The 113,799-nt window shown below is 67.9% G+C and carries 101 protein-coding genes, 1 tRNA gene and 1 pseudogene (2 of these 103 running past the window's edge); 62 read left to right on the top strand and 41 right to left on the bottom strand.

The window, feature by feature from the left end; translation table 11 throughout:
• The 3 genes in view from EV138_RS24235 to EV138_RS24245 are tightly spaced (at most 20 nt apart) and all read left to right on the top strand, a layout consistent with a single transcriptional unit that may run on beyond the window.
• A protein-coding gene (locus EV138_RS24235; RefSeq protein ID WP_133981077.1) for a Rossmann-like domain-containing protein crosses the window boundary here: on the top strand, window positions 1–475 show its 3' portion. Its footprint begins 344 nt before the window's first position; 475 of the gene's 819 nt are visible here — the last part of the coding sequence; its start codon lies off the left edge, out of view; its stop codon occupies window positions 473–475.
• Complete coding sequence (locus EV138_RS24240) at window positions 472–1,701, top strand: MFS transporter (protein ID WP_238158320.1); 1,230 nt, start codon at window positions 472–474, stop codon at window positions 1,699–1,701. Before EV138_RS24235 ends, EV138_RS24240 begins: the two co-directional genes overlap by 4 nt.
• 20 nt (window positions 1,702–1,721) lie before the next feature.
• Window positions 1,722–2,393 (top strand): DUF1707 SHOCT-like domain-containing protein, encoded by a 672-nt coding sequence (locus EV138_RS24245; protein WP_133981078.1) that lies wholly within the window; start codon window positions 1,722–1,724, stop codon window positions 2,391–2,393.
• Here the strand turns inward: EV138_RS24245 and EV138_RS24250 are convergent.
• Entirely contained in the window at window positions 2,390–3,925 is a 1,536-nt protein-coding gene (locus tag EV138_RS24250; protein ID WP_166678754.1) for a dolichyl-phosphate-mannose--protein mannosyltransferase, read from the bottom strand. The two genes, EV138_RS24245 and EV138_RS24250, sit on opposite strands and share 4 nt — an antisense overlap.
• Window positions 3,926–4,110: 185 nt before the next feature.
• Between EV138_RS24250 and rsmI the strand changes: the two genes are divergently transcribed.
• The 10 genes from rsmI (at window position 4,111) to EV138_RS24300 (ending at window position 15,324) form a co-directional block, all read left to right on the top strand.
• Window positions 4,111–4,953 carry a 16S rRNA (cytidine(1402)-2'-O)-methyltransferase gene (rsmI, locus tag EV138_RS24255; RefSeq protein ID WP_133981080.1) on the top strand — a complete coding sequence of 281 codons (843 nt, stop codon included), beginning with the start codon at window positions 4,111–4,113 and terminating at the stop codon, window positions 4,951–4,953.
• Between the two features lie 28 nt (window positions 4,954–4,981).
• On the top strand, window positions 4,982–6,553 hold the full coding sequence (gene metG / locus EV138_RS24260) for a methionine--tRNA ligase (protein ID WP_133981081.1): 1,572 nt from the start codon (window positions 4,982–4,984) through the stop codon (window positions 6,551–6,553).
• Window positions 6,554–6,659: 106 nt separating this feature from the next.
• Window positions 6,660–7,568 (top strand): NADP-dependent oxidoreductase, encoded by a 909-nt coding sequence (locus EV138_RS24265; RefSeq protein WP_133981082.1) that lies wholly within the window; start codon window positions 6,660–6,662, stop codon window positions 7,566–7,568.
• A gap of 142 nt (window positions 7,569–7,710) precedes the next feature.
• Entirely contained in the window at window positions 7,711–8,139 is a 429-nt protein-coding gene (locus EV138_RS24270) for an SRPBCC domain-containing protein (protein ID WP_133981083.1), read from the top strand.
• 80 nt (window positions 8,140–8,219) lie between these two features.
• Window positions 8,220–10,541 carry a hypothetical protein gene (locus EV138_RS24275; protein WP_238158321.1) on the top strand — a complete coding sequence of 774 codons (2,322 nt, stop codon included), beginning with the start codon at window positions 8,220–8,222 and terminating at the stop codon, window positions 10,539–10,541.
• A 10-nt stretch (window positions 10,542–10,551) separates the two neighbouring features.
• Window positions 10,552–11,466 carry a TatD family hydrolase gene (locus tag EV138_RS24280; protein ID WP_133981084.1) on the top strand — a complete coding sequence of 305 codons (915 nt, stop codon included), beginning with the start codon at window positions 10,552–10,554 and terminating at the stop codon, window positions 11,464–11,466.
• Between the two features lie 9 nt (window positions 11,467–11,475).
• On the top strand, window positions 11,476–12,090 hold the full coding sequence (locus EV138_RS24285) for a nitroreductase family protein (protein WP_133981085.1): 615 nt from the start codon (window positions 11,476–11,478) through the stop codon (window positions 12,088–12,090).
• A 217-nt stretch (window positions 12,091–12,307) separates the two neighbouring features.
• On the top strand, window positions 12,308–13,426 hold the full coding sequence (locus EV138_RS38205; protein ID WP_133981086.1) for a resuscitation-promoting factor: 1,119 nt from the start codon (window positions 12,308–12,310) through the stop codon (window positions 13,424–13,426).
• Between the two features lie 78 nt (window positions 13,427–13,504).
• Entirely contained in the window at window positions 13,505–14,356 is an 852-nt protein-coding gene (rsmA, locus tag EV138_RS24295; protein WP_238158322.1) for a 16S rRNA (adenine(1518)-N(6)/adenine(1519)-N(6))-dimethyltransferase RsmA, read from the top strand.
• 32 nt (window positions 14,357–14,388) lie between these two features.
• Complete coding sequence (locus EV138_RS24300) at window positions 14,389–15,324, top strand: 4-(cytidine 5'-diphospho)-2-C-methyl-D-erythritol kinase (RefSeq protein ID WP_133981088.1); 936 nt, start codon at window positions 14,389–14,391, stop codon at window positions 15,322–15,324.
• A gap of 668 nt (window positions 15,325–15,992) precedes the next feature.
• On the opposite strand, the gene EV138_RS24305 is transcribed toward EV138_RS24300, so the two are convergent.
• Window positions 15,993–16,358, bottom strand: a complete 366-nt coding sequence (locus EV138_RS24305; RefSeq protein ID WP_133981089.1) for an avidin-fold protein — start codon at window positions 16,356–16,358, stop codon at window positions 15,993–15,995.
• Window positions 16,359–16,362: 4 nt separating this feature from the next.
• Window positions 16,363–17,742, bottom strand: coding sequence for a class I tRNA ligase family protein (locus EV138_RS24310; RefSeq protein ID WP_133981090.1), 1,380 nt, complete (start codon window positions 17,740–17,742; stop codon window positions 16,363–16,365).
• Between the two features lie 311 nt (window positions 17,743–18,053).
• Between EV138_RS24310 and EV138_RS24315 the strand changes: the two genes are divergently transcribed.
• Window positions 18,054–19,373 carry a hypothetical protein gene (locus tag EV138_RS24315; RefSeq protein WP_133981091.1) on the top strand — a complete coding sequence of 440 codons (1,320 nt, stop codon included), beginning with the start codon at window positions 18,054–18,056 and terminating at the stop codon, window positions 19,371–19,373.
• Here EV138_RS24315 and EV138_RS24320 read toward each other — a convergent pair.
• The gene (locus EV138_RS24320; protein ID WP_166678663.1) at window positions 19,284–21,650 is read right to left on the bottom strand and encodes an XRE family transcriptional regulator; all 2,367 of its coding nucleotides are present in this window, start codon (window positions 21,648–21,650) and stop codon (window positions 19,284–19,286) included. The genes EV138_RS24315 and EV138_RS24320 overlap by 90 nt on opposite strands.
• A gap of 239 nt (window positions 21,651–21,889) precedes the next feature.
• On the opposite strand from EV138_RS24320, the gene EV138_RS24325 reads away from it, so the two are divergent.
• Both EV138_RS24325 and EV138_RS24330 read left to right on the top strand, forming a co-directional pair.
• On the top strand, window positions 21,890–23,800 hold the full coding sequence (locus tag EV138_RS24325; protein ID WP_133981093.1) for an elongation factor G: 1,911 nt from the start codon (window positions 21,890–21,892) through the stop codon (window positions 23,798–23,800).
• A gap of 390 nt (window positions 23,801–24,190) precedes the next feature.
• Window positions 24,191–26,011 carry an ABC-F family ATP-binding cassette domain-containing protein gene (locus tag EV138_RS24330; protein ID WP_133981094.1) on the top strand — a complete coding sequence of 607 codons (1,821 nt, stop codon included), beginning with the start codon at window positions 24,191–24,193 and terminating at the stop codon, window positions 26,009–26,011.
• Between the two features lie 433 nt (window positions 26,012–26,444).
• Here the strand turns inward: EV138_RS24330 and EV138_RS24335 are convergent, their stop codons facing one another.
• The gene (locus EV138_RS24335; RefSeq protein WP_133981095.1) at window positions 26,445–26,942 is read right to left on the bottom strand and encodes a MarR family winged helix-turn-helix transcriptional regulator; all 498 of its coding nucleotides are present in this window, start codon (window positions 26,940–26,942) and stop codon (window positions 26,445–26,447) included.
• Window positions 26,943–27,036: 94 nt separating this feature from the next.
• Here EV138_RS24335 and EV138_RS24340 point away from each other — a divergent pair, with 94 nt between their 5' ends.
• Together EV138_RS24340 and EV138_RS24345 are read left to right on the top strand one after the other, a co-directional pair.
• Window positions 27,037–27,828: a methyltransferase domain-containing protein gene (locus EV138_RS24340; RefSeq protein WP_133981096.1), complete on the top strand. Its 792-nt coding sequence runs from the start codon at window positions 27,037–27,039 to the stop codon at window positions 27,826–27,828.
• A gap of 3 nt (window positions 27,829–27,831) precedes the next feature.
• Window positions 27,832–28,179 (top strand): VOC family protein, encoded by a 348-nt coding sequence (locus EV138_RS24345; RefSeq protein ID WP_133981097.1) that lies wholly within the window; start codon window positions 27,832–27,834, stop codon window positions 28,177–28,179.
• An 86-nt stretch (window positions 28,180–28,265) separates the two neighbouring features.
• On the opposite strand, the gene EV138_RS24350 is transcribed toward EV138_RS24345, so the two are convergent.
• The 7 genes from EV138_RS24350 to EV138_RS24380 form a co-directional block, all read right to left on the bottom strand.
• A complete protein-coding gene (locus EV138_RS24350; RefSeq protein WP_133981098.1) occupies window positions 28,266–30,731 on the bottom strand; it encodes an ABC transporter permease in 2,466 nt (821 codons plus the stop codon).
• A 2-nt stretch (window positions 30,732–30,733) separates the two neighbouring features.
• The gene (locus tag EV138_RS24355; RefSeq protein WP_133981099.1) at window positions 30,734–31,513 is read right to left on the bottom strand and encodes an ABC transporter ATP-binding protein; all 780 of its coding nucleotides are present in this window, start codon (window positions 31,511–31,513) and stop codon (window positions 30,734–30,736) included.
• A 117-nt stretch (window positions 31,514–31,630) separates the two neighbouring features.
• Window positions 31,631–31,933, bottom strand: coding sequence for a PH domain-containing protein (locus EV138_RS24360; RefSeq protein WP_133981100.1), 303 nt, complete (start codon window positions 31,931–31,933; stop codon window positions 31,631–31,633).
• Window positions 31,933–32,619 carry a response regulator transcription factor gene (locus EV138_RS24365; RefSeq protein ID WP_133981101.1) on the bottom strand — a complete coding sequence of 229 codons (687 nt, stop codon included), beginning with the start codon at window positions 32,617–32,619 and terminating at the stop codon, window positions 31,933–31,935. The genes EV138_RS24360 and EV138_RS24365 overlap by 1 nt, the downstream gene beginning before the upstream one ends.
• Window positions 32,616–33,803 (bottom strand): sensor histidine kinase, encoded by a 1,188-nt coding sequence (locus EV138_RS24370; protein WP_133981102.1) that lies wholly within the window; start codon window positions 33,801–33,803, stop codon window positions 32,616–32,618. The genes EV138_RS24365 and EV138_RS24370 overlap by 4 nt, the downstream gene beginning before the upstream one ends.
• A gap of 102 nt (window positions 33,804–33,905) precedes the next feature.
• On the bottom strand, window positions 33,906–34,508 hold the full coding sequence (locus EV138_RS24375; protein WP_255513732.1) for a TetR/AcrR family transcriptional regulator: 603 nt from the start codon (window positions 34,506–34,508) through the stop codon (window positions 33,906–33,908).
• A 122-nt stretch (window positions 34,509–34,630) separates the two neighbouring features.
• Complete coding sequence (locus EV138_RS24380) at window positions 34,631–35,755, bottom strand: acyl-CoA desaturase (RefSeq protein WP_238158323.1); 1,125 nt, start codon at window positions 35,753–35,755, stop codon at window positions 34,631–34,633.
• 472 nt (window positions 35,756–36,227) lie between these two features.
• Between EV138_RS24380 and EV138_RS24385 the strand changes: the two genes are divergently transcribed.
• Window positions 36,228–36,677: a hypothetical protein gene (locus EV138_RS24385; RefSeq protein ID WP_133981104.1), complete on the top strand. Its 450-nt coding sequence runs from the start codon at window positions 36,228–36,230 to the stop codon at window positions 36,675–36,677.
• A 281-nt stretch (window positions 36,678–36,958) separates the two neighbouring features.
• Window positions 36,959–37,696, top strand: a complete 738-nt coding sequence (locus tag EV138_RS24390; RefSeq protein ID WP_238158324.1) for a prenyltransferase/squalene oxidase repeat-containing protein — start codon at window positions 36,959–36,961, stop codon at window positions 37,694–37,696.
• A gap of 11 nt (window positions 37,697–37,707) precedes the next feature.
• On the opposite strand, the gene EV138_RS24395 is transcribed toward EV138_RS24390, so the two are convergent.
• On the bottom strand, window positions 37,708–37,995 hold the full coding sequence (locus tag EV138_RS24395; RefSeq protein WP_133981106.1) for a DUF1905 domain-containing protein: 288 nt from the start codon (window positions 37,993–37,995) through the stop codon (window positions 37,708–37,710).
• A 203-nt stretch (window positions 37,996–38,198) separates the two neighbouring features.
• On the opposite strand from EV138_RS24395, the gene EV138_RS24400 reads away from it, so the two are divergent.
• From EV138_RS24400 to EV138_RS24415, 4 genes are all read left to right on the top strand, one after another.
• The gene (locus EV138_RS24400) at window positions 38,199–39,398 is read left to right on the top strand and encodes a DUF1570 domain-containing protein (protein WP_238158325.1); all 1,200 of its coding nucleotides are present in this window, start codon (window positions 38,199–38,201) and stop codon (window positions 39,396–39,398) included.
• 85 nt (window positions 39,399–39,483) lie between these two features.
• Window positions 39,484–40,971: a bifunctional UDP-N-acetylglucosamine diphosphorylase/glucosamine-1-phosphate N-acetyltransferase GlmU gene (glmU, locus tag EV138_RS24405; protein ID WP_133981107.1), complete on the top strand. Its 1,488-nt coding sequence runs from the start codon at window positions 39,484–39,486 to the stop codon at window positions 40,969–40,971.
• Entirely contained in the window at window positions 40,968–41,948 is a 981-nt protein-coding gene (locus EV138_RS24410) for a ribose-phosphate diphosphokinase (RefSeq protein ID WP_133981108.1), read from the top strand. Before glmU ends, EV138_RS24410 begins: the two co-directional genes overlap by 4 nt.
• 44 nt (window positions 41,949–41,992) lie before the next feature.
• Window positions 41,993–42,757, top strand: a complete 765-nt coding sequence (locus EV138_RS24415; protein ID WP_133981109.1) for a DUF1932 domain-containing protein — start codon at window positions 41,993–41,995, stop codon at window positions 42,755–42,757.
• Here the strand turns inward: EV138_RS24415 and EV138_RS24420 are convergent.
• The gene (locus tag EV138_RS24420) at window positions 42,751–43,428 is read right to left on the bottom strand and encodes a hypothetical protein (RefSeq protein WP_133981110.1); all 678 of its coding nucleotides are present in this window, start codon (window positions 43,426–43,428) and stop codon (window positions 42,751–42,753) included. The two genes, EV138_RS24415 and EV138_RS24420, sit on opposite strands and share 7 nt — an antisense overlap.
• 776 nt (window positions 43,429–44,204) lie before the next feature.
• Here EV138_RS24420 and EV138_RS24425 point away from each other — a divergent pair.
• The 9 genes and pseudogenes from EV138_RS24425 to EV138_RS24465 all read left to right on the top strand — a co-directional run bounded on the left by EV138_RS24425 (window position 44,205) and on the right by EV138_RS24465 (window position 54,483).
• On the top strand, window positions 44,205–44,849 hold the full coding sequence (locus EV138_RS24425) for a 50S ribosomal protein L25/general stress protein Ctc (protein WP_133981111.1): 645 nt from the start codon (window positions 44,205–44,207) through the stop codon (window positions 44,847–44,849).
• A gap of 49 nt (window positions 44,850–44,898) precedes the next feature.
• On the top strand, window positions 44,899–45,474 hold the full coding sequence (pth, locus tag EV138_RS24430; RefSeq protein WP_133981112.1) for an aminoacyl-tRNA hydrolase: 576 nt from the start codon (window positions 44,899–44,901) through the stop codon (window positions 45,472–45,474).
• Between the two features lie 13 nt (window positions 45,475–45,487).
• A complete protein-coding gene (gene mfd / locus EV138_RS24435) occupies window positions 45,488–49,123 on the top strand; it encodes a transcription-repair coupling factor (protein ID WP_133981113.1) in 3,636 nt (1,211 codons plus the stop codon).
• A 25-nt stretch (window positions 49,124–49,148) separates the two neighbouring features.
• Window positions 49,149–49,823 (top strand): SurA N-terminal domain-containing protein, encoded by a 675-nt coding sequence (locus EV138_RS24440; RefSeq protein ID WP_133981114.1) that lies wholly within the window; start codon window positions 49,149–49,151, stop codon window positions 49,821–49,823.
• Window positions 49,824–49,833: 10 nt separating this feature from the next.
• Complete coding sequence (locus EV138_RS38630) at window positions 49,834–50,892, top strand: nucleoside triphosphate pyrophosphohydrolase (RefSeq protein ID WP_133981115.1); 1,059 nt, start codon at window positions 49,834–49,836, stop codon at window positions 50,890–50,892.
• Between the two features lie 141 nt (window positions 50,893–51,033).
• The gene (gene eno, locus EV138_RS24450; protein ID WP_133981116.1) at window positions 51,034–52,314 is read left to right on the top strand and encodes a phosphopyruvate hydratase; all 1,281 of its coding nucleotides are present in this window, start codon (window positions 51,034–51,036) and stop codon (window positions 52,312–52,314) included.
• An 18-nt stretch (window positions 52,315–52,332) separates the two neighbouring features.
• Window positions 52,333–52,935 (top strand): FtsB family cell division protein, encoded by a 603-nt coding sequence (locus tag EV138_RS24455; RefSeq protein WP_133981117.1) that lies wholly within the window; start codon window positions 52,333–52,335, stop codon window positions 52,933–52,935.
• Window positions 52,932–53,447 (top strand): annotated as a pseudogene (locus EV138_RS24460) (DUF501 domain-containing protein); the annotation flags it as partial. The gene EV138_RS24455 and the pseudogene EV138_RS24460, both read left to right, overlap by 4 nt.
• Window positions 53,448–53,514: 67 nt before the next feature.
• Window positions 53,515–54,483 (top strand): Ppx/GppA phosphatase family protein, encoded by a 969-nt coding sequence (locus tag EV138_RS24465; protein ID WP_439649004.1) that lies wholly within the window; start codon window positions 53,515–53,517, stop codon window positions 54,481–54,483.
• Here EV138_RS24465 and EV138_RS24470 read toward each other — a convergent pair.
• Entirely contained in the window at window positions 54,463–55,215 is a 753-nt protein-coding gene (locus tag EV138_RS24470) for a class I SAM-dependent methyltransferase (RefSeq protein ID WP_133981118.1), read from the bottom strand. The genes EV138_RS24465 and EV138_RS24470 overlap by 21 nt on opposite strands.
• A 43-nt stretch (window positions 55,216–55,258) precedes the next feature.
• Window positions 55,259–55,834, bottom strand: a complete 576-nt coding sequence (locus tag EV138_RS24475; RefSeq protein ID WP_238158328.1) for a TetR/AcrR family transcriptional regulator — start codon at window positions 55,832–55,834, stop codon at window positions 55,259–55,261.
• Window positions 55,835–55,964: 130 nt separating this feature from the next.
• Between EV138_RS24475 and EV138_RS24480 the strand changes: the two genes are divergently transcribed.
• The 3 genes from EV138_RS24480 (at window position 55,965) to EV138_RS24490 (ending at window position 60,274) form a co-directional block, all read left to right on the top strand.
• Window positions 55,965–57,398 carry an MFS transporter gene (locus EV138_RS24480; protein ID WP_133981120.1) on the top strand — a complete coding sequence of 478 codons (1,434 nt, stop codon included), beginning with the start codon at window positions 55,965–55,967 and terminating at the stop codon, window positions 57,396–57,398.
• Between the two features lie 73 nt (window positions 57,399–57,471).
• On the top strand, window positions 57,472–58,314 hold the full coding sequence (locus EV138_RS24485) for a uracil-DNA glycosylase (RefSeq protein ID WP_133981121.1): 843 nt from the start codon (window positions 57,472–57,474) through the stop codon (window positions 58,312–58,314).
• A 649-nt stretch (window positions 58,315–58,963) separates the two neighbouring features.
• Complete coding sequence (locus tag EV138_RS24490) at window positions 58,964–60,274, top strand: NAD(P)/FAD-dependent oxidoreductase (RefSeq protein WP_133981122.1); 1,311 nt, start codon at window positions 58,964–58,966, stop codon at window positions 60,272–60,274.
• A 120-nt stretch (window positions 60,275–60,394) separates the two neighbouring features.
• On the opposite strand, the gene EV138_RS24495 is transcribed toward EV138_RS24490, so the two are convergent.
• Together EV138_RS24495 and EV138_RS24500 are read right to left on the bottom strand one after the other, a co-directional pair.
• Window positions 60,395–61,060 (bottom strand): response regulator, encoded by a 666-nt coding sequence (locus EV138_RS24495; protein ID WP_133981123.1) that lies wholly within the window; start codon window positions 61,058–61,060, stop codon window positions 60,395–60,397.
• Window positions 61,057–62,175 carry a sensor histidine kinase gene (locus EV138_RS24500; protein WP_133981124.1) on the bottom strand — a complete coding sequence of 373 codons (1,119 nt, stop codon included), beginning with the start codon at window positions 62,173–62,175 and terminating at the stop codon, window positions 61,057–61,059. The genes EV138_RS24495 and EV138_RS24500 overlap by 4 nt, the downstream gene beginning before the upstream one ends.
• Before the next feature lie 104 nt (window positions 62,176–62,279).
• On the opposite strand from EV138_RS24500, the gene EV138_RS24505 reads away from it, so the two are divergent.
• The 4 genes from EV138_RS24505 to EV138_RS24520 all read left to right on the top strand — a co-directional run bounded on the left by EV138_RS24505 (window position 62,280) and on the right by EV138_RS24520 (window position 64,491).
• On the top strand, window positions 62,280–62,786 hold the full coding sequence (locus EV138_RS24505; RefSeq protein WP_133981125.1) for a glycine cleavage system transcriptional repressor: 507 nt from the start codon (window positions 62,280–62,282) through the stop codon (window positions 62,784–62,786).
• Entirely contained in the window at window positions 62,783–63,343 is a 561-nt protein-coding gene (locus tag EV138_RS24510; RefSeq protein ID WP_166678664.1) for a peptide deformylase, read from the top strand. The genes EV138_RS24505 and EV138_RS24510 overlap by 4 nt, the downstream gene beginning before the upstream one ends.
• Before the next feature lie 37 nt (window positions 63,344–63,380).
• Window positions 63,381–63,461: transfer RNA gene (locus EV138_RS24515), tRNA-Leu, on the top strand.
• Between the two features lie 598 nt (window positions 63,462–64,059).
• Complete coding sequence (locus tag EV138_RS24520) at window positions 64,060–64,491, top strand: YybH family protein (protein ID WP_133981126.1); 432 nt, start codon at window positions 64,060–64,062, stop codon at window positions 64,489–64,491.
• Between the two features lie 453 nt (window positions 64,492–64,944).
• Here EV138_RS24520 and EV138_RS24525 read toward each other — a convergent pair whose 3' ends face one another.
• Window positions 64,945–65,979: a GNAT family N-acetyltransferase gene (locus EV138_RS24525; RefSeq protein ID WP_133981127.1), complete on the bottom strand. Its 1,035-nt coding sequence runs from the start codon at window positions 65,977–65,979 to the stop codon at window positions 64,945–64,947.
• 292 nt (window positions 65,980–66,271) lie between these two features.
• On the opposite strand from EV138_RS24525, the gene EV138_RS24530 reads away from it, so the two are divergent.
• Window positions 66,272–66,910 carry a ribonuclease FAU-1 family protein gene (locus tag EV138_RS24530; protein ID WP_133981128.1) on the top strand — a complete coding sequence of 213 codons (639 nt, stop codon included), beginning with the start codon at window positions 66,272–66,274 and terminating at the stop codon, window positions 66,908–66,910.
• Between the two features lie 355 nt (window positions 66,911–67,265).
• Here EV138_RS24530 and EV138_RS24535 read toward each other — a convergent pair whose 3' ends face one another.
• Together EV138_RS24535 and EV138_RS24540 are read right to left on the bottom strand one after the other, a co-directional pair.
• A complete protein-coding gene (locus tag EV138_RS24535) occupies window positions 67,266–67,748 on the bottom strand; it encodes a peptidase inhibitor family I36 protein (RefSeq protein ID WP_133981129.1) in 483 nt (160 codons plus the stop codon).
• Between the two features lie 139 nt (window positions 67,749–67,887).
• Window positions 67,888–68,382: a DinB family protein gene (locus EV138_RS24540; RefSeq protein ID WP_133981130.1), complete on the bottom strand. Its 495-nt coding sequence runs from the start codon at window positions 68,380–68,382 to the stop codon at window positions 67,888–67,890.
• Between the two features lie 77 nt (window positions 68,383–68,459).
• Between EV138_RS24540 and EV138_RS24545 the strand changes: the two genes are divergently transcribed.
• Window positions 68,460–69,218 carry a DUF4118 domain-containing protein gene (locus EV138_RS24545; RefSeq protein WP_238158330.1) on the top strand — a complete coding sequence of 253 codons (759 nt, stop codon included), beginning with the start codon at window positions 68,460–68,462 and terminating at the stop codon, window positions 69,216–69,218.
• Between the two features lie 105 nt (window positions 69,219–69,323).
• Here the strand turns inward: EV138_RS24545 and EV138_RS24550 are convergent, their stop codons facing one another.
• From EV138_RS24550 to EV138_RS24560, 3 genes are all read right to left on the bottom strand, one after another.
• Window positions 69,324–69,629 carry a hypothetical protein gene (locus EV138_RS24550; protein ID WP_133981131.1) on the bottom strand — a complete coding sequence of 102 codons (306 nt, stop codon included), beginning with the start codon at window positions 69,627–69,629 and terminating at the stop codon, window positions 69,324–69,326.
• Window positions 69,630–69,691: 62 nt separating this feature from the next.
• Entirely contained in the window at window positions 69,692–70,234 is a 543-nt protein-coding gene (locus EV138_RS24555) for a hypothetical protein (protein WP_133981132.1), read from the bottom strand.
• A 31-nt stretch (window positions 70,235–70,265) separates the two neighbouring features.
• Window positions 70,266–70,961: a DUF6308 family protein gene (locus EV138_RS24560; protein ID WP_133981133.1), complete on the bottom strand. Its 696-nt coding sequence runs from the start codon at window positions 70,959–70,961 to the stop codon at window positions 70,266–70,268.
• Window positions 70,962–71,091: 130 nt separating this feature from the next.
• Here EV138_RS24560 and EV138_RS24565 point away from each other — a divergent pair, with 130 nt between their 5' ends.
• The 3 genes from EV138_RS24565 to EV138_RS24575 all read left to right on the top strand — a co-directional run bounded on the left by EV138_RS24565 (window position 71,092) and on the right by EV138_RS24575 (window position 73,277).
• On the top strand, window positions 71,092–71,619 hold the full coding sequence (locus EV138_RS24565; protein ID WP_166678666.1) for a hypothetical protein: 528 nt from the start codon (window positions 71,092–71,094) through the stop codon (window positions 71,617–71,619).
• 152 nt (window positions 71,620–71,771) lie between these two features.
• Window positions 71,772–72,611: a Bax inhibitor-1/YccA family protein gene (locus EV138_RS24570; protein ID WP_112242292.1), complete on the top strand. Its 840-nt coding sequence runs from the start codon at window positions 71,772–71,774 to the stop codon at window positions 72,609–72,611.
• Between the two features lie 228 nt (window positions 72,612–72,839).
• Window positions 72,840–73,277, top strand: coding sequence for a VOC family protein (locus EV138_RS24575; RefSeq protein WP_133981135.1), 438 nt, complete (start codon window positions 72,840–72,842; stop codon window positions 73,275–73,277).
• Window positions 73,278–73,385: 108 nt separating this feature from the next.
• Here EV138_RS24575 and EV138_RS24580 read toward each other — a convergent pair whose 3' ends face one another.
• Together EV138_RS24580 and EV138_RS24585 are read right to left on the bottom strand one after the other, a co-directional pair.
• On the bottom strand, window positions 73,386–73,616 hold the full coding sequence (locus tag EV138_RS24580; RefSeq protein WP_112242290.1) for a DUF4287 domain-containing protein: 231 nt from the start codon (window positions 73,614–73,616) through the stop codon (window positions 73,386–73,388).
• 365 nt (window positions 73,617–73,981) lie between these two features.
• Window positions 73,982–75,031: an SGNH/GDSL hydrolase family protein gene (locus EV138_RS24585; protein ID WP_238158331.1), complete on the bottom strand. Its 1,050-nt coding sequence runs from the start codon at window positions 75,029–75,031 to the stop codon at window positions 73,982–73,984.
• Window positions 75,032–75,108: 77 nt separating this feature from the next.
• Between EV138_RS24585 and EV138_RS24590 the strand changes: the two genes are divergently transcribed.
• Window positions 75,109–76,482 (top strand): cystathionine beta-synthase, encoded by a 1,374-nt coding sequence (locus tag EV138_RS24590; RefSeq protein WP_133981136.1) that lies wholly within the window; start codon window positions 75,109–75,111, stop codon window positions 76,480–76,482.
• 608 nt (window positions 76,483–77,090) lie between these two features.
• Here the strand turns inward: EV138_RS24590 and EV138_RS24595 are convergent.
• Window positions 77,091–78,548: a flavin-containing monooxygenase gene (locus EV138_RS24595; protein ID WP_133981137.1), complete on the bottom strand. Its 1,458-nt coding sequence runs from the start codon at window positions 78,546–78,548 to the stop codon at window positions 77,091–77,093.
• A gap of 83 nt (window positions 78,549–78,631) precedes the next feature.
• Between EV138_RS24595 and EV138_RS24600 the strand changes: the two genes are divergently transcribed.
• A complete protein-coding gene (locus EV138_RS24600; RefSeq protein WP_133981138.1) occupies window positions 78,632–79,108 on the top strand; it encodes a hypothetical protein in 477 nt (158 codons plus the stop codon).
• Here EV138_RS24600 and EV138_RS24605 read toward each other — a convergent pair whose 3' ends face one another.
• A complete protein-coding gene (locus EV138_RS24605) occupies window positions 79,109–80,350 on the bottom strand; it encodes a lactate racemase domain-containing protein (RefSeq protein WP_133981139.1) in 1,242 nt (413 codons plus the stop codon). It lies immediately after the preceding gene.
• A gap of 136 nt (window positions 80,351–80,486) precedes the next feature.
• Here EV138_RS24605 and EV138_RS24610 point away from each other — a divergent pair, with 136 nt between their 5' ends.
• Window positions 80,487–81,845: an FAD-binding oxidoreductase gene (locus EV138_RS24610; RefSeq protein WP_133981140.1), complete on the top strand. Its 1,359-nt coding sequence runs from the start codon at window positions 80,487–80,489 to the stop codon at window positions 81,843–81,845.
• Here EV138_RS24610 and EV138_RS24615 read toward each other — a convergent pair.
• Window positions 81,832–82,611: a hypothetical protein gene (locus EV138_RS24615; protein ID WP_133981141.1), complete on the bottom strand. Its 780-nt coding sequence runs from the start codon at window positions 82,609–82,611 to the stop codon at window positions 81,832–81,834. The genes EV138_RS24610 and EV138_RS24615 overlap by 14 nt on opposite strands.
• 52 nt (window positions 82,612–82,663) lie before the next feature.
• On the opposite strand from EV138_RS24615, the gene EV138_RS24620 reads away from it, so the two are divergent.
• Both EV138_RS24620 and EV138_RS38220 read left to right on the top strand, forming a co-directional pair.
• A complete protein-coding gene (locus tag EV138_RS24620; RefSeq protein ID WP_133981142.1) occupies window positions 82,664–84,181 on the top strand; it encodes a phospholipase D family protein in 1,518 nt (505 codons plus the stop codon).
• A gap of 49 nt (window positions 84,182–84,230) precedes the next feature.
• Window positions 84,231–85,547 carry a GNAT family N-acetyltransferase gene (locus tag EV138_RS38220; protein ID WP_238158450.1) on the top strand — a complete coding sequence of 439 codons (1,317 nt, stop codon included), beginning with the start codon at window positions 84,231–84,233 and terminating at the stop codon, window positions 85,545–85,547.
• On the opposite strand, the gene EV138_RS24630 is transcribed toward EV138_RS38220, so the two are convergent.
• The 5 genes from EV138_RS24630 to EV138_RS24650 form a co-directional block, all read right to left on the bottom strand.
• Entirely contained in the window at window positions 85,535–86,443 is a 909-nt protein-coding gene (locus tag EV138_RS24630) for an SDR family oxidoreductase (RefSeq protein WP_133981143.1), read from the bottom strand. The two genes, EV138_RS38220 and EV138_RS24630, sit on opposite strands and share 13 nt — an antisense overlap.
• Window positions 86,444–86,525: 82 nt before the next feature.
• Window positions 86,526–87,302, bottom strand: a complete 777-nt coding sequence (locus tag EV138_RS24635; protein ID WP_133981144.1) for a GNAT family N-acetyltransferase — start codon at window positions 87,300–87,302, stop codon at window positions 86,526–86,528.
• Window positions 87,303–87,947, bottom strand: coding sequence for a hypothetical protein (locus EV138_RS37710; RefSeq protein ID WP_202866811.1), 645 nt, complete (start codon window positions 87,945–87,947; stop codon window positions 87,303–87,305).
• Window positions 87,948–88,184: 237 nt separating this feature from the next.
• Window positions 88,185–88,445: a hypothetical protein gene (locus EV138_RS24645; protein ID WP_133981145.1), complete on the bottom strand. Its 261-nt coding sequence runs from the start codon at window positions 88,443–88,445 to the stop codon at window positions 88,185–88,187.
• Complete coding sequence (locus EV138_RS24650; protein WP_238158332.1) at window positions 88,446–95,027, bottom strand: RHS repeat-associated core domain-containing protein; 6,582 nt, start codon at window positions 95,025–95,027, stop codon at window positions 88,446–88,448.
• 334 nt (window positions 95,028–95,361) lie between these two features.
• On the opposite strand from EV138_RS24650, the gene EV138_RS24655 reads away from it, so the two are divergent.
• From EV138_RS24655 to EV138_RS24670, 4 genes are all read left to right on the top strand, one after another.
• A complete protein-coding gene (locus EV138_RS24655) occupies window positions 95,362–95,841 on the top strand; it encodes a DUF2975 domain-containing protein (RefSeq protein WP_133981146.1) in 480 nt (159 codons plus the stop codon).
• A complete protein-coding gene (locus EV138_RS24660; RefSeq protein WP_133981147.1) occupies window positions 95,841–96,047 on the top strand; it encodes a helix-turn-helix domain-containing protein in 207 nt (68 codons plus the stop codon). Before EV138_RS24655 ends, EV138_RS24660 begins: the two co-directional genes overlap by 1 nt.
• A gap of 63 nt (window positions 96,048–96,110) precedes the next feature.
• Window positions 96,111–96,638 carry a DinB family protein gene (locus EV138_RS24665; protein WP_133981148.1) on the top strand — a complete coding sequence of 176 codons (528 nt, stop codon included), beginning with the start codon at window positions 96,111–96,113 and terminating at the stop codon, window positions 96,636–96,638.
• 129 nt (window positions 96,639–96,767) lie between these two features.
• Entirely contained in the window at window positions 96,768–97,277 is a 510-nt protein-coding gene (locus tag EV138_RS24670; RefSeq protein WP_202866812.1) for a GNAT family N-acetyltransferase, read from the top strand.
• Window positions 97,278–97,332: 55 nt separating this feature from the next.
• Here EV138_RS24670 and EV138_RS24675 read toward each other — a convergent pair whose 3' ends face one another.
• A complete protein-coding gene (locus EV138_RS24675; RefSeq protein WP_133981149.1) occupies window positions 97,333–99,069 on the bottom strand; it encodes a sialidase family protein in 1,737 nt (578 codons plus the stop codon).
• Between the two features lie 266 nt (window positions 99,070–99,335).
• On the opposite strand from EV138_RS24675, the gene EV138_RS24680 reads away from it, so the two are divergent.
• The 3 genes from EV138_RS24680 (at window position 99,336) to EV138_RS24690 (ending at window position 102,009) form a co-directional block, all read left to right on the top strand.
• The gene (locus EV138_RS24680; protein ID WP_133981150.1) at window positions 99,336–99,749 is read left to right on the top strand and encodes a hypothetical protein; all 414 of its coding nucleotides are present in this window, start codon (window positions 99,336–99,338) and stop codon (window positions 99,747–99,749) included.
• Between the two features lies 1 nt (window position 99,750).
• Complete coding sequence (locus EV138_RS24685) at window positions 99,751–101,160, top strand: hypothetical protein (RefSeq protein ID WP_133981151.1); 1,410 nt, start codon at window positions 99,751–99,753, stop codon at window positions 101,158–101,160.
• A gap of 87 nt (window positions 101,161–101,247) precedes the next feature.
• Window positions 101,248–102,009: a class I SAM-dependent methyltransferase gene (locus EV138_RS24690; RefSeq protein ID WP_133981152.1), complete on the top strand. Its 762-nt coding sequence runs from the start codon at window positions 101,248–101,250 to the stop codon at window positions 102,007–102,009.
• A gap of 247 nt (window positions 102,010–102,256) precedes the next feature.
• Here EV138_RS24690 and msrA read toward each other — a convergent pair whose 3' ends face one another.
• Together msrA and yczR are read right to left on the bottom strand one after the other, a co-directional pair.
• Window positions 102,257–102,901, bottom strand: a complete 645-nt coding sequence (msrA, locus tag EV138_RS24695; RefSeq protein WP_133981153.1) for a peptide-methionine (S)-S-oxide reductase MsrA — start codon at window positions 102,899–102,901, stop codon at window positions 102,257–102,259.
• Between the two features lie 82 nt (window positions 102,902–102,983).
• On the bottom strand, window positions 102,984–104,420 hold the full coding sequence (gene yczR / locus EV138_RS24700) for a MocR-like transcription factor YczR (protein WP_133981154.1): 1,437 nt from the start codon (window positions 104,418–104,420) through the stop codon (window positions 102,984–102,986).
• A gap of 62 nt (window positions 104,421–104,482) precedes the next feature.
• Here yczR and yczE point away from each other — a divergent pair, with 62 nt between their 5' ends.
• On the top strand, window positions 104,483–105,145 hold the full coding sequence (gene yczE, locus EV138_RS24705; RefSeq protein ID WP_133981155.1) for a membrane protein YczE: 663 nt from the start codon (window positions 104,483–104,485) through the stop codon (window positions 105,143–105,145).
• Window positions 105,146–105,241: 96 nt separating this feature from the next.
• Here yczE and EV138_RS24710 read toward each other — a convergent pair whose 3' ends face one another.
• Both EV138_RS24710 and EV138_RS24715 read right to left on the bottom strand, forming a co-directional pair.
• Window positions 105,242–106,171, bottom strand: coding sequence for a hypothetical protein (locus EV138_RS24710; RefSeq protein ID WP_133981156.1), 930 nt, complete (start codon window positions 106,169–106,171; stop codon window positions 105,242–105,244).
• 8 nt (window positions 106,172–106,179) lie between these two features.
• The gene (locus EV138_RS24715) at window positions 106,180–106,764 is read right to left on the bottom strand and encodes a hypothetical protein (protein WP_133981157.1); all 585 of its coding nucleotides are present in this window, start codon (window positions 106,762–106,764) and stop codon (window positions 106,180–106,182) included.
• Window positions 106,765–106,893: 129 nt separating this feature from the next.
• On the opposite strand from EV138_RS24715, the gene EV138_RS24720 reads away from it, so the two are divergent.
• From EV138_RS24720 to EV138_RS24730, 3 genes are read left to right on the top strand one after another with little or no spacing between them, the layout of a single operon-like run.
• Window positions 106,894–108,048, top strand: coding sequence for a cystathionine gamma-synthase (locus tag EV138_RS24720; RefSeq protein ID WP_133981158.1), 1,155 nt, complete (start codon window positions 106,894–106,896; stop codon window positions 108,046–108,048).
• Window positions 108,048–109,430: a glutamate mutase L gene (locus tag EV138_RS24725; protein WP_133981159.1), complete on the top strand. Its 1,383-nt coding sequence runs from the start codon at window positions 108,048–108,050 to the stop codon at window positions 109,428–109,430. The genes EV138_RS24720 and EV138_RS24725 overlap by 1 nt, the downstream gene beginning before the upstream one ends.
• 30 nt (window positions 109,431–109,460) lie before the next feature.
• Window positions 109,461–110,750 (top strand): AI-2E family transporter, encoded by a 1,290-nt coding sequence (locus EV138_RS24730; RefSeq protein WP_133981160.1) that lies wholly within the window; start codon window positions 109,461–109,463, stop codon window positions 110,748–110,750.
• 251 nt (window positions 110,751–111,001) lie between these two features.
• Here EV138_RS24730 and EV138_RS24735 read toward each other — a convergent pair whose 3' ends face one another.
• Together EV138_RS24735 and EV138_RS24740 are read right to left on the bottom strand one after the other, a co-directional pair.
• A complete protein-coding gene (locus EV138_RS24735; protein ID WP_133981161.1) occupies window positions 111,002–112,618 on the bottom strand; it encodes an MDR family MFS transporter in 1,617 nt (538 codons plus the stop codon).
• Window positions 112,615–113,181 (bottom strand): MarR family winged helix-turn-helix transcriptional regulator, encoded by a 567-nt coding sequence (locus tag EV138_RS24740; protein WP_133981162.1) that lies wholly within the window; start codon window positions 113,179–113,181, stop codon window positions 112,615–112,617. The genes EV138_RS24735 and EV138_RS24740 overlap by 4 nt, the downstream gene beginning before the upstream one ends.
• A 164-nt stretch (window positions 113,182–113,345) precedes the next feature.
• Here EV138_RS24740 and EV138_RS24745 point away from each other — a divergent pair, with 164 nt between their 5' ends.
• Window positions 113,346–113,799 carry the 5' portion of an SDR family oxidoreductase gene (locus tag EV138_RS24745; protein WP_133981163.1) on the top strand. The gene runs 305 nt beyond the window's last position, so the window shows 454 of its 759 coding nt (coding positions 1–454); the start codon lies at window positions 113,346–113,348; its stop codon lies off the right edge, out of view.

Below are 113,799 nucleotides of genomic sequence, written 5' to 3' on the forward strand. Positions count from 1 at the left end.
CGTCCTGCCGGCCGGTACGCCGGACGTTCGCGCGCGGGCCCGGGATGCCGCGGTGGCCGGTCTCCTGGAAGTTCGGCCGGGCGCCAAGGTCGCGTTGATCGGCGTCGTCAACCCGTTGGTGGATGCGATCACCGAGCGCGGCGGGAGCTGTCTGCCCTGTGATTTCAACCTCGCGCGGACGGCTTCCGGGCTGCCGGTCTCTCGCGACATGACGGCGGTTGTCGACGCCGCGGATGCTGTCGTCGCGACCGGGATGACCTTGAGCAACGGAAGTTTCGACGTACTGCTCGATCGTTGCCGTGAGCAATCGAAGCCGTTGGCTGTCTATGCTCAGACCGGCTCCGCGGTGGTTCGCGCCTTCCTCGGGTCCGGGGTCACCGCGCTGTCCGCGGAGCCTTTTCCCTTTTCCCAGTTCAGCTCCCGCCCGACGAGCTTGTACCGCTATCAGTCGCAGGATGGAGACGTACGGACGTGAGCACGGACAACTCGACGCTCCGATCGAAAGCGGTCGCGGCGTCGACCGAGGTGCCGGGCGACTGGCGGATGGCGAAGCGGTTGTGGCCGTTCTTGCTGGCCTCGACGGTCAGCCTGATTCCGTTCACGGTGTTCGGGATGTATCTGGTACCGATCGCGGCCGCTGCGGACGGGAAAGTGGCGGAGATCGGCGGGCTGCGGGGGCTCGGCGGACTGGCCGCGCTGGTCGTCGGTGTCGCCGTGGCGCCGCTGATCGACCGGCTGGCCCGTGAGCTCGTGGCCGCGGGTGGCCTTGCGCTGCTGGGGATCTCGGCGGCATTGGGTGCTATCGGCAACGTCTTCGCGCTGGCCGCGTTCTGTCTGCTGATCGGGGCATCGACCTCGATCCTCGGACCGTCGATCGGCGCCGCCGCCGCGGACCGGTTCACCTCTCCGGCCGCGGCCGGCCGTGCGGCCACGCTGGTCTCCGCGACCACGTCGATGATGGCGATGCTGGCCGCACCCGTGCTCGCCGTACCGGGGATGGTCTGGGGTTGGCGCGGGAATCTGCTGGCCGCCTCGGCGATCTCACTGGTGTTGTCGGCGGCGTTCTTCTGGCGTGGCCGCGGGCGGACGGCGCCGGTCCGCGCGGATGGCGGCCGGCCTGGGTACGTCGCGACGTACCGGGCGTTGGCGCGGATCCCGGGCGCGCTTCCGTTGCTCGCGGTGGCGCTGCTGCGGACGGCCGCTTTCATGGGGTATCTGGCTTACCTGGCGGCGTTCTACGACGACAGGTTCGCTTTGGCCCCTGGGTGGTTCGCGCTGGTCTGGTCGCTCAGCGGGGCTTCGTTCTTCGTCGGCAATCTCTTCGCCGGCCGGTACCTCGCGCTCGAGCGGCCGTGGATCGGGCCGGAGAAACTGCTGGTGCTCGGGGTGGGCGTCGCGCTGGTCAGCGTCACCGCCTTCTACTTCTCGCCGACCTTGCCGTCGACGCTGGTGCTGACCGCCTTGATGGGTGCGAGCCATGCGACGGTCGCCGCCTGCGTCACGACATTGCTCGTACGGCGCAGTGGCGACCTGCGCGGATCGGCGTTGGGAATCAACGCCGCCGGGATGAGTCTCGGGGTGTTTCTGGGCGCGGCGGTCGGTGGACTCGGCCTCGGGCTCGGGGGTTACCCGGGTACGGCCCTGGCTTTCGCTTCGATCACCCTCGTAGCTCTCGTCTTCGCGTTCCGGGTGCGCGGGTAGGAGGTCTATCGTTCGGTCTCATGGACAACCTGCCCGAGCCTCAGAATCCGCACGCGCACCTGCGCGCCTCCGACACCGACCGCGATCAGGTCGTCGAGGTGTTGCGGGATGCGTTGATGACCGGGCGGCTGACGCAGGACGAGCACGCGGAGCGGCTGGAGCAGACGCTGAAGGCGCGCACGCTCGGTGAGCTCGAGCCGATCACGCAGGATCTGGCCGTGCCCGGGCAGGCCTTCCGGCCGGCCGCCGCGGCCGCGCCGTCGAACAGCCCGGTGCCGATCGAGGAGCCGGCCAACCCGGCCGACAGCTTCGAGACCGTGGTCGGCATCTTCGGCGGCGGCGAGCGCAGAGGCCGCTGGCGGGTCAAGCGCCGGACCAACGCGTTGTGCGTCTTCGGCGGCTACGACCTGGACATGACCGATGCGGTCTTCGAGGGCCGCGAGGTGACGATCTGGGCGATCGCGATCTTCGGCGGCGTCGACATCACGGTGCCGGACAGCGTCAACGTCCGCAACGAGGGCATCGGCATCTTCGGCGGATTCGCGGCCCGCGGTGGCGACGACCCCGACCCGAACGCCCCGACCGTCGTGGTCAAAGGCCTCGCCCTCTTCGGCGGCGTCGGCGGCCAGACCAGTTCCCGCCGCCACCGCAACCGCAACCGCGACCGAGGACACGGCCGGCTAGGGCACTAGATCCAGGACTTGAACCACATGCGGTTGAGCCAGGCCGAGTGGGGGAGGACCTTGTCGGTCAGGATCGGCCAGATGTAGGCGAAGTTGAGCACGACCAGGACGACGAAGGCGCCGACCACCGCGCTGCCGATCAGCCGCCGCGGGGTGGCGGCCTGCATGGCCGTCCGGGCCGGGCCGAGGATCTTGCCGAGCACGAGGGACAGCGCGATCACCGTGAACGGGATCATCGTCACCGCGTAGAAAAAGAAGATCGGCCGGTCGTCGAAGGCGAACCAGGGCACCCAGCAGGTGACGAAGCCGACGACGGCCACGCCGAACCGCCAGTCCCGCTGGCCGACCCACAGCACCAGGGCCGCGAGCAGCGCCAGGGCACCGCCCCACCACAGCAGCGGCGTACCGACCGCGGAGATGACCGACAGGCAGTTCTGGTTCCTGGCGTCGCAGCCCGGCTGGCCGGGCTTGATGTCGTTGACCGCGTCGAAGCCGATCGGCCGGGCGATGATCGGCCAGCCGGCCGGGTGCGACTGGTACGGGTGGGTGGCGTGCCTGATGTAGTCGCCGGTGTGGAAGGCCAGCACTTCCTGGTGGTAATGGATCAGTGACCGGAAGTCGTCCGGAACCACCTTCATCACGCCGTGCGCCGGGTTCTTGGACGCGTAGTCGTGGTCGTAGGCGTTGTCGTGCAGCAGCCAGCCGGTCCAGGTCGCCGTGTAGGTGACGACCGCGACCAGCACGATGCTGAGGAACGCGGGCAGGCCGTCGACCAGCGCCGACTTCCAGAACGCGTGCCGTACGCCGATCATCCGGCGCGCGCCGAGATCCCAGGCGAAGACGAGCAGCCCGAACCCGGCCATCACCCAGATGGCGCTCCACTTGGTGCCGAGCGCGAGACCGAAGCAGACACCGGCCGCGAGCCGCCACGGGCGGACCAGCATCAGGCGGCCGACCGCGCCCTCGGCCTTCTGGTCCAGCGAGTCGGCCAGCCGGCGCCGGCTCCAGTCGCGATCGGCGACCAGGCAGGAGACCGCGGCGACCAGCCAGAAGGCGAGGAAGATGTCGAGCAGCGCGACCCGCGACATCACGAAGTGCAGGCCGTCGACCGCGAGCAGGAGGCCGGCGATACAGCCGATCAGCGTCGACCGGGTCATCCGGCGCACGACCCGGATCAGCAGCAGGACGGTCAGGGTGCCGAACAGGGCCGGCATGAACCGCCAGCCGAACGTGTTCATCCCGAACAACTGCTCACCGGCGGCGATCATCCACTTGCCGACCTCGGGGTGCACGGTCAGGCTCGGGGTGGTCTTGAAGACGTCCAGGTTGCCGGCCAGGATCGCCTTGTCGGCGGCCCCTTCGGGCTTGTCGATGAACTGCAACGCGTACCCGTGCTTGAGCAGCGAGTACGCGTCCTTGGCGTAGTAGGTCTCGTCGAAGACGAACTTGACCGGGTTGCCGAGGTTCCAGAACCGCAGGATCGCGGCCATCGCCGTGATCGCGAGGGTGGCGATCCAGCCGCCCTCGAAATCCCGCGGCATCGGCGGGTACAACCGCTGTTTCAGCGGCGGCAGCCGGCGCCCCTGGACGTCGCGCCCGAGCGTCTCCCGCACCTCGGCGGCCGTCGCGGTGTCGTCATCGATCACAGCAGTCACGCGGCCATCGTACGGAGCCCCGGATACCACCGCGTCCCGACACCGCCTCGACCGGCTGCGAGGATGGCTCCATGACCGGGCGATTGGTGTTGGCGGGGACTCCTATTGGGGATCTGGGGGATGCGTCGGCGCGGTTGGCGCGGGTGTTGGGGGAGGCCGATGTGGTGGCCGCGGAGGACACGCGGCGGCTGCGGCGGTTGACGACGGAGCTCGGGATCGTGGTGCACGGGCGGGTGCTGAGCTTCTTCGAGGGGAACGAGCGGGAGCGGACGCCGGAGCTGGTGGCGGCGCTGCTCGAGGGGCAGACCGTGGTGGTGGTGACGGACGCGGGGATGCCGAGCGTCTCCGACCCGGGGTACCGGTTGGTGGCGGCCGCGATCGAGGCGGAGATCCACGTGACCGCCGTACCGGGGCCGTCCGCGGTGCTCACCGCGCTGGCGCTGTCGGGGCTGCCGGTGGACCGGTTCACCTTCGAGGGGTTCCTGCCGCGCAAGCCGGGTGAGCGGACGAAGCGGTTGCAGGAGCTGGCCAAGGAGCCGCGGACGATGGTGTTCTTCGAGGCGCCGCACCGGCTGGCGGCCTCGCTGGAGAACATGGCCGAGGCGTTCGGCGCGGACCGGCGTACGGCGGTGTGCCGTGAGCTGACCAAGACCTATGAAGAGGTCAAGCGCGGTACGGCGGCCGAACTGGCCGAGTGGGCCATCGATGGCGTCCGCGGCGAGATCACCGTCGTCGTCGCCGGGGCAGACCAGACGAAGATCCTCGGCCCGGACGAGCTGGCCGCGGAGGTGGCTGCCGACGAGGAGGCGGGGACGCCGCGCAAGGAGGCGATCTCGGACGTCGCCAAGCGCTTCGGGGTGCCCAAGCGAACGGTGTACGACGCCGTACTGGCCGCTCGGCACCCTGGTAAATAACAGTGGCACGCCCGACTACGCTTGAGGCATGCCGGAGAAGTCCTTTTACGTCACCACCCCGATCTACTACGTCACGGCTCCGCCGCACATCGGCAGCGCCTACACGACGGTGGCCGGGGACGTCCTGACCCGTTGGCACGCCCAGCGGGGCGAGCGCAAGTGGTACCTGACCGGTACCGACGAGCACGGCGAGAAGGTGATGCGCAGCGCTGAGGCGCAGGGCATGTCTCCGCAGGCGTGGACGGACAAGCTGGTCGAGGAGTCCTGGAAGCCGGCCTGGGTCGACGTCGACATCGACTACGACGACTTCATCCGGACCACCGAGAAGCGGCACACCGACCGGGTCCGCGACTTCTGGCAGACGCTCTACGACAAGGGCGACGTCTACAAGGGTGAGTACGAAGGCCTGTACTGCGTCGGCTGCGAGGAGTTCAAGCTCCCCACGGACATCCGCACCGACGAAGACGGCACCCAGCGCTGCATGATCCACGGCACCGAGCTGGAGACGGTCTCGGAGACGAACTACTTCTTCCGCCTGTCCGCGTACGCCGACCGGCTGATCGAGTTGTACGAGTCGCAGCCGGACTTCGTCGCGCCGTCGAGCGCGCGCAACGAGGTCATCTCGTTCGTGAAGCAGGGGCTCCAGGACCTGTCGATCACCCGATCCACCTTCGACTGGGGCATTCCGGTGCCCTGGGACGAGGAGCACGTGCTCTATGTCTGGATCGACGCGCTGCTCAACTACGTGACGGCCGCCGGCTACGGCACCGATCCGGAGCGCTTCGAGCAGCTCTGGCCGGTCGACGTGCACCTGGTCGGCAAGGACATCCTGCGGTTCCACGCGGTGATCTGGCCGGCGATGCTGATGGCCGCGGGCGTCGCCGTACCGAAGCAGGTCTTCGCGCACGGCTGGCTGCTGGTTGGTGGCGAGAAGATGAGCAAGTCGAAGCTGACCGCGATCGCGCCGAACGAGATCACCGACCACTTCGGCTCCGACGCGTTCCGGTACTACTTCCTCCGCACGATCCAGTTCGGGTCGGACGGCTCGTTCTCCTGGGAGCACCTGAACGCGGTCTACACCTCGGAGCTGGCGAACGGCCTGGGCAACCTGGCCAGCCGGATCGCGGCGATGGTCGGCAAGTACTTCGACGGCGAGCTGCCCGAGGCTGTCGACCACGGGCCGGCCGAGCAGGCGCTCGCGGACAAGCTCGCCTCGACGGTCGCGGCCGCGGACAAGGCGATCGACACGCTCGCCTTCCAGGAAGCACTGACGGCGATCAACGACCTGGTCGGGGCGGTCAACGGGTACGTCTCCGAGCAGGAGCCGTGGAAGGTCGCGAAGGACGAAGCCCAGCGCGACCGGCTGGCGACCATCCTGTACACCTCGGCCGAGGTACTCCGCGCTGTCGCGGTGCTGCACAACCCGACGATGCCGAAGACGGCCGCCAAGCTGTGGACCCTGCTCGGCGCCGACGCCAAGCTCGGCCCACTGGCGGACCAGCGCGTCCAGGACGCCGGCACCTGGGGCCAGCTCCCGGCGGGCTCCGTCCTGGTCAAGGGCGACGCCCTCTTCCCGCGCCTCGCCGAGGTCGAGGCGTAGGTTTTCGGCAGTTTTCGCCGACGGGGAATACCTCCGCTGCCGGTATCGGTTGATGCTTCAAGTAACTCCAAACTTGAAGCATCAACCATCTCAGCGGAGGTTTCTCATGCAGGCGGTCGTGTACGAAGAGTTCGGTGGTCCTGAAGTACTGCAGACGCTCGAGATCGACGAGCCGCATGCGGGGCCTGGCGAGGTGCGGATCGCGGTCCGCGCCGCTGGGGTGAACCCGATGGACTACAAGCTGCGCCGGGGTTGGTTCAACGCGGAGGCGGCCGTGTTCCCCGTCGTACCGGGCTTCGAGGTCGCGGGCGTGGTGGATGAGGTCGGCGACGGCGTGACCGAGTTCGTGGTCGGGGACGAGGTCGTCGGATGGGGCAAGACCGGCACCTTCGCGGAGTACGCCCTCGCCGGGGTCGTTGCGAAGAAGCCGGCCGAGGTGTCGTTCGAGGAGGCCGTGGCGCTTCCCGTCGCCGGTGAGACGTCCGCACGGGCGCTTGGCCTGCTCGGCGTGACGGCCGGCGAAACCGTACTGATCCACGGCGCGGCCGGTGGTGTAGGCGCAGTGGGCGTCCAGCTCGCACTGGCGCTCGGCGCGACCGTGATCGGCACAGCAGCCGAGGCGAACCACGACTACCTGCGCTCGCTCGGTGCCATTCCGGTCACGTACGGCGAAGGCCTCGTCGACCGGGTCCGCGCGGTCGCACCCCAGGGCATCGACGCGGTCTACGACGTGGCCGGCAAGGGCGCCCTTCCGGACTCCATCGAACTCCGCGGCGGCACCGACCGCATCGTCACCATCGCCGATCCCACCGCCGCCGACCACGGCATCGCCTTCTCCGCCGGCGGCACCCCACCCGAGGTCCAGGCCGCCGGCCTGCGCGAGCAACTCGAACTCGCCGCCACCGGCAAGCTCAAACTGAAGATCGCCGAAACCTTCCCCTTCACCGACGCCGCCAAGGCCGCCGAAATCTCCGAATCCGGCCACGCCAAGGGCAAACTCGTCGTCAAGCCCTGACCGTATTCACAGTCGGCAGAAGTGTTCGAGCGGCGGCGGACGGGAAGCTCCCGTCCGCCGCCGCTGTTTGACGCTTTCTTACAAGAGGTACCTGTGGGGTCGGGGCTAACGTCTGGTGGGTGGACGAAAGGAGTCCGGAATCGTGACTGGATATGTGGCTACGGCCGAGGCCGAGATCAGTGCTTCGCCGGATCAGGTGTGGGATGTGCTGACGGATCCCGAGCAGATCAAGAAGTTCATGTTCGGGACCGAGGTGAAGACCGACTGGCAGCCGGGGAGTCCGATCAGCTGGCAGGGGGTGTACGAAGGGAAGGACTACGAGGACAAGGGTGAGATTCTCGCGGTGGAGCCCGGGCGGTTGCTGAAGGTGACGCACTACAGCCCGTTGAGTGGGCAGCCGGATGTGCCGGAGAACTATCACACACTCACCTACGAACTGGCCGATCGCGGTACGAAGACGCACCTGTCGCTCAGCCAGGACAACAACGCCAGCGAGGAGGAGGCCGAGCACTCGCGCGGGATGTGGGAGATGCTCGTGAACGGCGTGAAGGAGGCCGCGGAACGCGGCTGACCCGGCCGACCGTCGTACCGGGCACATTCCGGGCACATTCTGGGCATCACCGGGCCCCCGGTTACGGGACACTAGCCGTGATGACCGGTACGACGGTGGTCGGCGGCGCGGCGCCCGCTCGGCCGGGACCCGCCACGACGACCACCCGGCCAGGACCGGAGCTCGGGCTCGGACTGGTCGGCTGGTGGCTGCTGGTCCCGATCACGGCCGTCCTGCTGCTCGCCTGGATCGGCGACTCCGGCGGCGAGAGCATCCGGTTCTTCGTCACCTGGCTCCTGGCGGTCCTGTTCCCCGGCACCCTGCTCTGGCGAGCCCTGGCCGGCGGTCGGTCGGTGACCCAGGACCTCGGGTTCGGTGCCGTTCTCGGCCTCGCCTGGCAGTTGGCGACCTGGGCGATCTGTACTGCGATCGGCATGCCGCTCCTGCAGTGGGCGGCCGCCGCACTCCTCGTGCTCACCTTCGTTGTAGTCCCCGCGCTCAGACCGAACCTCGGCCTGCGGGCAACGGCGACTGCGCCTCCTCGCTGGTGGCACGCGCTGCTGGTGACGAGCCTGATTCTGGCCGTACTGCGAACTGTCGCCGCCCTGCTCCGGCAACTTCCGCTGCCGCCGGAAGCCGCCGTCCGCAGCCAGGACATCTGGTACCAGCTCGGGATCGCCCAGGTTCTCACCGAGCACGTCCCACCGCCCGATCCATCGGTTCTCGGTGAGCCGCTGATCTACCACTGGTTCGCGACCGCCTCGATGGCCAGCGGGTCGGTGATGTCGGACGTGGATCCGCCGCAGGTGCTCCTGCATCAGTGGCCGATCACGATGGTGCTCACCCTCGTGCTGGTCAGCTGGGCGGCCGGTGAGGCGCTCAGCGAACGGCAGTGGGTAGCCCCGATCGCCGGAGCGCTGGCCGCGGTACTGCCTGGTGGGCTGCAGTTGGCGTCGTCGCCGTCGGTCAACATGACGGGCGCGCAGTCGGTTCAGTCGCCGACCGGAACGATGGCGGCGGTCGTGCTGCTCGGGCTGGTGGGACCGACGGTGCTCATCCTGCGTCGGCAGGCGGGCCCGGGTGCCTGGGCCGCCATGGTCCTGCTGCTCGCGCTCGCCGGCGGAACGAAGCCGACGCTGCTCCCGATCATGCTGGTCGGGTTCTTCTGCGCGGGAACGTTCAGCTGGCTGAAGGACCGGCGGCCGCCCTGGCGGATCGTCGTCCTGGTGAGCCTGGCGGGATTGTTGCTCTTGGCATCTTCCTTCACGCTGATCGGCAGTTCCGGGGGAAGCAGGGTCCAGTTCTTCGCGGCCATGAGGGTCCAGCCGTACTACCAGGCCGTGACCGGTGACCTGTCACTGCCGGCCACCGGCGGCTGGTTCATCCAGGCCGTGGCGTCCGGCGATCCCCGGATGATCCTGTTCATCGCGACCCTCGTCACCTGGTACCTGGCCACCGAGACGCCGAGGCTGCTCGCCTTGCTGGGCTGGTCGATCGACCCGGTACGCCGCGATCCGGCGTACTGGTGGAGCGGGGGATGTGTGCTGGCGGGGGTCGGCATCACCTTGATGCTGTCGCACACCGGCTATTCGGAGTACTACTTCCTCACTGCCGTCCTCGCTCTCGGGATGGTCGCGGTCGTTGCTATCGGCGCCAATCTCGCGCGTCGGCAGGACTTGCTCAGTCTGGTCGTCACTGCCTGGGTGGGGGCGCTCACGGCGAGCGCCCTGTTCCTGTATTGGCCTGTGAAGCCAGGCGTTCACACTGTCGCGAGAGCTCTCACTGGTCTGGTGGTTCCGTTCGCGATCCTCGCAGTCGTAGGGGCGCTGGTGATCCTGGTGGTGAACCGGGCCCGCGACGCCGCCGCCATCGGCCTACAGGTGATCGTGCTGACGGTCGCGGCCAGTCTGCCGGCGCAACTGGTCAGCCTGGGGACCGCGCTCGAGAATCTGGTCAGCCCGCGGCCGGCGCCGAACGAGACGAGCCGGCTCTATCTGACCCGCGACGAGCAGGACGCGATGCTGTGGCTGCACAAGCACAAGAAGGACGACGACGTTGCTGTCAGCAACGTGTTCTGCCTGCCGGCGCGGTTCCGGCCGGGCTGTCCCGAGGACGCGTACTGGGTGTCGGCGTTGAGCGGGGTACGGCTCTATCTCGGTGGGTGGGCGTATGCGCCGGCGAACCTCGGCGCCCACTACGACACCAGCTTCCTGACCCGGCCGCCGCCGTGGCCGGATCGCTTGAAGGACAGCCTGAACGCCGTCGAGAAGCCGACACCGGCGTTGCTCACCCGGCTGAGGAACCAGGTGGGGGTGGACTGGATCGTGGCCGACCTGCGGGCCGGCCCGGTGTCGCCGCTGCTCGACAAGCTCGCCGTACCGGCCTTCAGTAATCGCGACATCCGGATCTACCGGCTTAAGTAGGCTGGGCCTCATGTCTACCGACAACGTGGAGGTCGAACGCCCGACGCGGGAACGCGCTGCCGTCGGAGAGGACGGGCGGTCCCGGGACCGGACCCGGCCGGCGGTGCCGGATCCGCTGCCGATGAGCGTGGTCGACGCGCACTGCCACCTGGACATCGCGGACGGGGAGGACGGTGCCTGGCTGGGAGCCGCCGAGGCGATCAAGCTGGCCGCATCCGTCGGGGTGACCCGGATCGTCCAGGTCGGCTGCGATCTTCCGGGCGCGCTCTGGGCGGTCGAGGCCGCCGAGCAGTATCCGAACCTGATCGCGGGCGTCGCCCTGCACCCGAATGAGGCGCCGAGGCTCAAGGCCGCCGGTGAACTCGACGGCGCGCTGGCCGAGATCGAGCGGCTGGCGACGAGTTCGGACAAGGTCAGGGTGATCGGTGAGACCGGGCTGGACTACTTCCGGACCGGTGAGGACGGACGGGCCGCGCAGCACGAGTCGTTCGCCGCGCACATCGAGCTGGCGAAGCGGCTCGGCAAGACGCTGATGATCCACGACCGGGACGCGCACGACGACATCCTCGCCGTACTGGATCGCGAAGGCGTCCCGGACCGGCTGGTGATGCACTGCTTCTCCGGCGACACCGAGTTCGCCCGCAAGTGTGTCGAGCGCGGGGCGTTCCTCAGTTTCGCCGGCGTCGTCACCTTCAAGAACGCGCAGTCGCTGCGGGACGCGCTCGCGGTGACGCCGCTCGACCGGGTGCTGGTGGAGACGGACGCGCCGTACTTGACGCCGTCGCCGCATCGCGGTCAGCCCAACGCGTCGTACCTGATCCCGCACACGGTTCGCAAGATGGCCGGCGTCCTCAACATCTCCGTCGCCGAACTCTGCGAAGCCCTGTCGGCCAACGCCGACCGCGCCTTCGGCGGCAAGTGGTAGACACGCCGTATGGAGTTCAGTGAGGTCGTCCGGCGGCGGCGCATGGTCCGGAACTACGATCCGTCCCGGCCGGTGCCGGCGGAGATCCGCGAGCGGATCCTGGAGAACGGCCTGCGGGCCCCTTCCGGCGGGTTCAGCCAGGGCTGGGCGTTCCTGACCCTCGAAGGCGACGACCGGGAGCGTTACTGGCGGATCGCGGCCGAAGATCCGGATCCGAAATATGTGGAGTGGGTCACAGGGCTGCGCCGGGCGCCGCTGCTGATCTTCGCCTTCGCGCACAAGGACGCGTACCTCGACCGGTACACCGAGCCGGACAAGGGCTGGACCGACCGCGACGAGTCGCACTGGACGGCGCCGTACTGGTACGTCGACACCGGCATGGCGGCCCTGCTGATGCTGCAGACGGTGGTCGACGAAGGCTTGGGTGCTTGCCTTTTCGGGCCTCCGGCCGAGAAAGTCGGCCGGCTGAAAGAGGAGTTCGGGGTACCGGACGGCTTCGATCCGATCGGGGTCATCTCGATCGGGTACCGGGCCCCCGACAAGCGGTCGCCGTCGCTCAAGCGAGGGCGTCGCAGTACTGCTGAAGTGGTGCATCGCGGGCACTGGGGCCGTCACGAGCAGTAAGCGGACCATTACACCTTTTTGCGACTCGCCGACCAGCGGATTGGCGCTTCCGGGACTTCTTCGTTACTGTCTCGTGATGTTGGCCGGGATCGGGGAAGGTCCCGGACAGCACGCCCCTCGGCGGAGACCATGATTTCCAGGCCCTGCAACCTGGCATACGTGGCGTCCGCCAGTGCTGTCCCACCCCGTGCCCGGGTAGCTCTACCTGGGAGCATTAGTGCGCAAGTCCATCATCGCGGCCGTCGGTGCGACGGCTGTGTTCGCCGTCGTGGGCGGCAGTGTGGCTTATGCCGACAAGAGCAAGACCGTGAGTCTGTCCATCGACGGGCAGGTGCAGAAGGTGCACACCTTCGGCTCCACCGTCGCCGATGCTCTGAAGGCGAAGAAGATCCAGGTCGGCGAGCGCGACCTGGTGGCTCCGGCCCTGGATGCCAAGCTCCAGGACGGCCAGGAGATCGCGGTGCAGTACGGCCGCCAGCTCATCGTGAACGCCGACGGCACCAAGAAGACTTTCTGGACCACGGCGGACAGCGTGAACGAGGCGCTGGCCGACCTGGGTCTGCGCTACGACACCGCCGCGGTCTTCTCCACCAGCCGGAGCGCCCCCATCGGCCGCCAGGGCCTGGAACTCGACGTCCGTACGCCGAAGGTCGTCCAGTTCGTCCAGCGCGGCAAGGTCGTCCAGGTGAAGTCGATGGCGATGAACGTGGCCGAGGCGCTCAAGGGCGCCGGGGTCTCGTACGACGCCAACGACCGGATCACCCCCGGGACCGCCGCGGTGCTGAAGCCCGGCACGGTCAACCGGATCACCATCGTCCGGGTCGACGTCAAGACGGTGAACGCCGTCGAGTCGATCGCCTTCGGTAAGAAGGAGACGAAGTCGGCCACGATGCTCGAGGGCGACACCAAGACGACCGCCAAGGGCACGGCCGGCAAGAAGTCGGTCAGCAAGGTCCTGACGTACGTCGACGGCAAGCTGATCAGCACCAAGATCGTCGCCAGCAAGGTGATCACGGCGCCGGTCGACGAGCTCGTCACGGTCGGCACCAAGAAGGCCCCGACCGGCGAGACCAGCACCCCGCCGACCGGTGGTAACACCAGCGCCTGGGACCGGATCGCCGAGTGCGAGTCCGGCGGCAACTGGTCGATCGACAGCGGCAACGGGTACTACGGCGGCCTGCAGTTCGACCACGGCACCTGGGTCGCGTACGGCGGCGACGCCTACGCGAACAACGCCAACGGTGCGAGCAAGGCGCAGCAGATCGCGATCGCGGAGAAGGTCAAGGCCGACCGCGGTGGCTACGGCGCCTGGCCCGTCTGCGGCAAGCGGGCGTGACGTAGTGCCAGACTGGCCCGTGTGACCAGCGCTGATTCATCCACTTCCGCCGGACCGAGACTCCTCGGTCCGGCGGAAGTGCGTTCACTGGCCGCCTCGCTCGGGCTCCGGCCCACCAAGCAGCGCGGCCAGAACTTCGTCATCGACCCGAACACGGTGCGCCGGATCGTCCGCGCCGCCGACCTGGCCCCGGCCGGCGAGACCGTGCTGGAGGTCGGACCCGGACTCGGCTCGCTCACGCTGGCCTTGCTTGCCGAGGGCCACCGGGTCACCGCCGTCGAGATCGACCCACTGCTGGCCGGCGCCCTGCCTGGGACGGTCGCTGAATATGCGCCTGGGCAGGCCGCTGCGCTGACCGTCGTCCTCGCGGATGCGATGGCTGTCTCAGCCGATCAGCTCGGCACTCCGGACGCCTGCGTGGCAAACCTGCCGTACAACGTCGCCGTACCGGTCCTGCTGCATCTGCTCGAGATCGCCCCGACGATGCGGCACGGGCTCGTGATGGTCCAGTCGGAGGTCGCGGACCGGCTCGCCGCCCCACCCGGCTCCCGGACGTACGGCGTACCGTCCGCCAAGGCCGCCTGGTACGCCGATGTGCGGCGGGCCGGGCCGATCGGGCGGAACGTGTTCTGGCCGGCCCCGAACGTGGACTCCGGATTGGTTGCCTTCTCCCGCCGTCCCGCCCCGGAGACCCCGGCGACTCGCGCCGAGGTCTTCGCTGTGATCGAGGCCGCGTTCTCGCAACGCCGCAAGACCGTCCGCTCGGCTCTGGCCCGCTGGATGCCCGACCGGGCCCGCCTCGACGCGGTGCTGGTGGCCGCCGGCATCGACCCGACGCTTCGTGGCGAGATGCTCGGCATCGAGGAATTCGCCCGCATCGCCGGGGCGAGTCACCAGGCTCTGTCGCCACCTCCGGCCGACGCCACGTAGTACAGGCAACTGGTGCTGACATGGCCTAGGGTTTGCGCGTGCCACCAAATGCCCAGGTCACGGTGCGGTCGCCGGCCAAGATCAATCTCGGTCTGTCCGTCGGTCCGCCGCGCCCGGACGGGTTCCATCCGCTCGCGACCGTCTACCAGGCCGTTGCCCTGTACGACGACGTCACCGCGACCCTGCGCGACGACGCCGCCATCACCGTCGAGGTGGTCGGCGACTTCGCCGTCGACGTACCGACCGACGACTCCAACCTCGCGGTCCGCGCGGCCCGGATGCTCCAGGTCGAGTTCGACGTCGAGGAAGGCGTCGACCTGAGCATCCGCAAGACCATCCCGGTCGCCGGCGGGATGGCCGGCGGCTCCACCGACGCGGCGGCGACGCTGGTCGCGTGCAATCGGCTCTGGGGACTCGGCTTGTCGCAGCCGGAGCTGGAGCGGATCGCGGCGGAGTTGGGCAGCGACGTACCGTTTTGCCTGGTCGGCCACACCGCGCTTGGGCGGGGGCGTGGTGAACAGGTGACCGAGGTGATGTCGCGCGGGACGTTCCACTGGGTGTTTGCCATTGCTGAGGGCGGGTTGTCTACGCCTGCTGTCTTCAAGGAACTCGATCGCCTTCGCCCGTTGCGGCGGGTCGAGGCGCCCGAAGTACGGCCTGAGTTGTTGTCGGCTCTGTTGTCAGGTAAGCCGGCCGCGCTTGCAGTTGCCCTCAGCAACGACATGCAAGCGGCCGCTCTTTCGCTGCGGCCGGAACTGGCGGCGACTCTCCAGTTCGGCCTCGACCAAGGAGCCCTCGCCGCGATGATCTCCGGCTCGGGGCCCACCTGTCTGTTTCTGGCCGCCGACAGCCGCCGAGCCGTCGACCTCGCGGTGGATCTGGCCGAATCGGGTCTGTGCCGAATGGTCCGCCAAGCCGAAGGCCCGGTCCCCGGCGCGCGCATCCTCCCAGCCCCCGCCAACCGGTAGACCCCACGCAGCTCACTGCGTTCGCCGCTCCCACCCGCCCAGGTTCGCGGCTCCTACGTCGCCGCTCGGCAACTGCGCGGGGGTACTCGTGTCTGGCGGGTGGGTGATTTCCCACGCAGCTCACTGCGTTCGCCGCTCCCGCCCGCCCGGGTTCGCGGCTCCTGCGTCGCCGCTCAAAACTTCGGAGGTACCGGTGTGTCGCGGCATCAGGCGATCGCACGCGTCTCACTGCGTTCGCCGCTTCCGGCCCCCGGGTCGCGGCTCCTGCGTCGCTGCTCGACAACTGCCCGAGGCACTCGTGTCTCGCGAGGTCGGTGATTCCGCGCAGCTCAATGGTGTTTGCTGCTTCACCCATGCGTTCGCTGGTCCACCTCACGCCCGGTTGCGGCTCCGACGTCGCCTCTCGACAACTGGTCGTCTACTGGTGAGCAGCCATCGATCTCGCTTCTCATGAACTCATTGGGTGGGCCGCCCCCGCGAGACCACTGTGTTTCGCGTCCCCCCGAGCTTGCGCCTTCCGCTCGACGACGACTCAGGTGCACCCGAGAGCCACGTCAAGCGCCGAAGGATTCGGGCACCCGGTGCGAAGTTGAGCGGCGACGTAGGAGCCGCGACCAACGGGTGGGCGGGAGCGGCGAAACGCAGTGAGCCGCGTGGGAAACGCAGTACTAGCCAGTAAGGGACTCAGGCGCCGGTGGTGCTAAAGAAGCGTCTACCTCTTCAATGACCGAGATCCCGGTGGAGCCGTCCAGGCGGCGCCAGTGTTCGGTGAGGGTGAGGGTGCCGGCTTCGTCGTAGTCGGGGACGCTGGTGACCTGGCCGGCCGTCACTGAGCCGTCGGTGGCGAGTTGGCAGTAGGTGGCGGTGATGGTGCCGGAGGCGTCGCAGGTGCCGACGAGGCGGCCGAAGTACAGTTTGCCGCCGCCGAAGTCGGCCCAGATGAGTTTGCCGTTCTGGTGGTAGCGGCCGGTCGGGGCGCCGGGTGGGTTGCCGACGGGGCGGAAGATGCGGCCGTCGTAGTCGGGGGCGTCCATCAGTTCACCGACCGGTCAGGATCTGCAGGAGGGCTTCGACACCGGGCGCGCTGGCTGCCATCCCGGTCAACACGGCCCGGACTGCGAGTGCCGGGTCGAAGCCGCGTGGCTTCAAGGCCGCGAGACCGCGCGTCACCTCCGCCTCGGCAAGCACCGGCGGCAGCGGGTGTTCGGCGACCTCGTCGGATGAGGCGCGCTCGCGGGCGGCATCGAGCAGCGGGCGGACGTAGGCCTCGAACTCGCGGTACGCCGACAGGGTGAAGTTGCTCGCGAAGCGGTCCGGCCGGTCCCAGGCGAGGTAGAGGCGGACGACGTCGACGTCTTCGGAGGTGAGGAAGTCGTTGGCCCAGATCGCGTGGTTGCGGCTGGTGGAGAACTTCTCGCCGTCGAGGGTGTAGAACTCGTTCACCTGCGCGCCGCCGATGGAGTCCGGCGACAGGCCGGCCGCCAGGTAGAGGGCCGGCCAGAACAGCGCGAAGTAGAACCCGTTGTCGATCCCGTTGAAGTGCCAGAGCGCATCGACCTCGGACAGCGCCTCGGCGGTCGCCTCCAGCCCGAGCGCACCCGGTTTGATGCCTTGGGCAACACCGTGCAAGGTGCTCAGCCCGACCTCGGCGTACACCTCGAGCCGCAGTCCCTCGTGCGGCCCGGTGCCGGCCAGGCCCCAGTTGGTCGGGTAGGCGATCGGTACGTCGGGGAGCCGGCGCTCCAGGTAGTGCGCGACGATCTTGCGGGCCCGATCGGGAAGTTCGGCGCGGAGCCAGACCTCCATGATCTCTTCGCGGTAGTCCTCCATCGGCAGCACCGGCACGGTGGCGAGGAACGGCCGGGGCGCTCCGCCGCAGCGGTTGCACTTGGGGTCGACGAGGTTCTCGGCGGACGTGTAGCCGCCACATCCTTCGCAGCCGCCACCGGCCGCTTCCGAACCGCACCAGGCGCAGGTGCCGACGACGTACGACTGGTGCAGGGTGCGGTTGCAGTCGGCGCACGCGAGCAGGGTGAGCTTGCGCATCGGGAAGCGCCCGGCCTCGGTGAGATCGGCGGCGAGGGTGGTGACGCCGCGCTGGTAGTCCTCGCTCTGCGGGTTCAGGAAGACGTCGTAGTGGATCCTGGCGGCGTCCAGCGCGGCGATGATCTCCTCGCGGAAGCCGGCGGCGAGTTTCTCGACGTCGACGCCTTCCCGCTCGGCCCGGGTCAGCACCCAGTTCTGGTGGACGTCGAACCCGGCCGTGGTGACGACTCGTTCACCCCGGGCCCGGGCGGCGCGGGCGGCGATGTCCGCGGCCAGGTAGGGACCGGAGAGATGACCCACGTGCATCGGGCCGTTGGCGGTGGCCGGCGGGACGATGACAACGGTGACACCGGTTTTCGTGGAGGTACTCATCTGGTGATTCGACTCCTGTCCGATGGGCGGTCGGCGCGGCGACGAGCCCGGTCACGGTGGTCACCGACGCGGTCGCAGTCCGCGAGATTACTCCTGTGTCGAGGCCTCGGCCAGGCGGGAAAACCCTTGAAAACAAGGGTGAAAACTCAAATCCGGCAAATGAGCGTTTGATTCGCCGGCCAATTGCGGCAACCCTCTGGCCGAGCGGTTTGAGGCTCTGTACTGTCCCCGGCATCGCCAGGGCCCCGACGCACGGCCGCAACCGGACGTGCCGACCGCTTCGATGGGCCAGTGACTCCACGGAGGGCCAGATGACGCTGACCGATGACTACCTCGCCGCGGCCGCCGATCGTGGCCCGAAGCCTGCCGAGCTGCACGCCGCAGTGAGCGACGCCGTCGCCGCCACCTCGTACTGGGGCAACTCGCTGTCCCGCCCGGTGTTCCTGGAACGCGAGCCGCTCGCCGAGCTGAGCACCGACCTCGAAGTACTGTTCGCCGCCATCACCAGCCTTCCGGAACGCTTGTACGGCGGGGACCTGGCCGCGTTCGCGCGAGCGGTCGGGCTGTCCGAGGTGCAGGCGAAGGTGGTCGTGCGGGGGAACGCCAAGGCTCCGAGCCGATTCGGCCGCGCGGACCTGTACCGCGATGCCGACGGCTTTCACCTGCTGGAGTTGAACACCGGCAGTACCGCGGGCGGTGTCGACAATCAGATGCTCAACCGGGCGTTGCTCGACCTGCCGTTCGTGAAGGAGTTCGTCACCGAGCACGACCTCGTCTTCAAGGACACGATGGCCGAGCTGGTCCAGACGATCATCGCCGAGGTGGAGCTGGCCGACGAGCGGCCGTTCGTCGTGATCGTGGACTTCCCCGACAGCTTCCCGCAGCTCGAACCGCAGCTGCTCAAGTCGGCCGCGGAGCTGGCGAAGTACGGCATCGACGCCACCGCGTGCTCGGTGGACAGCCTCGAACTCCGCGACGACCACCTGTGGCTGGACGGCCGCCGGGTCGACACGATCTTCCGCCTGTTCATGCTCGAGGACCTGCACAAGCCGGGCGCGCTCGAACTGCTCGAGCCGGTACTACGGGCCGCCGAGCTCGGGCACGTCTCCATCTTCACCTCGATGGACGCCGAGCTCTACGGCAGCAAGGGCGTTCTCGCGCTCGTCTCGGACGAGGCGAACCGGCACCTGTACTCCGAACAGGAACTCGTCAGCCTCGACCGCATCCTGCCCTGGACCCGGATGGTCCGGCCGGGACCGGTCACCGTCGACGGCGAGCGGCGTGACCTGATCGAGTACGCCGAGGCCGATCAGAACAGGCTGGTCCTCAAGCCGACCACGTTGCACGGCGGCCAAGGCGTGGTGCTCGGTTGGCAGACGGACGCGGCGAGCTGGCAGCAGCAGCTCGCGGCCGCGATGGATTCGCCGTACATTCTGCAGCGCCGGATCGACCCGACGCCCGAGCTGTTCCCGACCGAGGACGGGGTCGAGCCGTGGGTGCTGCTGTGGGGCGCTTTCCTGGTCGCGAATGGATTCGGCGGGCTATGGATCCGTGGGTCGCGCGAGCTCGACGGAGCCGTCGTCAACCTCGCCACCGGTGCGGTCTCCACCTGCTGCTTCCACGAGCGGTGAGCCGAGTTCCCGGAGCCGGCTGAGCGCTGCTTCCCGCCGTACGCCGTCGTCGTAGTACCGGGCGATCTCGTAGGCGTCGGTGTAGTGCTCGATCGCCGTCTCCGGGTCGCCCAGTGCTTCGTGGGCACGACCGAGTTCGACGAGTCCCTCGGCCAGGCCGACCTGATTGCCGAGGGACTCGAAACCCTCGACGCAACGCTGCAGCTCGGCCACCGCAGGCTCTGGGTGACCTGCTTCGAGATAGGTGATGCCGGATCTCAGCAGGGCGATGGACAGCGCCCGCTGGTGCCCGTACTTCGTGCTCAGCGCGATGCTGCGGTCGAAGCAGTCCCGCTCCTGGACGCGGTGACCCAGATTGCCGTGCAATTGACCCAGGTTGATCAGCGCTGTCGCCTGGCCGACCGGGTCGTCCAGCTCGGTGTAGCAGTCCAGGGCGCGGTCCGCGAAGCCGATCGCCTTCTCGTGGTCTCCGGCCTGCTCCAGGACGTGGCTGAGATTCGCCAGCGCCATGGCGATTCCGGGCAGGTTGCCCAGCTGCTCGAACCACTTCAGCCCTTGCTCCAGCTCGGCAAGGGAATCGCTGTAGTCGCCTGTCCCGTAGAGGGCGACATCGGACAGCACGAGGCCGAGGTCGTTGCGCAGGATCGCCTCGGCTTCTCGGTCGCCTTCGGTGATCGCCACGGTAACCGCGGCCTCGATGACCTTGCGCCAGTCGAGCCAATGTCCCCGCGTGATGTAGAAGGCGACCAGACCGATCGCCAGCCGGAGTACGGACCGGCCCGGGACGCCGGGAGTGCTGGAGGCCTGGAGCGTCAGCGCCACCAACTGGGACCGCTCGCGGTCGAGCCAGGCCAGGGTCGAGGTCAGATCGTCCGGAGCAGGCAGCCACTTCTTGTCGGTCGGCCGCGGATCGAACCACGTCGCCCGGCCGGCATTCGGATGGGCCAACTCGACGCAGTGCCAGGCCACGGCCGCGCACAGATCCACCATCCGGGTGAGTGCTGCCGCCTGCTCAGCTTGGCCGTACCGATCGACGGCACGCTCCCTGGCATAGGTGCGCAGCAGGTCGTGCAATCGGTACCGGCCAGGCGCGGTCGCTTCGAGCAGGTGCAGATCGCAGAGCTGTTCGAGCACTGTTCCTGTTCGGCGCTGGGGCAGGTCGATGAGCCGGGACACCAGATCGGCGGAGAACTCGTCGAGCTGCGCGATCCCGAGCTGGTCGAAAATCTCGGCGGCCTGTGTCTCCAGCGGGTTCGTACTCCGGACCAGTTGCCGCATCGACAGCGCGAAACTGGCCCGTACGCCGTGGTCGGTGCGACTCAGTTGGTCGAGCCGGTGGCGTTCGTCGGCGAGCAGGTCGGCCAGGTGTGCGAGCGGCCAGGCGGGCCGGGTGACCAGCCGACCGGCCGCGATCCGGATCGCGAGCGGCAGGTAGCCGCAGGCATCGAGAACGGCCTCGGCCGCCACGGGATCGGGGTCGACCCGGTCGGCCGAAGCGATGCGGCGGAGCAGCTCGAGGCCGTCCGCCGGGGGCAGGACGGCGAGCCGTAGTACGGGGAAGGCGACACCGGCGAACTCGCGTCGGCTGGTGATGATCACGCCGGAACCGCCGGTACCGGGGAGCATTCGCTGGATCTGTTCGGCGGACTGCGCGTCGTCGAGGACGAGGAGCACACGGCGCTCGGCCAGGATCGTGCGCAGCCGGCCGGCGGCCAGGTCCGGATCGCGGGGCACCTCGTCGGGTGGCAGACCGAGACCGCGGAGCAGGTAGGTCAGCGCGTCGGCCTGGCTCATCGGATCGCCGGAGCCGTGACTGTGCAGGTTCAGGTACAGCTGACCGTCAGGGAACCGGTCCAGGAGCGAGTGAGCCGCCCGGAGCGCGAGGGCGGTCTTGCCGACGCCGCCCATACCGACGACGGCCGCCGCGACGATTCCGTCGGCGGACAGGATCTCGATCAGCTGCCCGAGTTCCGCCTCGCGGCCGGTGAAATCGGCGAGCGGAGTCGGCAGCTGGTACGGCGTGGACGGTGCCGGGCCGGGGTCGGCGGGACGAGGAGAGCGGGGACGGGTAGCCGCGGCGATGAAGGTGTCCCGCGCCTGCGGAGGCAGGTGCAGCGCGTCGGCCAGTGCGGTCACGGTCGCCCGGCGCGGGAACTGGCGGATGCCGCGTTCGAGCGCGCTGACGGCCTGAGCGCTCATCCGGGCCCGCTCGGCGAGCATCTCCTGGGTCAGACCGGCCGTGCGCCGATGGCGGGTCAGCAGGCTGGCGAACTCCACTGGTCCTCCCTGATCGGCGGCGGGTCGGGGGCGTTTGCAGGGTGGTTGGCGCGGGTCATTGTCGCGGGTCATTGGCGGGGTCGGAGGTAAATCTAGTCGCCGCCGGGCGCGGCCGCGGCTACTCTGGCCGGAAGTCCAAGGGCCGAGCGAGAAGGAGCTCCAGATGCGCCAGGTGTCGATCTACGCCATCACCTCTGATCGCATCGACGCACCCGCGAGGACTTTTGAACACCCTGACGATGGGCATCTTGGCGCATGTTGACGCCGGCAAGACCAGTCTGACCGAACGCCTGCTGTACGCGGCCGGCGTGATCAAGGCCGTCGGCCGGGTCGACGACGGCAGTACGACGACCGACTCGATGGAGCTCGAACGCCGCCGCGGCATCACCATCCGCTCGGCTGTGGTCTCCTTCGAACTCGGCGACCTGACCGTGAACCTGATCGACACTCCGGGCCACTCCGACTTCATCGCCGAGGTCGAGCGGGCGCTGTCCGTCCTGGACGGAGCCGTGCTGGTGATCTCGGCTGTCGAAGGAGTCCAGGTCCAGACCCGACTGCTGATGCGGACGCTGTCGCGGTTACGCATCCCGACCGTGCTGTTCGTGAACAAGATCGACCGGATGGGAGCCCGGTACGACTCGTTGCTCGCGGATATCGGGCGACTGCTCACGCCGTCCGCGGTGCCGATGGGTGCCGTCCGCGACCTGGGCACGCGGACCGCGCAGTACGAGCCGTTCCCCCTTGTGCACCAGGGCCTTGGGGAGATGCTTGCTGAGCGCAACGATTCGTTCCTGGCGGCCTATCTCGAGGACACGCTCGGGGAGGACGACTATCGACGGGAGCTGCTGTCGCAGGTACGACGCTCGCTGGTGCATCCCGTGTACTTCGGCTCGGCGATGACCGGCGTCGGCGTACCGGAGCTGATCGACGGCATTCGCGAGTGGTTGCCGCGTGCAACCGGTGCGCCGGGAGATCCCTTGCAGGCTTCGGTTTTCAAGGTCGAACGTGGTGCGGCGGGGGAGAAGATCGCGTCGGCCCGGATCTTCACCGGTGAACTGCGGGCGCGCCAGGTCGTCGAGGTGCACCGCGGCTCAACGTCGTACGAGGTGAAACCGACCTCGTTGCGGGTGTTCGAGCGTGGGAGTACAACGGCCGTGGACACTGCCGAGGCCGGGCGGGTCGTTGCGCTGCGTGGGATGAAGGAGATCCAGATCGGCGACCAACTCGGGTCGGTAGGGGCGCGCAGTGGTCAGCTTTTCGCGCCACCGACACTCGAAACGGTGATCCGGCCCGTGCATGGAGCCGACGGAGGCAAGCTGTTCATGGCGTTGCAGCAACTTGCCGAACAGGACCCGCTGATCCAGGTACGCAAGGGCGAAGAGATCTCGATCAGCCTGTACGGCGAAGTTCAGAAGGAAGTCATCGCGGCCTTGCTGGAGAGCGAGTACCGGTTGGCCGTCACCTTCAGTGAGACCACGCCGATCCATGTCGAGCGCCCGATCGGCGTCGGCACCGCGCAACGCGAGATCGGTGACCCGGGCAACCTTTGGGCCGCCGCTGTCGGCTTCCGGGTCTCGCCGGCGCCGGTCGGGACCGGGATCGACTACCGGCTGGAAGTCGAACTCGGTGGGCTGCCGCGGGCATTTCACACCGCCATTGAGGAAACCGTGCGGCAGACGTTGCTGCAAGGGCTCTACGGCTGGGAGGTGGTGGACTGCCGGGTGGATCTCATCCGGACCCACTACTTCTCACCGGTGACGGTCGCCGCCGATTTCCGCCGCCTGGTTCCGCTCGTACTGATGCAGGCTCTCCAGGAGGCGGGCACTCGCGTGCACGAGCCGGTGAACCATTTCGAACTGGACCTGGCGTCCGACGCGGTCGCACCGGTGCTCGGCAAACTCGCTGAAGCGTTTGCCACAGTGCGGAACAGCGTCGTGAGACAGGGCGAAGCCCGGCTTGAGGGATCGATTCCAGCCGGCCGGGTGCACACCTTCGAAGCGCAGCTGCCCGGTCTCACCCACGGCGAAGGAATCCTCCTCACCACTTTCGACGCCTTCCGCCCGGTGGTCGGCGCACCGCCAACCCACCCACGCACGGACGGCAACCCGCTGAACGAGAAGCAGTACCTGCTGCACCTCAACAGAACGTGAACCAGAGAATCCATTGCGCGTTCATCCAAGTCGTGATGAAATCCCCTCGGGTTCCCTGGTGTTCAGGTGGCCGTCCGGCCGTGAACACCCGACCGGACAGGCACCAGGGACCCACCAAACTTTTCCCCACGCAAGCTCCTGCGTCACTTGCTCCCGCCCGCCCCTCATCCGCCGCTCCTCCGTCGCGGCTCGCGGCTCGGTGCGGGAGGCCGGTGGCTGATGTTCCAGCGATGAGGCGAGATGCCCACTGCCACAGAACCCCGCTCGGCGCACACCGAACCGCCCGCCCTGGCCACAGACCACTCAGCTGCGACGCAGGAGCTGCGTCCGGGGTGGGCGGGAGCAGCCGACGGAGGAGGCTGCGTGGGGAGCAACTAGGCTGGTAGGGACATGGCAGCTACTTCCGCACCTAATCTGGTCAATCTGGAAGCCGTTTCGAAGGGCTTCGGTACCCGCACTCTGTTGGACGGGGTCAGTCTCGGCGTCGGCCGGGGTGAGCGCATCGGGGTGGTGGGGCGTAACGGCGACGGCAAGTCGACGCTGTTGCGGTTGCTCGCCCGCCGCGAGGAGGCCGACAGCGGCCGCGTCACCCAGAACCGGGACCTGAGGCTCGGTTACCTGGGCCAGAGCGACGACCTCGACCCCGACCTGACGGTGATCCAGGCCGTCCTCGGCGGTGACGTCGAGACCTACACCTGGGCGGCCGATCCGCGGGCACGGTCGGTGATGGAGCACCTGCTCGGCGGGATCGACCATGAGGCGAAGGTCGGCACGCTGAGTGGTGGTGAGCGTCGGCGGGCTTCGCTGGCGCAGTTGCTGCTCACCGAAGTAGATCTGCTGATCCTCGACGAGCCGACCAACCACCTCGACATCGAGGCGGTGAACTGGCTCGCCCGGCACGTGGTGGACCGGGCCGGCGCGTTGATCGTGGTGACCCACGACCGGTGGTTCCTCGACGAGGTCTGTACGCAGACGTGGGAGGTGCAGGGCGGCAAGGTCAACTCGTACGACGGCGGCTACGCCGCGTATGTGCTCGCCAAGGCCGAGCGGTCGCGCAACGAGCAGGTGGTCGAGGGCAAGCGGCAGAACCTGATGAAGAAGGAGCTCGCCTGGCTCCGCCGCGGCGCGCCTGCCCGGACGTCGAAGCCGAAGTTCCGGATCGAGGCCGCGAACGCCCTGATCGAGAACGAACCGGCCCCGCGCGACAAGCTCGCCCTCGCCCAGTTGGCCACCTCGCGGCTCGGCAAGGACGTGTTCGACGCCGAGGACGTGACGCTGAAGTTCGGCGACCGGGTGATGCTCAACCACGTCACCTTCCGTCTCGGCCCTGCCGACCGGATCGGCCTGCTCGGCCCGAACGGCGCCGGCAAGACGACTTTCCTCAAGGTCCTCACCGGCCAGCTCACCCCGGACAAAGGTCTGGTCAAGCAGGGCAAGACGGTCCGGATCGCGAACCTGTCCCAGACGCTGGAGGATCTCGACGGTTCGGTGACCGTTCTGACGCACATCACCGACATCCGGCGTACGGCGGCGTTGGCCGGCCGGGGCGGCGAGATGACGTCGTCGCAGCTGCTGGAGCGGTTCGGGTTCACCGGCGACAAGCTGACCACCCGGATCAGCGACCTGTCCGGTGGTGAGCGTCGCCGGTTGCAACTGCTCAGGATCCTGCTCGACGAGCCGAACGTGCTGATCCTCGACGAGCCGACCAACGACCTGGACGTCGAGACGCTGACCGTGCTGGAGGACTTCCTCGACAGCTGGCCGGGTGTGGTCGTGATCGTCACCCACGACCGGTACTTCCTCGAGCGGGTCAGTGACATGGTCTATGCGATCATGGGCGACGGCCAGGTCCGGCACCTGCCGCGCGGCGTCGACCAGTACCTGGAACAACTCGAAGCCGGTACTGCGCCGCGCCGCGTGGTCGCGGAGCCGGCCGGTGCCGCGGCGACGGAGGCCGCGCCGGCCGCGGTACAGGTCGTCGATCAGCCGGTCGACGCGGCGGCGGCCCGGGCGGCGAAGAAGGACCTGAACCGGATCGAGCGGCAGTTGCAGAAGTTGACCGAGTCGGAGGCCAAGCTGCACGACCAGCTGGCCTCGAACGCGAGCAACTACGAGCGGCTCGCCGAGCTCGATACCGAGCTGCGCAAGCTGGCCGAAGAACGCGCGGAGCTGGAAACGGCGTGGTTCGATGCGGCGGAACGGGCCGAATAGTCCGGTATTCCGCAGAATGTATACATGATCAAATCTTCGCGACCATTGGCCGGTGGCGGAAGGTGCGGCATACCCTCCCATCCCCTGTGATCAGGAGGGTATGCCGCAACCCAAGGGTGAGCGGGCCCCGTGCCCGCCGATGTTGTCCGAGCCCCGAGTCCCGGACACCACCGGCCGGCTTCGGCGGACCACCTCTTGCCGCCGAAGTCACCGTGATGTGAACGCTTTGTAGCTGGCCAGGTACTGACAGTGAGGACACTAGTGGGACCGGTGACTCAGTGTCGATAGTCGGGCGCTACAGCAGTCTCACGATCTCGTTGCAACTAGCAACGATCGGAACCGGCATTAAGTGACGCGGCGGCTTTTCGGACTATTCCGGCGGAATTCCTGGCCGGTAACTTGGGCGCTTGACGGAAACCTGGGAAAGCGTCTTTCAGTGGTTTTCCTGGTCGAACGGGCCGACCAACTCACGCAGTACCCGCGCGATCTTCTGCTGGTCCCGCTCGCTGATGCTGCCGAGCAGTGTGCGTTCGTGGGCGAGCAGGTCCGCCATGGCGGCGTCGACCGAATCGCGGCCGGCGTCGGTGAGCTGGACGAGCACGCCGCGACGGTCGGCCGGATCGGGTAGTCGCTCGACCAGGCCACGGGCGGCCAGCCGGTCCACCCGGTTCGTCATCGTGCCCGACGTCACCAGGGTTTCCTTCAGCAGCCGGCCGGGGGAGAGTTGGTACGGCTTGCCTGCTCGGCGCAGGGCGGCGAGGACGTCGAACTCCCACGACTCCAGGCCGTGCGTGGAGAAGGCGTGACTGCGCGCGCGATCCAGGTGCCGGGCCAGCCGGGTGACGCGCGACAGCACCTCCATCGGTGCCACGTCGAGGTCCGGCCGCTCCCGGCGCCAGGCCTCGATCAGCCGGTCGACCTCGTCTTCCATACCCCGAGAGTATGCGATCAAGACTCTTGACATCAAGACAACTCGCAGGCGTAAAGTATCTCGATGTCAAGATACCTAGCTCGAAGGACGATCGATGCGGACCTCACCTGTCTGGAACCCGACGCAGTACGGCAAGTTCGCCGATGAGCGCGGCCGGCCGTTCGCCGACCTGGTCGACCGGATCCAGGTCGCGCCGGACGAGGTGAAGGTCGTCGTCGACCTGGGCTGTGGTCCCGGCAAACTCACCGCGACCTTGCTGGATCGCTGGCCGGGCGCCACCATCCAGGGCGTCGACAGCTCGCCCGCGATGATCGAAGCCGCGCAGGAGTACGCCACCGAGCGGCTCAGCTTCGTGGAGGGCGACCTGCTGGACTGGACCGCCGAACCCGGCTCGATCGACGTGATCGTCACCAACGCAACCCTGCAATGGATCCCGGAGCAGCTGGATCTGTTGCCCGGTTTCGTTCGTGCTCTGCGTGCCGGCGGCTGGCTCGCGATCCAGATTCCCGGCAACGGCAATGCGCCCTCGCACGCGATCCTGCGCGAACTGGCCGGCACCGAGCCGTACGCGCAGTACGCCGCGGACAAGTCGCAACGGGCAGACGCGCCGGGCCCAGCGCAGTACATCGACGTGCTCACTGCCGAAGGATGTGTCGTCGACGCCTGGGAGACGACGTACAACCACATCCTGCCGGGGGAGAACGCCGTACTGGAGTGGGTGAAGGGGACCGGCGCCCGACCGGTGCTGCAGTCTTTGCCCGATGACCTGCGAGCCGAGTTCGAGACGGAGTACGGCGCTCGCCTGGCGGCGGCGTACCCGCGTCGTTCGTACGGGACCGTGCTGCCGTTCCGCCGGATCTTCGCGGTCGCCCAGAAGAAGGGCTGACGGATGCGACTCGATCATGTCCAGGTGTCCTGCCCGCCCGGGGGTGAGGACGTCGCGCGGGCGTTCTATCGCGATGCGCTCGGGATGAGCGAGCTGGCGAAGCCTCCGCTGCTCGCGGCGCGCGGCGGCTGCTGGTTCAAGGACGGTTCGGCCGAGGTGCATGTCGGGGTCGAGGAGGACTTCCGGCCCGCCCGCAAGGCACATCCGGCCTTCGCCGTGGACGACCTCGACGGTCTGGCCGAGAAGCTCACCGGGCTCGGCTATCCGGTGAACTGGGACAACGAGACGATCCCGGGCCGCCGGCGATTCCACACCGCCGACGGCCACGGGAACCGCATCGAGATCGTCTGAACGACGCTGGGTCCGGGGATCCCGCAGAGATCCCCGGACCCAGCCAGTACCTCGTGGATCCCCTCAGAACCACGAGGCCCGTCGGCTCACTCCGTCGCGAGTGCGCCCGCCGGAGCGACCTTCGCGGCTCGGCGCGCCGGGAGGACCGAGGCGAGCAGCCCGGCCACGGCCGCGACCAGGGCGATGGTGACGAGCATGCCGACCGGCAGGGCGTACTCGACGTCGCCCGTCGCGGTCTGCCCACCCATCAGCGCCATCGTGCCGGTCCAGCCGTAGAGCAGGCCGAGACCTATCCCCAAGCCGGCCGCGACCAAGGCCATCAGCAGCGACTCGATCGCGAGCATGCCGCGCAGTTGACGCCTGGTCAGACCCAGTGCCCGCAGCAAGGCGTTCTCCCGGGTCCGTTCGAGCACGGACAGGCTGAGCGTGTTCCCGACGCCGACCAGCGCGATCAACACCGAGACACCGAGCAGGCCGATCCCGACGATCAGCAGGACGTCGAAGATCTTCGTGTACATCGTGCGCTCGGCGAGCCCGCCGCTGACGGACAGTTCCTTCACCGTCGGGAGCGACTCCTGCACGGCGTCCAGCACGTCGGAGCCGTCCGCCTTCGGGTCCGAAGCCAGCCAATACCCGGTGATCGCGGACTGGGGAGCGACCTTCTCCAGATCCGGCAGACTGACGGTGACCGGATCCAGTCCGGTGGCCACATAGGCCTTCAGCGTCAGCTTCTGCTTGCCGGAGACCAGCGTCAGTGTCGATCCGTCCTCCAGCTTGAGCATCTTCATCGTGCTGTAGTCGAGCAACGCCGTACCGGGCGTTTTGAGCTTGGTCACCAGGTCCGGGTTGTGGATCACGGCGGCGCCGGTGGCCGGGTCGATCCCGGTGACGTTGATCTCCTCCTGGCCGGCCTTCATGGCGACGGTCCGGATCGGCACGACCTGGGTGATGCCCTTGATGTCGTGCAGTTGCTGCTGGCCGCCGGCCGGCATCTTCTCGTTGTAGCTCATCACCATCAGGTCGACCGGGTACTGGTCGTCCATCGTGGTGTCGAACGTCTTGCGGACCGAGGCGATGCCGACACAGGTCAGGCTGATCAGGGTGACGCCGATCAACAGGGCCGACGTGGTCGCGGCGGTCCGCTTCGGGTTCCGTACGGCGTTGCCCACGGCGATCCGGGCGGGGACCCCACCACCCCGCGTCGGCAGGGCGCCGAGCAACCTGACCAGCGCCGGTACCAGCAGCGACCCGATCGCCAGCAAGCCGATGAACGAGACGACGCCACCGGCGACACCGACGAGCACCTGATGGGAGTTCGCGCTGACGGCCAGCAGCAGGCCGCCACCAGCGATCAGCAGGAAGCCGAGGATCAGCCGTAGTACGCCGGCTTTGGAGCCGGCTACCGGAGCGGTGTCCGGGCGGAGCGCCGCCAGCGGAGCGACCCGGGTCGCACGCCGAGCCGGTACGACGGCGGCCAGGATCGTGGCGATCGTGCCGAGCAACAGCGGAAGGAAGATTGAAGCCAGGTCGAGATGCAGGTCGATCTTCGGGATGCCCCAGTCGAACTCGCGGGTCAGCGCGAGCCCGAGCGCCGACAGTGCGACGCCGAACACGACACCGACGGCCGAGGCGACCACGCCGACCACCGAGGCCTCGGCGAGCACCGAGGAGAACACCTGCCGACGAGAGGCGCCGACGCACCGCAGCAGCGCCATCTCCCGCGTCCGCTGGGCGATCACGATCGTGAACGTGTTGCCGATCACCAGGCAGGCGACGAACAGGGCGATCACGGCGAACATCCCGAAGACCCCGCCCAGCACATCGATCCCGTGCGTGTAGCCCTCTACCTCGTGGGCGATGTAGGCCTTGCCGGTGTAGACCTGCAGATTGTTGCCGACAGCATCGGTCACGGCCGCGGCCAGCGCGTCCTGGGAGACGCCGGGCTTGGCAGCGATCCGGAGGTCGCCGATGGAGCCTTCCGGCTCGAAGATCTTCACCGTCTGGGCCGTGGCCACCGCGTCGGACGGACCGACCGTGGCCGCGTCGTCCAGCAGCCCGACCACCGTGACGGTGAACGACTTGTCGTTGTAGGTGTTCAACCGCAGCTTGGAGCCGAGAGCAACCTTGTTCTTCTCGGCGACCTTTGCCGGCAAGGCGATCTCGAGCGTGCTGTCAGGCAACCGGCCCTGGATCGCACTGGGGCCCGCGATCCGCGAGGTGTCGTAGCGAGCCTGGATGCCCAGCGAGCCAGGGCGAACCTTGCCGGCCCACGTGACCCGCATGTACGCCGACGTCGTGGCGATCACCGAGTCGGCCTGCGGCACCTTGCGTACCGCGGCCACGTCCTTCGCCGTGATGCTTGCGTTCTGGGGCGTCACCACCGCGTCGACACCGGCGAGTTGCCTGCCGATGGTCTCGTCGATGCCGTGCGAGGCCGACGCGTGCACAGTCATCGCCAGGCTGCCGAAGCCGACGCCGAGCACGATCGCCAGACAGGCTGCGATCAGGCGACCCAGATGGGCGCGCAGGGAGGAGAGGATCGAGCGTCGCACGGTCAGGCCCCCAGCTGCCGCAGTGCGCCCAGGACGGTCTCCGGCGTCGGCTCCAGCAGCTCGCCGGCAAGCTTGCCGTCGGCAAGCATCACGACACGGTCGGCGTACGACGCCGCCAGCGGGTCGTGCGTCACCATCACCACGGTCTGGCCGAACTCGCGGACCGAGCGGCGCAGGAAGCCCAGCACCTCGGCGCCGGAACGCGAGTCCAGGTTGCCGGTCGGCTCGTCGGCGAACACGACCTCGGGCCGGCCGACGAGGGCGCGCGCAACGGCGACGCGCTGCTGCTGACCACCGGACAGTTCGGACGGGCGGTGGGTGAGCCGGTCCTGCAGACCGAGGACGTCGACCAGCGTGGTCATCCACTGCTGGTCGGGTTTGCGGCCGCCGAGTTCCAGCGGCAGCAGGATGTTGTCCTTGGCGCTGAGCATCGGCAGCAGGTTGAAGGACTGGAAGACGAAACCGATCCGGTCCCGGCGGATCCGGGTCAGCTCGGCGTCCGGCAGTTGGGTCAGCTCGGTCTCACCGAGCAGCACCTGGCCGCCGGTCGGAGTGTCCAGCCCGGCCAGGCAGTGCATCAGGGTCGACTTGCCCGACCCCGACGGCCCCATGATCGCGGTGAACCGGCTGACCCCGAAGTCGACCGACACCCCGTCGAGCGCGGCGACCGCGGTATCGCCGGAGCCGTACACCTTGCGCAACTCGTGCGCGCGGATCGCCGTACGGTCTGCTGTGTTCTGCGGCAAACGGCCGAGCGGCAACTCGCCGGTCTGGATGCTCATCGTTCTCCTCGAAGTGCCCTGAACGAGACGATCTCGCCCACACTCCGAAAAGGTAGTGACCGGCAACCCCCGAAGAGTCGGACCAGGGAATGGACTGTCCGTACGACCTGAGTCGTACTAGTCCGCCGAACTCCTTGCCCACTCAGTGATCTTGTAGGCCAGGCTGTCGCGCGGCGCTGGATCGCCACTCAACTCACTCGACGTCCACTTGGGGCTCAGCAGCAGGTCGGTATGGCTACCGTCGTGCCGATGGATCCGCAGCCGGACTCTTCCGGGGAAGAGGTACTCGAACCTGGCGAAGGCGATCTGGGCGCGCGGTATCCGCCTGGTGCCGAAGGGGTTGCTGATGACGAGTTCGTCGTCGGTGGTCGCCAAGGTGAACTTCCACCGGCCGAAGCCGCGACTACGCAGTACCGGCATCACTTGCTGGCTTTGACCAGGCCGGTTTCGTAGCCGAGGACAACCAGGGCGACCCGGTCGCGGAGGCCGGTCTTGGCGAGGATGCGGCCGATGTGGGTCTTGACCGTTGCCTCGGACAACGTGAACAGCTGGGCGATCTCGGTGTTCGACAGACCGCGGGCGACCTCGACCAGTACCTCGCGTTCGCGGGCGGTCAGCTCGCCCAGGTCGGGTCGCTCGGTCTCGCCGTCCGGGAGCGCGCCGGCGAAGTGCTCGAGCAGGCGCCGCGTCGTACTGGGGGAGACGACCGCGTCGCCGGAGTGCACCTGCCTGATCGCCGACAGCAGGTCGGCCGGCGGCGTGTTCTTCAGCAGGAATCCGGCCGCACCCGCCTTGATCGCCGCGAACGCGTACTCGTCCAGGTCGAACGTCGTCAGCACGATCACTCTGGGGGCCTGCGGCAACGACTGCAGTTGCCGGGTCGCCTCGACCCCATCCAGGCGGGGCATCCGGACATCCATCAGTACGACGTCGCTCGCGGTCACCCGCAGCTTCTCCAGTGCCTCGCCGCCGTCGCCGGCCTGGCCGACGACCCGCATGTCGGGCTGCGAGTCCACCAGCATGGTGAACCCGGCGCGGACCAGTTCCTGGTCGTCCACCAGGAACACCCGGATCACGGCGTCTTCGGCGGGTCCGGTCTCGGTCACTGATCTCCTCCAGCAGGCAGGTTGTACGGCAAGGTGGCGACCACTTCGTAGCCACCGCCGGTCTTCGGGCCGGCGTTCACCGTACCGCCGGAGATCGAGGCGCGTTGCTGCATCCCGATCAGCCCGTGCCCCGGATCACTGCCCGGCGCGAGCCCGGCACCGCGACCGTCGTCGGTGACCACCACCGTCAGCATCTCGCGTCCGAAGTCCAGCCGGACGGAGGTGCGCGCTCCCGGCCCGGCGTGTTTCAGCGTGTTGGTCAGCCCCTCCTGCACGATCCGGTACGCCGTCAGTCCCAGCAGCGCCGGGAGATCGCGCGGGGTGCCGGTCACCTGGTAGTCGACGGACAGCCCGGTCTGGCGGACGTTGTCGATCAGCTCGGGCAGCGAAGAGACACCCGGTTGGGGGCGGGGCTGGTTCGGATCCACCTCGTTGGGCTGGGCGTCCTGTTTCAGCAGGCCGAGCATCTTGCGCATCTCGGTGAGCGACGCGCGGCCGGTGTCGCCGATGGTGGCCAGCGCCTTCTTGGCCTGCTCGGGCGACGCGTCCGCGGCGTACAGGCCTCCGTCGGCCTGGACGATCATGATCGACAAGCCGTGCGCGACGACGTCGTGGATCTCGCGGGCGATCCTGGTCCGCTCGTTCGAGACCGCCAGTTTGGCCTCGCGGTCGCGGTCCCGCTCGAGTTGGGCCGCGCGTTCCTCGAGTTGCTGCACGTACATGCCTCTGGTGCGGCGGCGTTCACCGAAGGCCCAGACGCCGAAGACGAGCGCGCCCAGCGACACCATCATGGTGGCCTGCTGGCGCCAGTCGTTGCTGGTGTTGTAGCGGGATGTCGCCATCAGGACGCCCATGCCGCCGACGGCCAGAGCGATCCGGCTGTACCGGACCTCGCCGTACACGGAGATCGCGTACAGCGCCACCAGCAGGCCGACGTTCCCGCCCTGCAAAGGGGTTCCGATCAGCCATTGCAGGACGGCGACCGCGGAGACGCCGAAGAAGACGACCTCGGGGTGGGTGCGCCGCCAGATCAGCGGGACCAGCATCATCAGCCCGAGGATGCCGCCGAAGTGCTCCTGGGTCAGCGAGATCAGGCCGAAGAACATCGTCAGGGCACCGGCGAACAGCAGGTCGAACGCCTTGCTCTTCGCCGGTACGTCGCGCGCGGCCAGGATCCCCGTCATGCGGGTCAGGGTACGGCGAATCGCCGCCGCTCAAGTCATGCCACGGGCGGAAGTCGCCGTCCTACCGTGGTCCTGTTACGTGTCCTTCTTACTTGTGCGGCCTTACTTGTGCGGACGGGTGGCCAAGGTCGGTTTCGCCTCCAGGCCGGACAGCCCGTTCCAGGCCAGGTTGACCAGGTGCGCCGCCACATCGGTCTTCTTCGGGCGGCGGACGTCGAGCCACCACTGCCCGGTCAGCGCGACCATGCCGACCAGCATCTGCGCGTACATCGGGGCGAACTTCGGATCCAGTCCGCGGCGCTTGAACTCCTCGGCCAGGATGTGCTCGACCCGGGTGCCGACGTCGCTGAGAATCGAGATGAACGACCCGGTGGACGAACCGACCGGCGAATCCCGGACCAGGATGCGGAACCCGTCGGAGGAGCTCTCGATGTAGTCCAGCAGCGCGAGCGCGGCCTGCTCGACGAGTTCGTGCGCGCGGCCGGCGGTCAGCGACGCCGTCACGGTGTCGAGCAACTTGCGGACCTCGCGGTCCACCACCACGGCGTACAGGCCCTCCTTGCCGCCGAAGTGCTCGTAGACGACCGGCTTGGACACCTCGGCCTTGGCCGCGATCTCCTCCACCGAGGTCGCTTCGAACCCCTTCTGGGCGAACAGCCCCCGCGCGATGGTGATGAGTTGTTCACGCCGCTCAGCGCTCGTCATCCGCACCCGGGTGGATCGACGCGGTCTGGGTTCGGTCACTGATGCCACGCCCCTGAGATCACGTCAGCATCATGCCGTACGCCGGTGTTGCCGCGTGGGAGATTTACCAGCCGGTGGACCCTTCAGACGTCGGCCGCGCGGACGCGACGAGCCTCCAGCCGCTCCTTGACCGGCCAGCGGACATCCGAGACCCAGCCCCACCGCTCGAACAACCAGATGCACCGCGCCGACGTGTCGAGCTGACCACGCAGTACGCCGTGGCGCGCGCAGGTCGGGTCGGAATGGTGCAGGTTGTGCCACGACTCGCCCTGACTCAGGATCGCCAGCCACCACACGTTGCCCGACTTGTCCCGGCTCTTGAACGGCCGGGCGCCGATCGTGTGACAGATCGAGTTGATCGACCAGGTGACGTGGTGAAGCAGCGCGATCCGGACCAGGCTCGCCCAGAAGAACGCGGTCAGCGCGCCCTCGATCGACCACGACCACAGGCCGCCGATGATCGCGGGGGCGAGGAGAGAGAACAGCACCAGCGCGGGGAACAGCTTCGAGACGCGAACGACGTCGCGATCCTTGAGAAGATCCGGCGCGTACTGCCGGGCCGGCGTCTGCTCGCTGTCGAACAACCAGCCGATGTGGGCGTGCAGGAAGCCTTTGGTCAGAGCTTTGAGATTGGTGCCGTACTTCCAGGGGCTGTGCGGATCGCCGTCGCGGTCGGAGAACTTGTGATGCTTGCGGTGGTCGGCCACCCACCGAACCACCGGCCCCTCGATCGCGAGCGAACCGGCGATCGCCAGCGCATACTTCAGCGGCCTGTTCGGCTTGAACGACTTGTGCGTGAAATACCGATGGAAGCCGATCGAGATGCCGTGACCGGAGAGCGTGTAGAAAACCACGGCCAGTACGACGTCGCGCCAGCCGAGGAACCCACCCCACGCAACCGGCACGGCCGCCAGGAGCGCGAGGAAGGGGATCCCGATGAACAACGCGAGCGCCACCTGCTCCCAGACACCCTTCTGCTCACCCCCAAGCGTCCCCTTCTCAGCATCAAACCCACCCACCTGCCCGGCGACCTGCCCGGCCGCCCGCACGGTGCCGTGCCCGGCCTCCTGCTCGTCCCCCTGCACGGTGCCGTGCCCGGCCGCCTGCGCGGCGCCCTGCTCGCCGGCGTGCTGGACGGCTTGGTCGGTGGCCTGCTCGTCGGCCTGCGTGGCGCCTGTAGGCGCCTGGATTGCGGCAGCTGGAGTCATGGCGTATCCCTCGTGACGTTGGACGGGTTACCTACGCCACCGTAACCTACGCCTCCGTAGGTAAGGAACCCCTTCGCGTGTCCGCCCCACCCCCATGGCACACTGTTCCGGCGTACAACGCGATCCCCCGTGGGGTAATCGGCAGCCCGCGAGACTTTGAATCTCGAAGATCTGGATCGAAACCAGGCGGGGGAGCAACACGAAGCCCGGCTCGGCTGATGTCGAGCCGGGTTTCCTATATCCCCCACGCGCGCTCCTTCGTCGCCCGCTCCCGCCCACTGATAGTCCGCGGCTCCTCTGTCGCCGCTCGCTGTGGGTGAGGTTGGCGGTTGGGTTTTCCGACGCGGCCTCCATCGTTGGCCGCTCCCGCCTGCCTGGGTCGCGGTTCCTTCGTCGCCGCTCGGCTGTGGCTGGGCTCGGCGGTTCGGTTTCTCGGCCGCGGTGTGGCGTTCGTGCATGAAACGATCTCTTGGTGGACGAGGACCGGAGGAGTTCGGCAGTCAGGGCGTTGATTGAGCTTGCGGCCAGTGGCGACTATCTGGATCGGGCTGATGCGGGGCGGGCCTTGGCGAGTTTCGCGATGGTGGACGGAGCGCGGGAGGTGCTGCTGGGGCTGGTGCTTGATGCCGGCGACACGTTCGTGACGGTTGCGACGGCGGAGGCTTTGCTTCGGCGGCAGGATCTTGCCGGGTTCGCGATTGTCGCTGAGGTGTTGGGTTTGGCGGACTTTCAGCATCGGACCTATATCGACCAGGCCGTGACGGCGGTCTTCTTGGTGTTTGCGTCGGAGAGGGATCGGGCGATGGAAGCGTGTGAAGCTTTGTCGCTCGATGGCAGCGCAGGGGTTCGTCAGGGGGCCGTCGTACTGCGCGAGATGCTCGCTCAAGTTGGTCCGTTGCTCTTTCCGCAGGAGCCGGCCTGAGTGTCGGCGGCGGCGCACAGACTGGGAGTGATGGTCCTGGGTTGTTGGAGTGAAGGGGACGGGCGATGACGGGCGAGGACGCGGTGGTGGGGTGGTTGTTGGAGGGGGATCCTGCGGTTCGGTGGCAGGTGTTGCGGGAGTTGGGTGGGGTGGGCGAGGAGGAGGTTGCGGCTGAGCGGGCGCGGGTGGGAGTGGAGGGGGTGGGGGCGCGCTTGCTTGCGTTGCAAGGGGATGACGGGGCGTGGGGTGGGGTGGCGTGGAATCGGGGGTGGGACTCGACCATGCATGTGTTGATGTTGTTGCGGGAGTTGGGGTTGGACCCGGCGGGTGAGCCTGCGCGGACGGCAGTTGGTCTGGTGCGCGAGAAGGTGACGTGGCGGGGAAGTAGGCCCGAGGAGAGCGACGCGAACGGCTTCTTCGAGGGGGAAGTTGAGCCGTGTATCAACGGGCAGGTTGCGGCGGTGGGGGCCTACTTCGGTGAGGATGTGCGGGGGCTTGTAGACCGGTTGCTGGGTGAGCAGTTGGGTGATGGTGGGTGGAACTGCGAAGCCGAGATCGGGGCGACGCGGTCGTCGTTCAACACCACGATCTGTGTGCTGGAAGCGTTGTTGGAGTGGGAGAACCACGGGGGTGCTGCTCCGGAGGTCACTGAGGCGCGGCTGCGGGGGCAGGAGTATCTGCTCGCTCGGCGGCTTTTCCGGCGGTCGACCGGCGAGGTGATCGAGCGCGATCGCAAAGGTGGGTCGGACTGGACTCGGTTCGCGTTTCCGACGTGGTGGCATTACGACGTACTGCGTGGGTTGGAGTACCTGCGGAGTGCGGATGTCACGCCAGACGAGCGTGTGGCCGAGGCGATCGATCTGGTTGCGTCCAAGCGGGACGATGACGGCCGATGGGCGTTGGAGACCAGCTACCCCGGCACGATGCCGGTCGAACTGGGCGAGACCGTTGGGCAACCCAGCCGGTGGATCACCCTCCGAGCATTGCGCGTCCTGGACTGGTGCGCACAGCGCGGTTGAGCGCGGTGGGTTCAGACATCGACGGTCAGGCGGATGGTCAGTTCGTCGCCCTCGTCGATCAGTTCGGCTTTTCGGACCCAGGATTTGAGGGGGACCACGTAGGCGCCGTCTTTGGGGAAGAGGGAGGTGGTCCAGGTGGTGTCGCCGATGTGGGCGGTGACGGGGATCATTCCCCAGCCGTAGCTGACGGCGGTCGAGGTTGCTTCCAGTTGGCCGGATTCGTCGTCGGGCACGGTGACGAAGTACCAGGGTGCGGGCCCTCGCCAGTACCAGACCTCGCCGGTGAACTGCACATCCATGTCCTCAAGATAGAAGGTGCCGGTCCGCCAGGCGGGTTTGTTTGTGGGTGGGGGGTGGGTGACTATTGGGCGGCTGGGGTGAGTGGGGGTTGGGCGAGAGGGTTCGGATGGCGGGGTTGTGGGCGGTGGGGCGGCGGTGGGTTGTTGCTGCCTGGCCTGCGGTGGTTGCTGCGCTGGTGGTGGGCAGCACGCTCTGGCTTGCCGTGACCCCCTCGACTCGGAACGTCGAGCTGACCGCTGCCGCGATGGGCGGTACGACGCTGGACCAGGTTCGCCCCAGTGAGACCGGTGACGTCAATCCCCGGCTCGGGGCGGCGGTGGACGCGATCCTGGCGCGGCGTGGGATCGCGGTGAAGACCGGGAATGTGAACATGTTCCTCGCCGACGTCGCGCCTGAGTTGCGGGACGAGCAGCGGGTGTTGTTCCAGAATCTGCGCGCGATCGGCATGGCGGTCACGTACCGGCGCGCCGAGCCATGGATCGATCGGCCGGCATTGCACCGGTTCGGCCTCGCCACCGGTACCTTCCGGGTCAGCATGCGGTACCAGATCCTCGGCTCCCGGCTCACCCAGGCCGCGACCGACGTCGGGTACACCTACACCGTCCGCGAGAACCGCCTCTGGCTGGTCGCGGACGACCACCTGGACGACGCGATCGGCTCCGGCCGGCAGCCCTGGGACTACGGCCACATCGCGGTGGTCAAGCGGAAGAACATCCTGGTGATCGCCAACCAGGGCGAGCAGGTGCTCGCGCAGAATCTGGCCACCCAGACGGTCCAGACGGCCAAGGCGGTCCGCAAGCTGTGGAAGGGCCATCTCCAGGTCGTCCCGCTCGTGATCGCGATGCGCGAACCGGACGTGCTGACCGAGCTGCCCCCGATGATCCCCGGCGACGAGCCGGCCCGCATCCAGCCGATGCCGAGCCCCGCGGCCAACTCGCAGCCCGTCGGTGGCTACGTGGTGATCCGCCCGAACGCACTGCGGTCGTTCGACTCGGTCAAGGAGACGCACGCACTGATCCACCTGCTCGCCGTACGGCTCGGGGACTGTACGCCGCGCTGGCTGGCCGAGGGCATCGCGCAGTACGCCGAGAACGTGCAACTCGTTGCGGCGGGACGCGGCGCTGAGGTCGCCCAGGCGCGGACCGAGATCGACCGGCGTGTGCTCGGCGATCTGACCCGGCTGCCCGCGGACGACCAGTTCTCGGCTACGGACAGTTACGACATCAGCTGGATCGCGGTCGAGCACCTGATCAAGCAGATCGGCCTGCGACCGGTCGTCGAGTACTACGCGCAGGTGGCCCGCCGCGGTTACAACCAGTTCGCCCGCGAGCGGTTGATGAAGGAGTACACCGGCTTCACCGAGGCGACCCTGGTGGAGTCACTGCGAAGTCTCACCGGCTGAGCAAGTACGCTTGCGCGGGCACGCTTTTCGAGTGCCCGGATCTAGCTCTGCGGCGAATTCGCAGGGAACTCGAGGAGAAGACCGCGTGACTTCCCATCGTCCTGCGGTGGTCATCGTGATGGCCGCCGGTCAGGGGACCCGGATGAAATCCGCGACCCCGAAGGTGCTGCACGAGATCGGCGGGCGCAGTCTCGTCGGGCACGCGGTGGTTACCGCCCGTGCACTCGCCCCGGAGCATCTCGTCGTAGTGGTCGGTACCGGGCGGGAGCAGGTCGAGGCCCACCTGGCCGCGATCGACCCCGACGTACGGACCGCCGTTCAGGAGCAACAGCTCGGCACCGGCGACGCCGTCCGCGCAGGGCTGACCGTCGTACCGGAGGGCTTCGAGGGCGAGGTCATCGTCACCTCCGGCGATGTGCCGCTGCTGCAGACGGACACCTTGCAGCAGTTGGTCGCCGAGCACGACAAGAACGCGAACGCGATCACCGTGCTGACTGCCCGGGTTCCGGACCCGACCGGCTACGGCCGGATCATCCCGGCCGAGGACGGCAGCGTCGCCGGGATCGTCGAGCACAAGGACGCCACCGCCGAGCAGCGCCGGATCGACGAGATCAACGCCGGGATCTATGTCTTCGACGCGGCAACCCTGCGCGACGGACTGAGCCGGATCAGCACGGACAACGCGCAGGGCGAGCTGTACCTGACCGACGTGCTCGCGATCGCGAAGAGCGACGGCAAGCGGGTCGGTGCGTTCGTCACCGAGGACGCGATGCAGACCGAGGGCGTGAACGACCGGGTCCAGCTGGCCACCCTCCGCGCCGAACTGAACCGCCGCACGCTCGACACCCTGATGCGTTCCGGCGTCACGATCGTCGATCCGAACACCACCTGGGTCGACAGCACGGTCACGCTCGACCAGGACGTCACCCTGCTCCCGAACACCCAGTTGCACGGCGCGACGACGGTCGCCACCGGCGCCACGATCGGCCCAGACACCACGCTGACCGACGTACAGGTCGGCGAGAACGCCTCGATCATCCGCACCCACGGGTCCGGCGCGGTCATCGGCGAAGGCGCCTCCGTCGGGCCGTTCGCCTACCTGCGGCCCGGTACGACGCTGGGCGTCAAGGGCAAGATCGGCACCTTCGTCGAGACCAAGAACGCGGCGATCGCCGACGGCGCCAAGGTGCCGCACCTGACCTACGCCGGGGACGCGACGATCGGGGAGGGCGCCAACATCGGCGCCGGCACGATCTTCGCCAACTACGACGGCATCAACAAGTTCCACAGCACCGTCGGGCGGTACTCGTTCGTCGGCAGCAACTCGGTGCTGGTCGCACCCGCGTCGATCGCCGACGGCGCGTACGTCGCGGCCGGGTCCGCGGTGACCGAGCCGATCGGGCCGGGCGAGATCGCGGTGGCCCGGGGCAAGCAGCGCAACATCCGCGGCTGGGTGGCTCGCAAGCGGGCCGGCACCAAGACCGCGAAGGCCGCCGAAGAAGCACAAGAAGCGGCGCAACAGGGCGAGCTGAGCGACACTGGCGAGAAGGCCGAACGGGAGGCGCGACCATGAGCGGCATGAAGCGGACCACCGAGAAGAACCTGATGGTGTTCTCCGGACGGGCCCACCCGGGCCTGGCCGAGGAGGTGGCCGAACAGCTCGGTGCCGGGCTGGTGCCGACCTCGGCGTACGACTTCGCCAACGGCGAGATCTACGTCCGGTTCGAGGAGTCGGTGCGCGGGTCCGACGCGTTCGTGATCCAGAGCCACACCTCGCCGATCAACGAGTGGATCATGGAGCAGCTGATCATGGTCGACGCGCTGAAGCGGGCGTCGGCCAAGCGGATCACCGTGGTGCTGCCGTTCTACGGGTATGCCCGGCAGGACAAGAAGCACCGCGGCCGGGAGCCGATCTCGGCCCGGCTGATGGCGGACCTGTTCAAGACCGCCGGCGCGAACCGGCTGATCTGCGTCGACCTGCACACCTCGCAGATCCAGGGCTTCTTCGACGGCCCGGTGGACCACCTGATGGCGCTGCCGATCCTGACCGACTACGTGCGGGAGAAGTACGGCGACCAGCAGCTGGCCGTGGTCTCGCCGGACGCCGGCCGGATCAAGGTCGCCGAGCAGTGGTCGGCCCGGCTGAACAACGCGCCGCTGGCCTTCATCCACAAGACCCGCGACATCGACCGGCCGAACGAGACCGTCGCCAACCGGGTCGTCGGTGAGGTCAAGGGCCGGGTCTGCATCCTGGTCGACGACATGATCGACACCGGCGGCACGATCACCAAGGCCGCCGACGCGCTGATGGCCGACGGCGCCGCGGGTGTGGTGATCGCCGCGACGCACGCCATCTTGTCCGGTCCGGCGGTCGACCGGTTGAAGAACTGCCAGGCCAGCGAGGTGATCGTCACCAACACGCTGCCGATCGCCGAGGAGCGCAAGTTCGACAAGCTGACCGAGCTGTCGATCGCCCCGCTGATCAGCCGGGCGATCCGCGAGGTCTTCGAGGACGGCTCGGTCACCAGCCTGTTCGAGGGCCGCGCCTGAACACTCCCGTCGGCAGCTAGTTCCTCTTCGGATCGGAGCTCTGTATGCGGATCGCCGTCTTTCACCCCGGGGCCATGGGGTCACAGCTCGCCGCGCAACTGGTGGTGGCGGGGCACGAGGTGCACTGGGTCCCCGAAGGGCGCAGTACGGGGTCGGTGGAGCGGGCCGAGGCGGCGGGATTGATCGGTACGCCGTTCGCCGAGGCAGTCGGATCGGCCGAGGTCGTGCTGTGCTCGTGTGCGCCGCAGGGAGCCGTCGACGTTGCACGCCAGGTCGGTGCTGCGGGGTTCGACGGCCTGTACGTCGAAGCGAACCCGCTCTCGCCGAAATCACTCGCGGCTGCTCAGGAAGCGCTGCCGGCCGCGACCTTCGTCGACGCCGGCGTCGTCGGACCGCCGCCGAAGGGTGGTCCCTTGCCGACGCACCTGATGCTGTCCGGTACTGCGGCCGCGCGGGTCGCCGAGTTGTGGGCCGGTACCGCGGTGACGCCGATGGTCGTCGGTGATGAACCAGGCGCGGCGAGCGCGGCCAAGTCGGCCTACGCGTTCTACAACAAGGGCAAGGCGGCGCTGGCCGTGCTGGCGTTCGAATTGGCGGCGAAGCACGGGGTGACGGAAGCCCTGGTGGCGCAGGCGATCCGGGCCGATGCGGGGTCGCTCAAGGATCCTGGGCTGCCGGAAGCGCTCACCCGCGTTGCCTGGCGCTGGGGGCCGGAGTTCGACGAGTTGGCCGAGACGCTTGATGAGGCTGGGCTCGAAGGCGACGCGGCTCGTGCTCTGCGGCAGGTGTGGACTCGTCTGAGTCAGTAGACCGGCTGGCCGTAGTCGCGTAGTACGAAGGGCGGCAGCAGGTCGATCACGCGCGACATCACTTCGAGCCGCGCCAGCGTGTCCGGAATGGTGAACGAGCCGGTGCCCCAGGTGACGAGCGCGTTGCCGGCGACCTGCCACTCGAGGCCGGGGTTGTGGAGCATCCACTCCATCAGCCGAGGATGCAGTACTGCGGACGCATAGCGCTCGTCCGCGCAACTGACCCGGAAGGCGTCGTTGAACGCCTTGCTCTCCAGTTCGATGTCACGGCCGCCGAAGAACCGGCGGACCTTCGAGTCCATCGTCAGTTTCAGCGGCGGCAGCGCGACCGGCAGGTTGAGCGCGACGACGAACACCCGGTGCGTGGTCGTCGTGGTCGAGCCGTTGGAATCGGTCGAGGTCGTCGTGTAGGTGTAGTCCAGCGCGCACATCCCGCGGCCGCGGAAGTCTCCCGCGAACATCTCTCCGGGCTTGCCGCGCTGGAAGATGTCCGCGGCGACGCCGCTCAGCCACGGGTTCGGCGGCGCCGGATACCAGCCGAGCTGAGCCGCGGCCTGCCCTCGGGCGTTGAGAAACTCCCGCCGCCGCTTGGACTGCCAGATCGCCAACGCGATCACCGCCGAGAACCCAGCCAGCGCGATGACCCCGATGAACGCGAACCCGACGAACATGCCAGGAACCTAGCCGACACCCCGGTCCACCCTCGTACGACGCCCCACGCACCTCCTGCGTCGGTGCTCCCGCCCACCCGGGTCCGCCGCTCCTCCGTCGCGGCTCGTGGCTGGGTGCGGGTTGTGGGTGGTAGGTGTTACCGATTCCCACGCGCCTCCTCCGTTGGGCTTTCACCCGGCCGGTTTCCTCTCGCTCCGGCGTTCCTGCGTCAGTGCGCCTGGCCGCACGGTTTCCGCCGTTCGGCGTCGCGGCGTAGTTCGGTGCGGACTTGCTGTTGGTTCGAGCTCAAAGCGGACCACGCGGGATAGTCGCAGAGGTCGCCCCCTTATGCACGGTTTACGAACTCCTACTGAGACGCCGCCGGAGCGACGGTCCATTGGTCGACGGATCGCGGTGAGGTGCGGTAGGCAGCCCGCCGCACGATAGGCACGAGCCGCGACGGAGGAGCGGCGGATGGGGGTGGGTGGGAGCGCCGACGGAGGAGGTGCGTGGGCGTAGTACGAGCGGAGAAAAGTCACCGTCAGCAGGCCAGGAGATGTACTTCGGGTACAGATTTCACGTCTGGGCTTGGTGGTGGGTAGACTGTTTTGGTTGCCTCGGCGAGGGACGCCCCCCGGACTAAGTCCTTCACAAGACCTGGCGGGCGCGGCTCCGTGATCGACGCGGTGGTTCGTTGCCTGACGCCTGTTCGGGAGTCAAGACGCGCCCGCTGAGGCCAGCAACCGGTTCCACCACTGACAACAGATCACCGCAACGCACTTGAGGAGTTCATCTCGTGGCCGAGGTCAAGATCCAAGCCGAGTCGCGCACGGAGTTCGGCAAGGGTGCTGCCCGCCGAATCCGCCGGGACAACAAGGTGCCCGCCGTTCTCTACGGCCACGGCACGGACCCGGTGCACATCACGTTGCCCGGTCACGACACCATGCTGGCGCTGAAGACCGCCAACGCGCTGCTGCTGATCGAGGTCGAGGGCAGCGAGTCCCTGCTGGCGCTGCCGAAGCAGGTCCAGCGTGACCCGCTGAAGGGCCACATCGAGCACGTCGACCTGGTCATCGTGAAGCGTGGCGAGAAGGTCCAGGTCGAGATCGCCGTCCACATCGAGGGCGAGGCGGTCAGCGACACCCTGGTCGTGCTCGAGCACCCGAGCATCCTGGTCGAGGCCGAGGCGACCCACATCCCCGACGGCGTCACCGTGTCCGTCGAGGGCCTGGACGCCGGCGCCCAGATCCACGCGTCCGACCTGAAGCTGCCGGCCGGTACGACGCTGGCCGTCGAGCCGGACACCCTGGTCGTCAACGTGACCGCGGCCCAGACCGCCGAGCAGCTCGACGCCGAGCTGTCCGAGGCCGAGGCCGAGGCCGGCATCGAGAAGGACGAGCCGGAGGCCGCCGAAGAGCCGGTCGCCGCCGCGGCCGAGTAGTACAGGACTCACCTCAAGCGCAGAGTTTCAACCAGGAAGGCCGGGATCCGTGGCGGACGACGTGTGGTTGGTCGTCGGGCTGGGGAATCCCGGCCCTTCCTATGCCCGGACCCGGCACAACGTCGGCCACCTGGTCGCCGACGAGCTGGCCGCCCGGGTCGGTGGCGGCTGGAAGCAGCACAAGCAGGCCAAGGCCGAGGTGGTGGAGGGCAGGATCAGCGGGATCCGCGCGATCCTGGCCAAACCCCGGTCGTACATGAACGAGTCGGGCGGTCCGGTGTCGGGGCTGCTGAAGTTCTTCAAGGTGGAGCCGGCCACGCTGGTCGTGATCCACGACGAGCTCGACATCGACTTCGGCGTGCTGCGGGCCAAGTTCGGCGGTGGCGACAACGGCCACAACGGGCTCAAGTCGCTGCGGAAATCGCTTGGCACCGGTGACTACTATCGGTTGCGGTTCGGTGTGGGCCGTCCACCGGGCCGGCAGAGCCCGGCGGACTTCGTGCTCGACGAGTTCTCCTCGGCCGAGCGCAAGGACCTGCCGTTCGCGGTGGATCGGAGCGCCGACGCGGTCGAGTCCCTCCTCACCGACGGACTAGAAGTCACCCAAGCCAAGTACAACTCGTGAGAGTGGACATCAAGTGAAACTGGCCGGTCTGGTCGACACCCTGATCACCGATCCGGTGGTGGCCGAGGCCGTTCGCGACGCCCGGACCGAAGGCGTCACGACACTCGACCTGAGCGCCCCCGGATCGATCCGCCCTGTCCTGATGGCGGCGCTGGCCGCCCACCAGGGCGCGGACCGGCCGGTGCTGGCGGTCACCGCCACGTTCCGCGAGGCCGAAGAGCTCACCGAGGCACTCCAGTGCATGGTCGAGCCCGGCTCCGTCGCGTACTACCCGGCCTGGGAGACCTTGCCGCACGAGCGGTTGTCGCCCCGATCGGACACGGTCGGCCGGCGCCTCGCCGTACTGCGCAGGCTCGCGCACCCGGATCCTTCGGACGAGACGACCGGGCCGATCAAGATCCTGGTCGCTCCCGTGCGATCCGTGCTCCAGCCGCAGGTCGCCGGGCTCGCGGATCTTCGCCCGGTCCAGCTGCACGTCGGTGACTCGGTCGATCTCGAGGACGTCGTCGAGCGACTGTCCGCCGCGGCGTACAACCGGGTCGACCTGGTCGAGCGGCGCGGCGAGTTCGCCGTCCGCGGCGGCATCATCGACGTCTTCCCGCCCACCGAGGAGCACCCGCTGCGGGTCGACTTCTTCGGCGACGACGTGGAAGAGATCCGGTACTTCGCGGTCGCCGACCAGCGGTCGCTCGAGATCGCCCAGCACGGTCTCTGGGCGCCGCCGTGCCGCGAGCTGCTCCTGACCGACGAGGTCCGCTCGCGCGCCGCAGTACTGGCCAAAGAACACCCTGAGCTGTCCGAGTTGTTCGAGAAGCTCGCCGAAGGGCATGCCGTCGAGGGGATGGAGTCGCTCGCGCCCGTCCTCGTCGACGAGATGGAGTTGCTGGTCGACCTGATGCCGGAAGGCACCCATGTCGTGGTCAGCGACCCCGAGCGGGTCCGGGCCCGGGCGCACGACCTGGTCGCGACCAGCCAGGAGTTCCTGGAGGCGTCCTGGGCGGCCGCTGCCGGCGGTGGCGAGGCGCCGATCGACCTGGGCGCGGCGGCGTACATGTCGCTGGCGGATGTCCGCTCGCACGCCCTGAGCAAGGGCCTGGCGTGGTGGAGCATGTCGCCGTTCGCGGCGGCGCCGGACGACTCGCTGTCGTCGGAGCTGCGCGACTCGATGGGGGAGCGGATCTCCATCGACATCGACACGGACGCCGGTGCGGTCCGCAGCCGCCAGATCGCGGCGCACGAGGTCGACCCGTACCGCGGTGAAACCGCTGCTGCTGTTGAGGATGTGCGCACCTGGTTGCGTGACGGCTGGCGCGTCGTCTGCGTCACCGAAGGCCACGGCCCGGCCCAGCGGCTGGCCGAGGTGTTCTCCGAGGCAGAGCTGCCGGCCCGCACCGTCGAGTCGATCGACGGCATGCCCGAGCCCGGCGTCGTACTGATCTCGCAAGGTGCCCTGGACAAGGGATTCATTGCCGAGGGCATCAAGTTCGCCGTACTGACGGAGAACGACCTGGCCGGCCAGCGGTCGGCGGCCGAAAGGCGTTCGCAGCAACGGATGCCGAGCCGCCGGAAGAAGGCGGTCGACCCGCTCGAGCTGGCTCCTGGCGACTACGTCGTCCACGAGCAGCACGGCGTCGGCCGGTACGTCGAGATGATGCAGCGGACCGTCGGCACCGGCGCGCAGAAGGCCACTCGCGAGTACATCGTGATCGAGTTCGCGCCGAGCAAGCGCGGACAACCCGGCGACCGGCTGTACGTGCCGACCGACCAGCTCGACCAGGTCACCCGGTACGTCGGCGGCGAGCAGCCCTCGCTCGACAAGATGGGCGGCGGCGACTGGGCCAAGCGCAAGGGCCGCGCACGCAAGGCGGTCCGCCAGATCGCCGGCGAGCTGATCAAGCTGTACGCCGCGCGCCAGGCGACCAAGGGGCACGCGTTCGCCAAGGACACTCCCTGGCAGCGTGAGCTCGAGGACGCCTTCCCGTTCGTGGAGACGCCGGACCAGTTGGCGACCATCGACGACGTGAAGCGCGACATGGAGCGTGTCACGCCGATGGACCGGATCGTCTGCGGCGACGTCGGTTACGGCAAGACGGAGATCGCCGTACGGGCGGCCTTCAAGGCGGTGCAGGACGGCAAGCAGGTCGCCGTACTGGTTCCGACCACGTTGCTCGTGCAGCAGCACTACGCGACGTTCGCCGAGCGGTACGCCGCGTTCCCGGTGAATGTGGCGCCGCTGTCGCGGTTCCAGACCGACAAGGAGGCCAAGGCCACCATCGACGGTCTGGCCGATGGTTCGGTCGACGTGGTGATCGGGACGCACCGGCTGTTCAGCGGCGAGGTCGCGTTCAAGGATCTCGGGCTGGTCGTGGTCGACGAGGAGCAGCGGTTCGGCGTCGAGCACAAGGAGCAGCTGAAGCAGTTGCGGACCGCGGTCGACGTACTGACCATGTCCGCGACGCCGATCCCGCGCACCTTGGAGATGTCGATCACCGGCATCCGGGAGATGTCGACGATCGCGACGCCGCCGGAAGAGCGGCACCCGGTGCTGACCTTCGTCGGCGCCTACGAAGAGGGCCAGGTGACCGCAGCGATCCGGCGCGAACTGCTCCGCGAGGGTCAGGTCTTCTTCGTCCACAACCGGGTGAACACGATCGAGAAGGCGGCCGCCCGGATCCGCCAGCTCGTTCCCGAGGCCCGCGTCGCGGTGGCGCACGGTCAGATGCCCGAGCACCAACTGGAGCAGGTCATCCAGGGGTTCTGGGAGAAGCAGGCCGACGTCATCGTCTGTACGACGATCGTCGAGTCCGGCATCGACATCTCGAACGCGAACACGCTGATCGTCGAGCGCTCCGACCTGCTCGGACTCTCCCAGCTGCACCAGCTCCGCGGCCGGGTCGGCCGCGGGCGCGAGCGGGCGTACGCGTACTTCTTCTTCCCGGCCGAGAAGCCGCTCACCGAGACCGCGCACGACCGGCTCGCCACCATCGCCCAGCACGCCGACCTCGGCGCCGGCATGCAGGTCGCGATGAAGGACCTGGAGATCCGCGGCGCCGGGAACCTGCTCGGCGGCGAACAGTCCGGCCACATCGCCGACGTCGGGTTCGACCTGTACGTCCGGCTGGTCGGCGAGGCGGTCGCGGAGTACCGGGGTGACAGCTCCGACGACGAGACCGCGGCCGAGGTCAAGATCGAGCTGCCGATCGACGCCCACCTGCCGCACGACTACGTGCCGTCGCAGCGGCTGCGGCTGGAGATGTACCAGCGGCTGGCCGCAGTACGGGACGCCGACGGGATCGCCGAGCTGGTCGAGGAACTGCACGACCGGTACGGCGACATCCCGCAGCCCGTGCTGAACCTGATCGAGGTGGCGAAGTTCCGCAACCACGCCCGTACGGCGGGGCTGCAGGACGTGACGCTGCAGGGCAATCTGATCCGGTTCGGACCGGTCGACCTGCCCGATTCGAAGGTGCTGCGGCTGAACAGGCTGTACCCGAAGAGTCTGGTCAAGCCGCAACTGCGTACGATCCTGGTGCCACGACCTGCCACCCGGCCGGTCGCCGGTCAGCCGCTCCGCGACCAGGAGCTGCTGCAGTGGTGCACACGACTGATCGACGATGTGATCGCCGAGCCCGTGGGGGCACCGGCCTGATGAGTTCCAGCTGGAGGAGAGTCCGTTGAGCAGAAATCTCGTCAAGGTGACGGGCGCGCTGGCTTCGGTGGTGCTGCTGCTGAGCGGTTGTGCCGCGGGTACCCACCCGGGCGCGGCGGCCAAGGTGGGCAAGACCGAGATCTCGGTGACCGATGTCGACGAGACCTCGCGTGCGGTCACCACCGCGCTCGGCCAGCCCTACTCCGCCGGTGCGGCGCTGAGTGTCCTCGTGAACAGCGCGCTGGTGAACCAGATCGCCGAGCAGCGCTCGGTGACGATCACCGACGCCGAGGTCGCCGACGCGATGAAGTTGCTGCCGCCGGAAGGCACCTACGACCACTTCGCGAAGGACCCGAAGGCGAACTCGTTCCTGCGTGAGCTGGCCGAGTCGGTGATCGGCATCATCAAGCTCGGCGGCGGCACCGGCGTCAAGGACCCGAAGGTGCAGGAGGCCCAGCAGGCCGGCCAGGGCGTCGTCAAGGACGCCGCGAAGAACATCAAGGTCGACATCGCTCCGCGCTTCGGCAAGTGGACCGACGGTGCCCTCGACGGCCAGGTCTCTGGTTCGCTCTCGACGCTGTCGAAGGAAACCAAGGCCGGCCAGCCCACCCCGCCGAACCAGCAGCAGCCGCAACAGGACCCGAACGCGGATCCCAACGCGGACCCGAACGCCGATCCGAACCAGCAGCCGCAGGGCTGACCGCTTCCTCGTGACCGGCTCCATCAAGGTCGTCCTCACCAGCCCTCGGGTGGCGCCCGGCCTCCTCACCCGGGCGGCCTGGAAGGCTTTCGAAGACGCCGACGCCCTCGGCGCGGCCACGGGCCCGGCCGTCTCCGCCGCGGGCCCGGCCGTCTCCGAGGCGGCCGGGGGCAGCTTCGGGGATGGCTTTGGCGACTCCGGTAAGCCGGAACGGCCTGATGTGCAGGCGTTGGTCGGCTCCGGTCTCGTCGTGCAACTGGTGGCCGGCGAACCCAACGACCACTGGAGCTGGCTGACCACGGCGGCGGCCAGCGGCAAGCGGGTCGCCTGGCTGGTCGGCGACGATGGCGAACCGGGCCTGCTCCGGCTGATCGCCGACTCGCTGCACCGATCCGCCGAGGGCGGTGACGCGCAACCGGAGTACGAGGTGGAGATCGTCCACGGCTCGTACGACGTACCGGGCGCGCGCCTGATCGACCTCGTCCGCGTGATGGACCGCCTGCGCCGCAACTGCCCGTGGGACATGGAGCAGACGCACGAGAGCCTCGCGAAGTACCTGCTCGAGGAAACCTACGAAACCCTCGAGGCGATCGACTCCGGCGACTACGAGCACCTCCGAGAAGAACTGGGCGATCTGTTGCTGCAGGTCGTCTTCCACTCCCGCGTCGCCGAGGACTCACCCGACGAGGCCTTCTCCATCGACGACGTCGCCGCCGGCATCGTCGAAAAACTCATCCGCCGCCACCCGCACGTCTTCGCCGACACCCACGCCGCCGACGCAGCCGCCGTCGAAGCCAACTGGGAAACCATCAAGGCCGCCGAAAAACAACGCACCTCAGTCCTCGAAGGCATCCCCCTGGCCCTGCCTGCCCTGGCCCTGGCCGACAAGGTCCTCGGCCGCTCGGCAAAGATCCACCCCTACGAGCCTCCAGCCGCCCCCGACCTGGGCGACAAGCTCCTCGCACTCGTCCAAGAGGCCCGAGACGCCGGCATCGACGCAGAACAAGCCCTCCGCCAGGCCACCACCCGCCTGGCCACCCAAATCCAAACCACCGAATCCGCCGGCTGACCCGCTCGGACGTGTGCTGGTCGGCAGGTTCTTTCCCGCCGGCGCCTGGTTGCGTTGTGGAAAAGGCGGACGCGGTCCACTGGGGTGGGTGGTCTGGCGGTTAGGCTCGGGGTGACATCAGGTGTGAACAGAGGAGTAGATGTGGCCACCATCGAGGCCGTCGGCGCTCGCGAGATTCTTGACTCGCGCGGCAACCCCACTGTCGAGGTCGAGGTTCTGCTCGACGACGACACCGTAGCCCGGGCGGCTGTGCCCTCGGGCGCTTCCACCGGCCAGTTCGAGGCCGTCGAGTTGCGGGACGGGGACAAGTCCCGCTACGGCGGCAAGGGTGTCCAGAAGGCCGTCACGGCCATTCTGGAGGACATCGACAAGGAGATCGTCGGGTACGACGTCCACGAGCAGCGGCTGATCGACCAGGCCATGCTCGACCTGGACGGCACCCCGAACAAGTCCAAGCTGGGTGCGAACGCCATCCTCGGCGTCAGCCTCGCGGTGGCGAAGGCGGCCGCGGAGAGCGCCGGCCTGGACCTCTACCGCTACGTCGGCGGCCCGAACGCGCACGTGCTCCCGGTGCCGATGATGAACATCCTCAACGGCGGCGCGCACGCGGACAGCAACGTCGACGTGCAGGAGTTCATGATCGCCCCGATCGGCGCCGCGACGTACGCCGATGCGCTGATGCAGGGCGCCGGCGTGTACCACGCGCTGAAGGCGGTGCTGAAGGAGCGCGGGCTGTCCACCGGCCTCGGTGACGAGGGCGGTTTCGCCCCGAACCTGCCGAGCAACCGCGACGCGCTCGACCTGATCCTGGTCGCGATCGAGAAGGCCGGTCTGCAGCCGGGCAAGGACATCGCGCTGGCCATGGACGTGGCCGCGAGCGAGTTCCACACCGACGGCGTGTACGCCTTCGAGGGCGGCAAGAAGTCGTCCGACGAGATGATCGCGTACTACGCGGACCTGGTCGCCTCCTACCCGATCGTCTCGATCGAGGACCCGCTGAACGAGGAGGACTGGGAAGGCTGGAAGAACATCACCAGCCAGCTCGGCGACAAGATCCAGCTGGTCGGCGATGACCTGTTCGTCACCCAGGTCGAGCGCCTGCAGCGCGGGATCAACGAGAAGTCGGCGAACAGCCTGCTGGTCAAGGTGAACCAGATCGGTTCGCTGACCGAGACGCTGGACGCCGTCGACCTGGCCCACCGCAACGGCTTCACCTGCATGATGAGCCACCGCTCCGGTGAGACCGAGGACACCACCATCGCCGACCTCGCGGTCGCGACGAACTGCGGCCAGATCAAGTCCGGCGCCCCGGCCCGGTCGGACCGTACGGCGAAGTACAACCAGCTGCTCCGGATCGAGGAGGAGCTCGACGACGCGGCCCGGTACGCCGGTCGCTCGGCCTTCCCGCGCTTCAAGGGCTGATCGAGCTAAGGTTCTTGGATGTCCTCCCGCCGGGATCCAGGTGCACGGCCAGGCTCGCGACCAGCGAGTCGCAGCCAGTCGCGCCCACCTGCCCGCCGGGACGGCAACCAGCCCAAGCGCCGTACGACGGGAACCCCGGCCGGCCCGGTCCGGACCCGGGGTTCCCGCAACCTCACCGGCCGGGCGGCCGTGGTGCTGCTCGTGCTCGGTGCGCTGGTCGTGTCGTACGCGCAGAGCCTGCGGGTGTGGTTCGACCAGCACCAGCAGATCAGCGCGCTGCAGCAGGAGATCCAGGACCGGGAGAAGCGGGTCAACCAGCTGGACGACGAGATCGCCCGCTGGAACGACGACGCGTACGTCCGGGCCCAGGCCAGGCAGCGGCTCGGCTGGGTGATGCCGGGTGAGGTCGGCTACCGGGTGATCGGTGCCGACGGGAAGCCGGTCGGCGCGCCGCCCGAGCCGGCCGGTCCGGTCGATCCGGCCGCCGACAAGCAGGTCCCGACCTGGTACACGAAGCTCTGGGGCAGCGTGCAGGGTGCCGGCAAGCCCGCCCAGCAGGTCGCGCCGACGCCGTCGAAGCCCACCCCGAAACCCATCCTGACCCCCAAGGCCAATCGGTGACCGAAGAACGTGTCAGTGCGGCCGATCAGGCCGCGGTCAGTGCCCAGCTCGGGCGGACCGCCCGCGGCATCCGGTCGATCGCGCATCGGTGCTCCTGCGGGCTGCCGGATGTCGTCGAGACCGAGCCGAGGCTGGCCGACGGTACGCCGTTCCCGACCACCTTCTACATCACGTGTCCCCGCCTCGCGTCCGCCATCGGCACGCTCGAAGCGGGCGGGATGATGAAGGAGATGACCGAGCGCCTCGGCACCGACGAGGAGCTCGCGAAGGCTTATCAGGCGGCCCACGAGTCGTACCTCGCGCACCGCGAGTCGATCGAGCACGTCACCGAGATCGACGGCATCACCGCCGGCGGCATGCCGACCCGGGTGAAGTGCCTGCACGTGCTGGTAGGCCACTCACTGGCGGTCGGCCCAGGCGTGAACCCGCTCGGCGACGAGGCACTTGAAGCGCTGTCCGACTGGGGGCGACGCGGACCCTGTGTCTCGCCCACCGATCCCGAGGCGGAGCGCGAGCCCACGACGGAGGGCCAGCCCGAAGCCGAGCGTGAGGCCGGGGTAGTGGCGGAGCATCCGAGCGGTGCGGCGGGAGTTGTCAGCGGGCTCGATGGGTGAGCCGTTGCGGGTCGCGGCAGTCGACTGTGGGACGAACTCGATCCGGTTGCTGATCGCGGACTTCGCCGACGGCAAGCTGACCGAGGTCGATCGGCAGATGCGAATCGTCCGGCTCGGCCAGGGGGTCGACTCGACCGGGGCCTTCGCGCCGGAAGCTTTGGAGCGGACCTTCGCCGCAGCCTCGGAGTACGCGGCAGTGATCCAGAGTACGAACGCCGCCCGGGTCCGGTTCGTCGCCACCTCGGCCGCCCGCGACGTGAGCAACCGGGACGAGTTCTTCGCCGGGATCAAGGCGCGCCTCGGCGTCGAGCCCGAAATCATCTCCGGCGACGAGGAAGCCGAACTGAGCTTCACCGGCGCGACCGGGGGACTGGCGGACATTGACGTACCGGGGCCTTATCTGGTCGCCGACATCGGCGGCGGATCGACCGAACTCGTGCTGGGCGACGCGTCCGGCGTGATCGCGGCGGAGTCGCTCGACATGGGGTCGGTGCGGATGACCGAGCGGCACCTCGCTTCGGATCCGGCCTCGATCGAGGAGATGGCCGCGGCGACCAGAGACGTCGACGCGCTGCTCGAATCCACTTCGGTGCCGCTGTCCCAGGCGCGCAGTCTGGTGGGAGTCGCCGGCACCGTCACCACCGTGGCAGCCGTCGCGCTGCAGTTGACCGAGTACGACCCTGACAAGATCCATCACGCGAGGATCCCGGCGCCGCTGTTGCTCGACACGACGTCCTGGTTGATGGGATCGACGCGGGCGGCGCGTTCCGCAGTACCGGCCATTCACCCTGGTCGCGTGGACGTCATCGGAGCCGGAGCGCTCATCCTGCAACGACTCCACGACCGACTGGCCGACAATCTCGTGTACGACGAGTTGCTGGTCTCCGAACACGACATCCTGGACGGCGTCGCGCTAGCTCTTGCGGGCGAGTAGGGCGAAGCTGTTCGGCAGGCGACCGCGCCAGGCGGCCGCGTCGTGGCCGTCCGCGGGACGCCAGAACGGCTCGGCGTGCTCCTCCAGTACGGCGAAGCTCAAGCCTGCTCGGACGATCGCGGTGACGATCTCACCTAGCGACCACTGCCACTCCTGAGCTCCGTTGGCCGGGAAGCTGTCGTTGATGTGCGACGTCGCGAAATAGCTGCGGTCCGGGCGGATTCTCGGCTCGTCCTCGTCCCAGCTCCACAGCGGTACAGCGGGATGCGCTTCGTAGACATACAGCAGTCCGCCGGGCTTCAGGAGACGTGCGACCTCGTCGGCCCACGCCTGGAGGTCGCGCATCCAGATCAGCGCGCCCTTGCCCGTGTACACCAGGTCCGCGGCGTGTTCGGCGAGTGGAGTCGTCGGGACCTCGGCGACGACGTACTGCACGTCCACGCCCAGCTCCCGTGCCCTGCGCTGAGCCGCGCCGGCCGCGGTCGTGCTGTAGTCGACACCGATCACCTTCCGCGCGCCCTTCGCGATCAGGTCGACGTCGTCGAGGCCGTGCCCGCTCTGCAGGTGCACGACCGTCGGCGCCTCCGCGAGGACGGGCTCGAGCAATGCGAGCTCCCAGGGCCGCAGCGAGTCGTGTCGGGCGGCCTCGGCGAGCAGGTCGTCGTACTCGTTCACATGCTTCTGCGACGCCGTCTCCCACGCCACCCGGTTGGCTGCCACCTCAGCGTCCATGGGCTCGATCATGTCGTTGCCGGTGACCTGCCGCTACTGAGTTTCAGGGGCGTGGACGAAGGCCGTCCAGGGCGAGCTGGAGGACGCGGGTCCGCTGCTCCTCGTCGACGAAGCCGGCTCCGGTCAGGCCGCTGACCATCCGGAGTACGTCGTCGAACAGCGCGTCGGTGCGGATCACGCCGGCTTCCTGGGCCCGGTCGAAGAGCGGCTGGCCGGCGGCGTACATCGCGTCTCGCGCCAACCTGAACGCCTCGGAGTCGCTGTTCAGCTCCTCGCGGATGGCCCGCTTGGTGGCCGCGTACTCGACGAAGCGCTGCAGCCAGGCCTCCAGCGCCTCCCAGGGCGGCAGGTCGGCGACCTGGACGGCGGCAGCGCAGAGTTCGTCGATCTCGCCCAGGTAGACGCTGTCGAAGAGGTCCTGCCGGGTCGGGAAGTTGCGGTAGAGGGTGCCGATCCCGACGCCGGCGCGGCGGGCGATGTCCTCCAGCGACGCCCCGGTGCCGTGCTCGGCGAAGGCTTCCCGGGCGGCGCCCAGCAGGGCGTCGAAGTTCCGACGGGCGTCGGTGCGCTGCGGGCGTTTCACGGCGACACCCAGAGCGGGACGCGGGTTCTCGGTCACCTCATCCACCCTATCGACTAGTACCGGAGGCAGGCCTCCGCTATAGTGGAGGCATGCCTCGACTTTAGCAGGTCGGGACTTCCGGCGCCCCGTCGCGTGGCGCGCATCCACCCTCTCGAAGGACTTCGGCATGCCCACAATCAGGCATCGAAAGACAACTTCGCCCCGACTGACGCTGGCCGTGCTGGCGACCGTCGTGGCTGCTTTCTCCATGCTGCAGTCGCTGGTGACCCCGGCGCTGCCCCTCATCCAGCGTGACCTGCACACCACCCCGGGCATGGTCACCTGGGTGTTCACGGCCCTGTTGCTGTCGGTCTCGGTGGCGACGCCGCTGCTCGGCCGGGTCGGCGACATGGTCGGCAAGGAACGGACCCTGCTGATCGGGCTGGTCGCGCTCGCGGTCGGCTGTCTGCTCGCGGCGGTCGCGCCCAACATCGGCGTACTGATCGGCGCCCGCGCGATCCAGGGTCTCGGCGGCGCGGTGTTCCCGCTGTCGTTCGGCATCATCCGCGACGAGTTCCCCGCCGAACGGGTGCCGTCCGTGGTCGGCCTGGTGTCGGCCGTCATCGCGGCCGGCGGCGGGCTGGGGATCGTGCTCGCCGGGCCGATCGTCGACGCGCTCGGCTGGCGCTGGCTGTTCTGGATCCCGATGATCGTCGTCACGCTCGCCACGGTGATGGTGCGTCGCTACGTCCCCGAGTCACCCAACCGGGTGCCCGGCCGGATCGACTGGCTGGCTGCCGCGTTGCTGTCGGGCTGGCTGATCGCGCTGCTGCTGCCGCTGAGCGCTGGACGGTCCTGGGGCTGGGCCTCGGCCCGGAGCATCAGCCTGTTCATTGCGGCCGTCGTACTGCTGGTCGGTTGGATCGCTGTCGAACTGCGCTCGCGGAACCCACTGATCGACATGCGCATGATGCGGTTGCCGGCGGTCTGGACGACCAACCTGGTCGCCTTGCTCTTCGGTGCGGCCATGTTCGCGGTCTACGCGTTCGTACCGCAGTTCATGCAGATCCCCAAGGCGGCGGGCTTCGGCTTCGGGTCGAGTGTGACGCAGGCGGGGCTGCTGATGCTGCCGATGCTGGTGACGATGGCCGTCACCGGTTCGCTGAGTGGACCACTGGCCCCCTACTTCGGCGCCAAGGCGCAGGTGGTCTGGGGGTCGGCGCTGAGCTTGGTCGCCTCGCTAGCGTTCGCGGAGTTCCACGACGATCCGTGGCAGGTCGCGCTGTCGACCGCGGTCTTCGGGATCGGACTCGGCCTGGCGTACGCGTCGATGACCAGCCTGATCGTTCAGAACGTCCCGCGTGAGCAGACCGGCGCGGCGACCGGCATGAACGCCAACATCCGCACCATCGGCGGATCGATCGGTACGGCGGTGGCCAGCTCGATCATCACCGGCCACCTCCAGCCCTCCGGTCTGCCGGCCGAATCGGGCTTCACCGACACGTTCCTGCTGCTGTCCGGCTTCTGCGCGGTGGCGGTCCTGCTGGCCCTGGCCATCCCGGCCACCCGGCGGACGAAGTACGCGGCTCCTGACCCGGTGCTGGAGGAACTCGTCAGCTGACGCTCGCTTGAGGCTTCGCCAGCTGACGTTCACTTGAGGCTTCGTCAGCTGGCGCCCGCCTTAGGCTGAGGGGATGAAGCTGCCGCATCCGCTGACCGGCCAACTCTTCGAGAGTCCGGTGCCGCCGGGGACCGGATGGCCCGAGGACCCGGCCGCACCACGTACGCCGGTCGCCCACAACGCTGCTGACGTAGTCGCGCTGGCTGGCGACCTTCCGGTGACGGAGACCCTGGCGGAACTCGACGCCAGGGTCTCCGTCTGTCGTGCGTGCGATCGCCTGGTGGAGTGGCGGGAAGATGTTGCCCTGAGCAAGCGAAAGTCGTTTGCGGACCAGCCTTACTGGGGCCGGCCGATCGCGGGGTGGGGCTCGTCGTCGCCGCGTGTCCTGATCGCCGGGCTCGCGCCGGCCGCCCATGGTGGAAACCGAACCGGCCGGGTCTTCACCGGCGACCGCTCCGGCGACTGGCTCTTCGCATCCCTCCACCGAGTCGGCCTCGCATCACAACCCACCAGCACCCACGCCGGTGACGGTCTCCACCTCCTCGGCGCCCGGATGATGGCCGCCGTCCGCTGCGCCCCTCCGGCCAACAAGCCGACGCCGGAAGAACGCGACACCTGCTCCCCGTGGTTCCACGCGGAACTCCGCCTGGTCCTGCCGTCCACCCGAGTCATCGTCTGCCTCGGCAAATTCGGCTTCGACGTACTCCTCAACGCCTTGGCCGCCGTCGGCGGCGAGATCCCCCGCCCGCGCCCGAAGTTCGGTCACGCCGTCGAATACGTAGTACCAGGCCCGTACGGCGAAGTCGTCGTCCTCGGCTGCTTCCACCCCAGCCAGCAAAACACCTTCACCGGCAAACTCACCGAACCCATGCTCGACGCAGTCTTCACCCGAGCCCGCACCCTCGCCGGCCTGTAACCCCCACGCCGGCGCCTCGCTCGCTCCTTCGTCGCTCCTCGCCGCCAGCTCCCACCCGCCCAGGGCGCGGCCTCCTCCGTCGCCCGCTTGGACGAGGGCGCCCGCCGTCGGGGTGAGCCGCTCGTCGACCTGACGAACGCGAACCCGGAGGCTAGCCGCGTTCGCGCTTGGCCTCGGCCTCTTGTCTGCCGACTTCGGGCTCCGGCTTCGCCCAGACGCCGCCAGCTCCGCGCCTCGGCGGAGCTTCTCGCAGCGAGCTCCCGCACGTTCTGGCGAGCCTTCTCGCAGCTAGCTCCCGCACGCTTCGGCGAGGCTCCTCGCAGGTAGCTCCCATGCGCCCCTGATTGGGTTCCTCGCAGTCAGCGCCCCGCCGCCATGCTGCCGCCTCCCAGCGCCCGGGCTCGTAGGTGCACCTTGGCGAAGGTTCGTAGTACCGGGCCTTTTGCGGTTGTGTACCGGCTCACAGGGCAAATCGTGGGATTGCTGGTTCTTGGCGCGTGAAGGTCGCACGATAGGGCACAAGAGAACCCTCTGGCGGGTGAATTCCGGTGCGTGAGATCACCCGAGAGACGCCTTGTGAAAGTTTTCACGAGCGCTGTATCCTGAAGTAGACATGAACTTGGAGAACCACTCAGGGAGAGTGAACCGGATGACAGCCCAGGTACCGCACATCCTCGTCGTCGGGGGCGGTTACGTCGGGATGTACACCGCGTACGGCCTACGCAAGGCCGCCCGGCGCGGCAGGATCAGGGTGACCGTCGTCGACCCGCGGTCCGTGATGACGTACCAGCCGTTCCTGCCCGAGGCGGCGGCCGGCTCGGTCGAACCGCGGCACGTCGTCGTCCCGCTGCGCAAGACACTCAAGGGCTGCCGGGTCGTCACCGGCCGGGTCACGTCGATCGACCACGCGCACAAGGTCGCGAAGGTGATGCCGGAGGAGGGCCCGGACTACGAACTCGCGTACGACCAGATCGTGGTCGCGCTCGGCTCGATCGCCCGGACGCTGCCGATCCCGGGGCTGGCCGAGGAGGCCATCGGTTTCAAGAACGTCGAGGAAGCCATCGCGCTGCGTAACAAGGTGCTCGACCGGCTCGACGTCGCGTCCTCGCAGCCCGACCCGGCGTTGCGCAAGGCCGCGCTCACCTTCGTCTTCATCGGCGGTGGGTACGCCGGTGTCGAGGCGTTCGCGGAGCTGGAGGACATGGCCCGCTACGCCACCCGGTACTACGACAACATCAAGCCCGAGGACATGCGCTGGGTGCTGGTCGAGGCGACCGGCCGGATCCTCCCGGAGGTCGGCGAGGAGCTCGGCAAGTACACCGTCGAGGAGCTCCGCAAGCGCAACATGGACATCAAGCTGGACACCCGGCTGGAGTCCTGCGAGAAGGGTCACGTGATCCTCAGCGACGGCGAGGAGTTCGACGCCGACACGATCGTCTGGACGGCCGGCGTGAAGGCCAACCCGGCGCTGGCCAACACCGACTTCCCGCGCGACGAGAAGGGCCGGATCAAGTGCCTCGCGAACCTGCGGATCGAAGGTCTCGAAGACGCCTGGTCCGCCGGTGACAACGCGGCCGTCCCCGACCTCACCTCCGACACCGGCGCGTACTGCGCTCCGAACGCCCAGCACGCAGTACGGCAGGCCCACCGCCTCGCCGCCAACATCCTGCGCGTCGTCGACGGGCAGGAGCCGCAGGACTACAAGCACAAGTACGTCGGCTCCGTGGCGAGCCTTGGCCTGCACAAGGGCGTCGCGCAGCTGTACGGCGTGAAGGTGAAGGGCTTCCCGGCCTGGTTCCTGCACCGCACGTACCACGTCTCCCGCGTCCCCACCCTCAACCGCAAGGCCCGCGTCATCCTCGACTGGACCCTCGCGCTCTTCTTCCGCCGCGAGGTCACCAGCCTCGGCAGCCTGCAGACCCCGAACGAGGAGTTCCGCAGGGCCGCCGGCTCGAAGTAGCAGCCGTCTGGCGCCCGTAGTTCCGAGGATTTGGTACTGCGGGCGCAAGCGTGCTCGTACTACGGGCGCAAGCGCGCTCGTACTACGGGCGCAAGCGTGCCCGGGCTCCGATGACGCCGATCAGCGGCTCCCGTCGAGCAGGTCGGCGTCGTGGACCAGGAGAGCGATCTGGACGCGATTGTTCAGATCGAGCTTGGTGAGGATCCGCGAGACGTGCGTCTTGACCGTCGGGACGCTCAGATAGAGGGTCGCGCTGATCTCGGCGTTCGACTTGCCCTCGCCGACCGCGACGGCGATCTCCCGCTCGCGATCGTTCAGCCCCGCGAGCCGCTCGGTCGCCTTGGCCTTGCGCTGATCCTGACCGGACGTGGCCACCCGGTTGATCAGCCGCTTCGTCACCGCGGGCGACAGCACAGGCTGACCGTTCACGACGCGCCGGACCGACTCGACGATCTCGGCCGGCGGGGTGTCCTTGAGCACGAACCCGGCCGCGCCGGCGCGGAGCGCCCGTAGTACGTGCTCGTCGGCGTCGAACGTGGTCAAGATGATCACCTCCGGCGCATCCGGCCGCCGGCGAAGCGTCTCGGTGGCGGTCAGGCCGTCGACTCCGGGCATCCGGATGTCCATCAGGACGACGTCGGGGCAGAGCTGATCGATCAGGCCCGGTACGGCGGTCCCGTCGCCTGCCTCGCCGACCACCCGGATGTCCGGCGCACCACCGAGCATCAGCTTCAGCCCGGCCCGGAGCAGGGGATCGTCGTCCACGATCAGGACCCGAATCGTCATGCGGGCCACGGTAACCAAGCGGCGAGCCGGAAGTCGCCCGCAGGGGTCCGCCCGTGTTCGAGCCTGCCTTCGACCAGAGCCGCACGCTCGGCCAATCCGAGCAGTCCTTGCCCTTCACCGGTACGCCGGTTCGGCGCCGGGTTGACCACCTCGACCTCCAACCCGTTGCCTGGGGCACCGACCACCCGGACCCGGACTGCTTCGCCGGGCGCATGTTTGAGCGCGTTGGTCAGCCCTTCTTGGACAATCCGGTACGCCGTCCGGCCGACGTGGTCGGGAAGGGGGCCGTCGGCATCGAAATCGAGTTCGACCGGGAGCCCCGCTCGCCGGGAGTCCTCGACCAGGACGGGGAGATCCGCGAAGGTCGGCTGGGGGAGTTCGCCGACCGGCGCACGCAGTACGCCGATCACTTCACGCAGGTCCTGCAGGGCCTGGTGCGCGCTGGCCCGGATGATCTCGGCGGCACCACCGACCTCTTCCGCCGACGCATCCGGCCGATATGCCAACGCACCGGCGTGCACGCTGAGCAGCGACAATCGATGACCGAGTACGTCGTGCATCTCGCGCGCGAGCTCCTCGCGGGCCCGCAGCTGAGCCTGCTGCGCCTGGAGGCGGGCGACCGTCTCGGCGCGATCTGCCCTGTCCCGCAAAGTCTGCAGCAGTTGGCGGCGGGAGCGGATGTAGAGCGCCCAGCCGACGACTGCCGCGTAAATCGCCACCGAGAAGCCGATCGTCACGCCCCACGGCTCCGGCTTGTCGCGGACCTCGGTGTAGATGACGATGCTGACCGCGTTCGCCAGGAACACCCAGAGCGTCGCGCGGAGCGGCTTGTAGATGGTCACCGACATGACCAGGATCAGCGTGGCGGCGCCGGCCGCGTCGGAGTACGTCGTGGCGATGGCGCCGAGGATCGCGAGCTGCACCGGCCAGCGTCTGCGGAACCAGAGGGCGAAGCAGAGCACCATGCCGCTGATGAAGTCGAGCGCGAGTAGGCCTGACGAGACCGGGTCGCGGTCGCCGGCGTCGTACAGGAGCAAGCTGCCGAACACGGCCGCGAGGAAGAGTAGCGAGTCGACCACCCAGTCGCGGCGGCTCCGCCTGCGGTTGCCGGTCATGGCGTCGACGATAGTGGGCCCGCGGACGCTCGGGCGTCGGTTCCGGGCGTCCGGATACCGAAGTCAGAGCAGGTCGAGACTTTCGGCCAGGTAGGTTCTGCGCCATGAGCCAGCTCGCAGTCACCGTCATCGGCCCGGACCGCCCGGGCATCATCGCCGACGTCACCGAGGCCCTCGCCGGAACCGGTGTGAACCTCGAGGACTCCTCGATGACGCTGCTGCGCGGGCACTTCGCGATGATGATCGTCTGCTCGGGGGAGTTCGAGGCGGTCAAGGAAGCGGTGGAGCCGCTGCGCGGGGAGCTGGTGATCACGGTCCGCGAGATGGGTCCGGAGCAGACGCACGCCCCGATCGGAGCGCCGTACATGCTCAGCGTGCACGGCGCCGACCGGCCCGGCATCGTCTCGGCGGTCACCCGGATGATCGCAACTGTCGGCGGCACCATCACGGACCTGACCACGCGGCTCAGCGGGGCGCTCTATGTCCTGACTGCGGAGGTGGAGATCCCCGCTTCGGCCGATCTCGAGCTGCTGCAGCGCGCCTTGGAGATCACAGCGGACGAACTCGGCGTCGGCGTCACCTTGCGCCCGGCCGAGAGCGACGACCTGTGACTCGTTTGAACGAGGTGTTGGCCAGCTGGAGCCCCGCCCAGCTCGGCCTAGTGGGCGACGTACTGGAGGTGATCCGCGCGCCACACCCCGTTCTCGCCACAGACGGCGCCGAGGTGGATCCGGTTGATCCGGTGATGGTCGCGCTGGCCGCCGACCTGATCGCCACGATGCGTGTATCGCCGGGCTGTGTGGGGCTTGCAGCACCCCAGGTGGGCGTGGCGGCTCAGATGTTCGCTCTGGACGTGACCGGACACCCGAAAACGCGCACCTGCCACGGCGTCTTCGTCCTCTGCAACGCGGTCGTCGTCGAGGCCTCCCGCCAGGAAAAGGGCCGCGAGGGCTGCATGTCCGTCCCCGACCTCACCGGCGACGTCAAACGCGCCACCCGATTGACGGTCCGCGGCGTCCTTCCCGGTACGACGGACCCGGTCACCCTCACCACTGACGCCTTCGAAGCCCGAGCCATCCAACACGAACTGGACCACTGCTCCGGCAAGCTCTTCCTGGACCGAGTAGCAGGCGCCCACGCCCTCTACCCCCGCAAGGTCTACCTCTAGCCGCCCCGATTCCTTGTATCGTCATCCCCTGACCTAAGCCCGGGTGGCGGAACGGCAGACGCAGCGAGCTTAAACCTCGCAGCCGAAAGGCATACGGGTTCGAATCCCGTCCCGGGCACTTGTTGGTACTACGAGGAATCCCCCACGCAGGCTCCTCCGTCGCCTGCTCCCGCCCGCCCTTCTCCGCGGCTCCTCCGTCGCCGCTCGCCGTGGTTGCTGCGGGTGCCACCCGGCAGTTGACCACCTTCCTCCGGGACCCGGTATCCCACGCAGGCTCCTGCGTCGCCTGCTCCCACCCACCCTTCTCCGCGGCTCCTCCGTCGCCGCTCGCCGTGGTTGCTGCGGGTGCCACCCGGCAGTTGACCACCTTCCTCCGGGACCCGGTATCCCACGCAGGCTCCTCCGTCGCCTGCTCCCACCCGCCCGGAGTCCGCCGCTCCTCCGTCGCGGCTCGTGGTGGTTGCCCGCGCGATCACGTGCATGCCCACGATGGCGAGGCTTGCGACGAGACAGACGACCGATCGCTGCTCCTCAGCAAATCTGACAACTTTCAGGCGGTTGTCCCGGTGAAGTTGGGAAAGGTTCCTCCTGAACCGGGAATCGGCTCCCTTGCTGACCGAATCCGCAGGCTTGACCATCTTCTTGAGTGCACCGACTGCAGCCTCAGTAGTTCGGGCCTCCAGGGTCATTGGATCCGACTGCCGTAGGGGGAAGCCATGAAGAATGCCGAGCTCGACAAGCTCATCCAGCAAGACCACGAAGCCTTGGCAGCTTTCTGCTTTGGCGACCCCGAGCCGAAGAAGCGGCTGTACTCGCACAGCGACGACACCACGTTGGCCAATCCGCTCGGGCCGCCGGCGCGTGGATGGCGGCAGGTCGCCGCAGCGCTGGACGCCGCGGCTGGGATGCTGAGCGACGGCGAGCCTACGAGGTTCGAGCGTATCTCCGAGTACGAGACAAGCGACATGGCGTACATCGTCGAGATCGAACGGACCACGGCGAAGCTCGGGGGCGCCGAAGAGCTGTCGTCGTTCGCGCTTCGCGCGACGACGATCTTCCGACGCGAAGAGAACGCATGGAAGATCGTGCATCGTCACGCGGATCCCATCACCACACCGCGCTCCGTCCAGTCGGTCCTGACGCCGTAGCAACCTTGCCCGTGCCCGAGCCGATCCTGCCCGTCCCCGGCCTGTACCTCAGTGCCTCGGTTGCAGTTCGGCCGCGTTAAGTGCTGTCCGGAACAAGGTGCGCTGACGGGCAGCCGAGGCGAGATGGACCCCTGCGGATCGCCCGGAACACCGGCAGGTCGAACCCAACCTCGCAGCCGAAAGGCATACGGGTTCGAATCCCGTCCCGGCACCGGTTGTATACCCCACGCACGCTCCTCCGTGGCCTGCTCCCACCCGCCCGGATCCGCCACTCCTCCGTCGCGGCTCGCTGTGGTTGCCGCCGCGGCCCAGCCCACGGGCGACGATGGCGACAAATCAGACAACCGATCGCCCCTGCCCAGCAAATCTGACAAATTTCTCTACGCCTTCAAGACGGGCCCCTTCCGGGCCCGAAGCGCGCCGGCGTCCGTCCGTTACGCAGCGCCTGGTCAGTCAGAGGTGGAGCCGCTCCGCCAGATTGGCGATCTCGATTGTGACCAGAAGGCGTCGGGTCAGCTCGCGGAACCCTGTGCGTGCGTTGACGGCTCGCATCCCGGTGTTGGCGACGGCGGTGGTGCTGGACAGGCGACGCACGTTCGGCAACTCGTCTGCGAGCCGGAGGGCCATAGCGGCTTTCGCCCAAGTCGCTAGCCCATGTCGTCGGTGCTCACCTACAACGACTGTGTCCTCCTGGCCAACGTCGACGCTTGAGGGGCCAACCTCCACCGCGGTGAACGCCGCCACCGTGGACGTGCCGGCGACGACGGCGGCGGTGACCCACAGTTCGACGGTGCGATCGGCGCGTTCGCGCTCACTCTGGCGTACGAGGTCGCGGTCCCAGGCAACGACCGCACCCGGCGGCAGATGGTTGTTTGGGGCATCGGCAATCGCGCGCTTTGCCAAGGCATAGGAGTCGACCAGGAGGTCCGGTGCGCGGCCAGACCAGTGCACCAACTGGTAGCCGTCTTGGTCAGTAGTGGCGCTCCGCTCAAGGGCAGCACGGTCGAGGGTCGCGAAGTCCAGCACATTGATGACGAGTTCGTCACCGACTGTGGCGCCGAGATGGCGGGCATATCCAGCGCCGGATGTATCCGCGAGGACCGTAGTGGCGAGAATCTCCATACCCGCAGCCCGCTGGTCACGGACCACTTCAGCGAGAAGCGACCGACCGGCCCCGCGGCCACGCATGTCGGGCAGGACGTAGATCCGCGCGAAAGCCGTCTTCGGCTCGCCAGCGGCACGGACCTCCGCGGCACCGACCACCGTCCCGTCGAGATGACCAGCCCACCGAGCCGTCCTCGGGTCGGAGAGTTGCTCGCGGAGACGCTCACAGGACTGAGCAGGTGCGGGAGCATACTCTCCACGCTCGATCGCGCCCACCCTACGCATCACGTCGCTCCATGCCGCGAGCCGTAACTCGTCGACCTCGGGCCCCAGAAGGTCAGCACCAACACCGGGAAGTCGCACAACCCCAAGACTAAACGCCATCCAGACCACGGTTCGAACCACAACGTGCAGCGGAAGGGGGAAGTCGGCAGGCCACCGGACCGCCTTCTGTCATTGGAGGATCTTTGAGCGAACCGCCCGTAACAACTGCCTTGAAGCGGGCCAAGCCCCCGTCACCCGGGGCGCCGAACCCCTTGTAGATAAGGGGATAGGCGTCGTGTCGATTGAGCCGCCAAGGTTACTCCTGTCCATGGCATCAAGAGCGTCCTTCGCGCCTGTTCCTGAACGGCGTGGCCGGGCTGTGGCGTGGTTCAGACGGCCGTACCATGGGCCGATGCTCTTCGCTCCTGGTCAGTCGATCGTTCGTCGCGATGTCCACCGCAATGGGATGATTGCCGCGGTGGAGAGCGCGCGGGTCGTGCGTGACGACACGGAGGCGCTGGTCACCTGGACTGCGTCCGGATCGGACTGCATGCTGCGCGGCACTCGGGACGGCGCGTTGATCCGGAGGATGTCGCTGGCGGAGCGGGACCGTACGCCGTCCATGCTTTGGCCGCGGCCTTGGGAAGGCCGGCACGTGCTGATCCGCACCGAACCCGAGGCCGACCATTCGGTGTGGTGGTTCTTCGACCTGGAGATGCGGTTCGAAGGCTGGTACGTGAACCTGGAGTCCCCGGTACGCCGCTGGTCGGCCGGGACCGACATCCTCGATCATGCGCTGGACATCGTGGTCGCGCCCGATCGCAGTTGGTCCTGGAAGGACGAGGACGAGCTGGCCGAGCGTGTCGGTCATCCGGCGTACTGGACGGCGGTCGAGGCCGACCGCATCCGAGCCGCCGGCGAGCGCATCGTCGGCGACATCGAGGCCGCCCGGTTCCCGTTCGACGGCCGGTACACAGACTTCCGTCCCGACCCGTCGTGGGAACCGGCCGACCTGCCCCCGTACTGGGACGCCGAGGTGGCGTCCCGCTGATCGTCAGCGCCAGTCGCTGTTCCGGGCGTCGTCTGCTGCCGGCGGGTGCGCAGTGTTCCGAAGGGCACGCGTGTGGCGGCGTTGGGTGGCCGCCGCTCTCGGTCAGGCGCGGATCGGCGCGCTGGAGGGGTGGATGTCCTGTCGGTCGGGACACTCATGCTCACGTGATGCTGGGTCGGGCGCGTTTGGTGATGTCGGAAGGTGAATTAGGGCCTTGTGGGAATTGCGCGTCTTGGTTCGGGAATGGGGAAATGTGGCAATGGCTCAGCTGGGGGTGCCAGCTGAGCCGTTGCGGGGTGGGGAATTAGTGTGGGGCGTGAGTTGAATTCATTTGGGGAATTCGGCGACCGTGGGTTCAGTAAATCTTCAGGGAGCTTGCCGTGTCGCCGCCGCCGTGGGCGGCGGAGCTGCCGGCGGGCATGTCATGGTGGGTGCCGTTGAAGCTGGCGTCGGTCCACCAGCGGGCCAGGTGGGAACCGCGGTTCGCCCAGGAGGACATCTCGTCGTTGAACCCGTAGTCGCTGAGGTGCGCGATCGACGTACCGGACGAACTCCACTTGAGCATTCGGCCGGAATAGCTGCCGTCCTGCCACAGGCAGACCCAGCCGGACGGGCAGTCGCCGAAGACGGCCGGGGACATCGACACGTCGACACCACCCGGCATCCGCATCCAGCGGCCGTCGGCGCTCAGTTGGCCACCCTGGGCGGCCAGCTTCTGGGTCAACTGGGCGGTTCCTGTGGATGCCGGTGCCGACGTCGCGGAGGCCGGGGAAAGGCTGATGGAAAATGCCGCGGCCGAAGCGGCGACGAGAGCCAAGGTAATTCGGGTTTTAGTCATGACTGACTCCTAGCGAGGGGCGGATACTAGAAACAGATAGTGCGCGAAGGACCACCGTCCGTCAACCAGTCACGCGGAAATTCTAGGTTCCGTCATTCCTTGGCAGCGTGTGTTTCGTTAAAATTCAGCCGCTGGAGGGTTATTCGCCGGTTCGGCCGTCGGTGGCTTCTCGGAGGAGGTCCAGGTGGCCGAGGTGCCGGGCGGTTTCCTCGATCAGGTGGGTGACGGCGTAGCGGAGGGTGAAGGTCATTCCGGGGGATTTGGCCGGGGTGTCCAGGGAGTGCGCGGCGGTGATTGCGCGGGAGCGGGCGCATTCGGCCTGGTAGTCGGCGACGATGGCGGTGAGGGTGTCGTCGGGGTCCAGTCGGAAGTTGCCGTGCGGGTTCTCGTCGGTCCACGGCCAGTCGACGTCCTCGGCGGCGAAATCGATGGCGAACCAGAAGCGTTCGACGCCGGTCAGGTGCTTCACCAGGCCGGCCGCAGTGAGGTCGGTGGTTCCGATCGGTCGTGCGAAAGCTTGCTCGTCGGTGAGGCCTGAGACCTTGTACGCCACGGTCTGGCGCAGAAAATCGAGCATGCCGCTCAGGGTCGCCCGCTCGTCCGCGCTTTCCGGCGGTCGCACTCGTTCGTCCATGGGAGACAACGTACGGCGATCGGCGGGTCTTGAGGTGGCTGGCAAAGTTGCGGTGGAGCGTTGAAAGTGCGGCCGTCGTGCGCATCAATGGGGAGGTGACTACCTACCGCAGCGAGGTGTTGACCGGCGCAGTACTGGGTCCGCTGGTGGTCTGCGCACTGCTGAGCCCGTTCCGGAACAGTTTCGACAACGCCAACGCGGCGTTGTTGCTGGTGCTGCTGATCGTCGCCGTCGCGTCCTTCGGGATCAGGCCGGCAGGGGTGGTCGCTGCTGTCTCGAGTGCGGTGTGGTTCGACTTCTTCCTCACCGTTCCGTTCAACCGGCTGACGATCGACGACAGTGCCGACGTCGAGGCCACGATTCTGCTCGTCGTGATCGGCGCCGCGGTTACCGAGATCGCCATCTGGGGCCGTAGGCAACAAGCTCGGGCGAGTCGCCAGAAGGGCTACCTGGATGGGGTTCTGACCGCATCCCATGCCGCGGCGCAAGGGGCATCGGTGAAGGACCTGATCGACCAGGTGGAGGCGGAGCTGGTCGCAGTACTACGGATCGATCGCGCGCGATTCGTTGCCGGCGACAAGCGACCTCATGCGCCGCAGCTGAACCACGACGGTTCCGTCTCGCGAGGCGGCCAGGTGCTGAAGGTCGAGCGAGACGGGCTGCCAACCAACGCCGAGATCGAGTTGGTCGTCCAGCACGCCGGTACGACGAGGGGCCGCTTCCTGCTCACCGCGGCCGCCAGAATCACCCGCCCCGACCTCGAACAACGCCTGGTCGCCGTAGCCCTCGCCGACCTGGTCGGCGCCGCCCTCGCCGGCCAGCCCGCCACCCCCTGAACCGGCCGCCCGGAAGAACCACCCCCGGCCGGCCCCGGCGCCGTACTTGCCCATACAGGTACGGCGCCGCTCCTGCGCGGAACGTCGATTGCGTCGGTCTGGTGCTTACGTCCCCGCCGCGGTCTCTCGTAGGTGCTCCAAAGAGAGGAACAGCAGTTCCTCAGCAGTTTGCAAAGATGCCTCGTCGGACACACGACAGGTAACGGCGTACTTGGCCTGTTGGAGCTCACCAACCGTCGGTCCGTGGAGTGCCTTTGGTACCTGCTCGTACTGGAGTGCGAAATCGACCTTGCCGGTCCAATGCGGGTAGGCGATCGCGCCTGTGGGCCGGTCCAGAAGGGTGTCGTGGATCCTGAAGTAGTTGGTCGGAACACCCGATTGGTTGACTGCAGGGACTGCGACCGCGGACATGAACCTGGCGCTCCTCACGAGTCGGTGGAGATACGTGGCGATCACGGGAGCGCGTTCGTCGATCAGTTGGGACAAGTCGAAACGCTGTTCAGGCGGGGGGTGTGGGGTCCTTGCGGCGGTGCGTGCAGCGATAGCGCTGCCTCGCCAGCTCTTAGATAGGCGTGCGCCTGGCGGTCCCAGACGGAGATTCCTGCCAGCTCGTACCTTTTCCACCCTGTCGCGTTCACCGATCCCAGAAGGGCGTGCTCCTCCTGGGTCACCGTGCAGGCGACAGCGTGCTTCGCCAGGAAGGCCGTGAGACGGTCCCCGGTCCACGGGACCCCAGCGATGAGCTGGGTGATGATCCAGCTCCTCTCCCAGACATGTTCGTGCTGGATGTGGGCCGGGACGTGAAGGTTGCGCGCACCGTCGGTGACATATCGGAGGTTGTACTTGGGATGAGGTGTCATCCCTGCCGCCTCCGTGTACTTCCAAACCGCTGTGTCGATCAGCTGACGGCGATGCCTCTCGCGGACATCGGGCAGGGCGAGGAGAGTGCCCATCGCCAGTACCAGGCTCGCCTTGTCCTTGTCCAGGCTCGTCGGCGAGATGTACCGGTTGTCCACTTGCTTGAGCAGGTCGGTGTTGAGCGCCGTCTCAGTACGCCGCCAAGGACGGGTTGCCCTGGGACTTCCAGGCCAAGATGTCGAGGAGGCGTACTTGACTGAGTCGGCCTGGGGTGTCGGTGGCTGCGTCGAGTTGAGCGAACTCGGACGGCTGGTCACGGATGTCGTTGGCGATCGCGGTGGTGATTGCGGTCATGTAGTCGGCCCATGATCGCTTCTTGGCGCGAGGGACTGGAGCCTGGTCGCCGACGTAGCAAGCGCGGACCCACTTGTCATGCAGAACCAGGCATTGCGGAGCCTTGCGGTGCAGGATCTTCGAGAGCGTCGTGGCTTTCACGCCGCGTGGTCGGTTTTGCGAGTCGTCGAGTACTCCGTACAGCGGCCTCACCGTCGCTGCGATTTGTAGGTCGTCGAGGTCTGCCAGCGGGTGCTGCAGATGGCTGCTCGCAAGTCCTTCGTTGAGGGCAGGCTTTATGCGCTGCAAACCGTAGAAGGCGCGGATGGAGAGGCCGACATTCAGTAGCACCGGCGCGAGGAGGTCTGCGTCGGTGAGCTGATTCGGGAGGTTGTTGTCTCGCTCGTAGTCGTCGTACGCGGGGTACGCGTACGGGCTCGAGCGGGTCTTGTTGTTCTCGGCGTCGGTGTAGTCGCGTAACCAGTCGACGGCGGTCTCCAGAGCGATGCGGACCTTGCCGATGTGGATCTCTTCTGCTGTTTTCCCACCCATGCCCGGCGACACTAGTGGCCGGCGTCGGAGGGGTGAAGGGGGCGGCACTCCGGGTTGAGTCGCTGGTTTGGGGTGGGTGGCTCATGCTTGGCCGGTGATGGATGGGGAGATTGAGCAGCGGGTTGTGGGGATGGCGGTTCGGGCTGGGTTTCCGGTGCCGAAGGTGGTCAGGGCGCAATCGGATGAGGACGGGCGGTACGTCGTACTGATGCCGCGGAGTTCGGATGGGGTGTTGATGTATGTGACGCCTGAGGGGGCTGCGTTGCCGGGGGAGGTGCTGGATCTGGTGTTTCTTCAGGAGTATGTGATGGCGCAACTTGGGTTGCGGCAGCATCGGGCGGTGTTGCCGGTGATCGTCGGGGTGCCGATCGTGGCGATGGGGATCGTGCTGAACTTCTTGGTGGGGGCCATGGTCGCGATCGTGGTGACGGTGGTGGCGATTCCGGTGGTCTGGAGCGGGTACGAGGCGGTCTGGAATCGGCGGTTCATGCGGCGGGTGGATCGGCGGCTGGCGGAGCTGATGGGGGCCGAGGGGTTCCGGACGGCGCTTGGGCAGTTGGCGGGGAGCCGGGAGTGGGAGCGGGGCTTCGGGTGGCTGTATCTGGGGGCTCCGCCGTTGCCGCCGGAGCGGTTGCGGTGGGTGCAGAACGCCGGGTGAAACGCGGAGCTGGTTGGCGTGCGCAACCGTTTGCGCCCGGCGGGTTCCGGTTGGGGAACACCTAGCTGATCCTCAGGCGTTGTTAAGGGTTGGCCCGTAGTATCGGGACACGGCCCACAGCGGGTCGACAGTTGGGTCATCAGGAGGATGACATGCAGAGGAGCAGTAACCCGGTCCTGAACCGGTCGAGTGCGTTTGCGCCTGGCCAAGGCCAGGCTTACCCCGGGGCGGCTCCGTACGGTCAACCGGGCCCCTACGGTCAGCCCGGCCAGTACGGCGGACCCGGTATGCCCCCGCAGCAGTACCAGGGCGCGCCGGCGGCCAGCCGACCCATGACCTTGGACGACGTCATCGTGAAGACCGCCGTGACGCTGGGTGTGGTCGTCGCGGCCGCCGCCGTCTCGTGGTGGATGGTCCCGACGAGCCTGGTGACGCCGGTGTTCCTTGCCGGTCTGCTTGGTGCCTTCGTGATCGGGATGGTGTTGTCCTTCTCGCGCAAGGTCAACCCCGCACTGGTGATGGTCTACGCCGTGCTCGAGGGCGCATTCCTCGGAATCGGCAGCAAGTTCATCGCGAACTGGGTCGGCGACCCGACGATCGTCGTGCAGGCCGTGCTGGCCACGATGGTGACGGCGGGGCTGACGCTCGCGACGTACAAGTACTTCAACATCAAGGTCACGCCGCGGTTCACCCGGATGGTCGTCGTCGCGACGATGGGCTTCGCCGGCGTGGTGCTGATCAACCTGGTGCTCAGCCTCTTCGGCATCGGTACCGGGATCGCCGGGATGGGCGCGATGGGCCTGCTGTTCGCGGCGATCGGTGCCGGTCTGGCGGTGTTCAACCTGATCCTCGACTTCGACATGATCGAGCAGGGTGTGCGCGCCGGAGCCCCGCAGAACGAGGCCTGGCGGGCCGCGTTCGGTCTGACCGTCACGCTGGTCTGGCTGTACTGGAACCTGCTGCGGATCCTCGCCATCCTGCGCGGGAACTGATCGAGCGGGACTGAGTCCCAGACACTGGTACGACGAAGGGGCCGATCCTCCACCTGGAGGGTCGGCCCCTTTCGTTGTCCACGGTCTTGGCGCCGGGCGCCTGTCCACCGCCGGTATGCCGGTGGTCGCCTGCCCACCGGTCTGTCCGGTACGGCGCGCAGATGCTCGAGCGGGCCTGGGTGATTACTTGCCCGGTGGTCTGTCGGTGGGCGCTGGCACGATGAGGCCATGACTACCGCGTGGACGATGACAGTTGACTGCACTGATCCGGCCGGGCAGGCCGACTTTTGGTGCCTCGCGCTCGGTTACCGGCTGGCGGACCCGCCGCGAGGCTGGGACAGCTGGGAGGACTGGCTCACCGACCAGGGCGTGCCAGAGGACGAGTGGAACGACGGAGCAAACATCTCCGATCCCGCGGGGGTGCGGCCGTCGATTTCCTTCCTGAAGGTGCCCGAGCCGCGGACGGTGAAGAACCGGCTGCATCTCGATCTTCAGGTCAGCGGCGGGCGGGACCAGCCGAGTGGCGTGCGCGAGGAGCGGATCCGGCAGAAGGCGGCCGAACTGATCGAGGCCGGGGCGACCGTGGTGCACGAGGCGGAGCAGAACGGGAAGCTGGATCACCTGTGGATGGCAGATCCCGAAGGCAACGACTTCTGCGTTGTCTGAGCGAGAGCGCTACTTCTGCGTGGTGTGAGGGAGAGCGGGAACAGCGAAGGCCCGCCCCTCCACCTGAAAGGGCAGGCCTTCGTGAAAGTTCGACTCCTGTTCGGCTCGTCAGCCCATGCGCCGGTGCGCTTTGACCAGGTCGTATTCGTGGACGATGGCTGTGGCGTGCCCGTGAGCGAGGGCGTACTCGCTGGAAAGCCATCTCACCCTGTCGTCGAAACGCAGGAACGACGGTCCGTCGTTCATCAGTTTGAACCACTCTGTCATCTCACGCCCGGTGCACTGGGGCACCTTCTCCACCAGACGTTGGTGCGTCTCCTCGGAGTGGTTCAAGCCCATCTTCGCCTCCCGTCAGCGGGGTATCGCGTAGTTATCGACTGTGCACCACGACAACGCCGCAATCAAGCCCCTCTTCATGAAAGTCATCGCTCAGCGGACGCACTATCTCCCAACAGACAGGTGTTTCCGGGCCGAGACAGGGCGGAGGTGAGGGAAGGCGAGGAAGTTGTGAGGACGCACGATCTCCCAACAGACGGGTGTTTCCGCGTCGAGGCGGGGCGGAGGTGACGGAAGACGAGGGGTGGTGACGACGCACTATCTTCCAACAGGCAGGCGTTTCACGGCCGGAGGGTGGTGGCGGACGTGAGGGGGTGGGGACGCACTATCTCCCACCAGGCAGGTGTTTCACAGCCTGAGTCGGCTGGTTAGTTGCCGACTGGGATGGGGGGTTCGGTGGGTTCTTCGATGCGATCTACTTCGGGTTTCGGGTGGCGGCGGCGGTGGCGGAGTTGGACCCAGCGGCCTCGGGGGCCGCGTTCGTTGCCGGCTACCTGCGCTGCGGCGACCTCGGTGCCTGCTGTGCGAGCGGCCTGTACGGCGGCTTCGGCGATCGGCAGCACTGCCTCCCCGCGGAACGACTCCGGATGCGTGAACGACTCCATGCCGACGCCGACCGCCGCGGCAACCGAGGGCAGCAACGCGGCCGAGGCGGCCGCATAGCCCGTCACCGACGGGTGGAAGTTGTCCGGTCCCCACATCGACGGGTTCGTCCGGAAGGCTTCACTGAGGAGTGACCCCATCGAGACGGTCCGCCCGCCGGCCTCGACGACCGTGATCGTCTGGGCGGCGGCCAGTCGCTGGCTCCACGTCCGCGCCACCTGGCGCAGCGGCGGCATGATCGGTGGAACGACGCCGAGATCCGGGCAGGTGCCGACCACGACCTCGCAGTTGGCGGCGCGCAACCGGCGTACGGCGATGTCGAGCTGGCGGACCGAGGCGGACGGCGGGACCTGAGCCTTCACGTCGTTGACGCCTATGAGGATCGCGGCCACATGCGGCCCGGCCTGCAGCGCTGCGTCCACCTGCGCGGCGAGATCAACAGACTTGGCGCCCGTCTTCGACACGTCGACCAGCCGGACCGGCCGCTGCGCCAGCTCCGAGAGACCGCTGGCCAGCAGGACGCCGGGGGTCTCGTCCGGTGAGGAGGTGCCGTACCCGGCGGCGCTGGAGTCGCCGATCATGGCCAGCGTGATCGGATGCCCTGAGTAGCGGCCGTACAAGCCGTCGCCGCGGGTGGGGTAATACCGCATCGGGCCGATCAAACGCTTGGCGTACTCCGCTTCCGCGCTCAGTACGCCGTACAGCATGGCTCCGATGAGTCCGAGGCCCCCGCCTCCCAGCGCTGCGGCCTGGGCCAGTCGCTTCGCGGCCCGGACCCGTCCTGAGTCCTTGGCCCCGCCACCCCGCATGCTCATGGATCAAGGATTACACGCTGTGATCTCGAAGCAAGCGAAATAGGGGGATCGACGCGCTGTCCCATACAGTGAGATTTGTGCGCTACTCAGAATCTCTCCTGGACCTGGTCGGTAACACCCCGCTCGTGCGGTTGACGAAGACGACCGACGGCGCCAAGCCGCTCGTGCTCGCCAAGGTCGAGTACTTCAACCCCGGCGGCTCGGTGAAGGACCGGATCGCGGTCCGGATGATCGAGGCGGCCGAGGCCTCCGGCGAGCTCAAGCCGGGCGGCACGATCGTCGAGCCGACCTCCGGCAACACCGGGGTCGGGCTGGCGATGGTCGCCCAGGCGAAGGGCTACAAGTGCGTCTTCGTCTGCCCGGACAAGGTCAGTGAGGACAAGCGCAACGTGCTCAAGGCGTACGGCGCCGAGGTGGTCGTCTGCCCGACCGCGGTCGCTCCCGAGCACCCCGATTCGTACTACAACGTCTCCGACCGGCTGGTCCGCGAGATCGAGGGGGCCTGGAAGCCGAACCAGTACGCCAACGTGAACAACCCGATCTCGCACTACGAGTCGACCGGCCCCGAGCTCTGGGAGCAGACCGAGGGCAAGATCACCCACTTCGTCGCGGGCGTCGGCACCGGCGGCACGATCAGCGGCACCGGCAAGTACCTCAAGGAGGTCTCCGGCGGTCGCGTCCAGATCATCGGCGCCGACCCGGAGGGATCCGTGTACTCCGGCGGCTCCGGCCGGCCGTACCTGGTCGAGGGTGTCGGCGAGGACTTCTGGCCCGAGACGTACGACAAGACCATCTGCGACCGGATCATCGAGGTCTCCGACGCCGAGTCGTTCGCGGTCACCCGGCGGCTGGCGCGCGAAGAGGCGATGCTGGTCGGCGGATCGGCCGGGATGGCGGCGGCCGCGGCGATCCGGCTGGCCAAGGAACTCGACGACCCTGAGGCCGTGATCGTTGTGCTGCTGCCCGACGGCGGCCGGGGCTACCTGACGAAGGTGTTCAACGACGACTGGCTCGCGCAGTACGGGTTCCTCGCGCACGCGCGGCAGGGGACGACGCTCGGCCAGGTGCTGGCCGGCAAGGACGGCAGCATGCCGCCGCTGGTGCACACCCACCCGCACGAGACGGTCGCCGAGGCGATCGAGATCCTGCGCGAGTACGGCGTCTCGCAGATTCCCGTCGTCCGGGCGGAGCCGCCGGTGATGGCGGCCGAGGTGGCCGGCGCGGTGTCGGAGCGGACGCTGATGGACGCCCTGTACTCCGGCAAGGCGCGACTGGCCGACATGGTCGAGATGCACATGGACCCGGCGCTGCCGTCCCTCGGCGCGGGGGAGCCGGTCGCCAAGGCGGTCGAACTGCTCGAGGGCCGCGACGCGCTGATGGTGCTGGACGACGGTAAGCCGGTCGGCGTACTGACCCGCCAGGACCTGCTCGCCCACCTCTCCATCGACTGAACCGGGGCCCAGCGAGTCGGCGACCGGTGGTGGAGGGTCAGCGGTCGACGACGGTGGGGACGATGGCGATCAGGATCGTGACCAGGATGCCGAGCACGATGCCTGCTGTACCGAGGATCTGAAGGATTTCCATACTTCGAGAATCCTTCGGGAATCGCCGCCGGACATCGGTCCGCGGATCGGTTCCGGCGTCCTCCCTCGGTCGCAGCTCGTTGCTATCGACTACTACTTCTGTTGCCCGGGCAAAGGAAAGCACAACGTCCGCAGAGCCGGGGGGAACGGGCTCTGCGGACGTCAGCATCCGGACGTCGGCTCCGGGCGCCAGTGGGCCGGACGTCGGGGGGGGCGGTGTGGGGTCAGCGGTCGACGACGGACGGCACGATCGCGATCAGGGCCGTGACGAGTACGCCGGCGACGATGGCGACCGCGCTGATGATCTGGATCAGGTTCATGCCTCAAGAGTGCCGTCGGCCGGCCCCGATCACATCGGCCTGAAGACCGGTCTTCACCTCATCCCATGGTCGTAGCCGGGCTCGCGGCCGCTCATCCCTCGGTCGCCCGGGACAACCCTGAGAGACCCCGGCGCGCCTGAGTTCGCAGTACGGGACTCAGTGGACCAGGACGAAGTCGGCGGGGTTCAGCCGGCGGGTCCTGCGCCAGTAGGTGAAGGTGAAGTCGGGCCAGATGGTCGAGTTGCGGCCCTGCGCGTCGAGGTACCAGCTGTTGCAGCCGGACTGCCAGACCGTCCCGTTGAGTTCTTCCTGGACGTTGCTGACGAACCGTTGCTGGACCTCGTCACGGACCTCGACGTACGTCGCGCCGCGGCGCCTGAGCAGGTCGAGGGCCTGCATGACGTACCGGACCTGGGCCTCGACCATGAAGACCACCGAGGAATGACCCTGCCCGGTGTTCGGACCGGTCAGCAGGAAGAGGTTCGGGTAGCCGGCGACCGTGATGCCGAGGTGGGCGCCGATGCCGTCCTGCTTCCAGGTGTCAGCCAGGTCGACGCCGTCCTTGCCGAGGATGCGGATCCTGGTCAGATTGCCGGACACCTCGAAGCCGGTGCCGAACACGATCGTGTCGCACGGGTGCTCGACGCCGTCGGCTGTCACCACCCCGGTCGGCGTGACCCGGCTGATGCCGGTGGTGATCACGTCGACGTTGTCGCGGGCGATCGCCGGGTAGTAGTCGTTCGAAATGAGGATCCGCTTGCAGCCGATCTGGTAGTCCGGGGTCACCTTCGCCCGGAGTACGGGGTCCGGCACCTGCTTGTGGAGGTGGCGTTTGGCCTGGAGTTCGAGGCCTTTGATCAGCTTCGGGTTGCCGGCCAGGCCGGCGCCGCGGCCTTCGAGACCCCAGTAGATGACGTTGCGGATCAGGCGTTGCCCGGCCGGGAACCGCTCGTGCAGAGCGCGTTCGCGGGGGCCGATCGCGCGATCGGGCTTCGGGGTGATCCAGGGGGCGGAGCGCTGGTAGAGATCGAGGTGGGCGACCTGTTCGGCGATCCGCGGGACGAACTGGATGGCCGAAGCGCCGGTGCCGATGACGGCGACGCGGCGACCGGTGAAGTCGTGCTCGTGGTCCCACTGCGAGGAGTGGAACGTCGTACCGGTGAAGGAGTCGAGGCCCGGAATCTCGGGGAACTTCGGCAGGTGCAGGCTGCCGACGCCGGCCACCAGGGTCTGCGCGTCGAGCGTCTCCTCGCCGTTGACGGTGACGGTCCAGCGCCCGGTGGTCTCGTCGAAGGCGGCTTCGGTCACCTCCGCGCCGTACCGGATCTTGTCGGCGATGCCGTACTTCTCGGCGCAGTGCTTCAGGTACGCGAGGATCTCGTTCCAGGGCGCGAACATCCTGGTCCAGTGCGGGTTCGGCTCGAACGAGAACGAGTAGAGGTACGACGGGATGTCGCACGCGCACCCCGGATAGGTGTTGTCCCGCCACGTGCCGCCGAGTTCATCGGCCTTCTCGAGGATGACGAAGTCCTCACACCCGGCCTGCCGGAGCTTGATCCCCATACACAACCCGGCGATCCCCGACCCCACGATCACAACCTCGCTCTGCCCCATGCACGCGAACGCTACTAGCGAGTCACCTCCTTGTCAGCCAGTGCGGGGAAGAAGATGGTGGTGACACCAGGGGAGGTGTGTCGATGAGCGATGAGACGTCCGGCGACCGAGCACGGCAACTGCTGCTCGCCAGGTTCGGCAGCTGCGGCTCGCGCATCCCACCGCATCCGGACGTCGACCTGCTGCGACTCAACGCTTCTCTGCCCAGCCAATGTCGGATCGGCCGGCAGGTCGTCATTCCGATTGAAATGTCGCTGAAGAACCTCACGGACGCGGTGGTGCGTCTCTCGACCTATCGCAGCGGCGCTCGAATGGCGATCACCAAGGACGGTGTGGTTGTCGCGGGTGCGGGCGGCGTGCGACCAGTTGGTACGACGTACGTGGTCCAGCCCGGCGGTGCTCACGCCTACTCGTCGATCCTCAACCTCGTCGCCTGCGAGACCCAGAAGGTGCTGCCGCCCGGGGACTACCAAGTGCATGCCATCCAGCCGTTCACGTTCGTCGGTGTGGACTTGACTGTCAACGTGTGCGGCGGGCCGTGGGACCTGCAGCTCCGGTAGTCATCTCAGCCGGTGCAGGATTTCGCCGGCGTTTGGTAGGACGAGGGTGTTGGGGTCGGATTCGTAGGTGGGGAGGTCGAAGGTGGCGGGGTTGAGGTAGTTGAGGTTGGCGGTTCGTACCACGGGTTCGGGGATGGCGGTGGCGAGGGTGACGGTGACCCGGCAGCGTTCGCCGGTCAGGGGGTCCCAGGTGCCGGCGCCTCGGAGGTGGGTGGAGTGGGCCAGGACTCCCCAGTGGAGGTCGCGGAACTTCTCCCACTGGCCGAGGAAGTAGTCGCGGCAGTGGTAGCCGATCTGCTCGATCTCCGGGTGCATCGCGGCCAGTTGGGTCACGTGCGGCGCGTAGAGGATGACCTCGCCGCCGTCGGCGACGATCGGCTCCACCTTGTAGAAGCCCTTCGCGGCCGTCCAGATGTCCTGGTAGCGGGGCGGCATCAGGGAGACCACCCGGCGTACGGGCTCGTCCAGGTAGCGCACGTGGGTCTCGGCGGAGACGGCAGCGGCCGCTCGCCAGGAGGAGGCCGTGTCGCCGAAAGCCACCGCGTGCAAGGCATTTGTGCCGGATTGGGCGACGACCGACAGGGCGAGCTTCTCGGCGGGGATCAGTGCGGCCGCCTCGTTGATCAAGGCTCGCACCGGCGTGATGCCCGGCGTACCGATGATGTCGGCGCTGGTGATCAAGGCGCCCAGCCAGTGCGACAGGTCGATCACTTCCTGGCCGGCGACGCCCGGGAAGAAGTACTTGTTGCCGCCGGAGAAGCCGACCACCTCATGCGGGAAGACCGGCCCGACGACCAGTGCGACATCGTGCTCTACGACCGCGCGATTGAGCCGGACCGGAACGCTCTCGTGCAGCAGCCCACCCGAGATCTCCGCGACCTTGTCCGCGCTGATCGTGCCGAGTTCGACGAACGTCTCCGGCTTCCACCATTCATGGTTCAGTACGGCGTACTCGCCGCCGAGGTGGATCCTCAGCTCCTCCGCCGACATCTCCGCATGGGTGCCTAGGGCAACCAAAACTGTCAGTCTGGAGACCCGGCCGGTCACGGCGTCGTGAACAGCGCGCAGCAGCAGGGGAAGCGGGCAACTCCGCGTCGCATCGGGGACGATCACACAGACACTGCGACCGTCGAGCCCGGCGCCGGCCAGTTGCTCGTGGATGAAAGCAACGACGTCTTCGTCGGCGAGGAGCTGCCCGGGCCCACCAAGTACCGCGGCGGTCTGCGCATCGGTGACGGTCATCCTCCCAGCCTATCGGCAAGCGATTGCCAAACCCTCCGGCAAGGCCTGGACGGCCGCCGAGGCTCTGAACCGTTGACCCGGTCTCGGGTGGGCGGCACCATCTCTGTCACCTGGGGGCGGGCGAGGGGGAGGTCCTATGGCTGGGCGGCCGGTGGAGGGGTTCGGCGGGGTGTTGCTGCGGCCGGGCGACTCCGGGTACGACGGGGCGCGGGTGGTGTTCAACGCCATGATCGACAAGCGGCCGGCTTTGATCGCTCAGTGTGAGTCGGCTGCCGATGTCGCGGCGGCCGTCCGGTTCGGCGTACGGCAAGGGCTCGAGATCGCCGTCAGAGGTGCCGGGCACAGCGTCGCCGGGACCGGGGTGACCGACGGCGGTCTGGTCATCGATCTGCGCAAGATGCGGAACGTCCAGTTCGATCCGGATGCCCGGATCGCCCGGGTCGGAGGTGGCGCGACCTGGTCCGATCTCGACCGCGCCGCCTGGGCGTACTCGATGGCGACGACCGGCGGCCGAGTCTCGTCGACGGGCGTGGCCGGGCTGACTCTCGGTGGCGGGTCGGGCTGGTTGGAGCGGAAATTCGGTCTGGCTTGCGACAGCCTCGTGTCGGTGGAGTTGATCACGGCCGACGGGGAGTTGGTGATCGCCGACGAGACGAAGAACCGGGAGCTGTTCTGGGCGCTGCACGGTGGTGGCGGCAACTTCGGAGTCGCCACCGCGCTGACGCTGAGGTTGCACCCACTTCCCGGTATGACGCTGGCCAGACTGTTCTGGCCCGCGGACGCCGGTCCGACCGTGATGCGCGCCTACCGTGACCTCTTCGAGCAGGGCGCGCCGGACGAGCTCGGCGGCAGCGTGTTCTACGCCGCCGCTCCACGTCGCGACTTCATACCCCCAACCCTGCAGGGCAAGGCGGCCGTCGGGGTGACCGCTACCTTCACCGGATCCGGCGCAGAGTTGCGTACGGCGTTGGCGCCGGTTCTCGGACTCGCCCCCGACGGCATGATGCTCGCCGAACTCCCGTACGCCGAAGTGCAGTCGGCGCTCGACGATCCGCCAGGATTCCGCAACTACTGGTCGGCCGAGCACCTCGCGTCCTGGCCGGACGAAGCCGTCGATCTCTTCACTGCCCGCGCGGCCGACATGCCGTCGCCGATGACCTCCCAACAGTTGGTCTGCCCGTGGGGCGGCGCCGTCGCCCGGTACGCCGACCGGTGGCCGCTGCCGCACCGCAGCGCGCCCTGGGTGGTCCAGTCGTACGGTGTCTGGTCCGACCCGGCCGATGACGCCGATGGGATCGCCTGGGCCAAGAACGTCTGCGCCGACCTGCGTCCGTACTCGACGGGCGCGGTCTACCTCAACTTCATCGGTGACGAGGGCCATGATCGCGTCGTGGCCGGCTTCGGCAAGGACAACTACGACCGGCTGGCCCGGGTCAAGGCCGAGTTCGACCCGGACAACGTCTTCCGCCTGAATCAGAACATCAGACCGGGCTAGAACTCCGATCGCGCTCGGTCCGGCCCGGTGCCGCGGCCCGGTGCCGCGACCACTGGACCAGCACGACGACGACGTAGATGACGGCGCCGAGCGGAGCGGCCCAGATCCGGAAGAACGGCATCCGTCCGGCCGCTGCCGTCGCCAGGAAGGTGGCGGCGAAGGTGATCAGGCCGGCGGCCGCGCCCCGGCGTCGCGATTCGAGTGGGGTGCTCGGCAGTGGGCCGACCTGTCGATCCAGGCCGGCTCCCAGCCCGGCGACCATGATCAGCCCGGCGAGCCCGAACACGGCCCCGCCCGAAGCGCCGCCGAGGATGATCGCGAAGGCACTCGCCCCGGTGTAGGCGGCGATCGCCAGGACGAAGATGACCGCGCCGCTGGACAGCTGCGCGACCAGGCGAGCCTTCAGATCGACGCCCTCGGCCGAGCGGACGACGTCGTCCGGCTCGAAGAAGCGGCGGACGGCGAAGTACAGGCCGGTACCGGTGGCTGCCGCGATGAGCACCATGGCGACGGTGAGCAGGACGGTCGTGGCCGGCGAGATGAAGTGCCGGACATCTCCGCCACCGAAGTCACAGCTCGCGGTCGGTGGGAACCAATGGGTCACCACCCGAATGCCGTGGCTGTCGGGCCGTTCGAAGGTCCGGGCGCAGTCCTCGGTCGCGTCGAACCAGTTCGGCATCAGGAAGCCCACCACCGTGGTCCACCCGGTCAGCGCGAGCAGGCCCACTGTCAGCAACCACCCGGCTCTGCGCCGTACCCGATCCATCCGTCCACCCTCTCATTTGTTCCAAACGGCGCGGGGCGGGTACTCGTCCGGGGTGAGCGACTGGTTCCTGACTCCGGAAGAGCGTGGCAATCCCGCGACCGACATCGATCGCGACGGCTCGTGGAGCGACGGGAACCTGGTCCGGCCGCTGATCCACGGTGCCGTCTACTTCCAGCGCCTGTACGACGAACTGTGCGCGCTTCTGCCCGGTGACCGGGTGTATTTCACCGACTGGCGAGGGGATGCCGACGAGGCGCTGTACCGGGACGGTCCCACGGTCGGCACGGTGCTGTGCGACCTCGCTCGCTCGGGAGTCGAAGTACGGGGCCTGCTCTGGCGGTCGCATTCGGACCACCTGTCGTTCAACGCGCAGGAGAACCAGTTGCTCGGCACCGAGCTCAACGAGGCCGGCGCCGAGATCCTGCTCGACCAGCGGGTCCGGCGGCTGGCGTCGCATCATCAGAAGCTGTTCGTGATCCGGCACCGGATCGCCGGCGAGAAGGACGTCGCGTTCGTCGGTGGGATCGACCTGAGCCACCAGCGCCGCGACGACCATCGGCATCTGGGCGATCCGCAGCAGGCGCCGATGGACCCGCGGTACGGAAACCGGACGCCTTGGCACGACGTCGCGCTGGAGATCCGCGGCCCGGTGGTGGGCGATCTGCTGCGGACGTTCGTGGAGCGCTGGGACGATCCGCATCCGCTGGACCGACGGACGCCGTACCGGGTGCTGGTCCAGCGCAAGGCGCGGATGCCGAGGCACCCGTCGAAGCTGCCGGAGTCGTTCCCGGATCCGCCCGCGGCCGGGCGGCACGCAGTACAGGTGTTGCGGACGTACGGGCACAAGCATCCGGGATTCCCTTTTGCGCCGCATGGTGAATACAGCATCGCCCGGGCCTATCGGAAAGCCTTCGAGCGGGCACAGCGGTTGATCTACATCGAGGATCAGTACCTGTGGTCATCAGTAGTTGCCGAGGGCATCTGTACTGCGTTGGAGCGGGCGCCCGAGTTGCGGGTGATCGCGGTGGTGCCGCGTTATCCGGATTCGGACGGGCGGATCACGGGTCCGCCGGCTCGGTATGCGCAGTTGCAGGCGATCGACGCGATGCGGGCCGTGGCGCCTGACCGCGTTGCCGTCTACAACCTGGAGAACGCCGACGGGGTGCCGATCTATGTGCACGCGAAGGTGTGTGTGGTCGACGACGAGTGGTTCACCTGTGGGTCCGACAACTTCAATCGGCGGTCGTGGACGAACGACAGCGAGTTGACCTGTGCCGTGGTCGGCGAGGGGCTCCCGCGTTCTTTGCGGTCGGAGCTCTGGGCTGAGCACCTCGGGATGGAGCCGGTGCTGGATCCGGTGGAGGGTTTCGCGCAGTGGGCCAAGACCGCGGCGGCCTTGGACGGCTGGCACGCTGCGGGCCGGGTCGGCGTCCGGCCGCCTGGTCAGATCCGGCGGCATCGGCCGGTGCGGGTGCGAGGTCTGGCGGCTGTGTGGTCGCAGTTCATGAGTGACCATGTCTACGATCCGGACGGCCGTCCGCGGGCGATGCGGCGGCGGGACGAGTTCTGAAACCGGTTCGACAGCAAGGGCCGGTCCGCGGTGGGATAGGGGCGTGAAGATGCACGCCGACGAGGCCGAGATCGACGAAACCCTTGTACTGCGGTTGATCGCGGCCCAGTTCCCGCAGTGGGCCGGGCTGCCGGTGACCGAGATCCCGTCGAGCGGCACCGTGAACGCGATGTACCGGCTGGGCGATTCGCTGACCGTCAGGTTGCCGCGGATCGCCGGCGGCGTGGCGGACATCGCGGCCGAGTGGGAGTGGCTGCCGCGGCTGGCTGACGTGCTGCCGGTCGAGATCCCGGCGCCGGTGGGGCGCGGGGAGCCGGGGGAGGGGTATCCGTGGATCTGGTCGGTGCAGCGGTGGATTCCCGGTGCCGTGCCTGCAACCGGCGATGAGGTGCTCGCGGCGGACCTGGCTTCGTTCGTGCAGGCGTTCCGGCGGGTCGACTTCGCGGGTGGCCCGGCGGCTCATCGCGGTGGGCCGTTGATCACCGAGGATGCGGAGACCCGGGATGCCTTGGAGAAGTTGAAGGGGTGGATCGACATCGACACAGCCACGGCTGCCTGGGAGTCCGCGCTGGCGGCTGCTCCTGCCTCATCGGACAGCTGGGTGCACGGCGATCTGATGCCGTCGAATCTTTTGGTCAGGGATGGACGGCTGGCCGCAGTACTGGATTTCGCCACTGCTGGAATGGGCGATCCTGCGTGCGATCTGATTCCGGCGTGGAATCTGCTGACCGGCTCGGCGCGAGCCGTGTTCCGGGAGGCGTTGGCGGTCGATGACGACGCCTGGAATCGCGGCCGGGGGCGGGCTTTGTCGATGGCTTTGATCCAGTTGCCGTACTACCGCGACACGAACAAGGGGATCGCGGCGAACGCGCAGTACGTGATCGATGAAGTGCTAGCCGATTTCGGTTCCGTTCCGCGCCCGCAGCTGCGGATCGAGCGGGTGGACAGCGAAGCGCTGATGCGCGACTGGCAGCTTGTGCACAACGAGATCATCCCGACCGATCCGTTGTCGCTGGACGACGTGCGCGAGCGGGTGGGGCGGAACGTGCTGGAGGTCGCGTACTCCGGCGAGGCGCTGGTCGGTTGCTCGACCGTTCGTCCGCCGTCGGCCGAAACGTCGGCGGCCACGGTGATCGCGCGGATCCTGCCGGCGTACCGGCGACAGGGTTTCGGCGAGGAGCTCTACCGGCGGGGGCTGGCTCGTGCGCAGGCTCTCGGCTCCGGGGTTGAAACGATCGTGCTGGCTTCGAATGTGGAGGGGCTTGCCTTTGCCGAGTCCCACGGTTTCGTCGAGTTCGAGCGCTATGTGCTGCCTGGGGACACCATTCCGTTCATCACCCTGCGGCTGGCCGATCAGCCTTCCTGAGCCGGCGCGAGGAGCCGGGCCTGGTCGCGAAGATAGGTGCTGGCGGACTGCGGCTTGATGCCGCGCTGGAGCAGGGGTTCGTCGTCCCAGTCGGCCGCGTGCAGGTCCTGGAGCAGGCCGGCGCCGAAAACCGAGGCGAGCGCGTCGTTGGGGCCGCGGAGCAGCCGGATCGCGAGCCGGGCGACCGGTCGGGGCATCCGCTGCACCTTCAACGGGCGGTGGATGAAGCCTTCCGCGATGGCGACGGCCTCGTTCTTGCTGATGGCCTCGGGGCCGCCGACAACGATCATGGTGGGCGGGTCTGCCTCGACCGCTACAACTGCCAGGAGTTCGGCGACGTCGTCCTGGCTGATCCACCGTTGCTTCGTGTCGCCCTTGCCGATGATGGCGACTTTGCCCGCCGCGAGATCGAACCGGCCGATCGGCGCGAGGTGCACCTCCTGGAACGCATCGGCTCTGACCACGACTCGTTGCAGGGTCGACCTTTCCAGGCGCTTCTCGGTCGCGAGCTTGGCGTGCTCCAGCGGCGTACCGATGCCGGCATCGACACCAGGAAAGGAGATGTAGACGAACCGCCGTACGCCGGCCGCCTCGGCCGCATCGATCAGGCTCGCCATACCGATCTCGTCGGCTTCCTTGATCGACGGCTTCCGTACTCCGGCCAGGCGCCTGGTGATCACGGTCGCTGTCGCCACGACGGTGCTGATTCCCTCGCAAGCCGCTTTCAGGCTTGCCGGATCGGTGAGGTCGCCGCGAACCACCTGCGCACCCATGCTTTGGAGCTCGGCGGTGCCGGAGGTTGCCCGGACGAGGCAGCGGACCTCGTGTTGTTGCTCGCGAAGCAGGCGGACAACGCGTCCGCCCAGCTCACCGGTGCCGCCGACAACCAACAACATCTCGATCACCCACCCCGTTTGGACGCTTCAGGACGATGCTCGTCCTCGTGGGGCATTTTGACTAGGGGCGCGGGGTGCTTGGTCAGTTCTGGAGGCGTTGCTGGTAGCACTGCTCGATGCCGTACGAGGTGAAGCCGGCCCGGCGCAGGATCGGTGCCGAGGTCCCCGTCCTGCCTTTGACCAGGGCGAAGGTGGCGCCTTTGCGGATGCCCTGGGCGCAACGTGCCGCCAGCAGCGCGCGGTAGGCCCCGCGACCGCGTGCGCTTTTGAGAACGGCGCCGCCCCAGAGGCGTAGTACGCCGTCGGTCATGGTGAAGCCGGCCGCTCCGACGGGCTGGTTGTGGAGGTAGGCAAGAAAGCGGCCGGTGTCGGGGGAGGATTTCGCCTTGGCAGCCGTGTCGCTCTCCTGCTGAAGCTGAGCCGGAGTCGGAGGCGCCCAGTCGAATACCTCGGCGTCGATCTGACCGGCCAGGTAGAGGAGATCTGGCGTATTTGCCGGGCGTACGTCGATTTCGCTCGGCGGGCTCATGGCCGCTTCGAGGTCTTCGATGCTGGTCAGGTCTCGCGCCAGCACCTCGACCGTCTCGACCAGCTCGAAGCCGTGCTCCTCGAGGATGTCGGCCGTGTCGTCTGGTTTGGTGCGGCCGGTCACCCACCAACGCAGTACGGGTTTGGTGCCGCTCGCGCGTTCGCGGACCTCGGCGATGACGTCGGTCAGTGGGCGGTCGGTGGCGGACCATTGGACGCTCGTGCGGTCGGGGTAGATCGTGAGCCGGTAGTCGTCCTCGATGAAGTCCTGGGCGTCGGGTGGGATCCAGACCCAGTCGCTCGCGGCCTTGAGTACTTGTTGTTCGTCCACTTAGGGCTCCTCGGGTGTCAGGCGCCGCCAGGTGTGGCGAGCGATGAACTGGCGCTGACCGGACGCCAACTGCGACAACGCGTCGGCGATCTGGTCGAGCGGAACGTCCTTCGTCTGGAAGCGCTGCTCTTTCTCGTGATACTCGAGGGTGAGGGTGCCGTTGTCGTTGCGGGCTTTCGCCGAGGTATTGCTCTGGTTGACGGCGATGAACCCGCCTGTTTGGCGTAGCTCATTGAGCACGAACGGGAACCAGAGCGCCGGCAAGGCTGCCCGGCCGTTCTGGGTCGTGATCGTGAGGCCTTCGACCGCGCCGCGAAGGGTGCTGCGGTTGGCGTCGAAGCAAACCAGACCGTACTCCGCTGCGAGCTGAGCGGCCCCTTCGGACACCTCATCGGCGCGGCTGTAAACCATCGAGAAATACACAATCGGCCCAGACGCGCTGTCAATCAACGGCGTCGTCACCCAGGGCGAACCTTCCCCCTCCGGCCACCTCTCCACCAGCTCCTCGACATACGCCCGAATCACCCCATGAGCCCGCCGCGGAGACTCCACGAAGTACCGCTCATACAACCCCTCAAACTCCTCACCCGCAGCCTTATCGTCGCAGGGCACATCCCCTTCCCACACCGCCAACTCATAACTCACAACACACACCCCGCCCACCCAGCACGCGGCCGCCCCGACGCCTCACAAGCCCGCCACATTCATCCACCCCCCGAGTCTGCCCCACCCCATCGCCCAACCCGGTCACCTGACCCCCGTCAACCCAACTCTCTCCTCGACCCCGGGCATGTCACCTGCATCGGTCTGCCTGTCACCGAGCGGGTGTGGGCAGCAGGCGGCCCGCCCGAGGTGACCTCGGACGGGCCGCGTGTAACTCAACTAGGATCGAATGTTCCGGTCATTTCTGAAACGCCAGAGCCTGTCGATCATTGCGCCAGTGAAAAGAAGTACGAAACCGATCAGCAACAGCACGTGGTTGTCCAATGACGCCGCAATCACGCACCAGATCCAGCCGATAGGTGTGATCAGGTAGGACCGATAGGGTTGCATCCGCCACTGCCAGGCACTGATTGCCAGCCAGAGCAGTACCAGGCCGGACAATGCCCACCGAATCCAGCCGTGTGCCAGGAGCTGCTGCATTCACCATCCGTTCTTCCAGGCCCGGTATCCGTAGAAGCCCTGCGCCGAGACGCGGAAGGCTGTCCTGTATCGATGATGCCGCACGGCGTACCGCAGTGAGCGGTTGTGGCTGACGAAGTGCTTCGACCGCCGATAGGTGAAGCGCCAGATCTTGCGTGCCTTGGTGGCATGCCTGGCCAACTTGCTGAAGTTCCGCACAGCCTTGAGCCTGGTACCGACGGCGTCGACCGCGAAGTTACCGAACGCCTTCCAGCCGGAAACTCGGTGTCCCTGGTCATCGCCGTGGCGGTATTGGTAGTAATTCCATGCGCCGCTGGCTGCCACGGCCGCCAAGGTGAGTGCCCCGCAGAGCCCGGCCGTCGCCACGATACAAGCGCCGACCGCGACTGCGCCGGTAATGGTGGCTGCTCGCCTGAAGAACTTCCGCCAACCGAATCGCCCATCCAGATCAAGGGAGTTGATCGGGTCGGACGGATACGTGTAAGCGTTCGCGTTGCCGCCGGCTACCGGATCCGTCGAGGTGAAGAGCCCGGTCGCCGCGTTGTACAGCCGGACGCCCATCAGGATCAGACCGGTGGCTGAGGTGGCGCGTTGCTTGCCACCCAGCCAGCCGTAGTCGACCGGCCCCGTCGAGGCCGAGTCTGTGGTTTGGCCGTATTCGTCGTAGCTGCTCCAGGCGCCGATCGAGGTGGCCGGCTGGGTGCCGGTCAGGTCGATGGTGGTGACGGTGTCGCCGTGGGGGTTGGCGATCGGCAGCGACGCGTTGCCGGTCTGGTCCACGGTGAGCGACAGGTCGCCGCCGATCAGTTCGGCGTACCGCTCCGTCGTTGTTCCCTCAGTGATCCAAGTCGGGTTGTCGGAGGTGTCGGTGTAGTGGCGGACGGTGTCGGTCGAGCCACTGGCGTTGGTCGCCGTCTCTACTGAACGGCGGTCCAGGGCGTCGAGGGTGAAGGTGGTGGTGGTTCCGCCCTGGGCGATGCTGCGGGCCAGGTCGTTGTCGTAGTACCCGATGGTGAGGTTGCCGCCTGCCGGATTCGGAGCATCCGAAGCCGGAAGGGTCGTCGTACGTCCCAAGGCGTCGTAGGTGTAGTTCCCGACGCCGTTGGCTCCCGTGGTCGGGCGGTCGGCGGTGTCGAAAGCCCGGGTCGTGGTGGTGCCCCCGGTGGTGGTGCAGGAGCCATCAGCCGCAGGTCCGGCCGACGCCTTGGTCAGCCGGTTGTCGTTGCGGTCGAAACCGTAGGTACGAGTGACGCAGCCCGGCAGTTGGGTGGGGTCGGTGACGTCGACGCCGGTGGTTGCGGCGGTGCGGTCCTGGACCTTCGTGAGACGGCCGAGGCTGTCGTAGCTGTAGCCACGGTCGTAGCCGATCGCGTCGCCCGGCGCATCGCCGCTCGAGCCGGTGAATGCCGATCCGTCTGGGGTCCATTCATGAGCGATGCGACCGGTGACGTCGTTGTCGACCGACCACGACAGCCACGGACCATCGGAATCGGTAGTTGTGGTGCCGTCTTCGTTGGTGGTGGTGACCTGTCCGGTGTAGCGCAGACCGACCGGCTCACCCGCATTGTCGAAGTCGGTGGACTGCGTGATGCCGCCAGGCAGCTTCTGGGTCGTCATCGACCCGTCGGCGTCGTACGCACCGGTCGACGACCACGTCGACCCGGCAGTCGTGACCTCAACCTTGGTCGCAAGACCACGGTGTTCGGTCTTGCCGGCGGCGTCGGTGCCGTCGTAGGTGTAGCGAGTCGACCCGTTCGAGTCGGTCACGGTCGCGACCTGCCCACTCGCGTCGTAGACGGTCGTGGTGGCAGGGTCTCCTTGGGGCTGGTAGCTGGTCTGCCGGCCCCAACTGTCGTAGCCGGTGGTGATGGTTGTCGTGGTGTTGTCGGCGGCCTTCGCGGTCACCACGGTCGGCTGACCGCTGGCAGCGTCGTACGTCGTGGTCTTCTCCGTGTTCGGACTAGAACCCGATAGGCCGGTGACGGCTGTCTTGCTGGTCAAGGTACGACCGTCAGGCAGATAGCTGGTCGTGCTTGTCCGGGTCACGGTGCCCGAGACTTCGGTCACCGTCTTGGGGTCGAGTAGATAGTTGAAATTGCCTGTAGTCGTGGTCGGCAGAGTCGGGGTCGCCGTACCACCGGCTGATGGGGCCGCGGCCGGATAGGTCTTGCAGGTCAGGCCTGCCCACTGGGGCTTGAGACCGCAGTCGGCGAACTGTGAGTTGGCGGCAGCGGTGTAGAAGACCGTTCTGGTGGTGCCCGCATCGGCACCGTTGGAGTTCGGCTGACGGCTTTCGGTGGTTCGGCCTTCGGCGTCGTAGCGGGTGATCTTGACGACGTCGCCGGTCACGTCGTTACGAGGGCCGGCCGGGTTGGCGTCGGTGATCGTCTTGCTCGGTTGGCCGAGTGCCCAACCGGACGGATCGCCGCTGACGGCTGGGTCGTAGTCGGTCGTGGTGCGGGTGATCGGCTCTTCGCTGCCCGTACCTGGGTCGAATGCACCGGTAGTGACCGTGGTCGGCAGGCGGTAGGGCAGCGTAGTCGCCGGGTTGATCCCCGAGTTCGGCGCCAATTCGTCGTACTCGGTGTGGGTATGGGTCCGGACCCACTTGGTGCTGCCGTCCTTGACCGTGGCGAAGCGCGACGGACCGTAGGAATCCGTCACCAAGGTCCCCGCCGGGGTGACGACGGTGTCGCCGGCTGCGTTCTTGACGTCCGCGTTGTACACGTTCACCGTGGCCAACTGGTCCGCCGAGGCACCGGCTGGGACCGCGTTGTCGATCAGTGCGCGCAGCGCGCGTTCGTCGAGTTGCCGGGTGACGTTGCCGAGGTCGTTGTAGTCGGTCGAGGTGTATTGCCAGTCACCAGCGCCGTACTTCGCTGTGTTGACCGTGTAGCCGGCCGCGTCGGTGTACTGCAGATCGGCGTACTGCCAATCGTCAGTGCCCGGCGTTCCGGAGACGGGGTGGTCCGGCCCGAAGACTGCGAATCCCTTGGTCGGTGCGGTCTTCTGGTTCCACCTGGCGACCGAACCAGCCGTGAGGTCGGGCAGACCTGCGCCGGACAGCGGTACGTCGTAGACGAATCTTCCGAGCGTCGCCGTGCCGCCGGCAGGGTCACCGGCGGGACGGTCACGGTTGACCGAGTCGAGCTTCTCCCGCTGGTCAACTGTCACATAGTTCAGCTGGTACGGCGTTTGGCCGGCGGGCTTCACCGACGTGAGGTGATCCGACGAGTTGTAGCCGTACTCCGTGGACAGGTTCGACCGTGGGTCGGTGACCTTGATGAGGAGCCCGTTGCTGTCGTAGCTGTAAGCCGCGACCTGGACGGAATCCATCCCGGCCGGCGACTTGTCGGGGTTGTAGATGTCCAGCCAGACCTCGCTCAACCGGGTCTTGCTCGCGCCGATGAGCGTGTACTTGAAATGCAGTGCGCGGCAGCCCGGCGCCATTCCGGTCAGAGGCTGGGACGCGTTGTACGCGGCACAGGTGACGCCCGGTCCCGTCGGCGCGAGGATCCGCACGACGCGGCCGTCGGTGTCGTAGGAGTACGTCGTCTTGGTCGCGATTCCCGGCTCGCTGATCGTGATCGGCCGCCACCAGGTCGGGTCGGCGGGCACCGGCAGCGCTGCCGGGTTCCATGTGGTGATCGTGCCGTCGTCTTCGATGTAGGAAAGGATTGTCGAGGTACCAGAACCACTGACGGTCAGCTTCGATCCGTCCAGTTCGGTGTCTTCGTCGGCCGGGATCCAGGTGCCGGTGTCGAAGCTGCCCGTCGTCCGCCGTTTACGGGTCGGCGAGGTGAACACCAGCGAACTGCCGTCGCCGTCGACCAGGGCGATGGTGCCGTCGACCTGGGTGGAGTCGATGACCCGCATTCCGGCCGCGCCGGCTTCGGCGCCGTCGAATTGGGCGACCCAGCCGGGACCGAAGGCGCCGTCGATGTTGTTGGTCGGCGCGGAGTACGTCGAGTGGGACCGTGAGATGGACAGATCACCGGTGTAGCCGGGGACCGATATGTCGGTGGCTTCCGTGTTGAACTCGCCGGTCCACAACGCGACCTGCCCGGGGCCTGCGTCGGCGGTGGGGAAGCCGTTGCCGAAGGCGTGTGGGACTCGTTGGATGGTTGTGTTCGGGGTTTGGGACCAGGTGCACTGTTCGGTGGTGCCGTATTTGAAGCAGACCTGGACGTCCAGGAGGACCGGGACGCGGTCGTTGAGAGTGGTCGGCTGGATGCCTGCTGTATTGGGGTCGGAGTCGAGGAATGCGTCGACCTTGGCCGTGGTGCTGTCCCATTGGGTGTTGACGCTGACGCCGCCTGCACCGCTGTCGGTGACGGTGAGGGCGGTCGGGTCTTCGTTCCAGCCGACCAGGTCATCGGCGCTGCCGTAGCCGGAGACGCGCCACTTGACCTTGGCGGTCACCGAGGAGGCGAGGCCCTTGGGCGGCCCTGCGGCCGTGACTCGGACGGTGCTCATCGTCGTGGTGCGCGGGTCGGCGGCGGGTGAGGTCAGCGAGGTGCCGCCCCAGCCGAACTTGTACGTCGCGTTCGACGACAGGGTGCCGGCCGGCGTTTGGGCCTGGGCGACGATCGTGTGCAGACCCGGGGTGTCCTTGCTGAAGGTGACCGGGAACTTGGCGACGTTCGGGTCGCTGGACGGGGGGATCTTGATCTGGCCCTCGGCGCCGCCGGTGAAGTTGGTGGCGGGGCGTTTACCGTCGACGATGAGGCGCAGGTAGCCGGGGGCGTTGTAGCCGACGCCGGTTGCGGTGACGGTGCAGGTGACGTCGGCGGTGGGCGGGTTGTCCTGCCAGGAGTCGTTGTTGTTGTACGGCGCAGGGCAGGACACGGTCGGCTGCGATGGGACCGCTGCGCCGGTGCGGAGACGCTGGTTGTAGCCGACCCACGGGCCGTCGACGCGGCCGTCGTTGGCCTTGGCGCGGATGTAGAGCAGGGTGTTGTCGGGGAGTGGAGTATCCGCGGACGGGCGGCAGCCGGCGAGGGTGCCGGAGGCGTAGACGTGGGTGGTGCAGGTGCCCCAGACCTTCAGGGTGTCGGCGGTGCCGGTGTAGAACTCGAAGATGTACTTGACGGTGTTGCCGTCGGGGTCGGTGGCCTTCGTGCGGACCCAGGGGGTCAGGCTCGCGGAGTACAGCCACGAGGTCGTTTCACCGGGTGCTGCATAGGCGACGGCTTCGCTGGGCTCCACTGTGGCGGGCTTGGCCGGGGGTCGGTTCCAGGTGATGCCGATGACGGGGTCCTTGGAGCCGGTGGTGGAGTAGAACTCCTTCCAGGAGTTCGCGTCCGCCTCGTTGGCGGCGACGAGGGCGAGGCCGCCGACGGTGTACGAGGCGTTCGACCATGCGCGAGCCAGACTCGTCATCGGGATGATGATCCGGCCGCCGGGGCAGGCGCTCGAGAAGCCCTTCGCGGCGGACAGCGAGCCGTAGACGGTGCCGAGTGCGGGCTGGTTGGCCCAGCGGGTCGCGGTCGTGGCCAGCGTCATTGTCGAGCGGACGTTGACGGTCGAGGGGGTGCAGGAGGCTGAGGTGTGCTGCCAGATGTTCAGCCACGACGACACGATGTCTTTGCCCTTGAAGGGAGCGGTGTCGAAGTTGAGGAACGACCGGGCCACACCGGTCGGGGTCTTCCCGACGCGCAGTTCGGTGTTGGCCGACTGGTCACCGGAGACGTCGCTTTGGACGAAGGTGTCGAAGTTCGCGTACGTCGCGGTGGTCGCGTACGTCGGGTCGACGGTCACCGGGAACTGCCGGGCCGGGTCGAGGAACCACTTCGCGTCCGGGGCGATCACAAGGGTCGCCTTGCCGGGGTTGACCTGCTCGACGGTGACCTTCACGGTGGTCTTGGCCGAGGCCGAGTCCCACATGTCACCGACCGGGATGGTCGACCGTACGACGTTCTTGGCGTCGACGAAGTTGATCGAGCCGTCCGGCTGCGCCTTCGCCGTCAAACCCTTGGTGCGCAAGGGAATTCGCCATACGGGTGCGGCGGCCGGGCGCTGCTTGACGACGAAGTCGTTCTCGAAACCGTTGCGGCGGGCATCCAGAACGAGGTCGACACCGGGCTGGACCTCGGCGTACGTCGCCTTGGTGCCATCCAGCGTCGGTTCGGGGAGTTTCCACGGTGAGATCCACTCCACGGACCTGCCGGGACCGGAGTCGGCGGAGGCGAAGACCTGACCGGTGGCGGCGTTGTGCTTGCCGAGACGCAGACCGTGCTGCTGCGCACGGGGCGCGACCGAACCGTCGATCCCCTTCTGCAGGGTCAGATCGACGCCCTTCCACGCGCCACCGGACTTGAATCGGATCGGCGCCGCGTGCGCTTCGGTGGTCATCGTGCCGTCGGGGTTCGACCAGGTGGTCGACGTCTCCGTGCGCATCGACTCGACCTCGACGCGCGAACCCTGCGAGCGGGCAGTCACGGCCGCGGAGACGACGTCGGGACGCGAGTCCACCTTCTTCGGGGGAACGGCAGCCGGCTTCTGATCGGTGGCTGGGAGGGCTTCGGCTTGCTGGGCTTCCATTCCGACGGCCAGCAGGGCCAGCGAAACAACCGCGGCCACCACTCCTCGGGGAACTTTTCGCCATCGGGCGTGGGGTGATCGAGCTAGGACATTCACGGGGCAACCCCTCAGGTCACGCCGACCGGGCGACATCGACGACAGGGCAGGGTCGTCGAGCGGGTCGGCGACCCAACCATCGCCCGCCCAGATCCCCCTGTTACCCACATTGCCACTTGTTGCAGGCCGTTCTGCAACAACGTGCAACCACCTTGACGAGACAGCCGCCGGACCCTATCGAAGGTTGCTTAGGGCAACAGATTCGGCTTGGTCGGCGCAGTCGTCTCTGAAGTGGCGAGCTATTGACAATCGATAGGTAATGCATGATTCTCGATGTATGTTTACCGAGAATCGCGTGGTTGCCATGCTCAGGGTGGTGTTGGTCGTGCTGTTCGGGATCCTGGTCCTGTTCCAGACGATGTCGCTGCCGGGGCAGTTCGCGTACATGGCCAAGGAGTCGCCGGAGGACGCCTATCTGAGGTGGCCGGCGACGATCGTGTCGGTGTTCCTGGTGCTGTGTGTCGAGGTCGTCGTGGTGGCGACCTGGAAGCTGCTGACGCTGGTCAAGAACGACCGCATCTTCAGCGATTCCTCGATGGCGTGGGTGAACACGATCGTCGGTGCGATCGCCGCCGCCTGGCTCGTACTCGTGGGCGTCCTCCTGTACGTCGGATTCAAGGCGAACGACCCAGGTCTGCCGCTGCTGCTGTTCCTGCTGGTGACCGGCGTCACCGTGCTGGGTCTCCTGATGGTCGTGCTGCGCGCGTTGTTGCGCAGAGCAACTACCTTGCAGACCGAACTGCAAGGGGTGATCTGATGCCGATCGTCGTCCGCATCGACGTCGAGCTGGCCAAGCGCAAGATGAGCGTGGGCGAGTTCGCCGAGCGCGTCGGCCTCACCCCGGCGAACGTCGCCGTACTGAAGAACGGCCGAGCCAAGGCCGTCCGCTTCAGCACCCTCGAAGCGATGTGCCAGGTCCTCGACTGCCAACCCGGCGACCTCCTGGAATGGGTCGAAGAATGAGTCGGCACAGAACTTTCTGAGTAGAGGTCAGAAGCTGGCCGCTACTGTTCCTAAGCTCGAGGCATGACAACGAACGAGCAGCAGGTCCTGACCGGTGAGCGTGCCGACATCCTCGAGTTCCTCACCAAGCATCGCTACTTCCTGCGCCACACGGCGGAAGGCCTTTCCGACGAGCAGGCGAACACTCGCAGTACGGTCAGCGCCTTGACGGTCGGCGGGTTGATCAAACACGTCACGCTGGTCGAGCGGCGGTGGGCGGAGTTCGCGCAGACGGGCGGTGGCATGCCCGAGACGGCGGACTTCACTCCCGAGCTGGTCGAGTGGTGGGAGAACCAGTTCCGCCTGACCGACGGCGAGACGCTGGCCGGCGTACTGGCTGAGTACGAGAAGGTCGCGGCGGCCACCGACGAGCTCGTCCGCACCCTCGATCTCGACAAGAGCCACGAGCTTCCGGCCGCTCCTTGGCAGCCGCCGGGCGTCTTCTGGTCCGCCCGCCGCGTCTTCCTCCACATCGCCGCCGAGACCGCCCAGCACGCCGGCCACGCCGACATCATCCGCGAGGCGATCGACGGCCAGAAGTCCATGGGCTGACTTCTCACCTTCGTACGGCGTACGTCCGGCGGCGGACCGGGCGTACGGAAGTGGGTGGAAAACCTGGGGACATGGTGGTGTTCGGCGGGTTAGCGTGCGGACGTCGGTACCTCGGCTTGGAGGAGTCTCGTGAGCGGTTCGGAGTACGTGATCAGGGCGCTGCGGGACGACGATCCGGAAGTCATCGCGGCGGCAATGGCCGCGATCGGCTGGAACAAGCCGCTGTCGCAGTACGAAAAGTACGTCGCGCAGCAGCGAGACGGTGTGCGCAGCGTCCTCGTGGCCACGGTCGACGACGAGTACGCCGGCTATGTCACGGTGAACTGGAAGTCGCCGTACCAGCCGTTCAACGGGATCCCGGAGATCCAGGACTTCAACGTGCTGCCGAAGTTCCGCCGCCGCGGGATCGGCAGCGGTCTGATGGACGCGGCCGAGGCGTTGGTTGCCGAGCGCTCCGATGTCGTTGCCATCGGCGTCGGTCTGTACGCCGACTACGGCACGGCCCAACGCATGTACGTACGCCGTGGCTACATCCCCGACGGCCGCGGCATCCTCTACAAGCTCGAGCCGGTCCCGCCAGGCGAAATGGTCCGCAACGACGACGACGCCATCCTCATGTTCTCCAAGCCGCTCCGCTGACGGCAGGATGACGACGGAGGAGCCTTGTGCTGCTCCTCCGTCGCCGGGCGCCGGATCAGGGTGTCGGATCCGTGTACGTTCCTCCGAAGATGTCGCTGTTGCCGAAGGTTGCCGGGCAGGTGCCGAGCACATTCGGCGGGCTCAGCGGGTTGGCCGTGTAGAGCGAGGCACGGTAGGCGTTGATCGACCCGCACGGTGCCGCGTCGCGGGTGTCGTTCCAGACGGCGACCGCGAAGTCGTTGGTCGCCGCGGCGTAGACGTAGTCGCCGAGGAACTCCGAAATCAGAGCGTTCGCGCTGCTACCGCGGGGATCTCCGACCGGGCTGCGTTCGAGCTCCGACCAGCCGGTCGGTACGCCGTTGACCACGTTCGCGTGCAGGACAACGCCGACCAGCCCACGCGCGCTCGTGGTGTCGTCGCGGTACGGCGTGGTGAACGCGTTGTAGACGACGTACAGGTCCGACCCGTCCGGGGAGACCGCCGGTGCGCTGTAGAACGGCCGGTCGCCGCTCGCGATCGGCACTGCCGACGGGGTGGCCCAGGACTGTCCGCCGTCGCGGGTCCAGGTGAGCATCAGTTGCTCGTGGTTGAGCCCCTGACGGGCATCGGCCCAGGTCATGAACATCTCGTTGGTCGCGCCGGCGCCGGTGGGGCGGCCGTTCGCGATGTCGACGTTCGGTCCACCGGCGAGGTCGACGCGGGCGCCGGCGATGCCGTCCATCACCGGACGTCCCTGGACCGGGTCGAAGACGCCGGGCTCGACGACGGTTGCCACGAGCAACGGTCCGGTCCAGTGTGCGCCGCCGTCGGTGGAGCGGTACATCATCTGGTACGTGGTTCCGTGCCGGGTGCCGATGCCGAAGACGTACACGTTGCCGGCGCTGTCAGTTCTCACGACACAACCGTCAGGCTGGCTGTTGAGGCCGTTGCTCGTCGCGGGGCCGACCTGCTTGGTGATCCAGCTAAGTCCGCCGTCGGCCGACCGTGCGACCGTCAACGGCACCGGGAACGCCTGTCCGCGGCTGTTGCTGCGGAAGGACGACCAGCACACGTAGACATGGCCGAAGAACCTGCTGCTCGCGGCGTTGTCGGCCCAGATCTGCTCCTTGTCGGAGAACGTGGTGGCCGACTGCTTGGAGATGATCACGGGCGCGCTCCAGGCGGACGCGTCGTTCGCCGCGGCGGCGCGAACGTTGTCGGTGGTGGACACTGCGATCGCCTCGACACCCCGGAAGGTCTCCAGTCGCCGGTCGGCGCTGAAGTTGGAGGTCAGGTTCGCGTAGTACAGCCGCGATCCGTTGTTCCACGAGAAGGTGCCGCCCGCACCAAGTCGGGGGCCGAAGGCAACGGCCGGATCGCCGTCGGACACCAGCCCGGCCTCGTAGTAATGGGGGAGTGTGCCGATCGGGCCGACATGCGGCGTACAGGCTGCCGGGCCGAGGCAGTCGCGGGCAGTCCAGCCGGTGTACGTCGGTTGTGTCCAGGCGCCGCGGTTGAAGGAGAAGTAGACCCCGGACACTCCGACGCCGTCGGTGAACGGGCAGGTCGTCGGGTCGCCTGCCGCGCAGGACTCCATGTCGATCTCGTCGTTGGCTCCGGCGGCCATCACCGACGGGTCGTGCGCGTCGATGGCGACGGCCGGCTCGTTCTGCTTGTTCTGCGAGAACGGCGTCGACGGGCTGCCGACCGTCACTTCCTGGTCGGCCGGCGAGGCGAAGGCAGCGACGGCGGCTCCGGCGAAAGCAGCCGCGAGTACGGCGACGGAAGCGATGACGCGGCGTGGTGCGCCCATGATGCCTCCCCGGGACAGCCATCGGCCCGGGACCGTTTCCCGGCCCGTCTGGCCTTTCGACAGTGCACCCGCACCCCCACCCGCGCAACACCTCGAAGCCGCCGATCACCTCCCGCCACCACCCAACAACAGCCCGCTTACGAAGGTGGCCCGCGCAGGTCTGTCCGGTGGAGGAGCCGATGCGGCCAGAGTTGCTCACAGCACCTGTTCACCGTCGTGCGAACTCGGCGGGCCGGGACGGACCCGGGATTCGTTAAGGTTCGGGTATGGACTTTGAGACCGTGGACACCCAGGTGCGTGCGCTGTCCGACTCGCTGCGGGGTGCGGATCAGGCGACGATCGCGGCCGAGGTCGAGCGGTTGAAGAATCTGGCGGCGCTGATCCCGGACGACCTCTGGCGGGCCCGCGCCCTGGCCAGGGCGGAGCGGCTGCCCGAGCTGATCACCGGGCCGGCGCCCGGTACGAGTGAGCAGTTCGAGCGGGCTGTCCAGTTGCAAGGTGAGGCCGCGAGCGCGCAGGGGTCGACGGAGGAGCGCATCGCCGTGGCGGAGTCCGCGATTCGCGCCATCACGGAGCTGGCCGATCAGGCCCCCGCCCGCGAGGCCGGCACGATCCTGCGGATGAACTCGTCACTGGCTCGGCTGATCGAGGAGCTCCGGCTAGAGGGCCAGACGGGCTGACATGCCCAGTCAGAAGGGCAGGGAGCTTCCGGCGTCGTCACCCGAGTACCAGTGGGTGGCGAGCGTGATCAGGTCCGTCGAGCAGCGGACCGGTTCGCCGACGCGGTGGAACAAGCAGGTCTTCGAGGAGCTCGACCCCGGCGTACTCGGCAGTGCCCATGCCGACGGCGCGATGACGGTCAGTCCGGGCAGGGTGCTGGATCCGGTCAGGCACGCCTACACGGGCGGCCGCCCGTTGACCAACGACGAGAACTACCGCCTTCGAGACGCCGCGGCCACCGTCACCCACGAGGCGGTCCACCTGTCGTCGCACTACGGCGATCCCACGGTGCCCGGCGCGCACCCGACTCATGACCCGGCGGGCCGCGCACTCGAGGAAGGACAGGCCGAGCACTGGACCCACCGCAACCTCGACGGCGTCATCGCGGATGTCGGGCTCGACCGTGCCGCGCCCGGTGTGCTGACCCAGCCGAGCATGGACGCCTACCCGGCGTACACCTCGGCGTCGGCGGACCTGAACAGCGCTCTCGCCGCCCGCACGGGCCAGTCCACCGACGAGATCGCCACCCGGTTGATCGGTACCGAGCGGACACAGCGCTGGAACGAGGCGGCCGACATGGTCATCGACCAGCGCCTCGGCGGCCTGATGCCGGAATCCCACCGCGACGCCGTCCGGGCTCAGGTGGTCGCGCCGGCACGTGCCGAGTTCGAGAAGCTGGCGACGGCACAGGCCGACAAGTCGCTGAACAGCGCACAGAAGACCATGCTCGCCAGGGACGCCGCCAGCCGCGCTATCAGTGGCATGGACCAGGCAGTCGGCCACGCGGAACAGCACTATCAGAACTGGTACCAACAAGAAGCTGCGCGGCAGGCCCCGCAACAAACCGCTCAGCAATCAGCCACCCCACAAGGCCAGCAGACCACCCCGCAACAAGCTGGCTCGCAGCAAGCCCAGCAGACGGGGCCGCAACAAGCTGGCTCGCAGCAAGCGCAGCAGGCGGGGCAGCAAGCCGGGCCACAGCAGGCCCAGCAGAGTGGACCGCAGCAAGCGCAGCAGACTGCGCCCCAGCAAGGGCAACATTCAGCGCCACAGCAAGGGCAGCAGGCCGGACCCCAGCAAGGGCAGCAATCATCACCGCAGCAAGGGTCGCCCGGGGGTGAGCCTCGGCCAGAACCCGTTCAGCAAGGCCAGGCGCAAGCGACCAACCAGCAAACGACGCCCAGCACCGGACAGGCCGCTTCGCCGGAGGTCGCGAAGCTCCGAGCGATGATGAGCGGCCAAGCTCCCGCGTCCGGTGCAGTCCACGTCAATGGCAATTCAACCGACGGCGCCCGTGCCGACCGCAACGGACAATCCGCCGGCCAGCAAGCCACCCGAACCACCAAAACCCCGACCCCCGAACGCGGCTGAGCCAGCACCTCGCTCTGAGCCGCGAGGTACGAGCGGTGGCCGGGAAAATGGCGAGCGGAGGCGCGTGGGAGGTGCCAGGATGCTGGCATGGTTGTGCGTGCGTTGAGCTTTGGGACGGTGGCGGAGGCGTACGAAAGGTTCCGGCCCGGGTACCCGGTGGAACTCCTCGAGCTGGTGACGGCGTACGCCGGTATGCCGATCCGAAACGCTCTCGAGATCGGCGCCGGGACAGGCAAGGCGACGCGCCTGTTTGCGCAGGCAGGGATCGCCGTCACGGCGACCGAGCCGGACGCTGCCATGCTCGCCGAGCTACGCAAACACCTGCCGACAAACGTCACCACCGCGCAGGCCGCCTTCGAGGATCTGCCCCTGGATTCGGCGTACGACCTGGTCTACTCGGCCGCCGCCCTGCACTGGACCAACCCTGAAGGCCGGTGGGCCCGCATGTCCGCACTCGTCCGACCGGGCGGCGTGTTCGCCTCGTTCGGAGTACCGATCCAACTGGCCGACCCGGCGCTCCAGGATGCCGCGCGCGCGGCACGTGCCCCGTACCTGGAGGACGACGGCATCCCATCGCCCGACGGCACCCCCGCGGATCGCCCGATGCAATGGCCCGGCACGGAGCTCCAGCAATCCGAGTGGTTCACCGACGTCCAGCAGTCGGTGATCGAAAGACGCCTGACGATCAGCGCCCACGACTACATCGGACAACTCTCCACAGTCTCGGCCTACGTAATGCTGCCACCCGCCGATCGCAACGAGGTCTTCCGCCGAACCCTCGAGATCCTCCCCGAAACCGTAGAACTCGACGCCCAAATCCACCTCCACCTAGCCCGCCGCCTCCCTTGATCCAACACCTCTCTTGCGGTGATGCCTGTAGCAGTTCGGGTTAGCAGACAGGATCGGCGCTGGGGTTGGAGTTCGAGCGGGCTACATGAAAGCGGGCGTCACCTCGAGAGGTGACGCCCACCTTTGGGAACTTGGCTGGTGACGCGCACGCATCTTCAGCCGCGACGTAGGAGCGGCGACCCGGGGTGGGTGGGTCGAGCGGCCGACGTAGGAGGCGCGATGCGGGCGCTTCCCGTAGTACTAGGTGTTACTCCGGGAACGGCACTCCGGTGTTGCTGTGGCAGCGGTAGCCGTTCGGGTTTTTGTAGCTGGAAAGGTACTGCTGGTGGTAGCCCTCGGCGTAGTAGTGGGAGCCTAGGGGAGCGATCTCGGTGGTGATGTCGCCGTAGCCGAGGGGCTTGATGACCGGGGCGTAGAGGTCGCGGGTGCGTTCGGCTTCGGTGCGCTGGGCGTCGGTGGTGTAGTAGATGGCCGAGCGGTACTGCGAGCCGAGGTCGTTGCCCTGGCGCATGCCCTGGGTCGGGTCGTGGGTTTCCCAGAAGACCTTCAGCAGGTCGGTGAAGGTGGTCTTGGTGGGGTCGTAGACGACGCGGACCGCCTCGGTGTGGCCGGTGCGGCCGGTGCAGACCTCCTCGTACGACGGGTTGGGTGTGTACCCACCCGCGTAGCCGACGGCTGTCGTGTAGACGCCGGGCTGCTGCCAGAAGATCTCCTCGGTGCCCCAGAAGCAGCCGGTGCCGAACCAGACTTCCTCGAAGCCGGCCGGAGCGGGCGCGGTCTGCGGCGTACCGAGCACGATGTTGTCCGCCGGTACGGCGAATCCGGGCTCCTGGCGGCCGGGCAGGGCAGCCTCGGGCTCGACCAGGGCTGTGTTGCGCTTGAAGAACGACATCTCACGCCTCTCGCAGAGTGACTTTCATAGTCTCTCAACGCCGCCCCGCGGGCGAACCTTCCCCCACCCGATTACGGGACGCTCACGCGATCATCGCCGTACGCCGAGGTGGCGCTCCGGCAGCCAGTCCGGCGTACGAGTCGGCCAGTCGCCGTACTGCGTCACGCAGCGTGTCCGCGTCGAGCGTGTACGGCAACCGCAGGAAGCTCTCCAGACCCCCGTCCGGGGAGAAGCGAGAGCCGGCCACCACCAGTACGCCGTTGCGCTGCGCGACCCCGACCAGGCTGGAGCCGACCGGATCGGGCAACTCGCACCACAGCGACAATCCGCCACCCGGTACCTCGAACCGCCACGACGGCAGCGAGGATCGCAAGGCATCCGCGAGTGCGTCCCGTTGCAAAGCCAGCGCAGTACGCCGTTCCGCCAGTACTCCGGCGCGCTCCCGCAGCAACCGGCAGACGACCAGTTGCTCCAGCACCGGCGCCCCCAGATCCAGCGAGCCCCGAGCGTCGAGGATGCGAGCAACCAGTGCCTCCGGCGCCCGGATCCACCCGATCCGCAGCCCGCCCCAGAACGACTTGCTCACCGACCCGACCGTGATCACACCCGCCGGATCGAACAGTGCGAACGGCGGCGGCATCTCCTGCCCGTCCAGCGCCAACTCGAACAGCGTCTCGTCGATGATCGCCGTCGTCCGTGCACGGGCGAACGCGATCGCCAACCGCTGCCGATCGGCCGCAGACATCAACCAGCCGGTCGGATTCTGGAAGTCGACCACCATCCAGGCGGCCCGCGGCGACGTCTGCCGGATAGTTGCCTCCAGCAATGGAAGGTCCCAGCCGCCGGGACTCATCGGGACGGCGACCACCCGGCAACCGCTGCGCCGGATGGCATCCACCGAGTTCGGGTGGGTCGGGCTCTCGGTCAGCACCCGGTCGCCGATCTGCGTCATCGCCCGGATCGCGATGGACGTCGCGGCCAGCGCGCCGGCGGTGACGATGATCTGGTCGGGCGAGGTGGCCAGTCCGCGAGCCTCGTACGACGCCGCGATCGCCTCGCGCAACTCGGGCAACCCTTGTGGGTGGTAGCCGGGAGTCGCCAAATGCCGCGGGAGATCTTCGAGCGCCTCGCCGACCGCAGTACTGATTCCCGGTACCGCGGGGGAGGCCGCGCAAGTGAAGTCGTAGAGCCCTTCCGTGTCGATCCCGGGCGCGTGGTGACGGCCGAGTTCGGGCTCGATCTTCGACGGGAGCGAGGTGACGCTGCCCGAACCGCGGCGGCTGGTGAGGTAGCCGCGGTCGCGCAGTTCGCGGTACGCCGAGGCGACGGTCGTCCGGCTGACTCCGAGGGCGTCGGTGAGTTCGCGCTCGCTCGGCACCCGAGCGCCGGGCATGATCCGGCCGTCGGCGATCAGCAGCCGGAGCCGCTCGGCAAGACTCCGGTACGCCGGGCCGGAGGCGCCCGACCAGTCACCGAGCAGGCCGGAGAGGGTGCTCGCCGGGACATGTTGGCCTGTCATGCGGTCCACTATTGCTCAATTGGCTATCGAACACCAGGCCAATCGCCCGCAAACTGGTTCGTGTGACCGCCACTGCCGAAGCCCCGCGCGCTCTTGCCGCCCTCAACCCGATCCAGCAGCTCCAAGCGGGCCAGTTGCCGCGCCGCCTCGTGCAGCTGTACGTCGGGCTCACCCTGTACGGCGCTTCGATGGGCCTGATGATCCAGGGCAACCTCGGCCTCGATCCCTGGGACGTGCTGCACTCGGGCATCACCAAGCATCTCGACGTCAGCTTCGGCACCGTGGTGATCGCGATGAGCTTCGTGGTGTTGCTCGGGTGGATCCCGCTGCGGCAGTGGCCCGGGCTCGGCACGATCAGCAACGCCATCGTGATCGGGCTGGTGACCGACCTGACGCTGTCGACGGTGGATCGCCCGGACGCGCTCTGGCTGCGCATCGTCTTCATGGCCAGCGGAATCGTGGTCAACGCGCTGGCCGGTGCGCTCTACATCGGCGCGCAATTCGGCCCCGGTCCGCGCGACGGGCTGATGACGGGCCTCGTACGGCGTACTGGTCTCAGCGTGCGCCTGGTCCGGACGACCCTGGAGGTCACCGTGCTCGCGATCGGCTGGCTACTCGGCGGCGTCGTCGGCTTCGGAACCGTCGCCTACGCCCTCGCCATCGGACCGCTGGTCCACTTCCTCCTTCCCCTCTTCACCGTCCGCTTGCCCGCAGCAACCAAGTAGTCCGCGCCGGAAGGCGGGGAACCAAAGCAAGCTGCGAGGCCGGCCCGCAGGGGTGGGCCGGCCTCGCAGCTGTCAGTAGCTGTGCGGTAGTTGCTGTCAGCGCTCGGTTTCGGGGCCGGCTCGGTGTTTGCCGCCGGTTTGCTTGGCCGCTTCGCCTTGGTTCTGCTGGACCTGGGCGCTGGCCTGAGCGGTCGCAGGCGTTTGGGTGACCGCGCCGCGAGGGTGGGTGGTGCCTTGGAGTGCCCAGGCGGGGTTGTTGGCCTTCTCGGCCGCGGTCGCCTGCGGGGTTTGGCCGCCCAGGCGTTCGGCTGATTGGCCGAACTGCTGGATGGCGGCGTTCAGTTCGTCCCAGTTCTTGGCGGTACCGATGGCGGCGGCCTGTTCGCTCAGAACCTTGACGTCCTTCGGGCTGACCGTGTTCTGAAGCGCGGGGTCGGTCCGGAACGCCTGGAAAGCCGCGCGGGCGGCGTTGGCGCGGACCGACGTGTTGGTCTGCTTCTCCTTGAACCAGCGCGACACCTTGCCGACCGCGTTCTGACCTGCCGCGACCGCCTGGCGGCCGGCGGCGGCCACCTGGCGTCCGGCGTCGGCGATCCCGCGACCTGCTGCCGTCGCCCCGTCGATCGCCCGGTACGCGACACCCGTGGCAGCCGCCGCGGTCCACTCAGCCGCCCCGGCAACGTTGTCCCGGCCGCGCTGACCCATCTCGGTCAGCCGCGCCGCGGCTTCCTGCCCGCCTTCAACCGTGCGGTCCACCGCCGTCTGCCCTGCGGCGACGGCGTTCTGCCCGAGGGTGCGAGCGCCGCTGGCGAGCCGCTGTGCGTAGTCGCTCAGCCGGGCCGCGGTTCGTTGCGCCGACTGGATCACGCGGTTGGTCGCGTTGTAGATCGGTGCGAGCGCCTGGTGGGTCTGGATCGAGCGCTGCAACGCCTGCTGCTGGCGCGGGTCGAGGTTGGCCAGCCAGTCGAGCGCCTGCTCGCGGTTGCCCTGCTGCCACATACCCGGGCCCTGGTGCGGAGTGGTCATCAGAACTCCTAGTCGATGTAGACGGCGTAGTTGACCCCGACGGACGGGGTGAGCGGGTCTCGCGAAGGCGCGTCGCTGAACAATTGGAGCTGCGCGCCCGGTCGCAGCCAGACGGCGAGATGCCGCCGATCCGCGCCCGCGCCCGGACCCCACTCGTCGAGAAAACCGGGGTTGCCGACCGAAGTACCGACGTACGCCGGTTCGCCCCAGGTCTTCACCGCGAGGTCGAAGTGCGCCGGCCAGGCGGCGTCGAGCCCGGCCTCCGCCTCGGCGATGTCGTCCGGTCCGATCTCGTACGCCGACCAGCCGCTCGTCCGCACGTCGGCGAACGCGAGCCCGTCGAACACGATCATCGTGATGCCGCGCCGGGTGGTGAATCCCCAGGAGGCGGACTCGTCGCCGATCTTCTCGCCCGGCTCGAGCGGCCAGGGCTGCCAGCCGGTCGCGGCTGTCACCCGCTGCACCAGCGCTCTGACCACCTCTTCACCGGTCCGGTCCGAGTCCGGCCCCGCCACAGCGGTCCAGTCCGGAACCTCGGCCAGATCGGCCATCGCCAACGCGTCGTCGTCGAGCGACCTGTCCTGCGTCTTCATCCGCGCTTGAACCCTTCCTCCACAGAGACCGCTTTCCGGCGAACCGGTCCGGATCCTGCTCCATCACGAGCTGTCCACGGAACGGTAGGCCCGGATCGGGGTCATCAGACCAGGCCGTACGCTGGTCCGGTGACCTACGAACACTCCTACGGATTCGAGACGCTCGCCATCCATGCCGGGAACGAGCCCGACCCCACCACCGGCTCGGTGGTTCCGCCGATCTACGCGACCAGCACCTACAAGCAGGACGGCGTCGGCGGGCTGCGCAACGGCTACGAGTACTCCCGGTCGGCCAACCCGACCCGGACCGCGCTCGAGGAGTGTCTGGCCGCGATCGAGGCCGGGACGAGAGGGTTCGCCTTCGCCAGCGGCCTGGCCGCCGAGGACACGCTGATCCGCTCGCTCTGTGTGCCGGGGGACCATGTGGTCTTCCCCGACGACGCGTACGGCGGCACGTTCCGGCTGTTCTCGAAGGTGCTCGGCAACTGGGGCGTCGAGATGACCCCGGCGGCCGTCACGCACCCGGAGGCGATCCGGGCCGCGATCCGTCCGGGCAAGACCAAGATCGTCTGGCTGGAGACGCCGACCAACCCGCTGCTGAACGTGGCCGACATCGCCATCGTGGCGCAGATCGCTCACGACGCCGGTGCGTTGCTGGTGGTGGACAACACGTTCGCCTCGCCGTACCTGCAGCAGCCGCTCGAGCTCGGTGCCGACGTGGTGGTGCACTCGACCACGAAGTACATGGGCGGTCACTCGGACGTCGTCGGCGGTGCGCTGATCGTTCGCGACGCGGAGCTGGCCGACAAGATCGCCTTCCACCAGAACGCGATCGGTGCCGTCGCCGGGCCGTTCGACGCCTGGCTGGTACTGCGGGGCATCAAGACCCTGGGCGTTCGGATGGACCGGCACAGCGACAACGCCGAGAAGGTCGTCGAGTTCCTGCAGCGCCACAAGGGCGTCACCTCGGTGCTCTACCCGGGCGTCGACGGCCACCCCGGCCACGAGACCGCGGCCAAGCAGATGAAGCGCTTCGGCGGCATCGTGTCGTTCCGGGTGACCGGCGGCGAGCAGCACGCGCTGGACATCTGCAACAAGGCCGAGGTCTTCACCCTGGGCGAGTCGCTGGGCGGCGTCGAGTCGCTGATCGAGCACCCGGGCAAGATGACCCACGCCTCGGTCGCCGGCACCCCGCTGGAGGTCCCGGCGGACCTGATCCGGCTCAGCGTCGGCATCGAGACGATCGACGACCTGCTGGCCGATCTCGACCGCGCAATGTCCTGATGCAGTCCTTTGTGGCGGTCGACTTCGGGTCGACCTTCACGAAGGCGATCGCGGTGGACGCCGGCTCGGGTGAGTTGATCGCCCGGGCCGAACACCGCACCACGATCGACACCGACGTGCTGGACGGCTATCAGGCCTGCCGTACCGCGCTTCTCGCGGTCGACAAGGGGATCGCCAAGGCCGAGGTGCTCGCCTGTTCGAGTGCGGGTGGCGGTCTGCGGATCGGTGTCGTTGGCAACGAAGAGCTCGTCACCGCCGAAGCGGGCCGCCGGGTGGCGTTGTCGAGCGGTGGCCGGGTGGTTGCCGTGGTCAACGGTGGACTGACGGCGACGTCTCTGAAGGCGTTGCGGGCCGAACGTCCGGACGTGGTGCTGTTGCTGGGCGGCACGGACGGCGGCAACTCCGCCGTACTGGAGAACGCGGCAGCCGTGCTCGCGAAGTACAAGTGGCGTCGGCCGGTGGTTGCTGCTGGCAACATCGAGGCACAGGGTGTGGTCGGCTCCATGCTTGCCGAGGGCAACGTGCCGCACGTGCTGGCGGACAACGTCGTACCGGAGATCGGGGTGTTCGCGCCCGACAGTGCGCGGGCCGCGATCCGGGAGATGTTCCTGGCGCACGTGATCGGTGGCAAGAACCTGTCGCGCGATCCCGGGTTCGCCCGGATGGTCCGCGCCGCGACGCCTGACGTCGTACTACGAGGTGTCGAGGTGCTCGCGTCGTTGCACGGCGATGTCGCCGTGGTCGACATCGGCGGGGCGACCACCGACGTCCACTCGGTGATCGAACTCGACCCGGAGGACGCGAACCTCGGCCGCGAGGTGGTCGCCACGCACCCGGTCACGCGCACTGTCGAAGGTGACCTCGGGATGCGGTGGAGCGCCGTACCGGTGGTCGCCGCCGGGGTCGAGGCTGGGCTGATCCCGGAGGATCCGGTACTGCGGGTTGCGGCGAAGCGGCGGCACGACGAGCCGTCGTACCTGCCGGATTCGGCCGACGAGACGTCGTACGACGAACTGCTGGCGCGGGTGGCCGTGACGGTGGCGTTGCGGCGGCATGCGGGGCGGCAGCGGGTGGTGTTCGGTCCGGGTGGGCGGGTGATCGAGCGGTCCGGCAAGGATCTGCGCGAGGTGGATCTGCTGGTCGGGTCCGGGGGAGTGCTCCGGCACAACGGTCCTGACCTCGCGGCCCGGGTACTGGGAGCGGTCGCTGCCGGCGCCCAGGAGGAGGGCTGGCTGGTGCCTTCGGGGGCACGGACCTGCGTGGACACGGAGTACGTCCTTGCTGGGGTCGGGCTGCTCGCCGATGTCGCCCCGGTCGCCGCGGAAGGTCTCGCCCGGCGGGTGGGCTCGAACATTCATGGAACCGGTACTACGGGGAACTAGTCTCAGCAGGACCTGAGACCCGGAGGTGCCATGAACAAGCCGGACGAGCCGGTGGGGCGGGACGACTCGGCCGACGTACCGGACGTCGGGCGGGACGAGGAGAGTCCTGTCGCGGACAACCAGGCGGCCGACGAGGTCAGCTCGACGGTGGTACCGGAGGACGGAGCCGGCGTCGTGATGCCCTCCAGCCGCGGACCGGTGGATGTCGGGGTGACGGCCGGCATGCAGATCGCCAGCGCCTGGGCGTGGCGGTTCCTGGTGGTCGTGGCCGCGGTCGTGGTGATCGGCTACGGACTGCAGTACCTGTCCGAGGTCGTCATTCCGGTGGTGGTCGGCGTGCTGCTGACCGCCCTGCTGGCGCCCGCGACGAATACGCTGCACCGCGCCCGGGTCCCGCGGGGCCCTGCGGCCGGCATCACGGTGATCGGCACGATCGTGCTGGTGGCCGGCCTGCTGACCCTCGTCGGCACCCAGATCGCGACCCAGTTCGACAAGTTGTCCACGCAGGTCGGCGAAGGTGTGCAGAAGCTCCGCGACCTGGTCAAGATCAACCTCAACGTCACCGACCAGGACATCACGGACTCGCTGAACAAGGTGAAGGACACCGTGATGAAGGGCGGCGCGCTCGGCCAGCGCGCGGCCGAGGTCGGTACCACGGCTACGCACGTCGTGGCCGGACTCTTCATCTCACTGTTCTGCCTGTTCTTCTTCCTCTACCAGGGCTCGCAGATCTGGGCCTGGCTGGTCCGGCTGTTCCCCCTGCAGGCCAGGGAGAAGGTGGATTCGTCCGCCCGGAAGGCGTGGGTCTCGCTGACCGCGTTCGTCCGGGCCACCATCATCGTGGCGGCCGTGGACGCGATCGGGATCTCACTGGGTGCGGCGATCCTCGGGCTGCCGCTGGTCAGCGCGATCGGGATCCTGGTGTTCGTCGGCGCGTTCGTCCCCGTGGTGGGTGCGTTCGTCAGTGGGATCGTCGCGGTCCTCGTGGCATTGGTTGCCAAGGGCCCCATTGTTGCGATCATCATGCTGGCCGTGGTGATCGCCGTGCAGCAGGTGGAGGCGCACGTCCTGCAGCCGTTCCTGCTCGGCCGGGCGGTGAGCGTTCATCCGCTCGCGGTGATCCTGTCGATCGCCACCGGCGTGGTGATCGCGGGGATCGTGGGCGCCCTGGTCGCAGTACCGACAGCCGCCGTGCTCAACACGATCGTGAACCACCTGGCCGGCAACGACGTCGACCCAGAACCACCACGACCACTTCCCCGCCGGCCACTGCCCCGACGAAGAACATCCCCCGCACCCAACCCCGAAGCGCTCGAATAGAAACAGCAGCCCCGAAGGTTCCGGGGCTGCGGCTGTGTCACCCCCCACTGCCTTTCCTTGCAAACAACAGCAATCCCCCAGAAGGGGCTGCGGCTGTGTCACCCCCCACTGCCTTTCCTTGCAGACAACAGCAGCTCCAGAAGGGTCCGGGGCTGCGGCTGTGTCACCCCCCACTGCCTTTCCTTGCAGACAACAGCAGCCCCCAGAAGGATCTGGGGGCTGCTGTTCTGTGTTGCTTTTTCAGTTGTCTGTCAGTGCATCGCGCCGGCGGCGGAAGCCTCCAGGTCGGCGGTGTCGCCGTCGGCCTTGGGGGCGTCGTTGCGACCGGCCAGCCGCTGCTCCGGGGTGATGATCGCCAGCACCAGCGCGATCGCCAGGAACGGAAGCGAGACCAGGAACACGTCGTCCATCGCGTTGACCAGACCGGACAGCGCCCAGCCCTTCATCGGGTCCTTCAGGCCGTGCAGCGCCTGCACGCTGTTCGCGGCCTTGGCGAGCTGGTCGACCATGCCCTGCATCGTCTGCGGGACGATGTCGCCCAGGTGCACCTTCAAGCGGCTGGTCAGCACCGCGCCGTACACGGCCGTACCGATCGCGCCACCCATCGAGCGGAAGAACGTCATCGTCGAGGTCGCGGTGCCCATGTGCTGCCGGGGCACGCTGTTCTGTGCCGCGGTGACGGTGATCTGCATCGACAGACCCAGGCCGGAACCCATGATGAACATGAAGATCGCCAGGTGCCAGTACGGCGTGTTCATCCCGATCGTGGACAGCAGCACCATCGCGCCGGCGACCAGGACCGCGGAGATGATCGGGTAGATCTTGTAGCGGCCGGTCTTGCTCATCAGCTGACCGCTCGGGATCGAGGCGCTGAAGATACCGACGATCATCGGCAGCAGGGCCAGGCCCGACCGGGTCGGGGACAGGTCCTTGACCGCCTGCAGGTAGAGCGGCAGGAAGATCAGCGCACCGAACATCGCGAAGCCCAGCAGGAAGGCGAACCCGGCGTACCCGGAGAAGATCCGGCCCTTGAACAGGTCCATCGGGATGATCGGCTCGGAGACCCGCAGCTCGACCAGGACGAAGCTGACGGCCAGGACGACGGCGCCGATCAGCAGCGCCAGGGTCGTTCCGTTGCCCCAACCGTTGTTCGGGCCGCTCCAGGAGACCGCGAGCAGCAGCGCGGTGACAGCACCGGTGACGATCGCGGCACCCAGGTAGTCGATCTTGTGGCTGCGCTTCACGTGCGGGAGCTTGAGGACGGCGGCCACGATGCCCAGGGCGACCAGGCCGATCGGCAGGTTGATCCAGAAGATCCAGCGCCAGCCGGGACCGTCGGTGAGCAGACCGCCGAGCAGCGGGCCGGCCACCGAGGACAGGCCGAACACGGCGCCGAAGTACCCCATGTACTTGCCGCGCTCACGCGGCGGGATCACGTCGCCGATGGTGGCGAACGCGAGGGACATCAGACCGCCGGCACCGAGACCCTGGACGGCCCGGAAGCCGATCAGCTGCTCGATGTTCTGCGACAGGGCGGCCAGCACGGAGCCGGCCAGGAAGGTGACGATCGCGGCGATGAACAGCGGGCGGCGACCGTACAGGTCGGAGATCTTGCCCCACAGCGGAGTGGAGGCGGTCGAGGTCAGCAGGTACGCCGTGACCACCCAGGACAGTTTGTCCAGGCTGTTGAACTCGCTGACGATCTGCGGCAGCGCCGTACCGACGATGCTCTGGTCGAGCGCGGCCAGGAACATGCCGGCCATCAGGCCGCCGAGGATCACCAGGATCTGTCGGTGGGACAGGTAGTTCGGTGCATTGTCGGGCGCTGGGGACGCGCCGCCAGTCGTAGCCGGCTCGGTGGTGCTCATCGGTTCTCCACGTTCTTCTCGGTGTTCTGGTGCGCGGCGTTCTCAGGCGCGGCGCCGTGATGCGCGGCCATTGCGGCGGTCCAGCCCTTGTCGGCCCAGGCCCTGCCCTCGCCCCGCTCGTCGACGATGCTGGTGACCCCGTCCGCGAACCGGGTCATCAGCTTCTCGAAAGTCTCGATATCGGAGTCGGTCCAGCCCTCCATGGCCTGGGTCAGCAACTCCATCCGCCGCTTGGCGGCGGCTTCCCACTCCGCGGTACCCTGCTCGGTCAGCTCGACCCGGAAGGCCCGGCCGTCGTCGGGATCGGCCGACCGCTGGATCAGGCCCGCCTGCTCCAGCGCCCGGACATGCCGGCTCGCCGTCGAGGCGTCGATCTCCATCCGGGCGGCCAGGTCGGACAACCGCAGTGCCCCGTTGCACCGCAGGACGAACAGCACCAGGTGGGCGCTGTGGTCGATCGTGTCCCCGGGCTGCTTGGACTTCAGCCGGCGGCCGATCCGCGTGAACGCGTGCAGGACCCCCTCGAGCGGGGTCTGCGGAGCGTACGGATCATTTACATGCATGGTGCAAGCATATACATGCTTGCGTGATACACGCAAATGAGTTTCCGGTCTCTCGGGGTATGCGGCAACTGATTAACGAACTGTGAGCTGCCGATTACGGAGAGTTGACGAGGCAAGATTGCTTCAGCTCAGCGTTGGTGCTGCGGCCAGGCGAGGAGGAACGGATGCAGCAGGTCGCGGTGGTCACGGGTGGCGGGTCGGGGCTCGGGCGCGAGATGGCGTTGGCTCTGGCCGCGGCCGGCTTCGACGTCACGGTGACCGGGCGGACTCTGACGAAGCTGGAGGAGACCGCCGCGGCGGGGGAGCAGGTGGCCGCTGTCGGTGCTGCCGGAGTGGGTACGTTGCGGACCGCCGTACTGGATGTGACCGACGGACCCGCAGTACGGGAGTTCTTTGCTTCGCTCGAGCGGATCGACCTGCTGGTGAACAACGCCGGCACGGGGATGCCTGCTGCTCCTGTCGAGGAGGTCAGCGAGGAGGATTGGCGGGCTGTGGTCGACACCAATCTCACCGGGTCCTTCCTGTGCGCACAGGCGGCGTACGCGCTGATGCTGCGGCAGAAGCCTTCCGGTGGGCGGATCATCAACAACGGGTCGATCTCCGCGCACGTACCGCGAC

The sequence above is a fragment of the Kribbella voronezhensis genome, from assembly GCF_004365175.1.
Classification (GTDB): Bacteria; Actinomycetota; Actinomycetes; order Propionibacteriales; family Kribbellaceae; genus Kribbella; species Kribbella voronezhensis.

What these genes read in the sequence shown, in the direction of transcription:
- EV138_RS24505 (WP_133981125.1), top strand. Translation starts at nt 62,280, where the DNA reads ATGAGCCAGCTCGCAGTCACCGTCATCGGCCCGGACCGCCCGGGCATC.
- EV138_RS24575 (WP_133981135.1), top strand. Translation starts at nt 72,840, where the DNA reads ATGACTACCGCGTGGACGATGACAGTTGACTGCACTGATCCGGCCGGG.
- rsmI (WP_133981080.1), top strand. Translation starts at nt 4,111, where the DNA reads ATGACCGGGCGATTGGTGTTGGCGGGGACTCCTATTGGGGATCTGGGG.
- EV138_RS24715 (WP_133981157.1), bottom strand. Translation starts at nt 106,764, where the DNA reads ATGAAGACGCAGGACAGGTCGCTCGACGACGACGCGTTGGCGATGGCC.
- EV138_RS24560 (WP_133981133.1), bottom strand. Translation starts at nt 70,961, where the DNA reads ATGGGTGGGAAAACAGCAGAAGAGATCCACATCGGCAAGGTCCGCATC.
- EV138_RS24325 (WP_133981093.1), top strand. Translation starts at nt 21,890, where the DNA reads ATGGGCATCTTGGCGCATGTTGACGCCGGCAAGACCAGTCTGACCGAA.
- EV138_RS38220 (WP_238158450.1), top strand. Translation starts at nt 84,231, where the DNA reads ATGCACGCCGACGAGGCCGAGATCGACGAAACCCTTGTACTGCGGTTG.
- msrA (WP_133981153.1), bottom strand. Translation starts at nt 102,901, where the DNA reads ATGTCGTTCTTCAAGCGCAACACAGCCCTGGTCGAGCCCGAGGCTGCC.
- EV138_RS24535 (WP_133981129.1), bottom strand. Translation starts at nt 67,748, where the DNA reads ATGACTAAAACCCGAATTACCTTGGCTCTCGTCGCCGCTTCGGCCGCG.
- EV138_RS24570 (WP_112242292.1), top strand. Translation starts at nt 71,772, where the DNA reads ATGCAGAGGAGCAGTAACCCGGTCCTGAACCGGTCGAGTGCGTTTGCG.
- EV138_RS24600 (WP_133981138.1), top strand. Translation starts at nt 78,632, where the DNA reads ATGAGCGATGAGACGTCCGGCGACCGAGCACGGCAACTGCTGCTCGCC.
- EV138_RS24305 (WP_133981089.1), bottom strand. Translation starts at nt 16,358, where the DNA reads ATGGACGCCCCCGACTACGACGGCCGCATCTTCCGCCCCGTCGGCAAC.
- EV138_RS24275 (WP_238158321.1), top strand. Translation starts at nt 8,220, where the DNA reads ATGACCGGTACGACGGTGGTCGGCGGCGCGGCGCCCGCTCGGCCGGGA.
- EV138_RS24335 (WP_133981095.1), bottom strand. Translation starts at nt 26,942, where the DNA reads ATGGAAGACGAGGTCGACCGGCTGATCGAGGCCTGGCGCCGGGAGCGG.
- EV138_RS24380 (WP_238158323.1), bottom strand. Translation starts at nt 35,755, where the DNA reads ATGACTCCAGCTGCCGCAATCCAGGCGCCTACAGGCGCCACGCAGGCC.
- EV138_RS24455 (WP_133981117.1), top strand. Translation starts at nt 52,333, where the DNA reads ATGTCCTCCCGCCGGGATCCAGGTGCACGGCCAGGCTCGCGACCAGCG.
- EV138_RS24390 (WP_238158324.1), top strand. Translation starts at nt 36,959, where the DNA reads ATGCATGTGTTGATGTTGTTGCGGGAGTTGGGGTTGGACCCGGCGGGT.
- EV138_RS24520 (WP_133981126.1), top strand. Translation starts at nt 64,060, where the DNA reads ATGAAGAATGCCGAGCTCGACAAGCTCATCCAGCAAGACCACGAAGCC.
- EV138_RS24675 (WP_133981149.1), bottom strand. Translation starts at nt 99,069, where the DNA reads ATGGGCGCACCACGCCGCGTCATCGCTTCCGTCGCCGTACTCGCGGCT.
- EV138_RS24315 (WP_133981091.1), top strand. Translation starts at nt 18,054, where the DNA reads ATGACGCTGACCGATGACTACCTCGCCGCGGCCGCCGATCGTGGCCCG.
- EV138_RS24615 (WP_133981141.1), bottom strand. Translation starts at nt 82,611, where the DNA reads ATGGATCGGGTACGGCGCAGAGCCGGGTGGTTGCTGACAGTGGGCCTG.
- EV138_RS24585 (WP_238158331.1), bottom strand. Translation starts at nt 75,031, where the DNA reads ATGAGCATGCGGGGTGGCGGGGCCAAGGACTCAGGACGGGTCCGGGCC.
- EV138_RS24530 (WP_133981128.1), top strand. Translation starts at nt 66,272, where the DNA reads ATGCTCTTCGCTCCTGGTCAGTCGATCGTTCGTCGCGATGTCCACCGC.
- EV138_RS24710 (WP_133981156.1), bottom strand. Translation starts at nt 106,171, where the DNA reads ATGACCACTCCGCACCAGGGCCCGGGTATGTGGCAGCAGGGCAACCGC.
- EV138_RS24310 (WP_133981090.1), bottom strand. Translation starts at nt 17,742, where the DNA reads ATGAGTACCTCCACGAAAACCGGTGTCACCGTTGTCATCGTCCCGCCG.
- EV138_RS24660 (WP_133981147.1), top strand. Translation starts at nt 95,841, where the DNA reads ATGCCGATCGTCGTCCGCATCGACGTCGAGCTGGCCAAGCGCAAGATG.
- EV138_RS24540 (WP_133981130.1), bottom strand. Translation starts at nt 68,382, where the DNA reads ATGGACGAACGAGTGCGACCGCCGGAAAGCGCGGACGAGCGGGCGACC.
- EV138_RS24420 (WP_133981110.1), bottom strand. Translation starts at nt 43,428, where the DNA reads ATGTTCGTCGGGTTCGCGTTCATCGGGGTCATCGCGCTGGCTGGGTTC.
- EV138_RS24665 (WP_133981148.1), top strand. Translation starts at nt 96,111, where the DNA reads ATGACAACGAACGAGCAGCAGGTCCTGACCGGTGAGCGTGCCGACATC.
- EV138_RS24725 (WP_133981159.1), top strand. Translation starts at nt 108,048, where the DNA reads ATGCAGTCCTTTGTGGCGGTCGACTTCGGGTCGACCTTCACGAAGGCG.
- EV138_RS24740 (WP_133981162.1), bottom strand. Translation starts at nt 113,181, where the DNA reads ATGCATGTAAATGATCCGTACGCTCCGCAGACCCCGCTCGAGGGGGTC.
- EV138_RS24485 (WP_133981121.1), top strand. Translation starts at nt 57,472, where the DNA reads ATGAAGCTGCCGCATCCGCTGACCGGCCAACTCTTCGAGAGTCCGGTG.
- EV138_RS24565 (WP_166678666.1), top strand. Translation starts at nt 71,092, where the DNA reads ATGGCGGTTCGGGCTGGGTTTCCGGTGCCGAAGGTGGTCAGGGCGCAA.
- EV138_RS24525 (WP_133981127.1), bottom strand. Translation starts at nt 65,979, where the DNA reads ATGGCGTTTAGTCTTGGGGTTGTGCGACTTCCCGGTGTTGGTGCTGAC.
- EV138_RS24285 (WP_133981085.1), top strand. Translation starts at nt 11,476, where the DNA reads ATGGAGTTCAGTGAGGTCGTCCGGCGGCGGCGCATGGTCCGGAACTAC.
- EV138_RS24340 (WP_133981096.1), top strand. Translation starts at nt 27,037, where the DNA reads ATGCGGACCTCACCTGTCTGGAACCCGACGCAGTACGGCAAGTTCGCC.
- EV138_RS24395 (WP_133981106.1), bottom strand. Translation starts at nt 37,995, where the DNA reads ATGGATGTGCAGTTCACCGGCGAGGTCTGGTACTGGCGAGGGCCCGCA.
- EV138_RS24690 (WP_133981152.1), top strand. Translation starts at nt 101,248, where the DNA reads ATGGTTGTGCGTGCGTTGAGCTTTGGGACGGTGGCGGAGGCGTACGAA.
- EV138_RS24685 (WP_133981151.1), top strand. Translation starts at nt 99,751, where the DNA reads ATGCCCAGTCAGAAGGGCAGGGAGCTTCCGGCGTCGTCACCCGAGTAC.
- EV138_RS24490 (WP_133981122.1), top strand. Translation starts at nt 58,964, where the DNA reads ATGACAGCCCAGGTACCGCACATCCTCGTCGTCGGGGGCGGTTACGTC.
- EV138_RS24415 (WP_133981109.1), top strand. Translation starts at nt 41,993, where the DNA reads ATGCGGATCGCCGTCTTTCACCCCGGGGCCATGGGGTCACAGCTCGCC.
- EV138_RS24375 (WP_255513732.1), bottom strand. Translation starts at nt 34,508, where the DNA reads ATGACGAGCGCTGAGCGGCGTGAACAACTCATCACCATCGCGCGGGGG.
- EV138_RS24370 (WP_133981102.1), bottom strand. Translation starts at nt 33,803, where the DNA reads ATGACGGGGATCCTGGCCGCGCGCGACGTACCGGCGAAGAGCAAGGCG.
- EV138_RS24730 (WP_133981160.1), top strand. Translation starts at nt 109,461, where the DNA reads ATGAACAAGCCGGACGAGCCGGTGGGGCGGGACGACTCGGCCGACGTA.
- EV138_RS24630 (WP_133981143.1), bottom strand. Translation starts at nt 86,443, where the DNA reads ATGTTGTTGGTTGTCGGCGGCACCGGTGAGCTGGGCGGACGCGTTGTC.
- EV138_RS24550 (WP_133981131.1), bottom strand. Translation starts at nt 69,629, where the DNA reads ATGTCCGCGGTCGCAGTCCCTGCAGTCAACCAATCGGGTGTTCCGACC.
- EV138_RS24245 (WP_133981078.1), top strand. Translation starts at nt 1,722, where the DNA reads ATGGACAACCTGCCCGAGCCTCAGAATCCGCACGCGCACCTGCGCGCC.
- EV138_RS24645 (WP_133981145.1), bottom strand. Translation starts at nt 88,445, where the DNA reads ATGCAGCAGCTCCTGGCACACGGCTGGATTCGGTGGGCATTGTCCGGC.
- EV138_RS24280 (WP_133981084.1), top strand. Translation starts at nt 10,552, where the DNA reads ATGTCTACCGACAACGTGGAGGTCGAACGCCCGACGCGGGAACGCGCT.
- EV138_RS24360 (WP_133981100.1), bottom strand. Translation starts at nt 31,933, where the DNA reads ATGCCGGTACTGCGTAGTCGCGGCTTCGGCCGGTGGAAGTTCACCTTG.
- EV138_RS24655 (WP_133981146.1), top strand. Translation starts at nt 95,362, where the DNA reads ATGTTTACCGAGAATCGCGTGGTTGCCATGCTCAGGGTGGTGTTGGTC.
- EV138_RS24680 (WP_133981150.1), top strand. Translation starts at nt 99,336, where the DNA reads ATGGACTTTGAGACCGTGGACACCCAGGTGCGTGCGCTGTCCGACTCG.
- metG (WP_133981081.1), top strand. Translation starts at nt 4,982, where the DNA reads ATGCCGGAGAAGTCCTTTTACGTCACCACCCCGATCTACTACGTCACG.
- EV138_RS24410 (WP_133981108.1), top strand. Translation starts at nt 40,968, where the DNA reads ATGAGCGGCATGAAGCGGACCACCGAGAAGAACCTGATGGTGTTCTCC.
- EV138_RS24330 (WP_133981094.1), top strand. Translation starts at nt 24,191, where the DNA reads ATGGCAGCTACTTCCGCACCTAATCTGGTCAATCTGGAAGCCGTTTCG.
- yczR (WP_133981154.1), bottom strand. Translation starts at nt 104,420, where the DNA reads ATGACAGGCCAACATGTCCCGGCGAGCACCCTCTCCGGCCTGCTCGGT.
- EV138_RS24605 (WP_133981139.1), bottom strand. Translation starts at nt 80,350, where the DNA reads ATGACCGTCACCGATGCGCAGACCGCCGCGGTACTTGGTGGGCCCGGG.
- EV138_RS24580 (WP_112242290.1), bottom strand. Translation starts at nt 73,616, where the DNA reads ATGGGCTTGAACCACTCCGAGGAGACGCACCAACGTCTGGTGGAGAAG.
- EV138_RS24250 (WP_166678754.1), bottom strand. Translation starts at nt 3,925, where the DNA reads ATGCCGCGGGATTTCGAGGGCGGCTGGATCGCCACCCTCGCGATCACG.
- EV138_RS24610 (WP_133981140.1), top strand. Translation starts at nt 80,487, where the DNA reads ATGGCTGGGCGGCCGGTGGAGGGGTTCGGCGGGGTGTTGCTGCGGCCG.
- EV138_RS24355 (WP_133981099.1), bottom strand. Translation starts at nt 31,513, where the DNA reads ATGAGCATCCAGACCGGCGAGTTGCCGCTCGGCCGTTTGCCGCAGAAC.
- EV138_RS24495 (WP_133981123.1), bottom strand. Translation starts at nt 61,060, where the DNA reads ATGACGATTCGGGTCCTGATCGTGGACGACGATCCCCTGCTCCGGGCC.
- EV138_RS24345 (WP_133981097.1), top strand. Translation starts at nt 27,832, where the DNA reads ATGCGACTCGATCATGTCCAGGTGTCCTGCCCGCCCGGGGGTGAGGAC.
- EV138_RS24480 (WP_133981120.1), top strand. Translation starts at nt 55,965, where the DNA reads ATGCCCACAATCAGGCATCGAAAGACAACTTCGCCCCGACTGACGCTG.
- EV138_RS24470 (WP_133981118.1), bottom strand. Translation starts at nt 55,215, where the DNA reads ATGGACGCTGAGGTGGCAGCCAACCGGGTGGCGTGGGAGACGGCGTCG.
- EV138_RS24265 (WP_133981082.1), top strand. Translation starts at nt 6,660, where the DNA reads ATGCAGGCGGTCGTGTACGAAGAGTTCGGTGGTCCTGAAGTACTGCAG.
- EV138_RS24595 (WP_133981137.1), bottom strand. Translation starts at nt 78,548, where the DNA reads ATGGGGCAGAGCGAGGTTGTGATCGTGGGGTCGGGGATCGCCGGGTTG.
- EV138_RS24735 (WP_133981161.1), bottom strand. Translation starts at nt 112,618, where the DNA reads ATGAGCACCACCGAGCCGGCTACGACTGGCGGCGCGTCCCCAGCGCCC.
- EV138_RS24500 (WP_133981124.1), bottom strand. Translation starts at nt 62,175, where the DNA reads ATGACCGGCAACCGCAGGCGGAGCCGCCGCGACTGGGTGGTCGACTCG.